The 112,960-nt window shown below is 71.9% G+C and carries 105 protein-coding genes, 1 pseudogene and 1 riboswitch (1 of these 107 cut by a window edge); of the genes and pseudogenes, 52 read left to right on the top strand and 54 right to left on the bottom strand.

What is annotated here, in order from left to right; genetic code table 11:
• Positions 1 to 241 carry the start of a histidine phosphatase family protein gene (locus tag ABEA93_RS22665; protein WP_345677520.1) on the bottom strand. It extends 329 nt beyond the left edge of the window, so 241 of the gene's 570 nt are visible here — the first part of the coding sequence; its start codon is at positions 239 to 241; its stop codon lies beyond the left edge, outside the window.
• Between the two features lie 268 nt (positions 242 to 509).
• On the bottom strand, positions 510 to 983 hold the full coding sequence (locus ABEA93_RS22660; RefSeq protein ID WP_345677519.1) for a hypothetical protein: 474 nt from the start codon (positions 981 to 983) through the stop codon (positions 510 to 512).
• A gap of 164 nt (positions 984 to 1,147) precedes the next feature.
• Between ABEA93_RS22660 and argJ the strand changes: the two genes are divergently transcribed.
• On the top strand, positions 1,148 to 2,368 hold the full coding sequence (argJ, locus tag ABEA93_RS22655) for a bifunctional glutamate N-acetyltransferase/amino-acid acetyltransferase ArgJ (RefSeq protein ID WP_345677518.1): 1,221 nt from the start codon (positions 1,148 to 1,150) through the stop codon (positions 2,366 to 2,368).
• 77 nt (positions 2,369 to 2,445) lie between these two features.
• Here the strand turns inward: argJ and ABEA93_RS22650 are convergent, their stop codons facing one another.
• A complete protein-coding gene (locus ABEA93_RS22650; RefSeq protein ID WP_345677517.1) occupies positions 2,446 to 3,159 on the bottom strand; it encodes a hypothetical protein in 714 nt (237 codons plus the stop codon).
• 506 nt (positions 3,160 to 3,665) lie between these two features.
• Between ABEA93_RS22650 and ABEA93_RS22645 the strand changes: the two genes are divergently transcribed.
• Entirely contained in the window at positions 3,666 to 5,000 is a 1,335-nt protein-coding gene (locus ABEA93_RS22645; protein WP_345677516.1) for a DUF1254 domain-containing protein, read from the top strand.
• A gap of 48 nt (positions 5,001 to 5,048) precedes the next feature.
• Here the strand turns inward: ABEA93_RS22645 and ABEA93_RS22640 are convergent, their stop codons facing one another.
• Complete coding sequence (locus tag ABEA93_RS22640) at positions 5,049 to 6,986, bottom strand: AfsR/SARP family transcriptional regulator (RefSeq protein ID WP_345677515.1); 1,938 nt, start codon at positions 6,984 to 6,986, stop codon at positions 5,049 to 5,051.
• A gap of 114 nt (positions 6,987 to 7,100) precedes the next feature.
• Here ABEA93_RS22640 and ABEA93_RS22635 point away from each other — a divergent pair, with 114 nt between their 5' ends.
• Positions 7,101 to 7,979, top strand: coding sequence for an alpha/beta fold hydrolase (locus ABEA93_RS22635; RefSeq protein WP_345677514.1), 879 nt, complete (start codon positions 7,101 to 7,103; stop codon positions 7,977 to 7,979).
• A gap of 361 nt (positions 7,980 to 8,340) precedes the next feature.
• On the opposite strand, the gene ABEA93_RS22630 is transcribed toward ABEA93_RS22635, so the two are convergent.
• From ABEA93_RS22630 to ABEA93_RS42160, 3 genes are all read right to left on the bottom strand, one after another.
• Positions 8,341 to 8,523: a hypothetical protein gene (locus tag ABEA93_RS22630; protein ID WP_345677513.1), complete on the bottom strand. Its 183-nt coding sequence runs from the start codon at positions 8,521 to 8,523 to the stop codon at positions 8,341 to 8,343.
• An 895-nt stretch (positions 8,524 to 9,418) separates the two neighbouring features.
• Positions 9,419 to 9,559 (bottom strand): hypothetical protein, encoded by a 141-nt coding sequence (locus tag ABEA93_RS22625; RefSeq protein ID WP_345677512.1) that lies wholly within the window; start codon positions 9,557 to 9,559, stop codon positions 9,419 to 9,421.
• A complete protein-coding gene (locus tag ABEA93_RS42160) occupies positions 9,547 to 9,828 on the bottom strand; it encodes a helix-turn-helix domain-containing protein (protein WP_425585046.1) in 282 nt (93 codons plus the stop codon). The genes ABEA93_RS22625 and ABEA93_RS42160 overlap by 13 nt, the downstream gene beginning before the upstream one ends.
• Before the next feature lie 195 nt (positions 9,829 to 10,023).
• Here ABEA93_RS42160 and ABEA93_RS22620 point away from each other — a divergent pair, with 195 nt between their 5' ends.
• The gene (locus tag ABEA93_RS22620) at positions 10,024 to 11,325 is read left to right on the top strand and encodes a hypothetical protein (RefSeq protein ID WP_345677511.1); all 1,302 of its coding nucleotides are present in this window, start codon (positions 10,024 to 10,026) and stop codon (positions 11,323 to 11,325) included.
• 624 nt (positions 11,326 to 11,949) lie between these two features.
• Here ABEA93_RS22620 and ABEA93_RS22615 read toward each other — a convergent pair.
• A complete protein-coding gene (locus tag ABEA93_RS22615) occupies positions 11,950 to 12,441 on the bottom strand; it encodes a hypothetical protein (RefSeq protein WP_345677510.1) in 492 nt (163 codons plus the stop codon).
• A gap of 470 nt (positions 12,442 to 12,911) precedes the next feature.
• Here ABEA93_RS22615 and ABEA93_RS22610 point away from each other — a divergent pair, with 470 nt between their 5' ends.
• Complete coding sequence (locus ABEA93_RS22610; RefSeq protein ID WP_345677508.1) at positions 12,912 to 13,376, top strand: VOC family protein; 465 nt, start codon at positions 12,912 to 12,914, stop codon at positions 13,374 to 13,376.
• A gap of 24 nt (positions 13,377 to 13,400) precedes the next feature.
• On the opposite strand, the gene ABEA93_RS22605 is transcribed toward ABEA93_RS22610, so the two are convergent.
• Positions 13,401 to 13,592, bottom strand: coding sequence for a hypothetical protein (locus ABEA93_RS22605; RefSeq protein ID WP_425585045.1), 192 nt, complete (start codon positions 13,590 to 13,592; stop codon positions 13,401 to 13,403).
• A gap of 171 nt (positions 13,593 to 13,763) precedes the next feature.
• Positions 13,764 to 14,486: a TetR/AcrR family transcriptional regulator gene (locus ABEA93_RS22600; protein WP_345677507.1), complete on the bottom strand. Its 723-nt coding sequence runs from the start codon at positions 14,484 to 14,486 to the stop codon at positions 13,764 to 13,766.
• A gap of 53 nt (positions 14,487 to 14,539) precedes the next feature.
• Between ABEA93_RS22600 and ABEA93_RS22595 the strand changes: the two genes are divergently transcribed.
• Both ABEA93_RS22595 and ABEA93_RS22590 read left to right on the top strand, forming a co-directional pair.
• Complete coding sequence (locus ABEA93_RS22595; RefSeq protein WP_345677506.1) at positions 14,540 to 15,658, top strand: FAD-dependent oxidoreductase; 1,119 nt, start codon at positions 14,540 to 14,542, stop codon at positions 15,656 to 15,658.
• Positions 15,659 to 15,741: 83 nt separating this feature from the next.
• Positions 15,742 to 16,365, top strand: a complete 624-nt coding sequence (locus ABEA93_RS22590) for a hypothetical protein (RefSeq protein ID WP_345677505.1) — start codon at positions 15,742 to 15,744, stop codon at positions 16,363 to 16,365.
• A 347-nt stretch (positions 16,366 to 16,712) separates the two neighbouring features.
• On the opposite strand, the gene ABEA93_RS22585 is transcribed toward ABEA93_RS22590, so the two are convergent.
• The 3 genes from ABEA93_RS22585 to ABEA93_RS22575 all read right to left on the bottom strand — a co-directional run bounded on the left by ABEA93_RS22585 (position 16,713) and on the right by ABEA93_RS22575 (position 18,581).
• Positions 16,713 to 17,054 (bottom strand): ArsR/SmtB family transcription factor, encoded by a 342-nt coding sequence (locus ABEA93_RS22585; protein ID WP_345677504.1) that lies wholly within the window; start codon positions 17,052 to 17,054, stop codon positions 16,713 to 16,715.
• Entirely contained in the window at positions 17,051 to 17,551 is a 501-nt protein-coding gene (locus ABEA93_RS22580; RefSeq protein WP_345677503.1) for an SRPBCC family protein, read from the bottom strand. Before ABEA93_RS22580 ends, ABEA93_RS22585 begins: the two co-directional genes overlap by 4 nt.
• Positions 17,552 to 17,867: 316 nt before the next feature.
• Complete coding sequence (locus tag ABEA93_RS22575; RefSeq protein WP_345677502.1) at positions 17,868 to 18,581, bottom strand: CGNR zinc finger domain-containing protein; 714 nt, start codon at positions 18,579 to 18,581, stop codon at positions 17,868 to 17,870.
• 147 nt (positions 18,582 to 18,728) lie between these two features.
• On the opposite strand from ABEA93_RS22575, the gene ABEA93_RS22570 reads away from it, so the two are divergent.
• From ABEA93_RS22570 to ABEA93_RS22560, 3 genes are all read left to right on the top strand, one after another.
• Positions 18,729 to 19,640, top strand: a complete 912-nt coding sequence (locus tag ABEA93_RS22570) for an arginase family protein (protein WP_345677501.1) — start codon at positions 18,729 to 18,731, stop codon at positions 19,638 to 19,640.
• The gene (locus ABEA93_RS22565) at positions 19,637 to 20,143 is read left to right on the top strand and encodes a hypothetical protein (protein WP_345677500.1); all 507 of its coding nucleotides are present in this window, start codon (positions 19,637 to 19,639) and stop codon (positions 20,141 to 20,143) included. The genes ABEA93_RS22570 and ABEA93_RS22565 overlap by 4 nt, the downstream gene beginning before the upstream one ends.
• Before the next feature lie 146 nt (positions 20,144 to 20,289).
• Positions 20,290 to 20,739 (top strand): nuclear transport factor 2 family protein, encoded by a 450-nt coding sequence (locus ABEA93_RS22560; protein ID WP_345677499.1) that lies wholly within the window; start codon positions 20,290 to 20,292, stop codon positions 20,737 to 20,739.
• A gap of 103 nt (positions 20,740 to 20,842) precedes the next feature.
• On the opposite strand, the gene ABEA93_RS22555 is transcribed toward ABEA93_RS22560, so the two are convergent.
• Positions 20,843 to 21,415, bottom strand: a complete 573-nt coding sequence (locus ABEA93_RS22555) for a TetR/AcrR family transcriptional regulator (protein WP_345677498.1) — start codon at positions 21,413 to 21,415, stop codon at positions 20,843 to 20,845.
• A gap of 105 nt (positions 21,416 to 21,520) precedes the next feature.
• Here ABEA93_RS22555 and ABEA93_RS22550 point away from each other — a divergent pair, with 105 nt between their 5' ends.
• The 4 genes from ABEA93_RS22550 to ABEA93_RS22535 all read left to right on the top strand — a co-directional run bounded on the left by ABEA93_RS22550 (position 21,521) and on the right by ABEA93_RS22535 (position 24,280).
• Positions 21,521 to 22,018 carry an FBP domain-containing protein gene (locus tag ABEA93_RS22550; protein ID WP_345677497.1) on the top strand — a complete coding sequence of 166 codons (498 nt, stop codon included), beginning with the start codon at positions 21,521 to 21,523 and terminating at the stop codon, positions 22,016 to 22,018.
• Between the two features lie 46 nt (positions 22,019 to 22,064).
• On the top strand, positions 22,065 to 23,033 hold the full coding sequence (locus tag ABEA93_RS22545; RefSeq protein WP_345677496.1) for an inositol monophosphatase family protein: 969 nt from the start codon (positions 22,065 to 22,067) through the stop codon (positions 23,031 to 23,033).
• On the top strand, positions 23,030 to 23,842 hold the full coding sequence (locus ABEA93_RS22540; RefSeq protein ID WP_345677495.1) for an SGNH/GDSL hydrolase family protein: 813 nt from the start codon (positions 23,030 to 23,032) through the stop codon (positions 23,840 to 23,842). Before ABEA93_RS22545 ends, ABEA93_RS22540 begins: the two co-directional genes overlap by 4 nt.
• A gap of 72 nt (positions 23,843 to 23,914) precedes the next feature.
• On the top strand, positions 23,915 to 24,280 hold the full coding sequence (locus ABEA93_RS22535) for an eL43 family ribosomal protein (RefSeq protein ID WP_345677494.1): 366 nt from the start codon (positions 23,915 to 23,917) through the stop codon (positions 24,278 to 24,280).
• Positions 24,281 to 24,346: 66 nt separating this feature from the next.
• On the opposite strand, the gene ABEA93_RS22530 is transcribed toward ABEA93_RS22535, so the two are convergent.
• Positions 24,347 to 24,808, bottom strand: coding sequence for a MarR family winged helix-turn-helix transcriptional regulator (locus ABEA93_RS22530; protein ID WP_345677493.1), 462 nt, complete (start codon positions 24,806 to 24,808; stop codon positions 24,347 to 24,349).
• A 452-nt stretch (positions 24,809 to 25,260) separates the two neighbouring features.
• On the opposite strand from ABEA93_RS22530, the gene ABEA93_RS22525 reads away from it, so the two are divergent.
• Positions 25,261 to 25,956, top strand: coding sequence for a recombinase family protein (locus ABEA93_RS22525; RefSeq protein WP_345677492.1), 696 nt, complete (start codon positions 25,261 to 25,263; stop codon positions 25,954 to 25,956).
• Positions 25,957 to 26,183: 227 nt separating this feature from the next.
• On the opposite strand, the gene ABEA93_RS22520 is transcribed toward ABEA93_RS22525, so the two are convergent.
• Positions 26,184 to 27,227, bottom strand: a complete 1,044-nt coding sequence (locus ABEA93_RS22520; protein WP_345677491.1) for a serine/threonine-protein kinase — start codon at positions 27,225 to 27,227, stop codon at positions 26,184 to 26,186.
• 369 nt (positions 27,228 to 27,596) lie between these two features.
• Complete coding sequence (locus ABEA93_RS22515) at positions 27,597 to 30,692, bottom strand: Tn3 family transposase (protein ID WP_345677490.1); 3,096 nt, start codon at positions 30,690 to 30,692, stop codon at positions 27,597 to 27,599.
• A 54-nt stretch (positions 30,693 to 30,746) separates the two neighbouring features.
• Between ABEA93_RS22515 and ABEA93_RS22510 the strand changes: the two genes are divergently transcribed.
• Positions 30,747 to 31,670, top strand: a complete 924-nt coding sequence (locus ABEA93_RS22510) for an LLM class flavin-dependent oxidoreductase (RefSeq protein WP_345677625.1) — start codon at positions 30,747 to 30,749, stop codon at positions 31,668 to 31,670.
• 394 nt (positions 31,671 to 32,064) lie between these two features.
• On the opposite strand, the gene ABEA93_RS22505 is transcribed toward ABEA93_RS22510, so the two are convergent.
• Both ABEA93_RS22505 and ABEA93_RS22500 read right to left on the bottom strand, forming a co-directional pair.
• Positions 32,065 to 32,745, bottom strand: a complete 681-nt coding sequence (locus ABEA93_RS22505) for an NAD-dependent epimerase/dehydratase family protein (protein WP_345677489.1) — start codon at positions 32,743 to 32,745, stop codon at positions 32,065 to 32,067.
• A gap of 141 nt (positions 32,746 to 32,886) precedes the next feature.
• Positions 32,887 to 34,932 (bottom strand): NAD(+) synthase, encoded by a 2,046-nt coding sequence (locus tag ABEA93_RS22500; protein ID WP_345677624.1) that lies wholly within the window; start codon positions 34,930 to 34,932, stop codon positions 32,887 to 32,889.
• Between the two features lie 551 nt (positions 34,933 to 35,483).
• On the opposite strand from ABEA93_RS22500, the gene ABEA93_RS22495 reads away from it, so the two are divergent.
• Both ABEA93_RS22495 and ABEA93_RS22490 read left to right on the top strand, forming a co-directional pair.
• A complete protein-coding gene (locus ABEA93_RS22495; RefSeq protein WP_345677488.1) occupies positions 35,484 to 36,467 on the top strand; it encodes a GlxA family transcriptional regulator in 984 nt (327 codons plus the stop codon).
• A 117-nt stretch (positions 36,468 to 36,584) separates the two neighbouring features.
• Complete coding sequence (locus tag ABEA93_RS22490; protein WP_345677487.1) at positions 36,585 to 37,208, top strand: isochorismatase family protein; 624 nt, start codon at positions 36,585 to 36,587, stop codon at positions 37,206 to 37,208.
• A gap of 37 nt (positions 37,209 to 37,245) precedes the next feature.
• Here the strand turns inward: ABEA93_RS22490 and ABEA93_RS22485 are convergent, their stop codons facing one another.
• The 6 genes from ABEA93_RS22485 to ABEA93_RS22460 all read right to left on the bottom strand — a co-directional run bounded on the left by ABEA93_RS22485 (position 37,246) and on the right by ABEA93_RS22460 (position 43,150).
• Positions 37,246 to 37,899, bottom strand: a complete 654-nt coding sequence (locus tag ABEA93_RS22485) for a hypothetical protein (RefSeq protein WP_345677486.1) — start codon at positions 37,897 to 37,899, stop codon at positions 37,246 to 37,248.
• 150 nt (positions 37,900 to 38,049) lie between these two features.
• Positions 38,050 to 40,440, bottom strand: a complete 2,391-nt coding sequence (locus tag ABEA93_RS22480) for an ATP-binding cassette domain-containing protein (RefSeq protein ID WP_345677485.1) — start codon at positions 40,438 to 40,440, stop codon at positions 38,050 to 38,052.
• A 109-nt stretch (positions 40,441 to 40,549) separates the two neighbouring features.
• Positions 40,550 to 40,960 (bottom strand): VOC family protein, encoded by a 411-nt coding sequence (locus tag ABEA93_RS22475; RefSeq protein ID WP_345677484.1) that lies wholly within the window; start codon positions 40,958 to 40,960, stop codon positions 40,550 to 40,552.
• Between the two features lie 10 nt (positions 40,961 to 40,970).
• Positions 40,971 to 41,438, bottom strand: coding sequence for a helix-turn-helix transcriptional regulator (locus ABEA93_RS22470; protein ID WP_345677483.1), 468 nt, complete (start codon positions 41,436 to 41,438; stop codon positions 40,971 to 40,973).
• 141 nt (positions 41,439 to 41,579) lie between these two features.
• Positions 41,580 to 42,422, bottom strand: a complete 843-nt coding sequence (locus tag ABEA93_RS22465; protein ID WP_345677482.1) for a DUF4097 family beta strand repeat-containing protein — start codon at positions 42,420 to 42,422, stop codon at positions 41,580 to 41,582.
• A 158-nt stretch (positions 42,423 to 42,580) separates the two neighbouring features.
• Positions 42,581 to 43,150, bottom strand: coding sequence for a toxin-antitoxin system HicB family antitoxin (locus tag ABEA93_RS22460; RefSeq protein WP_345677481.1), 570 nt, complete (start codon positions 43,148 to 43,150; stop codon positions 42,581 to 42,583).
• 228 nt (positions 43,151 to 43,378) lie between these two features.
• On the opposite strand from ABEA93_RS22460, the gene ABEA93_RS22455 reads away from it, so the two are divergent.
• Entirely contained in the window at positions 43,379 to 43,939 is a 561-nt protein-coding gene (locus ABEA93_RS22455) for a YceI family protein (protein WP_345677480.1), read from the top strand.
• Positions 43,940 to 44,062: 123 nt separating this feature from the next.
• Here ABEA93_RS22455 and ABEA93_RS22450 read toward each other — a convergent pair whose 3' ends face one another.
• A complete protein-coding gene (locus ABEA93_RS22450) occupies positions 44,063 to 45,406 on the bottom strand; it encodes a DUF1254 domain-containing protein (RefSeq protein ID WP_345677479.1) in 1,344 nt (447 codons plus the stop codon).
• A gap of 192 nt (positions 45,407 to 45,598) precedes the next feature.
• Between ABEA93_RS22450 and ABEA93_RS22445 the strand changes: the two genes are divergently transcribed.
• Positions 45,599 to 46,489, top strand: coding sequence for a YhjD/YihY/BrkB family envelope integrity protein (locus tag ABEA93_RS22445; protein ID WP_345677478.1), 891 nt, complete (start codon positions 45,599 to 45,601; stop codon positions 46,487 to 46,489).
• Positions 46,490 to 46,528: 39 nt separating this feature from the next.
• Here ABEA93_RS22445 and ABEA93_RS22440 read toward each other — a convergent pair whose 3' ends face one another.
• Positions 46,529 to 47,725 (bottom strand): M20 metallopeptidase family protein, encoded by a 1,197-nt coding sequence (locus ABEA93_RS22440; RefSeq protein ID WP_345677477.1) that lies wholly within the window; start codon positions 47,723 to 47,725, stop codon positions 46,529 to 46,531.
• Between the two features lie 89 nt (positions 47,726 to 47,814).
• Between ABEA93_RS22440 and ABEA93_RS22435 the strand changes: the two genes are divergently transcribed.
• Positions 47,815 to 48,903 (top strand): Lrp/AsnC family transcriptional regulator, encoded by a 1,089-nt coding sequence (locus tag ABEA93_RS22435; protein WP_345677476.1) that lies wholly within the window; start codon positions 47,815 to 47,817, stop codon positions 48,901 to 48,903.
• Here the strand turns inward: ABEA93_RS22435 and ABEA93_RS22430 are convergent.
• The 4 genes from ABEA93_RS22430 to gadC form a co-directional block, all read right to left on the bottom strand.
• On the bottom strand, positions 48,892 to 49,992 hold the full coding sequence (locus ABEA93_RS22430) for a hypothetical protein (protein ID WP_345677475.1): 1,101 nt from the start codon (positions 49,990 to 49,992) through the stop codon (positions 48,892 to 48,894). The genes ABEA93_RS22435 and ABEA93_RS22430 overlap by 12 nt on opposite strands.
• A gap of 10 nt (positions 49,993 to 50,002) precedes the next feature.
• Positions 50,003 to 51,385 (bottom strand): dipeptidase, encoded by a 1,383-nt coding sequence (locus tag ABEA93_RS22425; protein ID WP_345677474.1) that lies wholly within the window; start codon positions 51,383 to 51,385, stop codon positions 50,003 to 50,005.
• A gap of 67 nt (positions 51,386 to 51,452) precedes the next feature.
• Positions 51,453 to 51,950 carry a hypothetical protein gene (locus ABEA93_RS22420; RefSeq protein ID WP_345677473.1) on the bottom strand — a complete coding sequence of 166 codons (498 nt, stop codon included), beginning with the start codon at positions 51,948 to 51,950 and terminating at the stop codon, positions 51,453 to 51,455.
• Complete coding sequence (gadC, locus tag ABEA93_RS22415) at positions 51,947 to 53,431, bottom strand: glutamate/gamma-aminobutyrate antiporter GadC (protein WP_425585053.1); 1,485 nt, start codon at positions 53,429 to 53,431, stop codon at positions 51,947 to 51,949. The genes ABEA93_RS22420 and gadC overlap by 4 nt, the downstream gene beginning before the upstream one ends.
• Before the next feature lie 365 nt (positions 53,432 to 53,796).
• Here gadC and ABEA93_RS22410 point away from each other — a divergent pair, with 365 nt between their 5' ends.
• Positions 53,797 to 54,783 carry a beta-keto acid cleavage family enzyme gene (locus ABEA93_RS22410; RefSeq protein WP_345677623.1) on the top strand — a complete coding sequence of 329 codons (987 nt, stop codon included), beginning with the start codon at positions 53,797 to 53,799 and terminating at the stop codon, positions 54,781 to 54,783.
• Positions 54,784 to 54,844: 61 nt separating this feature from the next.
• Here the strand turns inward: ABEA93_RS22410 and ABEA93_RS22405 are convergent, their stop codons facing one another.
• Complete coding sequence (locus tag ABEA93_RS22405; RefSeq protein ID WP_345677471.1) at positions 54,845 to 55,969, bottom strand: HEAT repeat domain-containing protein; 1,125 nt, start codon at positions 55,967 to 55,969, stop codon at positions 54,845 to 54,847.
• 273 nt (positions 55,970 to 56,242) lie between these two features.
• Here ABEA93_RS22405 and ABEA93_RS22400 point away from each other — a divergent pair, with 273 nt between their 5' ends.
• Positions 56,243 to 57,217: a tyrosine-type recombinase/integrase gene (locus ABEA93_RS22400; RefSeq protein ID WP_345677470.1), complete on the top strand. Its 975-nt coding sequence runs from the start codon at positions 56,243 to 56,245 to the stop codon at positions 57,215 to 57,217.
• A gap of 98 nt (positions 57,218 to 57,315) precedes the next feature.
• On the opposite strand, the gene ABEA93_RS22395 is transcribed toward ABEA93_RS22400, so the two are convergent.
• A complete protein-coding gene (locus ABEA93_RS22395; RefSeq protein WP_345677469.1) occupies positions 57,316 to 57,942 on the bottom strand; it encodes a hypothetical protein in 627 nt (208 codons plus the stop codon).
• Positions 57,943 to 58,001: 59 nt separating this feature from the next.
• Positions 58,002 to 61,058 carry a Tn3 family transposase gene (locus ABEA93_RS22390; RefSeq protein ID WP_345677468.1) on the bottom strand — a complete coding sequence of 1,019 codons (3,057 nt, stop codon included), beginning with the start codon at positions 61,056 to 61,058 and terminating at the stop codon, positions 58,002 to 58,004.
• Between the two features lie 259 nt (positions 61,059 to 61,317).
• Here ABEA93_RS22390 and ABEA93_RS22385 point away from each other — a divergent pair, with 259 nt between their 5' ends.
• The 3 genes from ABEA93_RS22385 (at position 61,318) to ABEA93_RS22375 (ending at position 64,302) form a co-directional block, all read left to right on the top strand.
• Entirely contained in the window at positions 61,318 to 62,253 is a 936-nt protein-coding gene (locus ABEA93_RS22385) for an RNA polymerase sigma-70 factor (RefSeq protein WP_345677467.1), read from the top strand.
• Between the two features lie 79 nt (positions 62,254 to 62,332).
• Entirely contained in the window at positions 62,333 to 63,712 is a 1,380-nt protein-coding gene (locus tag ABEA93_RS22380; RefSeq protein WP_345677466.1) for a chloride channel protein, read from the top strand.
• A 140-nt stretch (positions 63,713 to 63,852) separates the two neighbouring features.
• Entirely contained in the window at positions 63,853 to 64,302 is a 450-nt protein-coding gene (locus ABEA93_RS22375; protein ID WP_345677465.1) for a hypothetical protein, read from the top strand.
• Positions 64,303 to 64,384: 82 nt separating this feature from the next.
• Here the strand turns inward: ABEA93_RS22375 and ABEA93_RS22370 are convergent, their stop codons facing one another.
• A complete protein-coding gene (locus ABEA93_RS22370) occupies positions 64,385 to 65,266 on the bottom strand; it encodes a spermidine synthase (protein ID WP_345677464.1) in 882 nt (293 codons plus the stop codon).
• 270 nt (positions 65,267 to 65,536) lie between these two features.
• On the opposite strand from ABEA93_RS22370, the gene ABEA93_RS22365 reads away from it, so the two are divergent.
• Positions 65,537 to 66,850: a L,D-transpeptidase gene (locus ABEA93_RS22365; protein ID WP_345677463.1), complete on the top strand. Its 1,314-nt coding sequence runs from the start codon at positions 65,537 to 65,539 to the stop codon at positions 66,848 to 66,850.
• Between the two features lie 96 nt (positions 66,851 to 66,946).
• On the opposite strand, the gene ABEA93_RS22360 is transcribed toward ABEA93_RS22365, so the two are convergent.
• A complete protein-coding gene (locus ABEA93_RS22360; protein ID WP_345677462.1) occupies positions 66,947 to 67,831 on the bottom strand; it encodes a GNAT family N-acetyltransferase in 885 nt (294 codons plus the stop codon).
• Positions 67,831 to 68,586, bottom strand: a complete 756-nt coding sequence (locus ABEA93_RS22355; RefSeq protein ID WP_345677461.1) for an SDR family oxidoreductase — start codon at positions 68,584 to 68,586, stop codon at positions 67,831 to 67,833. Before ABEA93_RS22355 ends, ABEA93_RS22360 begins: the two co-directional genes overlap by 1 nt.
• A 285-nt stretch (positions 68,587 to 68,871) precedes the next feature.
• Here ABEA93_RS22355 and ABEA93_RS22350 point away from each other — a divergent pair, with 285 nt between their 5' ends.
• From ABEA93_RS22350 to ABEA93_RS22330, 5 genes are all read left to right on the top strand, one after another.
• A complete protein-coding gene (locus ABEA93_RS22350) occupies positions 68,872 to 69,237 on the top strand; it encodes a hypothetical protein (protein WP_345677460.1) in 366 nt (121 codons plus the stop codon).
• Between the two features lie 89 nt (positions 69,238 to 69,326).
• Positions 69,327 to 70,544: a glutathionylspermidine synthase family protein gene (locus tag ABEA93_RS22345; RefSeq protein WP_345677459.1), complete on the top strand. Its 1,218-nt coding sequence runs from the start codon at positions 69,327 to 69,329 to the stop codon at positions 70,542 to 70,544.
• 296 nt (positions 70,545 to 70,840) lie between these two features.
• Positions 70,841 to 71,038, top strand: coding sequence for a hypothetical protein (locus tag ABEA93_RS22340; protein ID WP_345677458.1), 198 nt, complete (start codon positions 70,841 to 70,843; stop codon positions 71,036 to 71,038).
• Between the two features lie 323 nt (positions 71,039 to 71,361).
• On the top strand, positions 71,362 to 72,117 hold the full coding sequence (locus ABEA93_RS22335) for a GOLPH3/VPS74 family protein (RefSeq protein WP_345677457.1): 756 nt from the start codon (positions 71,362 to 71,364) through the stop codon (positions 72,115 to 72,117).
• A 174-nt stretch (positions 72,118 to 72,291) separates the two neighbouring features.
• Positions 72,292 to 72,474 carry a hypothetical protein gene (locus ABEA93_RS22330; protein WP_345677456.1) on the top strand — a complete coding sequence of 61 codons (183 nt, stop codon included), beginning with the start codon at positions 72,292 to 72,294 and terminating at the stop codon, positions 72,472 to 72,474.
• A 136-nt stretch (positions 72,475 to 72,610) separates the two neighbouring features.
• Here ABEA93_RS22330 and ABEA93_RS22325 read toward each other — a convergent pair whose 3' ends face one another.
• Together ABEA93_RS22325 and ABEA93_RS22320 are read right to left on the bottom strand one after the other, a co-directional pair.
• Complete coding sequence (locus tag ABEA93_RS22325) at positions 72,611 to 73,141, bottom strand: hypothetical protein (protein WP_345677455.1); 531 nt, start codon at positions 73,139 to 73,141, stop codon at positions 72,611 to 72,613.
• Positions 73,142 to 73,350: 209 nt separating this feature from the next.
• A complete protein-coding gene (locus ABEA93_RS22320) occupies positions 73,351 to 74,154 on the bottom strand; it encodes an SAM-dependent methyltransferase (protein ID WP_345677454.1) in 804 nt (267 codons plus the stop codon).
• 129 nt (positions 74,155 to 74,283) lie between these two features.
• Here ABEA93_RS22320 and ABEA93_RS22315 point away from each other — a divergent pair, with 129 nt between their 5' ends.
• The 3 genes from ABEA93_RS22315 (at position 74,284) to ABEA93_RS22305 (ending at position 76,639) form a co-directional block, all read left to right on the top strand.
• Positions 74,284 to 74,826, top strand: a complete 543-nt coding sequence (locus ABEA93_RS22315) for a hypothetical protein (protein ID WP_345677453.1) — start codon at positions 74,284 to 74,286, stop codon at positions 74,824 to 74,826.
• Between the two features lie 84 nt (positions 74,827 to 74,910).
• Positions 74,911 to 75,489 (top strand): MOSC domain-containing protein, encoded by a 579-nt coding sequence (locus tag ABEA93_RS22310; protein ID WP_345677452.1) that lies wholly within the window; start codon positions 74,911 to 74,913, stop codon positions 75,487 to 75,489.
• A gap of 241 nt (positions 75,490 to 75,730) precedes the next feature.
• Entirely contained in the window at positions 75,731 to 76,639 is a 909-nt protein-coding gene (locus ABEA93_RS22305) for a DMT family transporter (RefSeq protein WP_345677451.1), read from the top strand.
• 50 nt (positions 76,640 to 76,689) lie between these two features.
• Here ABEA93_RS22305 and ABEA93_RS22300 read toward each other — a convergent pair whose 3' ends face one another.
• From ABEA93_RS22300 to ABEA93_RS22270, 7 genes are all read right to left on the bottom strand, one after another.
• On the bottom strand, positions 76,690 to 77,946 hold the full coding sequence (locus ABEA93_RS22300) for an ATP-grasp domain-containing protein (protein WP_345677450.1): 1,257 nt from the start codon (positions 77,944 to 77,946) through the stop codon (positions 76,690 to 76,692).
• A 118-nt stretch (positions 77,947 to 78,064) separates the two neighbouring features.
• Entirely contained in the window at positions 78,065 to 78,979 is a 915-nt protein-coding gene (locus ABEA93_RS22295; RefSeq protein WP_345677449.1) for an ATP-grasp domain-containing protein, read from the bottom strand.
• A 311-nt stretch (positions 78,980 to 79,290) separates the two neighbouring features.
• On the bottom strand, positions 79,291 to 79,968 hold the full coding sequence (locus ABEA93_RS22290) for an HAD family hydrolase (RefSeq protein WP_345677448.1): 678 nt from the start codon (positions 79,966 to 79,968) through the stop codon (positions 79,291 to 79,293).
• 92 nt (positions 79,969 to 80,060) lie between these two features.
• Complete coding sequence (locus ABEA93_RS22285; RefSeq protein WP_345677447.1) at positions 80,061 to 80,840, bottom strand: VOC family protein; 780 nt, start codon at positions 80,838 to 80,840, stop codon at positions 80,061 to 80,063.
• Positions 80,841 to 80,983: 143 nt separating this feature from the next.
• The gene (locus ABEA93_RS22280) at positions 80,984 to 81,616 is read right to left on the bottom strand and encodes a TetR/AcrR family transcriptional regulator (RefSeq protein WP_345677446.1); all 633 of its coding nucleotides are present in this window, start codon (positions 81,614 to 81,616) and stop codon (positions 80,984 to 80,986) included.
• 87 nt (positions 81,617 to 81,703) lie between these two features.
• On the bottom strand, positions 81,704 to 82,387 hold the full coding sequence (locus ABEA93_RS22275) for a DUF4166 domain-containing protein (protein ID WP_345677622.1): 684 nt from the start codon (positions 82,385 to 82,387) through the stop codon (positions 81,704 to 81,706).
• Positions 82,388 to 82,425: 38 nt separating this feature from the next.
• Positions 82,426 to 83,139, bottom strand: a complete 714-nt coding sequence (locus tag ABEA93_RS22270) for an SRPBCC family protein (protein WP_345677445.1) — start codon at positions 83,137 to 83,139, stop codon at positions 82,426 to 82,428.
• Between the two features lie 277 nt (positions 83,140 to 83,416).
• On the opposite strand from ABEA93_RS22270, the gene ABEA93_RS22265 reads away from it, so the two are divergent.
• Complete coding sequence (locus ABEA93_RS22265) at positions 83,417 to 84,664, top strand: epoxide hydrolase family protein (RefSeq protein ID WP_345677444.1); 1,248 nt, start codon at positions 83,417 to 83,419, stop codon at positions 84,662 to 84,664.
• A 14-nt stretch (positions 84,665 to 84,678) separates the two neighbouring features.
• Here the strand turns inward: ABEA93_RS22265 and ABEA93_RS22260 are convergent, their stop codons facing one another.
• The 3 genes from ABEA93_RS22260 to ABEA93_RS22250 all read right to left on the bottom strand — a co-directional run bounded on the left by ABEA93_RS22260 (position 84,679) and on the right by ABEA93_RS22250 (position 88,716).
• On the bottom strand, positions 84,679 to 85,113 hold the full coding sequence (locus ABEA93_RS22260; protein ID WP_345677443.1) for a PPOX class F420-dependent oxidoreductase: 435 nt from the start codon (positions 85,111 to 85,113) through the stop codon (positions 84,679 to 84,681).
• A 148-nt stretch (positions 85,114 to 85,261) separates the two neighbouring features.
• Entirely contained in the window at positions 85,262 to 86,239 is a 978-nt protein-coding gene (locus ABEA93_RS22255; RefSeq protein ID WP_345677621.1) for a ribonucleotide-diphosphate reductase subunit beta, read from the bottom strand.
• Positions 86,240 to 86,286: 47 nt separating this feature from the next.
• Positions 86,287 to 88,716: a ribonucleoside-diphosphate reductase subunit alpha gene (locus ABEA93_RS22250; protein WP_345677620.1), complete on the bottom strand. Its 2,430-nt coding sequence runs from the start codon at positions 88,714 to 88,716 to the stop codon at positions 86,287 to 86,289.
• Positions 88,717 to 88,786: 70 nt separating this feature from the next.
• A riboswitch (cobalamin riboswitch) is annotated at positions 88,787 to 89,016 on the bottom strand.
• Positions 89,017 to 89,265: 249 nt separating this feature from the next.
• Between ABEA93_RS22250 and ABEA93_RS22245 the strand changes: the two genes are divergently transcribed.
• The 3 genes from ABEA93_RS22245 to ABEA93_RS22235 are packed head-to-tail and all read left to right on the top strand — an operon-like array spanning position 89,266 to position 92,982.
• Entirely contained in the window at positions 89,266 to 90,204 is a 939-nt protein-coding gene (locus tag ABEA93_RS22245; RefSeq protein ID WP_345677442.1) for a M24 family metallopeptidase, read from the top strand.
• A complete protein-coding gene (locus ABEA93_RS22240) occupies positions 90,201 to 92,012 on the top strand; it encodes an SDR family oxidoreductase (protein WP_345677441.1) in 1,812 nt (603 codons plus the stop codon). The genes ABEA93_RS22245 and ABEA93_RS22240 overlap by 4 nt, the downstream gene beginning before the upstream one ends.
• Before the next feature lie 34 nt (positions 92,013 to 92,046).
• Positions 92,047 to 92,982: a metal-dependent hydrolase gene (locus tag ABEA93_RS22235; RefSeq protein WP_345677440.1), complete on the top strand. Its 936-nt coding sequence runs from the start codon at positions 92,047 to 92,049 to the stop codon at positions 92,980 to 92,982.
• Positions 92,983 to 92,989: 7 nt separating this feature from the next.
• Here the strand turns inward: ABEA93_RS22235 and ABEA93_RS22230 are convergent, their stop codons facing one another.
• Positions 92,990 to 93,496, bottom strand: coding sequence for a GNAT family N-acetyltransferase (locus tag ABEA93_RS22230; protein ID WP_345677439.1), 507 nt, complete (start codon positions 93,494 to 93,496; stop codon positions 92,990 to 92,992).
• A 251-nt stretch (positions 93,497 to 93,747) separates the two neighbouring features.
• Between ABEA93_RS22230 and ABEA93_RS22225 the strand changes: the two genes are divergently transcribed.
• The 4 genes from ABEA93_RS22225 to ABEA93_RS22210 all read left to right on the top strand — a co-directional run bounded on the left by ABEA93_RS22225 (position 93,748) and on the right by ABEA93_RS22210 (position 98,471).
• Positions 93,748 to 94,695: an NADP-dependent oxidoreductase gene (locus tag ABEA93_RS22225; protein WP_345677438.1), complete on the top strand. Its 948-nt coding sequence runs from the start codon at positions 93,748 to 93,750 to the stop codon at positions 94,693 to 94,695.
• A gap of 192 nt (positions 94,696 to 94,887) precedes the next feature.
• Positions 94,888 to 96,486, top strand: coding sequence for an acyl-CoA carboxylase subunit beta (locus ABEA93_RS22220; protein WP_345677437.1), 1,599 nt, complete (start codon positions 94,888 to 94,890; stop codon positions 96,484 to 96,486).
• A 140-nt stretch (positions 96,487 to 96,626) separates the two neighbouring features.
• Positions 96,627 to 97,541 carry a glycerophosphodiester phosphodiesterase gene (locus ABEA93_RS22215; RefSeq protein ID WP_345677436.1) on the top strand — a complete coding sequence of 305 codons (915 nt, stop codon included), beginning with the start codon at positions 96,627 to 96,629 and terminating at the stop codon, positions 97,539 to 97,541.
• Between the two features lie 72 nt (positions 97,542 to 97,613).
• Positions 97,614 to 98,471 carry an SMP-30/gluconolactonase/LRE family protein gene (locus tag ABEA93_RS22210; protein WP_345677435.1) on the top strand — a complete coding sequence of 286 codons (858 nt, stop codon included), beginning with the start codon at positions 97,614 to 97,616 and terminating at the stop codon, positions 98,469 to 98,471.
• Positions 98,472 to 98,528: 57 nt separating this feature from the next.
• On the opposite strand, the gene ABEA93_RS22205 is transcribed toward ABEA93_RS22210, so the two are convergent.
• On the bottom strand, positions 98,529 to 99,464 hold the full coding sequence (locus tag ABEA93_RS22205; RefSeq protein ID WP_345677434.1) for an EamA family transporter: 936 nt from the start codon (positions 99,462 to 99,464) through the stop codon (positions 98,529 to 98,531).
• 95 nt (positions 99,465 to 99,559) lie between these two features.
• Between ABEA93_RS22205 and ABEA93_RS22200 the strand changes: the two genes are divergently transcribed.
• From ABEA93_RS22200 to ABEA93_RS22185, 4 genes are all read left to right on the top strand, one after another.
• On the top strand, positions 99,560 to 100,132 hold the full coding sequence (locus ABEA93_RS22200; RefSeq protein ID WP_345677619.1) for a helix-turn-helix domain-containing protein: 573 nt from the start codon (positions 99,560 to 99,562) through the stop codon (positions 100,130 to 100,132).
• Between the two features lie 169 nt (positions 100,133 to 100,301).
• Positions 100,302 to 101,060 carry an SDR family NAD(P)-dependent oxidoreductase gene (locus ABEA93_RS22195; protein ID WP_345677433.1) on the top strand — a complete coding sequence of 253 codons (759 nt, stop codon included), beginning with the start codon at positions 100,302 to 100,304 and terminating at the stop codon, positions 101,058 to 101,060.
• 84 nt (positions 101,061 to 101,144) lie between these two features.
• Positions 101,145 to 104,384, top strand: coding sequence for an AfsR/SARP family transcriptional regulator (locus tag ABEA93_RS22190; protein ID WP_345677432.1), 3,240 nt, complete (start codon positions 101,145 to 101,147; stop codon positions 104,382 to 104,384).
• 66 nt (positions 104,385 to 104,450) lie between these two features.
• Positions 104,451 to 105,359 carry a poly-gamma-glutamate hydrolase family protein gene (locus ABEA93_RS22185; protein ID WP_345677431.1) on the top strand — a complete coding sequence of 303 codons (909 nt, stop codon included), beginning with the start codon at positions 104,451 to 104,453 and terminating at the stop codon, positions 105,357 to 105,359.
• A gap of 14 nt (positions 105,360 to 105,373) precedes the next feature.
• Here ABEA93_RS22185 and mug read toward each other — a convergent pair whose 3' ends face one another.
• The gene (gene mug, locus ABEA93_RS22180; RefSeq protein WP_345677430.1) at positions 105,374 to 105,937 is read right to left on the bottom strand and encodes a G/U mismatch-specific DNA glycosylase; all 564 of its coding nucleotides are present in this window, start codon (positions 105,935 to 105,937) and stop codon (positions 105,374 to 105,376) included.
• 192 nt (positions 105,938 to 106,129) lie between these two features.
• Here mug and ABEA93_RS22175 point away from each other — a divergent pair, with 192 nt between their 5' ends.
• The 3 genes from ABEA93_RS22175 (at position 106,130) to ABEA93_RS22165 (ending at position 109,036) form a co-directional block, all read left to right on the top strand.
• Positions 106,130 to 106,765 (top strand): TetR/AcrR family transcriptional regulator, encoded by a 636-nt coding sequence (locus ABEA93_RS22175; RefSeq protein ID WP_345677429.1) that lies wholly within the window; start codon positions 106,130 to 106,132, stop codon positions 106,763 to 106,765.
• 56 nt (positions 106,766 to 106,821) lie between these two features.
• A complete protein-coding gene (locus ABEA93_RS22170; RefSeq protein WP_345677428.1) occupies positions 106,822 to 108,123 on the top strand; it encodes an amidohydrolase family protein in 1,302 nt (433 codons plus the stop codon).
• A 151-nt stretch (positions 108,124 to 108,274) separates the two neighbouring features.
• Positions 108,275 to 109,036: an SDR family oxidoreductase gene (locus ABEA93_RS22165; RefSeq protein WP_345677427.1), complete on the top strand. Its 762-nt coding sequence runs from the start codon at positions 108,275 to 108,277 to the stop codon at positions 109,034 to 109,036.
• Positions 109,037 to 109,099: 63 nt separating this feature from the next.
• Here ABEA93_RS22165 and ABEA93_RS22160 read toward each other — a convergent pair whose 3' ends face one another.
• Entirely contained in the window at positions 109,100 to 110,488 is a 1,389-nt protein-coding gene (locus ABEA93_RS22160) for an amidohydrolase family protein (protein ID WP_345677426.1), read from the bottom strand.
• Positions 110,489 to 110,508: 20 nt separating this feature from the next.
• The gene (locus ABEA93_RS22155; protein ID WP_345677425.1) at positions 110,509 to 111,354 is read right to left on the bottom strand and encodes a TIGR03619 family F420-dependent LLM class oxidoreductase; all 846 of its coding nucleotides are present in this window, start codon (positions 111,352 to 111,354) and stop codon (positions 110,509 to 110,511) included.
• Between the two features lie 260 nt (positions 111,355 to 111,614).
• On the opposite strand from ABEA93_RS22155, the gene ABEA93_RS22150 reads away from it, so the two are divergent.
• Positions 111,615 to 112,718 carry an ABC transporter substrate-binding protein gene (locus tag ABEA93_RS22150; RefSeq protein WP_345677424.1) on the top strand — a complete coding sequence of 368 codons (1,104 nt, stop codon included), beginning with the start codon at positions 111,615 to 111,617 and terminating at the stop codon, positions 112,716 to 112,718.
• A gap of 58 nt (positions 112,719 to 112,776) precedes the next feature.
• Positions 112,777 to 112,960, top strand: a pseudogene (locus ABEA93_RS22145) (IS982 family transposase); the annotation flags it as partial.

Below are 112,960 nucleotides of genomic sequence, written 5' to 3'. Positions count from 1 at the left end.
CCCACTCGATCAGGTCCGCGTCGGGCTCCGCGCTGCTCAGCCCCGCCAGTTCGGCCGTCCGGACGGCGCGAGTCAGCGGGCTGACATAGATGGCGGCGAACTCCCGTTCGGACAGCCGAGGTGCGAGCGCACGTGCCACGTCCTCCCCCGCCTCGGTCAGCGGCAGATCGGTACGGCCGGCATGCCGACCGGTCCGGCTCCATGCGGTCTCGCCGTGCCTGATCACCACCAGTTCGCCCATGGCTGGGGACCATATCTCGTATCGAACACAGGCAGACGTTGCCTGCGACGGCACTGACTGGGCCTTGGGGACCGGGCCAGACCGCTCGACCATGAGGGCGATGCCGTCCGGCAGCGGCTTGAGGCCGAAGGCGAACAGGGCGTCGAAGTCGAGGTCGTAGCCCGCGTCGAAGCTGCCATCGAGGACCTCGGCGGACAGCCTCCGACGCCTCCGTGGAACGCGTGAAGAACACGATCGCCTTCGACGTGTGACGGGGAGTGGGCGGGGGTCAGGCGGATACCCCGTCGAGGAGCAGCGTTGCGGACGCGCGGTCCAGGTAGGCGCCGGCCCCGTTGGACGACCACTGGGCGGGCGCGGGGACGAGGGAGCGCAACGCGGCCGGCATCTCGAGCAGTTCGGGTGCGCCGTTCGGCTGCCACGGGCCCCAGGCGTCCGCGGTGGCGGGGTCCGCGAGACGGACGACGCCGTAGAACACCCAGTCGTGCGGGCCCGGCACCGACACGCGCGACGTGCCGGGCGTGCCGAGGGCCCGGATGCACCACGTGGCGGACACCGCCGGCCCCATCGGCCGGACCCGCGCGGCCAGGTCCGACGCGTCGGAACTCAGCGGCGCACAGCGGTGTGCCGCCTCCTCGGCCTCGGCATCCGAGGAACTCCCGAAGCTGTCGCAGGCCATGAGCACACCCGCCATCGCGACGAGTACTCCCGCGACCGCTGTCGCCTTGGTCCTCCGCCGGGCCATACGCACGCCTCGATCCCCCGATTCCCCGCTCCCACGTCGACGTCGACGTCCGAGTCTGTCGCCGGAAGTCCGCGCCCGCATCCGGCTTCGGACGTAGTTCCTGCGGTGGTGGCGCAGTAAATAAGGAATGGACGCCCACGCCTGAGAGTGCAAATATATTCCGCATGACGCATGTTCATGCATTTCCTGAAGGGGCCTCCCCGGGCTCCCTTCCCGGCGCCGGCCCGCTGACCTGGCCGACGGGCTTCCGCGCCTACACCGGGCACGGCGGGCTGCGCGCGCACGGCGACGACATCTCGATCGTCGCCTCCGACCGGCCCGCCGTCAGCGCCGCCGTGTTCACCCAAAGCCTCTTCGCCGGACCCGCCGTCGTCCTCAGCCGCACCCACGCCGCCGGACAGCGCCTGCGCGCGGTCACCACACTCGCGCAGAACGCCAACGTCGCCACCGGACGCCAAGGACACGAAAACGCCGCCGAAGTCGTCCGCCGCGTCGCCGCCATCGCCCAGGTCCCCGACGACGAAATCCTCATCGGCTCCACCGGCGTCATCGGACGCCCCCTGCCGATGGACACCATCCGCGCCCACTTCGACACCGCCGCCGAACCCGGCCTCGCCGCCTTCACCGCCGCACCACTCGACGTGGCCCGCGCGATGATGACCACCGACACCCGCCCCAAAACCGCCGAACGCACCGTCGGCCAAGCCCGCATCGTCGGCGTCGCCAAAGGCGTCGGCATGCTCGAGCCGAACATGGCGACCATGCTCGCCTACCTCGTCACCGACGCCGAACTGACGCCCGCCGACCTGGACACGGCGCTGCGCACCGCCGTCGACCGCACGTTCAACTGCCTGAGCGTCGACACCGACACCTCCACATCCGACACGGTGGCGGTGATCGCCAACGGCGCCGCCGGCCCCGTCGACCCGGCCGCCTTCGCCGCCGCGCTCGCCGACCTGTGCCTGGACCTCACCCTCCAACTCGCCCGCGACGGCGAAGGCGCCACCAAGCTCCTGCGCGTCACCGTCACCGGCGGCCGCGACCACGCCCAGGCCAAACGCATCGCCAAGAGCGTGGTGAACTCACCGCTGGTCAAGACCGCCGTGCACGGCGCCGACCCGAACTGGGGCCGCGTGGTCATGGCGATCGGCAAGAACACCGACGACACCGACATCGTGCCGGGCAACGTCACCGTCCGGTTCGGCGACGTCGAGGTATACCCGGAAGAACCGGAGCCCGGCACCCTCGACACACTCGCCGCGATCATGCGCCGACCCCAGGTCGACATCGGCATCACCCTCGGCATCGCAGAGGGGGAAGCGGCCGTGTACGGCTGCGACTTGTCGGCCGGCTACGTCCGCGTCAACGCGGACTACACGAGCTGACCGCAGCCGCCGGTCGTCAGGGCGCCTTCGGGCTTTCCTGTGGATCATCCTGCGGACGGATGATCCACAGGTCCGGCTCAGGCTGCGTCCTTCAGGGCTTCCTGCACCACCGCCGCCGGGCGTGCCCTTCGGTCCGACGTCGTGGGCCGCACCGGTTTTGTCCATGACCTCGGCCAGAGCGGAGCCGGCTCCGCGGCGGGGGACCGCCCGCCGCGGTCAGCCTTGCCCGGTTCGACGCAGCACTTCCGCGAGGCGGCTGAACCCGGGATCGGGGTCCCGCCGTTCTTCTCGAAGAGCAGGGCTTCGGCCAGCCCGAGCCTTTCCCCGCCGGGCAGGGTTCTGCTGCCCGTCCAGACCAGCGCCTGCAGTTGCGGGTTGTCCACGTCGAGGAACCGGGCCATCGGCTCCAGGGCCCGGTCCGTCCGCGCGCACCACCGGGCCACTTCGGTCCAGAAGCCGCCCACGGTGTTCCAGCAGACCGTGGACCGGGGGCCGAGCAGCAACCGGACCTCCTCGGACGAGCGCATCACGGCGAGGTCGTGGGAGGAGAGATTCCGAAGGTCCTCCAGGAAGGAGACGGCGAGTTCATACTCCGACTCGCCTGCCAGTTCCTCTTCGAGGACGGCCAAGACGCCCGCGAGGGCGCCGTTGTCCCTGCGAACCGTCCGAAACGCGACTTCCCGACAGACCTCCCGGTCGCTGGTGTCGGCCAGCGACCTGCGCGGGATGCCCGCAGCCTCCAGAAGCCGTTCCGGCAGCCCGGTCGGCCGCCGACGCCATGGCATCCGCATCAGGTCCCCCTCCAGTCGCGCTCCGCGTCAGCCCGACTGCGGGCGATCAGACTCGCACAGCACCGAAGCGACAGCCCCGGCGGGCTACCGCAGCGAAACCGACAACTCCCCCGAACCCCCGACGCCTTCGAAACTCGGGTTCCGGCTCAGGTTCCGTGGTGCGGCGCGTCCGCTCCGCACACCGCGGCCGACGAAGAGGGAGACACCACGTCAGCGGCTTGCACCGGGTCGGTTCCCGCGGCGCACGGGACCCGCCCCCCCAGAAGTTGAGCCAGAACCCGAGATTCGACGGCACTCCAGAGCTGTGGGGGCCGCCGGCAGTCTCCGAACCTCTCAACGTCGGACTCGGGTACACGGCAGACGAGCTCGGTGGCCGCCGCCCGGGTCCTGGACGTGGGAATGCCGGTCAACAGGACACCGGCGATACCGAAACCTACCGTTATGGGATGACTTCTACGGTTTCGCGATCTGCTGCTGAGCTTGCCCTGCCGGTTGCGGGGGAACGGATGACGGACGACTACTGCCGCACGGTGGGCCGTTTGGCGTACCTGTGGGGGTGGCCGCTGGTCAACATGCACAGCCGGCTCTCGATCATGGAGCAGGTCCCGGAGCCGGGCCTGATCGGCGGCATCATCCCCGCCGGTCCGCCCGGCACGGCCGGGATGCTGCACGACTACATCAGGCCCGAGGAGCGCATCGTGGCCTGCCCGAACCAGGACGTCGTCTACGGATTCGGCATCCTGGACGCCCGCCGCGGGCCGTCGGTCGTCCAGGTCCCCGACTTCGGCGGCCGGTTCTGGGTCTACCAGGTCGTCGACCAGCGCACCGACGCGTTCGCGCAGCTCGGCGCGATGTACGGCACCGAACCCGGCCACTACCTGCTCGCCCCCACGGGCTGGGACGGGCAGGTGCCGGACGGCATCAAGGGCGTGTTCCGGTTCGACACCCGGATCGCGGTGTGCATCCCGCGGGTGTTCATGAACGACACCGACGCCGACCGCGCGGCGATCCAGCACTCGATCAACCAGGTCATGGTCTACCCGCTCGCCGAGTACACCGGCGCCATGCGCACCACCGACTGGTCCCAGGCCCCCTCCTTCCCCGCCGGCGACGCCACCGCGGGCGAGCAGGAGACCCAGTGGGTCGACCCGGACACCTTCTTCGACCTGCTGCCCGCCGTCCTGGACGAAGTGCCCGCCCGTCCCGGCGAGGAAGCCCTCTACGGCATGTTCCGCTCTGTCCTCGACGATGCGAGGAACCACCCGGAGACCGCGGACGTACTGCGTGCCACGGCCAAGGACGCCAACGCCACGCTGATGCACGAGCTGTTCGAGTTCCGCAACATCGGCGTCCCCCTCGACCACCACTGGAGCACCCAGCGCAACGGCGCGGCGTTCGGCGGCGACTATCTGTCGCGCGCGGCGATGGGCAAGTCGAACATCTTCGTCAACACCCCGTCGGAGACCGCGTACTTCTACCAGGACCTCGACGCCGACGGCGAACTCCTCACCGGCGAACACACCTACACCCTCACGTTCGCACCGGGCGCACTGCCGCCGGTCAAAGGCTTCTGGTCCGTGACGCTCTACAACGAGCACCACTTCTTCCACCCCAACGAACTCGACCGCTACTCCCTCGGCACCAAGAACACCAGCCTGCAAACCGGCGACGACGGATCCCTCACCCTGCACGTCGGCAGCCGGCGCCCCGCCGACGACCAGGTCCCCAACTGGCTCCCCGCACCCGGCGGACGCTTCGCGCTCTTCCTGCGCGCCTACTGGCCCGACCCCGCAGCCCTCGACGGCACCTGGAAACCCCCCGCCGTCACCAAACACGCATGACCGACCCGCGCCGTTCCGGAACGGCGGCCACCGTCGACTCCACCCTCGTCAGCCCGACGCGGCGCACTCCTCCGCCTCCGCCAGGTACCGCGCCACCGGGCCCAAGGTGAGCATTCCGCTTCCCGCACCGGCGTGTTCCGCGCGGGCGTCACGCAGGGCGGCCACCGCCCCGGCGGCGATTCCGGGCTCGCCGAGGCGTACCGCTGCGCGGGCGGTCAGACACCACAGGGCGTCCTGCATGTGGTCACGCGGCGGCGCGGGCACCGCGGCCAACGCAGCCCGGGCTTCCTCCCCGCGGTCCTGGGCAAGCAGAAGGAGAGGCGTTGCCCAGGGCCGGTACGGGCCCCAGTCGAGGTACGGATCCGTGGGCGCCGGCCGGTCGTGCAGCAGGCGAAGCCCCAGGAGCGCGAGCGGGAACAGGCCGCGGTGCAGCCCCGGCATCCCGGCTGCCTGAAGTGCCTCCTCGGCGGCGCGGTAGCGCGCTGCCGCGATGGCGGCGGTCGGCCCGCCCGGCTCGGTGCTGCGCGCGGCCGCGGCCCGGGCCCGGAACCACCCGGTCAGGACAGGGACCAACGGCGCCTCCGCGGCGGCGGCGAGCCGGTCGACGGCATCGGCGTGCACAGCCGCGGCGTCGAGGTCGCCCATCGCCGACGCGGACTGCAGCCGGATCAGCCGGCCGAGCACGGCGAAGGTCGGCAGCTCGTGCCGGCCGGCCAGGTCGAGGATCTCCACGCCGGTACGGTCCCGTACCGCGGCGAGACCGGGACGGGTGAAGGACTGGAGGAACACCCCGTTGAGCGCGAACGCCAGCAGCGCGGGATCGGCCACCTCCCGCGCCAGCTCCTCGGCCTGACGCGCCGCCTGCTGCGCCCGCGCGAGCTCGCTCTCCGCGAGGTCGGCGGTACGGCTCTCGACGGCGACCGTCGCCAGCAGGCGGGCGCGCAGGTCCGCGGGGCCGTCCGGGCCGAGCCCGGCAAGCGTGCGCTCGGCGGCCGCGACCACGGCACGGGATTGCTCGGGATCGTCGGCCCGGCTCCACAGCGCGGGCACGTCGTAGGCGCCGATGATCCGCGCGGTCAGAAAGAGGTCTCCCGTGCGCTGCGCCGCCCGGATCGCGGCGAGACGGTCGCGCCGCGAGCGGACCAGCGCGTCGCCGCCCGCCGGCGCGAGGGTGCGGGCCAGATCCACGGTGGTCCGCGGGCCGAGCCGGACACCCGGACCTCCCCACCCGGCCTCCGTCCCTTCGGACGGCACGGACCCGTTGAGGATGTCCGTCTCCAACCGCCGAAGACCCGCGCCGGGATCGAGTCCGAGCTGGTCGACGAGCATCGTGCGGGCGCGGCGCAGCGCGGCCAGCGCGTCGGCCCGGCGGCCCGCCCGGTACAACGCGCGCGCCAGCAGCTCCCAGGCCGGCTCACGCCACGGGTGCTCGGCGACATGGGCACCCAACTCGGCAACCAGGTCGGCCCCTTCGCCCGCGTCGAGGAGGATCCGCGCACGCAGCTCCACCGCCTCCAACCGCAGCTCCTCGAGCCGGGTCCGCTCACGCTGCGCCCACACGGAACCGGTCACGTCCGCGTACGCGGGTCCGCGCCAGGCCGCGAGTGCCGCGGCGAGGCCTGCCACCGCGTCGGGGCTGCGGCGGGCGCGGGCCAGGGCGTCTTCGAACCGGTGGACGTCCACGTCCTCGCGCGGCAGGCGCAGCGCGTACCCGGGGCCGTCGGTGACGATCAGACGCGGCGGGGTTCGGGGCGGCCGGTCGGGTTCGAGGGCGCGGCGCAGCGCGGCGACGAACGTCCGCAGCGCGCCCACGGCGCGGGCGGGCGGGTCGGCCCACAGGTCGTCGACGAGGGTGTCGGTGGTGACCGTGCGTCCGTCGGCGGCGACGAGCCGGGCGAGTACCTCGCGGTGGCGGGGCCCGCCCAGGTCGACGGTGCTGCCGTCGTCGCGCAGGGCCCGCACCACACCGAGGACGTCGATTCGCATGCCCCCATCCTCCGTGCCGGGGCCGGGTCGCGCCGCACGGTACTGATCGGCTGCTGATCGCCGTCGCGGACGCTGGTCCGGTCAGCCACTCCCGACCGACAAGGACGGTCCGACATGACGCTCGCTCTTCCCGGCTTCGACCACGTCCGCGTGCCCGGTGCGGACGGTGTGGAGCTGGCTGCCGCCGTCGGCGGCACCGGCAGCCCGCTCGTTCTCCTGCACGGCTTTCCCCAGACCCACCTGATGTGGCGGCACGTCGCCGAGCGGCTCGCCGGCGAGCACACGGTGATCTGCCCCGACCTGCGCGGCTACGGCGCGAGCGGCAAGCCGGCCGCCACCGGTCCCGAGGTTTATGCGAAGCGGACCATGGCCGCGGATGTCGTGGCGCTGGCGGCGGCGCTCGGGCACGAGCGGTTCGCGCTCGTCGGCCACGACCGCGGTGCCCTGGTCGCGTTCCGGGCCGGGCTGGACCATCCCGAGACCGTCACGCACCTGGGCATCCTCGACGTGGTGCCGACGCTCGACATGTGGAACGTCCTGCACGGCGTCTCGGCGGCGGTCGGCTACCACCTGTTCCTCATGGCGCAGCCGCCCGGCGTGCCCGAGGCGATGATCGCCGCCAGTGCGGAGGTGTTCTTCGGCTCGTTCCTGGACGCCTGGGCCGGCGACCCGGCCGCCCTGCCCGAGGACGTGCGCGCCGAGTACCTGCGCGCGAGCGCCGCGGCCGTCCCGTCGATCGTCGCGGACTACCGGGCCTCGGCCGGCATCGACATCGCGCACGACCAGGCGGACCTGGACGCCGGGTCGCAGCTGGCCATGCCCGTCACGGTCCTCCAGCAGGACTGGGGTGCGCAGCTGGGCTACGACGCCGACGGCGTGTGGAAGGCGTGGGCGCCGGACCTCGACCACCGGCTGACCCGGGCCGGCCACTTCATGGCGGAGGAGGCCCCGGACGAGATCGCGGCGGCGATCCGGGACTTGCTGCGCCGCTGAGGGGGGCGTGCTGCGGGTGGCTGCGGTCGCGCCGTGCGCTTGCGAGGGACGCGTCGAGAGCGTTTCGCGGCCTCCCGCGGCTCGGTGCGTCGCGCGCTGAGCGGTTCCTGGAGAAGCCCCTATTTACGTAACGCAGATCAGCCGCCCGCGAGTGCTGTTACGAAACGCGCAACATAGCGGGAATTATGTTGCACGCCAGTGGAGCGGGGCTGGATGGGTGCTTCGCCCTGATTTGGGGGTTTTCCGGGTCGTTAACGTCTTGCTGTTAACGGTAATTCGATAATTAGGGTGCGTGGAGCCCGGTTGAACGTCGCCGCGATGTCCCGCCTCGCACGCGGTGACGCGACCGGCGTCGCGTCGGCTACTGCGCCACGGTGCTGTGCGGGTGGTCGTGCGACGTGGGGCAGCTGTAGATCTGCATCCCGCAGACACGGCCGAAGTCGACCAGCGTCGGCACGTGCGCGGGGCGGCTGTCCACCTGGCGTTCGTCCGCGTCTTCGAGCGGGCGCCAACTGTCGTTGCCGTCCCATTCGGTGCTGTCCACGTAAGGGCTGCATGACGGCCTCGCACACGCCGCAGATCTCCGGCGAGGGGTCGCGGAAACTCCACGGCCCCCAGCCGCCGAGCTTCCAACCCGTCGCGACGCTCCCCCGAGCACTTCGGCGGCGAGTACTGCCACCGCTGCCGCCCGCGGTGGCAGGCCGCCGACGGCTGCCGGGAGTGCTTCACCTGGGGCACCGAGCGCCGTCAGGGCGAGTGCCGGGTCTGAACTTCGCACATCCGCAGGCACCCGGTGAGCGTCTGCTCGGTGTGTCGGCTGTGCTGTCACCAGGCGCAGGGATGCCCCCGCGCACCTGGCGGCCACCAGATCTTCGGACCGCCGCGGTCACCGGACAGCAACTGTCTTCAGCGACATGGTCCGCCGTGTACGGCTGGCGTCGCGTCCGCGCTCCGCCGGCCATGACCGCACCGGTCCGGATCACAAACCGAGGTTGGACGCAGCCTCGGCTGTTCGACAGTCCACGCGACATAAGGCCGGTCGTCTTCGGTGAAGTCGACCCGAGGGAACCGGAGTTCGCCCGCTACCTGATGTCCCGTGCCGACGATGTCGCCGACGCCCGCGGCTGGAGCGACGGGCTCCGCTCGTGTGTCCGCGACAGCTTGTACCTGCTGGCTTCGGTCCACGACTCCTCGGAGCGCATCAAGGCATCCACCGTGCTCACCTTGCACCGCCTCGGCGTCCGCCGCTCCGTCCACCACACCTTGGAGGTCTTGCTCGACGACGACCGCCCCGACAGCCTCGCCCAGTGGATCAGCCGCAAGCTCGAAGGGCTGGCACACCGGCCCTGCAGATGGTGGTGGCGCTCGCCGGCATCCACGTCCCCCACCCGAGGGACGTCCGCGCCCTGCCTCTCCACACAGTTGACCTGCACAACGACCTACTCGTTTACCAAGGCATCGACCGGCCCCTTGACGACTGCACGCGGTTTGACCAGCACGGCAAACACGGCCGCCTCGCCCGGCTGCAGAACGGCGACAGCCCTCTTGTTGACAAGCCCGGCGTACTTCACGAATGCCACATCCCCACCCCACAGGTCAGCTCCCTACCTGCGCGGAGGAATACGCCCGCCTGCGAACCAGCCTCAGTCAAACCCGCCTCAGCACCACACCCCACCAACCGGTCTCGGCGAGCAGGCCGGGTACGTCGATGGCGGGGGATGGTCCTGGGCGCGATGTCGTACCGCCGGGCGACCGCCTTGACCGCGGTGCCGGCCTCGTACGCGTCGACGACGTCGGCCGCTTGGTCCGGGGCCAGTGCGGCGGGGCGGCCGAGCGTGGGGAGGCGCAAATGCGGTGCGGCACGATTTCAGACCTCCACCACCCCCACGGGCCGTAGGGCAGATTCAAGGGCGTCGGAGCCCGCTTCTTCTCCGTCGGCGGCTACACCGCCGGGTCGGTTGAGCAATGTACGGGGTGCGCCGCCCCTCGGTCGCGTGCATCTGCGCTGCCCTGGGAAGCGGTCGGCTGTATAGGGTGGTCGGTCATGGCTGCGGACGCGGAAACGATCGACCCCCGGGATGCCGAGAGACTGTATCGGCAAGCGTTGGTGAGAACATCTATGGGTTCTCGTAGATCCAAATCCGGCGCAAACAACAGCAATGTTCCCATCAACGGCCTTTGCATCCGCATCGCCAAAAATAACGATTGGGTTCCCATGACCCAGTCACCGTACTCCGAAAGCGTGATCCATCATCTCCTGGAAAACCTCCGAGGTGACGTCCCCAGCCTCTTGTACACAGACCCGCACGGCCGCTTCATGATCCAGAAGTGGGAGCAGGTGCAGCAGCTGTCCCGCTTCGCGACGGACCCCGGAACGAGAAGGCAAAACTACGACAGAATCCCGCGCCGATACTTTGAGCGAGTCGCGCACCTTTGGAGGCGAATACAGGAAATACCCGTCGTCACACCGGCGGACGCACGCCTCCCGTCTGCGCTTGGCACAATGTTGGAGAAGTTCGGCCCACCCGACTCGAACCCTCCTGCCCACATGCCGGCGACGCACGCGGAATACAACGATCTCGTGGCTCGTGACGTCGCCGCTCGATTTCAGATGATCAGAGAGATCAATCCTGAGTGCGTCGACTACATGGCCGGCAGGTTCGGCTACCCCGAACACCCGGAACGGTATGTCGAATCCGCCCTGGAAAACATGGCCGAAACTCCGCTGGCCCTCGCTCACGCGGACTTGCATTCCCAAAATTTAGGTGTCAAGAACGGTCGGGACTGGGAGCCGTTCTTCTTTGATCTCGAATCCGTCGGCCCGATGCCCCCATGCCGCGCGGTGGCGACGGTGATCGTCGGAGGCGACGACCTCAGTGAGTCCAAAACGTCCGAAATCATCGCAGTTCATGAGCAAGCGGCCCCTCGCCACCTGCAAACGAACTTCCGCCGGGATGTTCAGGCATGGGTGCAGGCCAACGCCATTCAGACAGCCATCCAGAGATTCCAAAACACGGTCGAAGCCGTGGAAAGGAATGCGGGACGTTCGTCTCTCGGGCTCGTCGTGGCCAAACAGGCCCCGTGGCTTGCATTCCGGGTGAACTCGGTTTCCGGGTTCTGGGGCGCGCCCCGTGTGGATGAAAAATTCGTCGCAGATACGTTGCGAACCGCGGCGGAGATATGCGGGTCCGGGAAGAAGAGCTCGCTCGCCGTCGCTTACGGATTCGGGCCGGCCTTGGGGACCCGCACCACCCTGGCCGTCACGCCTGATCGCCGCCCCGCACCGCCGCCGGCCCAGCGCTATCAGCGCGCGCCGACCCTCGGGCTCCGCTTGTCCCGCATGTGATGACAAGGTCTCGAATGGCTCTGCCTCGCATTCGGCTCTGCCTCGCAGCTGCCGCAGGCGCCGTGCACATCGTCGGCACGTTCACACCGCCCCGGGAAATCGTCCGACCCGCGCCGGCCGCCACTGGCTCGACCTCCCCTCACCGATACCGGCGCGCCCGCAGAACCGCCCCCGAGCAGCACCGCGGGTTCAACCCCGACCACACCCGCCCCGCGACCTGGCTCGGACCGGCTACCTGAACCGGTCTCGCGTCGGAACCGGGGTCTCGTAGCAGAACGGCGGCGCCTGGGATGGGTGTTCGGGCATTCCTCCGCCGGTGGCGGGGCGACGACGGGCACGCCGGGTACGACGGCGTCCTGATCGGGTTGCCCGGTGCACCGGTCCACTTGGGACGCGGGCGCTTGCAGAGGGGTGCTGACGCCGCGCGGCCACAGCCACGCAGCGAACCGGGGAGTAGCACGCTACGAACCTTGGACACACAGCCCGGCGACGCCGACTCGGCGTAGACACGCGCCCACGAGCGCACCCCACTCCCGACCGCACGCGGTGCGCGGCCACTGTCAGCGTTCAATCCTGGGGATTCTGCGTCGGCCCCCGCACGCTCCGCATGTTTACGCGGCATGTTTACGCGCCGAGGGCGGGACCGTTACGGCGTACGTCCGTCGTCGGCGTCTGACCTGCGGTGATGTGCACGGCAGCGCCAGGCTGTACGAGCCCGCCGTTTTGCGCGCTCCCCGCACCGCCGGACAGCACGGCGGCCTCTTGATGCGGTGTCCCAGCAGCGGCGGTCGGTCGGGGTGCTGCCAGGGGGGTGGGCCGTAGCGCGTCGGGAGTGAGTTGTGATCCGTTGGCGAAGAGCTGTTCGCCGGTGACGATGCCGCTGATCCGGTGCGGTTCGGCGGGGTTCCAGATCGTGTCGGTGACGAGCACTGCTCCCAGCTCCCGCTTTCCGCTCAGCGGATAGCTGCCGTAGTGGTCGGAGATCTCCTGCCGGACATGTTCGTCGGAGGAGTGTCCGGCCCGTGCGCGAATGACGTGTCCGTCAGGTGTGGTGGTGGCGGTCCGGTTCGGATTGTGCGACAGCCGGGGGTGCTCGCTGAAGTCGCATGCGGTCACGGACTGGATGTTGGAGCGCCGAAAGTACTGCGCGACGCGGAGCATGCCCGAGGTCCGCGGGGTCGCTCGCGCGGCGCGGGCCCGGGACGGTGACGGGGTGTGGGAGGTGGAGGCGGCTGGCCATCATGCCAGTCCCTTGCCGTCGAACCCCGGGACATCACCCGACCAGCCCAACGAACCAGCCCCCACCCGGAAACGGCGGACACGGCGGATGCCGGAAACCTACCCACGGGTTACTTTTCCCCTGGTGTCCGAGCTAGGGCTCCGGGGCCGAAGCCTCCACACGCGAGCTGCTGCAAGCAGCCCACCGCCTCGCACGCCTGCGTCATGAGCGATGCGTCGAACCGACCGCATGACGACGGCCGTACGGTCCGCGGAGGAACCGGACGCGGGCTCATCCGGGTCGCGCCGGTCGGTGTCCGCCAGCCTTCGGGGGTGCATGCCAATGATCGACTTGTAGGTTGATCGCCATGACTTCCGCATGGCCTTCGCACCTGCCTGTCGGTGCGGTCCGCTTCGCCCGGCCCACCGCCCGCTACGACGCCGTCGTCGCCTTCTACGAAGACGCGCTCGGCCTCCCGGTGCTGGGCCGGTGGCGGGGCGACGACGGGCACGCCGGATACGACGGCGTCCTGATCGGGCTGCCCGGCGCAGCGGTCCACCTGGAGATCACCCAGCACGGCAACCCGCCGCGCATCCCCGAACCCCACCCCGAGAACCAGCTCGTCCTGTACCTGGCCGGCGCGGAGGCCGTCGCCGACGTCGCCGCGCGCCTGCGGGAGCATGGGCACGAGCCCGTCGAGGCCGCCAACCCGTACTGGCCGGAACGGGGTTGCGTCTGCTTCGCGGACCCCGACGGCTGGGTGGTCGTGCTCGCACCGTGGGTGTTCGGCGTCGACCCGGTCCCGGCCCCCGTCCCGGCCTCCGCGAGCTGAACCGCCGCGCGCCGGGGGCCGGGACTACGAGGCTCGGCTCCCGGCGAAGGCCTGACGCCAGACCGGGCTGGCGAAGTAGTGGTTTGTCGTACGTCTGCGAGCTGTCCTTTGCGAGCTGTCCTTGATGTCCTGGACGGTGGCCTCGCCGCGGTTGACCCGCTCCAGCAGCCGGTAGTAGTCGAACCGGTGCAGGCCCGGGGTGAAGACGACGAGCATGTCGCCGGTCGCATCACCGGGGCTCCTCGTTCGGTGCTGTTCTGTGCGCTGCGTCGTCCACGGCTCCAGGAGCGCTCCGGACCCGGACGAGGGGGTAATCCGACCCCGGTTCGGTGGGTCAAGTGACGCACCTGGTCGATGGCGGACAGGGGTGCCGGAACCGATCGGGCGTCACCGCCGCGGCTCCTCCGTCTCCTTCGTCTCCTTCGCTTCCGGCGCGATTTTGGCGGCTACCGCGTCGAGGACCCAGTCCAGGCCGACCGCGAACGACTCGTCGGCTTCGATGTCCGTGCCGTCGTACACCAACTTCGACAGTGCCGGGAAGCGGCCCGTCTCCAGCATCTTCGCCAGGCGCGGTCCGGACGCGCGCTGCCACTCGTGCGTGGACAGGCCCGTTTCCCGTTCGGCGCGCAGGTTCGCGATCTCGCGCCGGATCGCGCCGGTGAAGTACGCGCTCACCGTCTCCACCGCTCGCATCGCGGTGTCGACGTCGGTGAGTCCGTCGAGCGCGGACAGCGTGGACTCGGCTACGGCAAGTCCGTTGGGGCCCAGTGCCGGACGGCCGCCGAGCAGGTCGGCCAGCCATTCGTGGCGCAGCGCGGCCTGCCGGGTGCGGTGGGCGTGCAGCCGCAGTGCTTCGCGCCAGTCGCCGGGCGGGTCGGCGGGGAGGATCTCGGCGTAGACCTCGTCGAGCATGAGGTCGAACAGTTCTTCCTTGGTGGCGATGTAGCCGTACAGGCGCATCGGGCCGGCGTCGAGCCGGGCGGCGACCTTGCGCAGCGACACTTCGGAGAGGCCGCCTTCGTCGGCGAGCGCGAGGGCGGCGGCGACGATGCGTTCGCGGTCGAGCGGCGCGGGTCGGGTCGGCGGCTCGGGGCGGTCCCAGACAGTCATGGTCTCACCGTACTGTTGCGATACGCCGTCCCGTGAAAATACAGTGTATCGCTATGAGACAGCGCATCGCCGTGGTCGGCGGCGGCCCGGGCGGACTGACCCTCGCCCGCGTCCTCCACCGGCACGGCCACCCCGTCACCGTCCTGGAACGCGACCCCTCCCCCGATGCCCGTCCCCCAGGCGGCACCCTCGACCTCCAGCAAGGCCTCGGCCAACTCGCCCTTGACAAAGCCGGGTTGCTGGCGGACTTCGGAAAGCTGGCGCGGCCCGAGGGGCAGGCCATGCGCATCCTGGACCCGAACGGCACCGTCCTGCGCGACTGGCGGCCCGGTCCCGACGACCACGCCAACCCCGAGATCGACCGCGGACAACTGCGCGACCTGCTGCTCGGGCCATTGGAGGTCCGGTGGGGCCACGGCGTGACGCGGGTGGTGCCCGGGGGCGGGGACGGCGTGGCGGTCCACTTCGCGGACGGGCGGCAGGAGGCGTTCGACCTCGTCGTCGGCGCGGACGGCGCCTGGTCCCGGGTCCGCCCGGCGGTCTCGCCGGCGCAGCCGAGCTACACCGGCGTCACCTACGTCGAGGCCGCCCTCGACGACGTCGACACCCGCCACCCCGACCTCGCCCGGCTGGTCGGCGACGGCTCGGTGGTGGTGTTCGGCGTGAACCAGGCGCTCGTCGGACAGCGCAACAGCGGCGGCCACGTCAAGGTGTACGCCCAGTTCCGCGCACCGGCGGACTGGCATGCGGGACTTGACCTGTCCTCCGCCGAGGGGGTGCGGTCGCGGCTGCTGGCGAGGTACGGCGGCTGGGCGGACCCCGTCCTCGACCTGCTGCGCCGCGGCACCGGTTTCGTCCACCGTGCGCTGTACGTCCTGCCGGTGTCCCACACCTGGACCCACGTCCCCGGCGTGACGCTCCTCGGCGACGCAGCCCACCTGATGCCCCCGCTCGGCGCGGGCGCGAACCTCGCGATGGTCGAGGGCGCCGAACTCGCCGAGGCCATCGTCGCCGGGTCCGGCGACCCGGACACGGTGGTGCGCGCGTTCGAGCAACGGATGTGGGAGCGGGCCGGGCGGTGGGCACGGATGACGACGGCCGGGCTGGAACGCCTGGTGGGCCCGGACCCGGCGCAGGCCGTCGCGGTCTTCGACGACGTGCACGCGTCCTGACTTCGTCGACTGCGTCGACCTCGGCGATCAGCCTTCGGCCGGGCGGCTCTTCCTGTGCCGCCCGGGTCCGGAAGACTGCACGCATGACATCCGCTCCCTTGGAACGAACGGACCACACGGTGGCCTTCGCCGCGGCGTTCCCCCGGTTCCTCGCCGACGACGTGCTCGTGGTCGCGTCGACGATGCCGCCGCACCGGCTCGCGCCTGCGTTCCCCTTTCCGGTCAGGGTCGCCGGGGAGGGCGTGGCGATCCCGGAGCGCGTGTACAACGACGAGCCGGACGCTGCGCTGACCGCGTCGTTCTCGGCGCGGCAGCAGACGGTGTTCCACTGTCTCTACTCGCGGCACCACGACGGGCGGGTGCGCCAGCGGCACGTCGAGCAGATCGTCGCGCTGGCGGAGCCGTGGGTCGTGCCGTTCGTGGTGCGGTTGGTCGGCGAGTACGTGGCGGAGATCCAGCGCGTCATCTGGGACGGGCTGGTCGACATCGACATCCCCGGGACCGCGCAGCACGACGTGTACGGCGCGTTCCTCGCCGCGAACCCGGCGTTCCTGCAGCGGACGCGGCAGCAGGTGGCCAGCTACTGGGACTGCTACTACCGCAACCGGTGGCCGCGGAAGTACTACCCGGGGACCGTCATCGTGGAATCGCTGTGTGATGCCGCGCGGCATTCCGCCGACCGCGGGGGTCCGGCAGCGGTTCGGTGACGCGACGCCGGGGCGGGAGAGGACGGCGCTCCGGCAATGGCGCGCCTGCGCGGTGTGCTGGACCGTGCCGCGTGCGTCGTGATCGCCGAGGGGGTGCCGCACGAGGCCGAGGCCGGCCGTCGGGGCTGCGCGGATCGTGGTCTCCGGTGCCGAAATCGCGGACTCGGCGCGTGTGCCGGCCATCGTGGACGGCGGGACCGGTGACCGCTGCCCGACCGGATGCGGTTCCGGGTGCGCCGCGGCTGCTGCGGCGCCGAGTCGTCTGCCTGACCGCGGCCGGCCGCGGCGGCCGCCGTGCTGTCGTGCTTGGTGGCCGCCGCGGGTGGTCGTCCCGGCACGGACTTGTGTCAGTCGGTGGCGTCCGGGGCGTCCGGTTCGGGGCTCTCCGCCAGCTCCTTGATGCGCAGCAGGCGGGTGTCCCAGGAGCGGCCGATGCGGTCGAGTTCGCGGGCGAGGGCACCGAGGCGGGCGCCGATGGCGAGGTGGACGACTTCGCGGCCGCGGTGTTCGGACTCGATCAGGCCGACGTCGCGCAGCACGTCGAGGTGCTTGCCGATCGCCTGGCGGCTCACCGGCAGGACCTTCGCGAGTGCGGACGCCGACTGGGGGCCTTGGCCGAGACGGGTGAGGATCTCCCAGCGCGTCGGGTCGCCGAGCGCGGCGCATATGACGGGGAGTTCGGCGGTCACGGCTGCGCCGTCGGGGCGGGGGCGGACTTCTCGACGAAGGTCTTGGCGGCGGCCAGTTCGATGAGCCAGCCCTGGTCGTTGCCTTCGCGTTCCTTCAGCCATGCGGCCGGGTCGTCGGCGAGGCCGGAGAACCCGCTCTCCAGGACGCGCAGCGTCACGCCGCCGCCGTCGCGTTCGTCGATCCAGAACTCGACGAGGGTCGAGGGCGCGGGCTCGCCCCGGTACGGGGTGCCGATCCAGCGGAACGCGGCGTAGCGCGGCTTGTCCAGTTCCACCGTCCGGAAGCGGAACTCCCCCAGGGTGGGGTGCCGGACGACGGCGACGTCGCCTTCGTAGCGCAGGTCGGGTTCGGCGTCGACGGCGCCGTCGTTGACGTACCAGCCGGGGCGCGCGATCAGCTCCCAGACGCGCTCGGGCGTGCCGTCGATGTCGATCTGCCGGGCGATCGTGTCCAGCTCGGCGAGTTGCTCGTCGGTGTGGGCGGCGTCGTCGTTCACGGGTTCCTCCTTCACGCGTTCCCCGTATCGATCTGCAATCCCACGATTGCACATCGCGCATCGGACTGCAATCTGCGGGTTGCAGTAGCGTTGCGCGCGTGTGGTTCGGCCGTCGTGGTGGCGCTGCGTCGACGTCTTCGGCGTTCCGGTGCGCCGGTTCCACGTCGCGGGCCCCGCCGGTCCCGAAGCGGAGCGGCTCAGGGCGCAGCGGGATGCGGCGATGGCCGCGATGCCGCCGAAGCGCGTGTTCCGCAGGGACGGCGACCGGTTCGTCGAATCCGGCGGGGTGTGGCGCGAGGCGTTCGCGAGCCGGGGATCACCGCGGCGGCTCGGCCACCGGGCGCTCGCCGGCCTCCGCGTCCGCACCGTCCCGCTTCCGCCGGTAGTGGCTGCGGCCCTTGGCCGCGTTGCCGCAGGTGGCCATGTCGCACCAGCGGCGGCGGCCGGCCCGGGAGGTGTCGACGAAGACCCAGCCGCAGCGCAGTCCGGGGCAGACGCGCGTGCGTTCGCGGGGGAGGGCGCGGAGCAGGTCGAGGGCACGCAGCGCGAGGTCGTGGGTGAGGTAGTCCAGTCCGGACGTCGCCACGTCGAGCCGCAGGTGCGGGGTTCCGCCGTCGAGGGCGAGGCGGGACCGGGCGGCGGCCTGCTTCCAGTGGCTCTCGACGCGGACAACGGACTCGGCGTCGGGCGGAAGTTCCCCGGGAGCCGGGGCGGCGGCCCCCGCTGCGTCTTCGTTGCCGTGGACGACCGCCACCAGCACGTCCCGCACGGCCTCCCGCAGGTCCCGGATCCGCTCCAACGCCCGCGCCGCCGCGCCGGGCTCGGCGTCGGCCCGCGTCCGCAGTCCGGTGAGGACGTCGGGAGCGAACTCCCCGGTCAACGCCGCCCATTCCAGCAGGCGCGGGTAGCCGTCCAGCCAGTCGACCGGCTCCGCGTCGCGGGCGGTGACGGTGTTGAGCAGGTCGACGACGACGTGTCCGCCGACCAGGTCGCGGGGCTGGAAGCTGTGCGCCTGGATGGTGCCTGTCACGTGCGGCCGCCTCTCGTGCACTCGTCCGGCCTCCATGCTCTCGCGCACGCGGGCCTGTCGGCCCTTGCCGCCCTTGCGCCAAGCTTTCCAACCGGTGTACTGATGTTATCCGGTTAGATTACACCCGGCCGTGCCGAAAGGACCCCCATGCCCGTCGACCTCATCACCGCCCCCTGGAACCTCGGCCTACGCCCGCCCCGCCCCGGCCGCCACGAACCCGGAACCTGGCGCGCCCCGCAGACCCTCCGCGCCGCCGGCCTCGACACCCGGCTGCGCCCCGCCCGGGTGGTGGAACTCGACCGGCCGCCCTACGCCTTCGACCCGCAGCCCGCGACCCGGATCCGCAACGGGGTCACCCTCCGCGAGCACACGCTGCGCCTCGCCGACGCGGTCCACGCCACTCTGGCCGAGGCCGGCCGGTTCCCTGTCGTGCTCGGCGGGGACTGCAGCATCCTGCTGGGCTGCCTGCTCGGGGCCCGGCGCGGCGGACGCTGCGGGCTCGTCCACGTCGACGGCCACAGCGACTTCCGGCACCCCGGCAACTACGACGCGGGCGCGGCACTCGGTTCGGCGGCGGGCATGGACCTCGCCTTGGCCACCGGGCGCGGCGAACTGCTCCTGACCCACTGGCCGCAGGTCGGCCGGCCGTTGGTCGCGGACGAGGACGTCGTCCAGGTCGGCGACCGCGAGGACGAAGAGGTCCCGCCCGTCACCCGGTTCACCGCGCAGGAGATCCAGCGGATCGGCATCGCCGAGCTGGGCGAGCGCGTCGCCCGCCGCCTGGCCGAGCGCGGGCTGGAGCGTGTGTGGCTGCACGTGGACCTCGACGTCCTCGACGAACGCGTCCTGCCCGCCGTCGACACCCCGGGCCGCCCGGGCCTGGACTACGGCCGGCTCGCCCGCCTCGTCGAGACGCTCTTGGGGACCGGCCGTGTGATCGGCCTCGACGTGTCCGTCTACGACCCCGAACTCGACCCGGACGGCACCCACGCCGCCCGCATCGCCGACTGCCTGGCCACCGCACTCGCCCCGGTCACCGCCGCGGGGAGCGCCGCATGAAGACCCTGTTCGCCGACGGCCCCGATCCCCGCTACGCCCCCGAGATCGACGAGTTCGGGCGCCTGGCCGGGGCGTGGCGGACCCGGATCACCTGCCATCCCACCGACGGCGCCCCGCCGTATTCCGTCAACGGCGCATCGGAGTTCGGCTATGCCCTCGACGGCCGCGCCGTGATCGACGTGTGGCGCCGGCCCGCCCGCGAAGACGCCCCCGCCGATGGCCGCGCACCCGACCAGGAGTCCGGGCTGTGCGTCCGCATCTGGGACCCGCGGCTGCAGTTGTGGCGGTTCACCTTCCACGGCACCGCCCACGGCGACGCCGTCCACATGTACGCCCACCGCATCGGCGACGAGATCGTGATGGAACGCGCCCACGGCGGCACGCTCGTCCGCTGGATCTTCGCCGATGTCACCGCCGACGCCTTCCACTGGCGCAACGAGCGCTCCACCGACGGGGGACACACCTGGCACCTCGACCAGGAAGTCCACGCCCGCCGCCGGTGACGACGCCGCGCCCGCACCGGCCGGCCGACGGCGCACCCGCCGTTGAAACCCCCGCGCACCCCGGCTACCTTGAGCCCCCGACACCACATGTCGAATATTCGACATGTACGGCAATGCGGTCCGCCCGAGACACCACCGGAGCCCCCATGACCACCCCCACACCCGACCGACTCGCCGACATCGAAGCCCTCAAACAGCTCAAAGCCCGCTACTTCCGGTACATGGACACCAAGGACTGGGCCGCGCTGCGCACCGTCTTCACCGACGACGCCCGCATGGACATCGACGGGTTCGGCAGCGACGGCGGCGACGCGATCATCGCCTTCATGTCCGGCGTCCTCACCCCGCTGCGCACCGTCCACCACGGCCACATGCCGGAGATCACCCTCACCGGCCCCGACACCGCCACCGGCATCTGGGCGATGTTCGACTACGTCCAATTCCCCGCCGACGGCGCACCCCAGGGCTTCCACGGCTACGGCCACTACCACGACGAATACCGCAAGCAGGACGGCACATGGCGCATCGCCTCCACGACCGTCGCCCGCCTGCGCATCGACCCGCTCCCCGGCGGCCTCCCGCAGAACCCGGCCTGAGCACACCCGGCCCCGGCCCCGGGACGCCGCCGGCGGGACCGCACGCCCCGCCGGCGTGCGGCCCGGTGCCGGAAACGGCAGACCCGCACGCGAACCCCGGCCGCTACGCCCCCGCCGGCCACGTCGACAACGCCCGGTGCAGCGCGTCCACCACCTCCGGCCACGACTGCGCCGGACTGCGCGCCGCCAGGAAACCGCCGTGCGACTCCACCAGGACGAACCCGTGGAACGCGCTGCGCAGCAGCCGCGCCGCATCGGTCACGGCCGGCTCGGTCAGCCCGTACCCGCGCAGCAGCGCGTACGTCGCCTCGATCCCGCGCAGGTCGCCGCCCAGCTCCGCCCAGCGCCCCGGCGCCATGGCCAACTGCTGCGCCTGGTAGCGGCCCGGATGCGCGAGCGCGAACGTGCGGTACGCGTCGGCGAACGCCATCAGCGCGTCACGGCCCGAGCAGCCCATCAGCGCGGCGCCCACCCGGTCGGCCAGTTCGCCGGCCGACCGCACCGCGACACGCTCGCGCAGGTCCTGGAGGCTGCGGATGTGCGAGTACAAGCTCGCGTCCTTCACCCCGAACCCACGCGCCACCGCCGACACCGTCACCCGGTCGAAACCCGCCTCGTCCGCCAGGTCCGCGGCCGCCTCGACCACCCGCTCCACCGTCAGCCCCGCACGTGCCAACACCGCCCCCTTCGCCCGCCGAAGCATCCGATCGCCCCGGCCCACACCAACCTAACCACAAAAGCCATTTGCCTAGGACTCCTAGGAAACTCTAACGTCACCCCCATGCAACCCCTCACCGACCGCGACATCCGCGCCAGCTTCGTCAACTGCACCCAAGGCGAAGCCAAACGCCTCCACACCCCCCGCGACCTCCCCCAACTCCCCTGGGACGACCTCGACTTCCTCGGCTGGCGCGACCCCGCAGCCCCCGACCGCGGCTACCTCGTCACCCCCCACCACGACACCACCGTCGGCATCGCACTGCGCGCCACCACCAACACCCGCACCTTCCAACACCGCGGCCTGTGCTCCATCTGCCTCACCACCCACCCCGGCAGCGGCGTCGCCCTCATGACCGCCCGCAAAGCCGGCCGCCCCGGCCGCGAAGGCAACTCCGTCGGCATCTACATGTGCACCGACCTCGCCTGCCCCCTCTACGTCCGCCGCATCAAAACCACCAAAGCCGTCGGCGGCCGCGCCACCGAATCCCTCACCCTCGACGAACAGATCACCCGCACCCGCGACAGACTCACCGCCTTCGTCAACAAAGTCCTCACCTGACACCCAACCCCCCACCGCAACCACACGAGCCTGCCAGACTGAGGCGATGACCCCCACACCCCCGCCCGCCGACCGAGACCTCTTCACCGCCGCACTGCGCCTCGCCCACCACGCCGCCCGCACCGCCGCCACCGCATTCCTCGACGGCGCCTGGACCGGCGGCCGCAAACCGGACGGCACCGAAGTCACCGACACCGACCGCGCCGTCGAAGAACACCTCCGCCGCGAACTCGCCCGCCTCACCCCCGACGACACCATCCACGGCGAAGAAGCCGGCACCACACCCGGCACCAGCGGCCGCCGCTGGACGATCGACCCGATCAACGGCACCGGCTACTTCACCACCCGCACACCCCTGTTCACCACCGACCTCGCCTACCAGGACGACCACGGCCCCGCCCTCGGCATCGTCACAAACCCGCTCGCCCGCCAAACCATCGCCGCCGCCCGCGGCCACGGCTGCTGGATCCTCGAAGGCCCCGAACCCGACCTCACCACCGCACGCCCCGCCCACGTCACCACCCGCACCCACCTCACCGGAGCCCGCACCCAGGCCCACAACATCGCCGGATGGCCCGAACCCCTGCTCACCACCCTCCACCACCGTGTCCACCTCACCCACTCCACCGGCATCACCGCCGCCCTCGTCACCGGCCACACCGACGCGGGCATCATCGCCGGACCACCGATGGGACCAGAGGACCTCGCACCGATGGCAGTGATCGTTCCCGAAGCAGGCGGACGGATCACCGACCTGGACGGCAGACCCGTCCTGGCGGGAGACACCAGCGTGCTCGCGACCAATGGGCCTTTGCACGACGCCTTCCTCACCTTGATCCGAGGACTGCCGCACCGCCGACAGCTACCCGGCGCCACCGCCCCCACCACCACCGACCACCAGCCCGGGCCACACACACCAAGCAGACACAAACACACCTACAAAACGCTCCTCCACAACCCCCACCGGCCCAAGCCCCCACCCCCCACGCCACCCCATACGATCAACCCGCCATGACCAACCACCCAGCCCCCACCCCCCTCGGGCCCATCCGCACCTACCTCGCCATCGGCGACTCCTTCACCGAAGGCATGTCCGACCCCGACCCCCACAACCCCCACGCCTACCGCGGCTGGGACGACCTCCTCGCCACCCGCCTCGCCGCCACCAACCCCGGGCTCCGGTACGCGAACCTCGCCGTCCGCGGCAAACTCATCCGCCAAATCACCACCGACCAAACCCCCCACGCCGCCACCCTCACCCCCGACCTCACCACCCTCGCCGGCGGACTCAACGACGTCCTCCGCCCCCGCTGCGACCTCCCCGCCGTCAAAGCCACCCTCGAACAAGCCGCCGAAACCCTCGCCGCCCACAGCGGCCACCTCGTCCTGTTCCGCAGCACCGACCCCACCCGGCGCCTCAAATCCAGCGCCCGCCTCATGCCCCGCATCGAACAACTCGTCGACTTCGTCGACGAACTCGGCACCCGCCACCACGCCACCGTCGTCGACCTCTTCACCGCACGCGCCTTCGACGACCCCCGCCTCTGGGCCACCGACCGCCTCCACCTCAGCACCGAAGGCCACCGACGCGTCACCGAAGCCGTCAGCCAAGCCCTCGGACTCCCCCACGACCCCGACTGGGCCACCCCCCTCCCACCCGCACCCCCCACCCCCTGGCTCACCCAACGCAAAGCCGACGCCCACTGGGCCCGCACCCACCTCGGCCCCTGGATCGGACGCCGCCTCACCGGCCGCTCCTCCGGCGACAACCGCCCGCCCAAACACCCCCAACCCACCCCCTGGCCCCCCACCCCCGCAAACTGACCCGCAACAACCCGCCTCAACCCGGGTAGACCCCCTAAGAACCACCGTCCGCCACACCCCGGGGGGCCACCCGTGACCGGACACCACAAACTCCACACCACACCCACCGACGACGAAGACGCCATCGACGTCCCCAGCGACCTCATCGACTTCTACTGGCACCACACCGCACCCCGCGAACGCGCCCACGCCGCCGTCCGCGCCGTCGGCGCACTCGACAACACCGCCGGCGAATTCCGCTGCGCCGCCTGCACCTCCACCCGCGTCCACCGCGACGTCATCGGCGACCTCGTCTGCGCCGAATGCCAAGCCCGCTGGCGCCCACCCACCACCGCCGACAGCCCCACCTGCCCCGCCTGCGGCTCCGGCAAAGTCAACAAAACCGGCTACGGCGACTGGGTCTGCCGCGACTGCTCCCGCCAATGGCGCCCCGACTGACCCGACTCCGCGCCGTGGCCCTCGGACAACTCCGTCCGCCAAGGCATGCCAGTTGACGGAGGGCCTTCAGGACCCGTTCGGAGTTCTGATCAACACCTGCAGCGCCTTCACAAAACGCGCCGCATCCTTCTCGCCAAGCGGGGCGAGGAACTCGCGTTCCGCCGCCTCGCGGGCGTCCTCCGCATCGGCCCGCACCTCTGTGCCCAGCTCCGTCAACTCAACGACGTTGCGGCGGCGGTCCTCCCCACTGCGGCGCCGCTCCACCAGCCCCTTGCCCTCCAGCGCATCGACGAGCGCAACCATCGTCGTGCGGTCCACGCCCAGCCGCCGCGCGGCCTCCAGTTGCGACAGCGGGCGGCCGGCCGCCAGCACCGCGAGCACCGCCAACTCCCGGGCGTCCAGCCCGAACGGGGCGAGTACGGGCCCGGCGTGCTTGGCCAGACGAAGCTGCGCGTGCTTGAGCAGGTATCCCAGTCGGGTGCCGAGCAGTTCCTCGGCCGCGGCCCCGTCGTCGTCATTCTCCGCCATCCCAAAATCTTAACCGCCCCTGATAGTCAGCAATACTGACGATCATCTAAGGTGATGGTCGTGATCATTGATGCGCCCCACGGCACGCTCCGCTTCGGCGTCAAGACGACGCCCATGCACCTGGCCTACAAGGGGTAGCACCCGAATACGCCGGAAAGGGGCCGTCATTGCTGACGGTTCATCAGTTGAGTTCCGGACCGCCGCCGTCGCGGTCCGGTTGGTTCGTCGCAGTCGTGCATTGTGCGATGTTCGGGAATCGGTCGATTGTTGAGCACGATCGCCAATAGCCGCCGCACGCACCGAAACGGGCCGTGATCATGCGCGAAAAACGGTGTCAGAAAAGAGTGTTGCTCAACAACGCGCACCAGCCGTTTTCTCTACACTGATCGGCCATGCCCGACACCACGAACGGTCCCGGCGGAGTCTTCTCGCATCCTCATATCGATGAGTCGATGGATGATCCGACCGGAGGCGGTGTCGGTGCGGTGCTCGACTTCGGCGGCGACCCGCTCGCCCCCGAACCGGTCGGCGGCGGCGCGCTGATCGGGTACGCCCGCGTGTCGACGAAGGGCCAGTTGCTGGACCGGCAGATCCTCGCGTTGACCGAGGCCGGATGCCACCGGATCTTCGCGGACAAGAAGTCCGGGAAGAACGTCGAGCGCGAGGAATTGTGGAAGGCGCTGGACTACTGCCGTCCCCGCGACACGCTTGTCGTCCCCTCGCTCGACCGGCTCGGCCGGTCGCTCCAGGACCTGATCTCCATCGTGACCGGGCTGCGCAAGCGCGGGATCGGCTTCACCTCGCTCCACGAGGCCCTCGACACCACCACGCCGGGCGGACGGCTGGTCTTCCACGTGTTCGCCGCGCTGGCGGAGTTCATCCGCGAGCTGATCGTGCAGGGCACCAACGAAGGCCTGGCCGCCGCCCGCGCCCGAGGCGCCCGGCTCGGCCGCCCGCCGGCCATGACCGAGGAGCAAATCCGCCACGCCCGGCTGCTGCTGACCGAGCCGGAGAACACCGTCACCTCGATCGCCAAACTGCTGGGCGTCTCCCGCAACACGGTTTACAAGTACGTGCCCGAGCTGAAGGGCGGCCGCATCGCCCTCACAGACTGCGACGTTGCGCCTGTGATTCCGTCACCGCGGTAGGCGCGCCGGTGTCCGGATTCCGTCCAGATATGCCGCGAGGACTGGGCGGTCGGCGGCGGCCCAGTTTTGGGTAGGCGGATGGCCGGGTGCGTGTCCGTGTTCGGTTCGGCGGTACCGACGTTCCCGACACCGGGGGAACGAATGCCGTTGCTCGCTGTGTATTCATATCCGCCCGATCTTTCCCGAGTACTGCGGGGACCCCTATTCTCCGCGTCTGCGGACGCTTGTCAGACCCGTCCGTCGCCGGGGCCGAAGCGTTGTTCGTTGCCGGATGATCTCTCGGCGGAACGTCCGAGAGCAGAGGGGGGAACTGTTGGCGAGCTCCTGGAGCCGCGTGATCCCGCTCCGGAGAATTCTCCGACTGAGGGAATCCCGGTGGCGGCCAAAGCGAGGAGAGTGCCGTTCGGGGTGGGTGCCGCAGAGGCGGCCCGGCGCGTACCGCGGGCCACGGTCAGGGATGGGGCTTGCGTGGAGGTCGCCGCCGAGTGGGGTGAGAGTTTGGCCAGGCGGTTGTGGGTTTCTGCCGCCGAACGCGGACGGTCGGCGGGATCGGGCATCATCAGTTGTTCGACGAGTGCTCGGAGCTCGCGCGAGGTGTCAGGTCGCAGGCCGCCGAGGTCTTCGAGTTTTTCTCCAGGAATGATCGGAAGGCCGGTCATCATGTGGCGCATGACCGCCCCCAGCGAATACAGATCGCTCTGCGGACCGCCGCGCTGCTCAAGTGTTCCGAACTGGCCGTGGAGGCGTTCGGGGGCCATATAGCCCGGAGTTGCTATCAGTGGGAACGTGTCCCGGAACTGCGGGGGTGCGTACGTTGCCAGCCCGAAGTCCATAAGCTTTGCGGTGCCTTCGCGATCCAGCATCACGTTGGCCGGGCTGACGTCTCGGTGGATGACTTCCGCACTGTGTACCGCGTCGAGCCCTGCCGATATCTGCTTCGCTATCGACACGATTTGCTCAGGGGCCATGGGGCCGAACAGGTTCGTCTTGTGGCTCAAGGTGTGCCCGTCGATGAGCTCCATGGCCAGATACGGTGCTGCTGGATCGATGCTGTAGTCGAGCGTCCTGACCACGTTTTCGTGGGTGATGGCCGAGGTGACCTCGGCCTCGCGGCGGAATTGACTCAGCGTGTCGCTGTCGCGATGCTTGGGGATCTTCACCGCGACCTGAGCGCCCGTCAGATTATCGGCCGCCGCCCACACGGACCCGAACCCGCCCGTACCTATTTGGAACCCGAGTTCGTACCGGTCCGGCAACAGGGGACTGTTCATGGCCCTGCCGATGCCTTTCGATGGTCGCTGGTGCTGTGTCGGGCGCGACCACTCGGCCCCGCCGGGCGAGATCCGTCATGCCGGAAAGGTTGTGTGCACGGTGTCCGCGGACGATTTTCCGTTCGCAGATTACCCAATCGTCAGAGCCCGACTCAGGGCAAGCCAATGAACGCGCGGCTGCCTGGCCCGTAGCGAACGCCGCCGATTTCTGCACCGATCTGGTGCGCGGGGGACCTGCTCGACGACAGCCAGTGCCGGCCGTTTCGGCGATGCGGTGTACGCCCCGGTTCCCCGACCGGCAGGTCCGCCGTACGCTCGGGCCAGTGTGGGATCTGGGACGACACCAAGACCGTGTTCCCCCAGGGCAAGTCAGGCGACGGTGGCGGGGAACAGTACCTCCGGTTGCAGGTCGAGTCTGGTGGCCGGGTTTGCTTCGGGCGGGGCGAGGTCCAGGACCCAGTCGCCGAAGCGGCGGATCGTGCGCGTGATGTAGGGGGTGATGGTCGCGAGGTCGTCGGTGTCGACCGGGTGGCCCTCGGCGGCCAGCGCGTTCGCGGCGTCGGTGATGTCCAGCGCGGTCGAGTAGATCGCCGCGTTGGCGATCAGCTCGTTGAACTTGACCACCCGCTCTTGGTAGTCGGGGTCGTTGTGACCGATGAGCCGGCCGCCGATCATCAACCAGGTGGCGTAGTTGTGGAACGCCTCTGTGCGGTTGGTCACCGCAGTGATGTGCTCGCGAAGCTGCGGTTCCGACAGGTACCGAAGCAGCGTCACCGTCCGCACCACACGCCCGAGTTCCCGCAGCGCCTTGTAGATGCGGTTGCGCTTGGATTGGTTGCCCAGCCGGCGCAGCAGCGTCACCGACGACAACCGGCCCTCCCGGATCGAGATCCCGGTGCGCAGCAGGTCAGGCCAGTGCTTCTCGATCAGCGCCCAGTCGATCGTGTGGTCGCCGAACAGCGAGTCGATGTGCTTGTAGCGGGTCGTCGGGCCAGGACGGTGGAAGGTCAGGTCGTGCCAGTTGCGGATGCGCGGCAGCAGGTCGAACCCCATCACGGCCGCCAGTCCGAAGACCGGCAGCGACTGGCCTTGCGTGTCGGCATGGACGGAATCGGGCCGGATCGCCGAGTCGTTGGACAGCAGCAGGTCCAGCAGGTAGACCGCTTCCCACACCCCGCAGGGGATGAACCGGGAGAACAACGCGACGTAGGTGTCGGAGATCAGCCGGTACGCGATCCCGCCGAACCCGCCGTAGCGGATGTGCGACTCCGCGAGGAGGTTGTCCTCCCAGGTGTCGAGCTGGGAGCCGTCGGCCGCCGCGGTGCGCCCGTTGCCCCACATCGAGGCCACGTCCAGCTTCGCGAACGCGTCGATCACGTCCGCCGACGCCCGGTGGATCTTGTTCGGGTCGGCGTGCTTGTTCCCCGCCGTGGAGATCTCGTGCGCGCTGACCCCGCGCATGTGCCGCGCGACCTCCGTCGGCCCCAGATTCCCGCCGTACGCAAAAGCGGTCACCACATACCGCCCCATCGCATCACGGATCTTCGGATCCGAACCCGACGGCGGCCCGAAATGCCGGGTCCAACCCGTCAGGTACGCGCTGCGCGCCAGGATGTCCAGCAGCGACCGCTCCGGCAGCCGCTCCAGAATCCGAGACTCCAACGCCAACGCGGACGGCCGTCGCTCCGCACCCTTCCGGCGCGCCAGCACCGGCCGACCGCCCTCAAGACGTAGGTCGGTGTTCGCCGGATACCCCGCGTCCACCTCGCGCGCGGTTCGGGTCAGCAGCAAGCGGTAGTGCGCCACCAACGCGGTGGCGTCGGTCGGGATACCGGCCTGGTCGCAGAACTCCGCGACGTACGGCGCGCACTCCTCCCATCCCATCAGTTGGTCGTACAGGTTCGCGTACGAGTCCGACCCGACCACCGCGACGTCCCCGCTGCGCAACTCCGCGGCCAGATGGGAGAACACGCACACCTCCAGATGCCGGCGCGCCAGCACCCCCGGCCGGCGCTTGTCCCGCAGCGTCTTGCGCCACATCTCCGACGCGAACGCGTCCACATCCACCGCGACGACCACCTCCTCGCCGCCGCGCACGTGCACCGTGGACTCCTCGATCCACTCCCCGCGCCGGTCCCGGTTCGCCCGGATGAACGCCACCGCGTCCACCACCGCCCGCTCCGCCGACGTCGCCTGCAACTCCAACGCGTCCACCAGCGTGAACAGCACCGACCGGTGCGACTTGTAGAACTGCTCCACCAGCGGCAGGTAGTTGTTCCCGTGGTGCGCCGCCACCGCCTCGTGCGCGTCCGTCAACGCCTGCACACCGCCGCCGGACTCCAGGGCCTTCCAGACCAGCTCACCGGTCCGCCGGGCGGCCTCCCGCCCGGCAACGTCGACATCGTCGCCGGACGCCGAGTCGCCCCGAGCGTCGAGGCGGGCAACCGGCTCCGCCCCGGCGGTGGCCTCCCGGGCTGCGGCCAGCACCTCGCCGAATACCTCCAACAGGCGCTCGGATTCGGCCCGGTGTGCCTCTCGCAGTTCCTCCAGCCGTTCGCGGCCCTTGCGGTGGATGACCGCGATGCGCTTGCAGAACATGTCGCACACCTCGTCCCGCGCGCTGATCCGCAGCGTGTGGACCATCGCGGCCAGCAGCACCAGCCGCTTGGCCTCGCCCACCTTGCCCATGTCGTTGGCGTCCGTCAGCCTCGCCTCGCCGGCGAAATGCCCGACCTTCCCCATCGGCACCCCGGAAAGCCACACCTCGGTCGGACCGATCCCGTCCAAATCCGCCAGATGCCGTAACCGGGCCTTGAGCTTGCCGATCGTCGCGGCCTTCGCCGGATCCTTCAGCCGGTCGAACCGACTGCGGCGCACCGCCGGATCGACGACCAGCAACCGCAGCAGCCTCGCCCGCGCATCCGCCGGGATCCGCGCCGCGACCGTCGCGAACACGCCCTTGTTGACCTCGGTGCGGATCGCCGCCGCCATGTCGTCCAGCGTCGAGAACCCCGGTAGCTCCCGCCGCTTGCGGATCAGCTGCTCCAGCGCCACGTTGATCAGGTCCGCCGGGTTGTCCTTCGACTGCGCCGTCGTCCGGATCGCTTCCTCGGCGATCCTCCGCGACCCGGCCTGGTCGTAGACCACACCCAGTTTCCTGCGTATGAACTCCCGGTGCCGCTTGGCCGTCCGGTCCGCGTCCACCTCGCACGGCACATTCTCGGGAAGCCCGAGCGCCCCACACAGGCCGGCCAGTGCCGACGCGGGGACCTGGTCCAGCTTCGGGAAGTAGCCCAGGTACTGGTACGACTTCAACCACGCTGCCAACGCCAGCAGATGCGCATCTGTGGTCGTCTTCTCCCGCGCCCACGCGACCTCTTCAGCCGTCGGGGTGAACACCTCGACGACATCCCGCACCGACATCCGCTCGAACCGCGGGTACGCGGTGCGGTCGATCGACGTCACCGACACCCCGAAGCAACACGACACGACAAGACCCGATCAGCCTAATCACCACGCATCCATCACCCGACACCGCCCCCGACCAGCAACTCCGCCGCCTCACGGCCCCTTTCCGGCGTATTCGGGTGCCACCCCTACAACGACATCCTCCGCGTCTGGGAGGAGGCCGACGAACTGCCCGAACTCGACGACGCCTGGCTGTGGGACCACCTGATGCCACTGGCCGGGCCGCCCGATGGCCCCGTCCTGGAGGGCTGGACGCTGCTGGCCGCGCTGGCCGCCCGCACCACGCGGCTCCGCCTCGGCCTGCTCGTCACCAGCAACATGCTGCGCGCCCCCGCCCACCTCGGAAAGATCGCCACCACCGTGGACGTGATCTCCCAAGGGCGCCTGATCATGGGCCTGGGCGTCGGCGGCACCCGACAGCCCGACGGACCCAACCCGGCCGTCGCCGAGCACGCCGCCTACGGCCTCCCGCTCCCACGTCCCGGCGAGGGCCTGGCCCGCCTCACCGAGACGATCACCATCCTGCGCCGCATGTGGACCGAGGAGGTCTTCGACCACGACGGCCTCTTCACCACCCTGCGCGGCACCCGCAACGGCCCCGGCCCGGTCCGGCCCGGCGGCCCGCCACTGCTGCTCGGCGGCTGGGGCGACCGCACCCTGCGCATCATCGCCGAGCACGCCGACATCTGGAACGTCCCCGGCCCGCCCCACAACGGCACCGACTGGATCGCCGAACGCGCCCGCGCCCTGGACGCACACTGCGCGGCAATCGGCCGCGACCCGGCCGAGATCACCCGCTCCGCGCAGATCATCGTCGACTACGCCGACCCCGCCACCACCCGCGCCCACGTCCGCGCACTCGCCGCCGCCGGCATCCGACACGTCGTACTCGCGCTGCCCCGCCCCTATCCGAACAAGGCCGCCCGCTGGCTTGTGGACGAGATTGTCACCCCTGTCCGCGAGAACGGCGCCTGACCGGCCCCACACCGGCAGCCCGCCCTCCGGCAGACCGCCCGCGTCATCACCGCGGCGAACCGTCCGCCGGCACCGCGCATGCACCTCACGCAGCCATGCCCCGTAGTCGAACCGCTCCGCACGACACGGAACATGCCCCCACATATCGGCCAACCGCCGGTAGTCCGCAGGCACCGTCACCCCCCCAGCCACCGCTCGACCGCCGGCCAATCGACAGGCACCGGCACACGGAGCGGAACCGCGTCGTCGCAAACGAGGCGACGGAGATCATCCCCATCCATGGGCGCATCGCGGCAGCCCCTGCCGACAGGACGAACACCCGCACGGGTTAACGGGTTACTGGCGACAACCCCCGGACCAGGCACGGAAACACAAGATCATCCCGAGCCCCCGTTCACCCTGCCCCCGGCGAAACCGCGGCCATGGCGTTGATGTCCGCGCTGCTCAGCGTCCGGTGGGGTGCTCCGGCGCGGAGGGTCTGGATCATCGCTCGCCCGATGTCCGTGCTGCTCGTGATGTGGCGCGGGGCAATACGGCGCAGCACCGGAGCCAGCGGCGTCAGGGCCCGGTAGAGCAGCGTGTACACCTTGGTCTTCGCCGTCGTGCCGGGCAGCGGCGTGATGAGGCCGGGGCGGAACATACGGGCCCGTGGGCTCAGTTCGAGCAGCGCATTCTCGGTCTCGCCCTTCACCCGCGCCCACATCATGCGGCTCTTGCCGGTGGGATCGGTGCCGGTGCCCGACACATAGCAGAACGCGGCATCCGGGCTCGCGGCCAACAGCGCGCGGGCGGCAGCCAAGGGGAAGTCGTAGGAGACCAAACGGTAGTCGGCCTCGCTCATGCCGAGGGCCGAGGTGCCCAGGCAGTAGAAGCAGCCGTCGTATCCGGCGAATTGCTCCCGGACCGCGGTGAAGTCGGCGAAGTCCCCGTGGCGGACCTCGCGGAGCTTGGGATGGCTGCGGCCGGTCGGGGTGCGCCCGACGACCAGGACGCCGGTGACCACGTCGTCGCGCAGACAGGCGTCCAGGACCCCCTGGCCGACCATGCCGGTGGCGCCGAAAACGATGATGCGCACAGTGCTCCGTTCTGTGACGGGGCCGGCCGAGCGTGGGTCGGCAGGCCTGTGAGCGCCGCGGGGTGGCGCCGCGGCGGTCTTGGAAACGGCCCGGGGACAGCAGACGACCGCACCCCCGGGCCCATCACCTCGCCCGGCCAGTTACCCGGCCTCCACCGCCCCGTCGACCCGCGCCAAATCCCGCAGCCACGCCTGCGCCGTGCCGTCCGACGGCGCCCGCCAATCACCCCGCGGCGACAACGAACCACCCGCCGACACCTTCGGACCGTTCGGCATCGCCGACCGCTTGAACTGCGAGAACGCGAAGAACCGGCGGCAGAACACCTCCAGCCAACTCCGGATCTCCGCCAAGTCGTACGCCACCCGCTTCTCCACCGGGAACCCCGGAGGCCACGCCCCCGCCCCCGCGTCATGCCACGCATGCCACGCCAAGAACGCGATCTTCGACGGCCGGAACCCGTGCCGCAGCACATGGAACAACGTGAAATCGTGCAGCGCATACGGGCCGATCTTCGACTCCGTCGACTGCAACTCCTCCCCCGGCACCAGCTCCGGACTGATCTCGGTGTCCAGGATCGCCCCCAGCACCCGCGCCGTCTCCGCGTCGAACTCGCCGTTCCCCATCACCCACCGGATCAGGTGCTGGATCAACGTCTTCGGCACACCCGAATTCACGTTGTAGTGGCTCATCTGGTCACCCACCCCATAGGTGCACCAGCCCAACGCCAACTCCGACAAGTCACCCGTGCCCAACACGATCCCGCCCCGCTGGTTCGCCAACCGGAACAGATAGTCCGTCCGCAAACCCGCCTGCACGTTCTCGAACGTCACGTCGTACACCGGCTCACCCGACGCGAACGGATGCCCCATCTCCTCCAGCATCAGCCGCGCCGTCGGCGTGATGTCCAACTCCGCCGCCGTCACCCCCAACGCCGCCATCAACGCGTGCGCATTGCCCTTCGTGTGCTCACCCGTCGCAAACCCCGGCAACGTCCACCCCAGGATGTCGCTCCGCGGCCGCCCCGCCCGGTCCATCGCCCGCGCCGCCACGATCAGCGCATGCGTCGAATCGAGACCGCCCGACACCCCGATCACGACCTTCGGCCCGCCGATCGACGCCAACCGCTGCTGCAACCCCGCGACCTGGATGTTGTACGCCTCGTAGCAGTCCAACGCGAGCCGCTCCGCATCCGCCGGCACGAACGGAAAACGCTCCACCCGCCGCCGCAGCCCCAGATCCACCGCCGGCGGATCCAACCGGAACTCCACCCGCCGGAAATCCCTCGTCCGCGCCGCATGCGCACGCCGGTTCTCGTCGAACGTGCCCATCCGCTGCCGCTCCTGCCGCAGCAGATCCAGATCCACATCGGCCACCGCATACCGGTCCGCCACCGGGAAACGCTCGGTCTCCGCCAGCAGCGCACCGTTCTCGTAGATCATCGTCTGCCCGTCCCAGGACAGATCCGTCGTCGACTCCCCCAACCCCGCCGCCGCATACACGTACGCCGCCAGACACCGCACCGACGCCGCCCGGCACAGCAACCGCCGGTCCTCCGCCCGCCCCACCGTGATCGGACTCCCGGACAGGTTCGCCAGCACCGTCGCACCCGCCAACGCCGCCTCCGTACTCGGCGGCACCGGCACCCACATGTCCTCGCAAATCTCCGCGTGCACCACCAGGCCGGGAACGTCGACCGCCTCGAACAGCAGATCCACGCCGAACGGCACCGGCTCCCCGAGAACCCGGATCGAACCGCCCCGCTCGTCCTCACCCGACGCGATCTGCCGCCGCTCGTAGAACTCCCGATAGTTCGGCGGATACGACTTCGGCGCCACCCCCAGCACCCGCCCGCGATGCACCGCCACCGCGCAGTTGAACACCCGGTTCCGGTGCCGCAGCGGCGCACCCACGATCAGCACCGGCAGCAGATCCACCGACCCGGCCACCACCGCGGACAGCGCCTCCTCGACATCGTCGAGCAGCGCGTCCTGCAGCAGCAGATCCTCGACCGAGTAGCCGGACAGCCCCAGCTCGGGGAACACCGCGACCGCGACGCCCTCCTCCGCACAGCGCCGCGCCTGGCGCAGCACCGCCTCGGCGTTGGCCCGCGCATCCGCGATCACGGTGTGACCGGTGCACGCCGCGACACGCGCAAAACCCTGCTGATAGATCGACCAGAAGTTCAACGCGACTTCCCCAAGTGGAACGGACACAGTTCGGTCCCTAGCTTGCCCGCCCGCGCCCGGAACGGCGCGACCGGCTCCCGGGTACGGGACGGGTTCCCGCGGCGGGGACGGTTCACCCCGGGTGGCGGGCGGGGGTGCCCCGGCAGGCAGCGCGGACGGATCACCCCCGGGCATGTCGACACCCACGCCCCCGCCCACCTCCGGTACAGGCTCCCGCACACCGCGGCGCACAAGATCCACCATCTGCCCAGCACCCCGGACCGCGGGGCTGTCCGCCCTCGTCCACCTCCTGTCGGCTCCCCACCCCAAGAGCCGCCGCACACAAGCCCGACCACCTCCTCAACACCCCAAGCCCTTCCCCCACCCATGACCGAGCCGCGGCCCCCGCGCCCAGGCGCGGGTCCTCTTTGGTAGTGAGGAAGACAGAGCAGCAAGGGCCCGTTATTGATCGATTGTCTTGCGATTCGATCATTTATTCGATTCAGCTCATGTCTTCATATGACAGAACGCCGTCATTGCTGACAGACCCGCGCAGCAGGAACGATGGGGGCATGTCCACGACCCGCCGTATCGTCATCGCGGTCTTCCCGGACGTCGACCTCCTCGATGTCACCGGCCCCGCGGAGGTCTTCGCGCTGGCCAACCGGGAGACCGGCGGCCGGGCCGGCTACCGCGTCGAACTCGCGGGCCCCGCGTCCGGCGTCGTCACCACGTCGGCCGGGGTCCGCCTCCTCGCCGACACGGCGTTCGCCGACGTCGACGGCGCCGTCGACACCCTGCTGGTGCCCGGCGCGGTCGACGTCCTCCCCGACGGCCCCGTCGCCCGCATCGACGAGGACGTCGTGGCCTGGGTCAAGACCGTCGCGCCGCAGGCCCGCCGGGTGGCGTCGGTGTGCGTGGGCGCGCACCTGCTCGCCGCGGCGGGGTTGCTGGACGGACGGACCGCCACCACCCACTGGTCCACCGCCGCGCAGCTCGCCGCCGACCATCCGGCGGTCGTCGTGGACCCGGATCCGATTTTCGTCCGCTCCGGGAACGTGTGGACGGGCGCGGGCATCAGCGCCTGCATGGACCTCGCCCTCGCCTTGGTCGCCGACGACCTGGGCGAGGACGTCGCGCTCGCGGTGGCCCGCCACCTCGTGATGTACCTCAGGCGGCAAGGCGGGCAAAGCCAGTTCTCCGTCCCGCTGAGCCGCCCAGCCTCGTCGCGCCGCGACATCGACGACCTGCGCATGCACATCGCCGACCATCCCGAAGACGACCTGTCCACACCCGCACTCGCGGCCCGGATGTGCTTGAGCGAACGCCACTTCGCCCGCGTCTTCCGCCAGGAGACCGGCACCACACCGGGCGCGTACGTCGAAGCCGTCCGGGTGGAAGCCGCCCGCCGCCTGCTGGAGAACACCGACCAGCCCCTCGACCACATCGCCGCCGCCTGCGGGCTCGGCTCGGTGGAGACCCTCCACCGGGCGCTGCGCAAGCAGATCGGCACCACGCCGGCGGCCTACCGGCGACGCTTCCGCGTCACCGGCTGACGACCGGCGGACGACCAACCCCTCTACCGCGCGGTCCGACCACGACACCGGCCGGTCAGGCGGTGCCCCCTGCCCGAAAACCGGGCGAAACCAACACAAATGACAAGGAAATCCGCCATGAGCACCCCCGCAGCCACCACCCCCTCCCCCACCCTCCGCACCGTCATCGGCCTCGACAACGCCCTCCCCCGCCTCGCCGACGCCGCCCTTGTGATGATCGATTTCCAGAACACCTACACCACCGGCGTGATGGCCCTCGAGGGCGCCGAAGCGGCGCTCGACGCCGGGGCGCGGCTCCTCGAGGCCGCCCGTGCGGCGGGCATACCGGTCGTCCACGTCGTCAACGACGGTGGCACGGATACCCCGTACGACATCCGTGCCGAGATCGGTGCCATCCACGACCGGGTCGCCCCGGTCGACGGCGAGCCGGTCGTGGTCAAGCAGGTCCCCAACGCCTTCCACGAGACCGACCTGGAGAAGACGCTCCGCGACCTCGGCGCGGGCACCGAACTCGTGCTCGCCGGGTTCATGACCCACATGTGCGTCGCCTTCACCGCGCAGGGCGCGTTCCAGCACGGCTATCGTCCGACGGTCGTCGCGGAAGCGTGCGCCACCCGTCCGCTCACCGCCCCCGACGGTTCCGTCGTGTCGGCCGCGGCCCTGCACGCTGCCGCACTGACGACGATCGGCGACCTGTTCGGCGTGGTGGCCCCGACCACGGAGGCGCTCACCGGGCGCTGACGCCGGGACGCCTCACGCGGGCCAGGAACGCCAGGGATCAGTGCCACCGCACGAAATGCGCGCGGACGGCGTCGAGCAGCAGTTCGACGTCGTCCCGCCGCAGTGCGGGGATGCTCGCGGCAAACGCCGCCGCGAGCCGGTCCGCGCTCGGGAACATCAGCAGGACGCGCTGGAGTTCGCCGCCGAGTTCGGCGAGTTCCTCGCAGTCGGGATGGTTCATCGCGACAAGCTCGTCGCACGCTTCTTCGACCGTGCCACCCATGACGCCGTCGCGCAGCGACGAGGTGTACGACGCGGTCAAGTCGAACCGCAGCAGCGCCTCCCGCTGCGACATCGGCAGCTCGGCGAGCGTCGGCACGTCGTACCTGTGCTCGCGCAGCAGCGCGGCGAGGGCGTGGAGGAAGTCCGCGACCGGCTCGTCACCGGCCGCCCGCGCCAGCTTCGCGCGGTACTCGGCCGGGCGCGTGGCGAACACCGGAGTGGCGGTCTCGTCGGCGAGGAGGTCGAGCAGCGAAGCGGTGGTCATCAGCAGGTTCAACGCCAGGTGCGACCGCGAGCTGTGCATGACGCGCACGAACCGCCGGAGTTCGTCTTCCAGCCGAGGCAGCGTCGGGTTGTGCGCCCACACGGCCGAGTCCAGGAGTCGGGTGACCAGGCTGTAGGCGAACAACTCGTTCGGGTGATCCATCACGGCCGGCACGGTAATCGCCGGTCGCGGCCCGGCGCACCGGGATTACGCGAAGGGGACACGACCGCACCCGCGCGGCGGGGGCGGTTCCGCAGGGTCAACCGGCGGAACCGCCCGCGCCTGCGCGGCCGCGGATTCGGACGAGCAGCAGCGTCACGCCCCCACGTACTCCGCCAAGTGCCGTCCCGTCACCGTCGCCCGGCCGGCGACCAGGTCTTCCGGGGTTCCTTCGAACACCACGCACCCGCCGTCGTGGCCGGCGCCGGGGCCGAGGTCGATGATCCAGTCGGCGTGCGCCATCACCGCTTGGTGGTGTTCGACGACGATCACCGACTTGCCGGAGTCGACGAGGCCGTCGAGCAGGCCGAGGAGTTGTTCGACGTCGGCCAGGTGCAGGCCCGCGGTGGGCTCGTCGAGAACGTACACGCCGCCCTTGTCGGCCATGTGGGTGGCGAGCTTGAGGCGTTGGCGTTCGCCGCCGGACAGGGTGGTGAGCGGCTGGCCGATCGTCAGGTAGCCGAGTCCGACGTCGGCGAGCCGGCCGAGGATGGTGTGTGCGGCGGGGGTGCGTGCGTCACCGGCGCCGAAGAACTCCTCGGCTTCGGTGACCGGCATCGCCAGGACTTCGCTGATGTCGCGCCCGCCGAGCCGGTACTGCAGCACCGACGCCTCGAAGCCCTTCCCTTCGCATTCCTCGCACGGTGTCGCGACGCCGGCCATCATCGCCAGGTCGGTGTAGACGACGCCGAGGCCGTTGCAGTTCGGGCAGGCGCCTTCGGAGTTCGCGCTGAACAATGCGGGCTTGACCCCGTTGGCTTTCGCGAACGCCTTCCGGATCGGTTCCAGCAGGCCGGTGTAGGTCGCCGGGTTACTGCGCCGGGATCCACGGATGCCGCTCTGGTCGATCGACACGACTCCCGCGCCGGCCGGGATCGACCCGTGCACGAGCGAGGACTTGCCCGATCCGGCGACGCCGGTGACCACGACGAGCACGCCGAGGGGGATGTCGACGTCGACGTTCCGCAGGTTGTGGGTGTCGGCGCCGCGGATCTCCAGCGTGCCGGTCGGTGTGCGGACCTTGTCCTTGACCTTGGCGCGGTCGTCGAGGTGGCGGCCGGTGACGGTGTCGGAGCGGCGCAGGTCGGCGACGGTGCCTTCGAAGCACACCGTGCCGCCGCCGGCGCCCGCGCCGGGGCCGAGGTCGACGACGTGGTCGGCGATGGCGATGAGTTCGGGCTTGTGTTCGACGACGAGGACGGTGTTGCCCTTGTCCCGCAGTTGGAGCAGCAGTTCGTTCATGCGCTGGATGTCGTGCGGGTGCAGGCCGATCGTCGGCTCGTCGAAGACGTAGGTGACGTCGGTCAGCGACGAGCCGAGCTGCCGGATCATCTTGACGCGCTGCGACTCGCCGCCGGACAGGGTTCCGGAGGGCCGGTCGAGGGAGAGGTAGCCGAGCCCGATCTCGACGAACGAGTCGAGGTTGTGCCCGAGCGCCGCGAGCAGGGGCGCGACGGACGGGTCGTCGACGCCGCGGACCCAGGCGGCGAGGTCGCTGATCTGCATCGCGCAGGCGTCGGCGATACTGACGCCGTCGATCCGGGACGTGCGGGCGGGCTCGGCGAGCCGGGTGCCGCCGCAGTCGGGGCAGGCGGTGAAGGTGACCGCGCGGTCGACGAACTCGCGGATGTGCGGCTGCATCGCCTCCTTGTCCTTGGCGAGCATCGACTTCTGGATCCGCGGGATCAGGCCTTCGTAGGTCATGTTGATGCCCGCGATCTTCATGCGGGTCGGCTCGTGGTGCAGGAAGTCGTGGAGTTCCCGCTTGGTGAACTTCCCGATCGGCTTGTCCGCCGGGTAGAACCCGGACTCGCTGTAGAGCCGGTAGTTCCAGCCGCCCGCCTTGTAGCCGGGCACCGTCAGGGCGCCTTCGTCGAGGGACTTGGCGGCGTCGTACAGCTGGGTGAGGTCGATGTCCGTCACCGAACCCATGCCTTCACAGCGCGGGCACATGCCGCCGGCCCGCGAGAAGGACTTCTTGACGGCCTTGGACTTCTCGCCGCGTTCGACGGTGATCGCGCCGCTGGCCCGGACCGACGGCACGTTGAAGGAGAACGCGCTGGGCGGCCCGATGTGCGGGTCTCCGAGCCGGCTGAAGAGGATCCGCAGCATCGCGTGCGCGTCGGTCGCGGTGCCGACGGTGGACCGCGGGTCGGCGCCCAGGCGCTGCTGGTCGACGATGATCGCGGTGGTCAGTCCTTCGAGGACGTCGACCTCGGGCCGCGCGAGCGTCGGCATGAAGCCCTGGACGAACGCGCTGTAGGTCTCGTTGATCAGCCGCCGCGACTCCGCCGCGATGGTGTCGAACACCAGCGAACTCTTGCCCGACCCCGACACTCCCGTGAACACGGTCAGCCGCCGCTTCGGCAGCTCGACGCTGACGTCCTTGAGGTTGTTGACCCGCGCGCCGTGCACGCGGATCAGATCGTGCCGGTCGGCGGCCTCCGGCTGGGAAGCGGCCGTCTTCTTCCTGCTCGCGGTGCTCATCGTCTCTCCCCGACCGCGTCTGCGGTCCTCGCGGCTCGGTCCGGCATGGTCCCGGTCCGGCACGGCCCGAGTCCGGCCTTGCGGCCCGGTTCGGCCCTGATGCCGGTTTTCAGCTCTGCTGCTGGATGCGGACCAGGTTGCCCGCGGGGTCGCGCACCGCGCAGTCGCGGACGCCGTACGGCTGGTCGGTCGGTTCCTGGACGATCTCCACGTCGGCGGCCTCCAGCCGGGCGAACGCGCCGTCGACGTCCGCGGTCGCCATGAGGATCATCGCGAAGGTGCCTTTGGCCATCATCTCCGTGACGGTCCGCCGTTCGTCGTCGGTGATTCCCGGGTCGACGGCGGGCGGGGCCAGGACGATGGACATGCCGGGCTGGTCGGCGGGGCCGACCGTGATCCACCGCATCGCGCCCTGGCCGACGTCCTTGCGGACCTCGAACCCGAGGGCGTCCCGGTAGAAGGCCAGCGAGGCCTCGGGGTCGTCGTGCGGCAGGAAACTCGCGTTGATCGTCACGTCCATGCGGACGAGCCTAGGTGCGCTGCGTGCGGTCTGCTTCTCGATTCCTGATGGGTCGTGTGGCGTGTTTGGTGACGCAGTACGGCATCTCCTCGTTGCCGGATTTGTCGGCTTCCCGACGCTGGTAGTTGCTCGGCGGGACACCGACGAGTTCGGTGAACCGGGTGCTGAAGGTGCCCAGCGACGAGAACCCGACCGCGAAGCACACGTCGGTGACGCTCAGGTCGCCGCGGCGCAGCAGTGCCATGGCGCGTTCGATGCGCCGGGTCATCAGGTAGCGGTACGGCGGTTCGCCGTAGGCGCGGCGGAACTGCCGGCTCAGATGCCCGGCCGACATGTGCACGCCGCGGGCGAGCGCTTCGACGTCGAGCGGCCGGGCGAACTCGCGGTCGATCCGGTCGCGCACCCGGCGCAGCCGGGCCAGTTCGCGCAGGTGCTCCCGGTTGTCGGCGCCACCGGGGCTGTCGGGCTTGCTGGTCACGGCCCGATGCTGCCATGCCGCGCCGACGTCCGGCGGCCGCCGCGGGGTGCGGCGCGCCTCGGCGGCGCCGGAGGTCCGTCGGGGTGCCGGCGAGGTCCGACCGGGAGTCGGTCGTGGGCCGGTCCGGGGTCCGCTGCGGGGTCAGGCGCGTCGGATCGTGATGTCCCCCAGCGCGGTCCCGGCGCGGACCTCGACGGTGGCGTCGCCGTTGGCGGCGGGGTCGGAGGCGGACAGCATGTTGTGCACGGTGCCGAAGTGCGAGCCGACGTCGAGCCAGGCGGCGGTGCCCTTGCGGATGCCGATCTCGATGTCGCCGCGTGCGGTCTCGAGGACGGCGCTGCCGTGGCCGACGTCGCCGATCCGCACGTCGCCGTTGGAACTCTTCGCGACGACGCTGCTGTCGGCCCGGTCGACGACGATCTCGCCGTTGGATGCCTTGGCCCGCAGTTCGCCGCGCACATGGCCGAGGCGGGTGGCGCCGTTGGCGTTCTTGACGACCGCGTGGCCGTCGACCGCGGCGAGGTCCACGGTGCCGGTCCCGGTGCTGGCGAACGCCTCGCCGGCGACGTGTTCGGCGCTGATGGCGCCGTACGACGATTCCGCGTGCAGCGCGCCGGTCCGGTCGACGCGGACGTCGCCCATGCTGGTCTTGAACCGCACGTCGCCGAGGGTTCCGTCGGCGATCAGGTCGCCCATGCTGGTGTTCCCGACGACGCGGGACCCGGCGGGCAGGTCGATGGTCACCTCGACGACGCCGCTGCGCCGGAAGGAGCGGCGCTGCTTGGGGCATTTGACGGTGAGGGTGCCGTGCGCGAAGTCGACGGTGGTCTGTTCGGCGGCCTTGACGTCGACCTCGCGGGCCGGGTTGGCGGGTCGGACCTCGACGGTGGTGGTGGCGCGGCCGTCGTGGGCGACGAGGCGGAGGGTGCCGGCGTCGAAGTCGGCGGCGACGGAGATCGGTTCGGGGGTGTCGAAGCTGGCCATGGCGGTGTCGTCCTCAGGGTCGGCGGCAGCGGTGCTGCCGGGTCGGGCAAGGCGTGCGGCGTCGGCCGCGAACGTGCGGGCGGTGGCGCCATGCGTGGCGCCATCTTTGACGCCAATTGGTGTCAGGTGGCGCCAAGTGGCGTGCGGTCGGGGCGGGGTCAGCGGACCCAGCCGGTGAAGTGGTCGGCGCCGTAGCGCCGGGAGCGCTGCGGGGTGGCCTGGCGGGCCGGTTCGGCCGGCGCCAGGGCGGCGTTGGCGGCACGGACGAGCCATGCGTTGACGGACAGGCCTTCCCCGGCGGCGGCTTCGTCGATGCGGCTCTTGAGGGCCGCGGGGACGCGGAAGTTGATGCGGGCGGTGCCGCCGTCGTCGTCCGGCTCTGGCGCGGGCAGCCCGTGGGCCGGTGCCGCGGCCTGGTCGGGGGCCGCGGCGGGACGGCCGGCGGGGCCGGTATGGCCGGTCAGGGGGCCGTCGTATTCCACGGCGACGCCCGGGTTGACGACGAATTCGGGGTTGAGTCCGCGCAGGCGGAGGTCGACGGAGCCGGGGGCGAGTTCGCGGGTGATCTCGTCGGCGGCGTCGGACAAGGCGCTGAGCAGGGTGAGGCGGGCGGCCGCCTCAAGCGGCGAGGTGAGCCGTTCGGCCAGCGCACGGGCTTCGTCGCCGCCGGCGTCGGCGGCCACGACGAGCTCGATGCGGAGGTTCTCGACGTAGGGCGAAAGGTCCATGACGCCATCATGGCGTCATCGATGGCGCCACGCAAGGGATTATGGCGCCATTAATGCAATCGGGTGGCGTCATACCGGCGCCACACTCCCTCGGGTTGCCGGGCCCCGGTTGCGGGCACAGGCTCGTACCGATACGGGCGCGCGCTCCGGCACGCCCGCGCCGTCCCCGAGGCACCGCGGAACCGTCTCGTCCGGCACCCCGCCCCGAACCACCTACGGAGCTTGCACATGACCGACAGCGTGATCCCCCTGTCCGAGCTGACCGGCACGTACACGATCGACCCGACGCACTCGCGGATCGGGTTCTTTGCGCGCCACGCGATGATCACGAAGGTGCGCGGGGCGTTCAACGAGTTCACGGGCACGATCACCCTGGACGGCGACAACCCGGGCAAGTCGTCGGCGCACGTCTCCATCCGGGCGGACAGCATCGACACCCGCAACGACCAGCGCGACGGGCACCTGCGCACGAACGACTTCCTGGACGCGCCGAACTTTCCGACGCTGGAGTTCGTGTCGACCGGCGCCGAGCAGCTGTCCCCGTCGACGTACCGGCTCACCGGCAACCTGACGATCAAGGGCGTTGCGCGTCCGATCAGCCTGGACTTCGAGTACACGGGCGCGGCCCGCGACCCGTACGGCAACCTGCGGGTCGGCTTCGAGGGCACGCAGGTCGTCAGCCGCAAGGACTACGGCATGACGTGGAACGCGACGCTGGAGACCGGCGGCGTCCTGGTCAGCGACAAGGTGACGCTCGAGTTCGAGGTCTCCGCGGTGAAGAACCCGTAGCCCGGGCCCACGACACGGCGAGGCCCCCCGCGGGTGCGGGGGGCCTCGCCGTTTCCGAGACTTCTCCGAAGACCGGTTCCGGGCCCGTCCGACGCTCCGCCCCGCCGCCGGCTACGGCGCCGGCTACGGCGTCGGCACGATGTCGGGCAGCCGGTACTTCCCGTCGAGGAGCGCCGCGCCCGGCTGGTAGAGCCGGATCATCGGACGGAACGCCCCCGAGGGCGTGGGCAGCCAGTTGGCCTCTTCGCCTTCGATCGGCTTGCCGTGCTGGAGGTGGAGGGTGAGCGACCCGTCGTCGCCGTACACCAGGCCTTCGGTGCGGTCGCCGATGGAGTAGCGGTTGATGGCGTTGTCGACCAGGTAGTAGTCGGGGACGTTGTACATCGTCACCGACCAGAACGCTTCGACCGGCGGCGGTTCGCCGAAGGTGAGCGTGTAGGCGCGGCTCCCGTCCAGGGTGTCGCCGTTCGCGTCGACGAACGTCTGGGCGTAGAGCGCCTCGTAGGCGTGGTTGCCCCACAAGCCCATGCGGGCGGCCGAGGCCCGGTCGAGGTAGGAGTCGGTGCGGTCGGCGATCTTCCACTGGGGACTGTCGACGGTGCCGAGGCCGAGGTGGTCGAGGTTGTAGTCGAAGGCGTGCATCGACATGATCCAGCGCGACCCGCTCGGGTCGGACCCGGGATCCTTCCCGTAAGCCTCGACCCGGGCTTTGCCGGCGGCCATGCCCGCGCGCAGGGCGTCGGCGAGCCCGTCGGGGGTGTCGCGGTAGGGCGACTCGCCCGAGTGGAGCAGTCCGAGCGGGGCGAAGCGGCGCTGGTAGGCGCGGTCGGGGTCGGCGGGCGGGAACGCGGCCATGAGGACCCGCAGTTGCTCCCAGAACCGCAGGTCTTCGCGGACTTCGCGGTCGGGCACGGGCAGTCCGGCAAGGGTGCCGGCGGCGCCGAGGGGGCTGAGGGTGAGCTGTTTTTGCAGGCCGGCGACGCGGGCGGCGTCGTCGGGGCCGTCGCAGGCGAACCGGCCGACGATGCCGACCCGGGTGGTGGGCGCGTTGATGACGGGGGTGGCGTCGGGGACGCTGCCGATCCAGTGCGGCGGGGTGATCAGGTAGGTGCTCGCGGCGGTTCCGGTGGCGCGGCGTCCGACGTACGCGAAGTTGTTGGTCCACAGGTCGACGAACTGCAGGACGTAGTAGGCGTCCGCGGTGTCGGGGACGTGGAGGAGCAGCGGGCCGCCGCTGAGGTCGAGCTGGGCGATCGAGTAGAGCGTGTCGTTGTTGATGGACACGAAGTCGTCGCGGGGGGTGGCCGGCTCGGTGGCGTGGCCGAAGGTGTTGGGGGGTGCGGCGGGGATGGAGCCGAAGCCGTCGGTCGTGCAGCGCTCCACCATGGCGGTGTCGAAGACGAGGGGGTAGCCGTAGATGTACGCCTCGGCGGCGAGTCGGGCGAGGTCGTCGGAGGCTGCGGGCATGCCGACCGTCCTTTCGGAAACCGTGCACGGATCTGCACCTGATAAGTCGTATTGCCACTAAATGCACGTTTCGATCGCCCGGCAACCGGGGGAACCACTCACCCATCGCCCGCCGTCCCGCGCGGTGGGCCTCGGCACGGCGCGTTCCGCGGAGGGCATCGCGGCCGCGCCGACACGTGGGGAGGCTGCCCGGTGGCAGACGCGGCAACTGCCGGAGTACGCGCGCGCATCCGCACCTGGCGCAAGGTGTGGCGGACGACGTTCCCGGGACGCTGCGTGGGACGCGCCCTCGACATCCAGATCACCGACCGCATGATGGCCCTCGCCGCCCAGGCGTTCCTGGCGCTCATGCCGCTGGTGATCGTTCTCGCGTCGGCCGCGCCCACCGCGGTCGGCGACGGCATGCTCGACTGGATGCGCTCGCGGCTGGGGCTGCGCGGCGAGACCAGGACCAACGTGCAGGACCTCACGGCGGCGACGTCCGAGGCGGGGCTCACCGTCGTCGGCTGCCTGCTCGTGCTGCTCAGCGCGACGAGCTTCAGCCGCGCGCTGCAGCGCGTGTACGAGCGGGCGTGGGTGCTGACGCCGGGCGGGCTGCGCAGTGCGTGGCGGCCGCTGGCGTGGATCGTGGGGATCGTCGTCTACTTCGTCGTCATCGGGCTCACCGTGAAGGTGACGCACGGCGGTGCGGCGCTGGGCGTGCTGCGGACGCTGCTGGTGGTGGCCGGGTCGGTGGCGCTGTGGTGGTGGACCCCGTTCGTGCTGCTGTCCGGCCGTGTGCGGTGGCGGGCGCTGGTGCCGACGGCGGTGTTCACGATGGCCGGGACGGTCGTGTTCGGGCAGCTGTCCGCGCGGTACGTGCCGCATCTGCTGGCCACGAACGAGCGCCGCTACGGCACGATCGGCGTCGCCTTCTCGATCGAGTCGTGGCTGGTCGCGCTGTTCGCGGTGGTGATTGCGGCGACGGTGCTGGGCGCGGTGGTGGCGCAGTCCGCCGGCCGGGTCGGTACGTGGGTGCGCGGGGTGCCGGACGCCGACGGGTGGCACCGGACTCCGCGCCGCGGGGTGGGCGAGGCGGCGTAGGCCGCCTCACCCGGCCGGGAGGGGGGCGGCCCGGAGCCGTCAGCCTGCGGCGAGGCGGCGCAGCGCGAGTTCCGCGTAGACGGCGGCGCCGTCGGCGAGGACGGCGTCGTCGAAGGCGGCTTCGGGGGCGTGGTTCGCGGGCGCCTTGGCGAGGTCGCGTTCGGGCGGGCAGGCGCCGAGCATGACCATGGCGCCGGGGACGCCTTCGAGGACGAGGGAGAAGTCCTCGGCGCCGGCGCCGGGGCGCGGCTGGGGGAAGAAGCGTTCCTCGCCGAGGACCTCGCGGATGGTGGCGGCGACGTGGTCGACGGCGCCGGTGTCGTTGACGGTGACCGGGTAGGCGGTGCCGTCGAATTCGACGTCGACGGCGAGGCCGTGGGCGGCCGCTATACCGCGCAGGGTCTGGGCGACCTCGTCCTTGATGCGGGCGTGCGATTCGCGGGTGAAGGAGCGCAGGGTGGCGGCGAAGACGGCTTCGGCGGGGATGACGTTCTCGGCGGTTCCGGCGTGGAAGCTGCCGACGGTCACCACGACCGGGTCGTGGATGTCGAAGCGCCGGGTGACCATCGTCTGCAGGGCGAGGACCATTTCGCAGGCCGCGGGGACGGGGTCTTTCGCGCGGTGCGGCATCGAGCCGTGGCCGCCCGCGCCGCGGACGGTGACCGTGACGCTGTCGGCGGCGGCCATGGCGGTGCCGGCGCGGGCGGTGAACAGGCCGGCGGGGATCATCGCCGAGGTCACGTGCAGGGCGTAGGCGGCGACGGCGCGTTCGCCGCTCGCGTCCAGGACGCCTTCCTCGATCATCAGGCCGGCGCCGCCGGGGCCTTCCTCGCCGGGCTGGAACATGAAGACGACGTTCCCGGCGAGGCTGTCGCGGCGGGCGGCGAGGAGCTGGGCGGCGCCGGTGAGCATGGTGGTGTGCAGGTCGTGGCCGCAGGCGTGCATGCGTCCGGGTTCGGTGCTCGCGTAGGAGACGCCGGAGCGTTCGGTGACCGGGAGGGCGTCCATGTCGCCGCGGAGCAGCACCGTCGGGCCGGGGAGGGCGCCGCGCAGGACGGCGGTGACCGAGCTGAGGGCGCGGCCGGTGGCGATGTCGAGGGGAAGGCCGTCGAGCCCGGCGAGGACGCGCTCTTGCGTGTACGGCAGGTCCAGGCCGATCTCCGGTCGGGCGTGCAGGTCGCGGCGCATGCGGACGAGGTCGCCGTGCAGGGCGCGGGCGTCGTCGAGGACGGTCATCGTGGGATTCCTCTCGTGGGCTTCCGCCAGGGTGGCGCCAGGGTGTGGGATGGCGCTCCGGATGCCGGATGTCCGCAAGGGAGGGGTGCGTGGCGCAGGATTCCGTCGATTCGTCCGTCGGAACGGGACGGGCCGCCGCGGCTGCGGAGCCGTTGGACGAGCTGGACTTGGCGCTCGTGCACGCGTTGCAGGTCGCGCCGCGCGCGCCGTGGTCGGGGCTGGCGCCGGTCCTCGGCGTGGACGCGGTCACGTTGGCGCGGCGTTGGCGCCGGTTGTCCGCGTCGGGGCGCGCGTGGGTGACGTGCTACGCGGGCCCGGGACGCGGTGCCGGAGGCCCGGGCTGCCTGGCCCTGGTCGAACTGGCGGTCGAACGCGGCGCCTTGGCCGCGGTACGCGACACCCTCACGCGAGACGCGCAGGCCGTCAGCGTCGAACACGTGTCGGACGGCCGGGACCTGCTCCTCACCGTCGGCGCCCCTGACGCGGCAGCGCTGTCGGCCTACATGCAGCAGCGCCTGTCGCACGTCCCCGGCGTCGTCTCGGTCCGCCCCCACCTGGTCACCCGGCTCTACCAGGAAGGCGCGGCGTGGCGCCTGCGTGCGCTGGACGCCGGACAGCAACGCACCCTGGGCACCGCCTCCGACGAGACCCCGCGCGACCGCCGCGTCACCGCCGTGGACCGCGCCCTCGTTCTCGCTCTGGGCCGCGACGCCCGCGCCCCGGTCAACGCCCTGGCCCGCAACGTCGGTGTCAGCCCCGCCACCGCCGCGCGCCGCGTCGCCTGGCTGATCGGCTCCGGCCACGCCCGGTTGCGCTGCGAGGTGGCGCACACGCTGTCCGGCTGGCCGGTCACCGCCCTGTGGTGGCTGCGCGTCCCGCCACCCGACCTCGACGAGGTGGGCCGCCGGCTGGCCGCCCACGCCGACGTCCGCATGTCCGCCGCCGTCACCGGCCCGGCCAACCTCTACGCCGCCATGTGGCTGCGCTCCCTCGGCGACCTCCCCGCGTTCGAAGCCGACTTGATCCGCCGCTATCCCCGCGTGGAAGTGCTCGACCGCACGGTCGTCCTGGACTCCGCCAAGCGCATCGGCCGGATCCTGGCGGCGGACGGCCGGTGCGTGGGGTATGTGCCGATGAAGCTGTGGGAAGGGGAAGACGGGCCTCCGTCAGCGCCCTGATGTGCGGTGGCGCTTGCGGAGGCGGTAGACGACCCATGCGGCGGCCGCGACTTGCGTGGCCACGACGATGGCGACGCCGGCGGCGGCAAGGTTGCTGTCGCCGATGCGGATGTCGGCCAGGACGACGAAGCCGACCGCGGCGAGCGGGACGGCGGCGGCGGCGAGGGTGCGGATGAAGGTGACGACGCCGATGGGGTCGAAGCCGCGGCCGACGACGAGGGGAGCGCTGTCGCCGGCGTCGGGGGCCGCGCCGGTGTAGTAGGCGACGGCACGGCGGCCGAGGGCGGGCGTGGCGCGTTCGTAGCCGTAGCCCATGGCGGGGATCCACACGAGCGGGACGGCGAAGCCGACGACGATCAGCACGGCCACGTAGACCCAGCTGAGGATGCGGCGCAGACGGCCGCGGGGGCCCGGTTCGGGGGTGATCAGGCCGAGGACGGCGGCCATCCGCATGAGGGCGCCGAAGCGCTCGGTGAGGCGGGGTTTGGCGGGCTTGGCGGCCTCTCCGGGTTCGGCGGCGTCTCCCGCCTCTCCGCTTTCCCCGGCGTCCTCGGGTTCCCCCGGCGGTTGGTCCGTCGGTCGTGCGGCCTGCGCGGCCGGTTCCTCCCCGGGCTCCTCCCCCGCCACCGCGTCGGGCGTGGCCGTGGCCTGGGCGCGGACCGCGGCCAGGGCGGCGCCGGCTCGCAGGGTGTCGGGGTAGGCGCCTTGCAGGACCAGGAGGTCGGCGGCGCGGGCGTCGCTGCGGGTGTCGCGGCCGTGGAGGGCGGCGATTTCGAGGACCATGCGGGCCTGGCCGAGCAGCGCGGCGCAGAACGCGACCGGGATGAAGGCCAGGAACGGGCCGCCGACGAAGGCGCCTTCGGTGACGGTGACCAGGGTGCCGTGGCGGACGGCGTCGTCGTCGAGTTCGGCGTCGGTGCGGCCGTCGCGGCTTTCGAGGCGGGCGTGGGCGGACGCGGCGGCGCCCGCGCCGAGGTGGCGTACCGCGAACAGCGCCATCACTTCGGCCAGCCGTCCCGGCTGTGCCCACACCGCCCGCAGGAGGGCCGGCGGGAGCCAGCCCTCCTGCGAGGTCGGGGTATCGGTCATACGGGCCCGGTCAGCCGGCTGCCGCCGCCGGGTACTTCAGCAGGAACAGCGCTTCGGCGAGCGCCATGTGCTCGATCTCGCTCGGGTCCACGCTCTCGTTGGGGGCGTGGATGAGGCACTTGGGTTCTTCCACCCCCATGAGGGCGATCTCCGCCTCGGGGAAGACGCGGTGCAGGATCGTGCACAGCGGGATCGAGCCGCCCTGGCCGACGGTCGTCATGGGTTTACCGTACGCCTCCTCGAGCGCCTCCTGGAGGGCGTGGTAGGCGGGCCCGCTCATGACGGCCTTGAACGGCTGCCCCGATTCCTCGGGTTCGAAGGCGAGGCGGACGCCCCACGGCGCGTGGGCCTTGAGGTGGTCGGTGAGCTTGCCGAGCGCCTCGTCGGCGTCGACGCCGGGCGGGACGCGCAGGCTGATCCGGGCGCTGGCCTTGGGCGGCACGGACGCCGAGGAGCCGACGACCGGCGGGCAGTCGATGCCGAGGACGGTGACCGCGGGGCGCGCCCACACCAGGTCGGCCACGGTGCCGCCGGGGACGAGGCCAACCCCGTCGAGGACGCCCGCGTCCGCCCGGAACTGGGCTTCTTCGTACGGTTCGCCGTCCCACACCTGGTCGTTGGCCAGCCCGTCGATCGCGGTCATGCCGTCGGCGTTGCGCAGCGAGGCGAGCATCGCGATCAGCGCACCCAGGGCGTCGGGTGCGGGTCCGCCGAACATGCCGGAGTGCACGGCGCTCTGCAGCGTCTCGACGTGGACGACGACGTTCGCGATGCCGCGCAGCGTGGTGGTGAGGGTGGGGGTGCCGACGGCGGCGTTGCCGGTGTCGCAGACCAGGATGGCGTCGGCGCGCAGGACGTCGGGGTGCTGCGGGACGTAGTTGTCCAGGCCCGCGGTGCCTTGTTCCTCGGAGCCTTCCGCGACCAGGCGCAGCGTGACGGGGATGTTGTCGCCGAGCGCGCGGAGCGCGGTCAGGTGCATGGCGATGTTGCCCTTGCAGTCTGCGGCGCCGCGCCCGTACCAGCGGCCGTCCTTCTCGGTGAGTTCGAACGGCGGGGTGTGCCAGGCGGCGTCGTCGAGCGGCGGCTGGACGTCGTAGTGGCAGTAGAGCAGGACGGTGGGGGCGCCGGGCGGGCCGGGGCGTTCGCCGACGACGGCTTTGCTGCCGTCGGGGGTGGGGTCGAGGCGGACGTCGGCGAAGCCGACCTCGCGGAACGCGTCGGCGACGAACTGCGCGGTCTTCTCGCACTCTTCCGGCGGGAACTGGCGCGGGTCGGCGACGGATTTGAAGCCGACGAGCGTGGCGAGGTCCTGCTTGGTGCGGGCCATCTGCTCGTGGATGCGGCGGGCCAGGTCCTGGGTGGTGGGGGCCTGCCTGCCGGGCGCGGTGGTCATGCGGGGGGTGGTCCTTCCGGTGCGGGCGGTCGGTGCGGCGGGGGTGCGGGGGCCGACGCAGGCCGCGTCAGGAGTTGGCGACGTCGTCGAACTTGAGGTGGCGGACCTGGTCCTCGAAGTCGTCGACCTTGGAGGGGCAGTAGGTCTGCAGGACGATGCGTTCGGCGTTGACGACGCCCGGGGCGCCGATGGTGGGGCGCTGCCCCGGGCCGGCGGCCCCGTTGGTGAGGCCGACCCGGTCGATCCCGTTGCGCAGTGCGGTGGCGGGGTCCGCGCAGACGGCGCCGCCGTCGGTGCCGAGGACGCGGACGATCTGGTCCGTGGTCGGGACCGGGAGGCCGGCGGCGGCCAGCGAGTTCTTGAGCTGGTTCGCCTTGTTCGTGGCCTCGTTGGTGGCCTTGATGTTGCTCCACGACACGAGTCCGGCGACGAGGATGCCGACCAGGATGACGACCGCGCCGATGTAGATCCAGCGGCGGCTCATGACGCCGGTGTCGACGTGGCCCGCGTGGTCGACGTCTTCGCCGAGGTGGTGGTGGGTCTTCTCGGGGCTTCCGGTGTTCATGCCTGCGCCTCGCCTTCGGTGACGGTGCCGACGCCGGCCTTCCATTCGGTGTCCGGGCGTTTCCAGCTGGGCTTGCGGAACCTGAGGAACAGGTACGGGATGAGCAGGCCCACGATGACCAGGCCGCCGCCGACGATGAAGAGGTAGGAGATGAGGCTGCCGGAGCCGTACTGGGACGGCGGCACGAACCCGATGATCATGGCGGCGGCCGACGCGACGAAGCCGACGACGCACAGCACCGGCAGCCACGGGGCGCGGAAGCCGCGCGGGTGGTCGGGCTTGTTGCGGCGCAGCCGGAGCGCGGCGACGAACATCAGCAGGTAGACGATGAGGTAGACCTGCGTGGTGATGACGGACAGGATCCAGTAGGCGCTGGACACGTCCGGGATGAACGCGTACAGCAGCGCGATGCCGGTGGTGACGAAGCCCTGGGTGACCAGGATGTTCTGCTGCACGCCGTGCTTGTTGAGCTGCTGGAAGAACGGCGGCAGGTAGCCCTCTTCGCGGCTGATCGCCAGCAGGCCCTTGGACGGGCCGGCCAGCCAGGTCAGCATGCCGCCGAGGGCCGCGGCGATGAGCATCAGGCCGAGGATCGGGGTCAGCCAGGTGACGTTGAAGTAGGCGAAGAACGCGTCGAACGCCTGCATCACGCCCGCGGTCAGCGACAGGCTCGACGACGGCACGACCCAGCTGATCGCGAGCGCGGGGAGGATGAAGATGAGCAGCACCAGGCCGGTGGCCAGGAACATCGCCTTCGGGAACTCCTTGGCGGGCTTGCGCAGCGAGGAGACGTGGACGGCGTTCATCTCCATGCCCGAGTAGCTCAGGAAGTTGTTGACGATGAGCACCAGGCTGGCGAGGCCGGTCCACGGCGGCAGGATGTGGTCCGAATTCATCGGCGCGGCCGACGGGTTGCCCTGGCCGAGGAACACGGCGCCGAGGACGATCAGGATCAGGCCGGGGATCAACGTGCCGATGATCAGGCCCATGCTGGACAGGCCCGCGACGGTCTTTGTGCCGCGCGAGGACACGAATACGCCGAGCCAGTACGTGACGACGATGACGATCGCCGTATAGAGGCCGCTGCTGGCCAGGTCGGGGTTGACGACGTACGCGAATGTGCTGGCCACGTAGGCGAGCAGGCTCGGGTAGTAGAAGATCGTCATCGCGAACTGGCACCACACGGCGAGGAACCCGAGCGGCTTCGACAGCCCTTCGGCGACCCACCGGTACACGCCCCCGGACCAGCCGGACGCGAGTTCCGCGGAGACCAGCGAGGTCGGCAGCAGGAACACGATCGCGGGGACCAGGTAGAGGAAGACGCAGGCGAGGCCGTAGACGGCCATCGTCGGCGCGGCACGCAGGGAGGCCACCGAGCTGGTGGTCATCAGCGCGAGGGCGAGCCACGAAATGGCGTTGAGCTTCGGACCGGCGTGGGCGGCGGTCTTGCGGCCCGCTGTTCGGCCTGCGGGCGCGTCCATTGATGCCACGAGGGCTCCTTCCGCCTTCACGACTGGGGCAGAGTCCGGATCCGGGCCGGGCGGCCGCGAAACAAGTAGGCGGATATTGCCCTATTTGGCCCGGTTTGTATCCACGGTTGCATCATTGGGGAGGGTGGGGAAGGACGCAAGTGGAGGGGGTGGAGGGATGAGTGTCATAGGTGGGGTTGGTGTTACTCCTGGGGCTCTGGGGGCGATGAGGGGGCGTTGAGGACGCGGCGGAAATTCCGGAGACAGGGGGTGGGGGGTCTGGGAGGTTCGGGGACGGGGGGCGGGTCGGCTCAGGCCATGGGACGGGGGGCCGGGCTCTGGCATCCGCACGCGCCGTACCGTACGGTCCCGGCGTGATGCAGGGCCGCGCCGTCGCGGTCGGCAGCGCGTCCTTCGCACCAGCAGGAGGCTTCGTGTCCGTCCCGTCCGAGCAGTCCCACGCGGTGATCATCGAGGCCGCGCTCAACGGCATCAACCCGCGTGCGCCACGCGACCCGGACGGCATCGCCCGGGACGCGCTCGCCTGCCTGGAGGCGGGCGCCGCGATCCTGCACAACCACATCGACACGCCCGGCCGCAGCACCGGCGCACCGCCGCCCACCCGCGAAGAAGTCGCCGAGCGCTACCTGCTCGCCTGGCGGCAGGTGTTCGCCGAACGCCCGGACACGCTGATCTATCCGACCGTCGGCTACGCGGCGGACGTGGCCGGCTCGTTCGCGCACGTCGAACTCCTCGCCAAGGGCGGCTGGCTGCAGATCGGCATCGTCGACCCCGGTTCGGTCAACCTCGGCGGCTGCGACGCGGACGGCATCCCCACCGGGGGCATCGTCTACAGCAACAGCTACGACGACATCCGCCACCAGATGAACCTGTGCACGCAACTGCGCCTCGGACCCAGCCTCGCCATCTACGAGCCCGGCTTCCTGCGCGCCGTGCTGGCGTGGCACCGCGCCGGGCGCCTCCCGGCCGGCGCCATGGTCAAGCTGTACTTCGGCGGCGAGTACGGCTACCTCGGAAAGACCACCGCGGGCCCGTCGTTCGGCCTCCCGCCCACCGAGCCCGCCCTGCGCGCCTACCTCGACATGCTGGACGGCACCGGCCTGCCCTGGTCGACGGCGGTCATGGGCGGCGACATCTTCGCGACCCCCGTCGCCCGGCTGACCCTCGAACTCGGCGGACACCTGCACGTCGGTTTGGAAGACCACGCCGGCCCCGGACTGCGCGAGGCCACGAACGCGGAACTCGTCCGCGAGGCGGCGGATCTGGCCCGGGCGGTGGGACGGCCGGTCGCCACGACGGCGGACACGCGGGCTTTGCTGGGACTGCCGTCGGCGACGGGCTGAGGCCGGGGCGGGCTGAGGCGGGGGCGGGCGCCGAGGCGGGAACGGCGTCGAAGGCGTCCGCTCAGGAATCGGGCCGGCCGAGTACGGCCGCGGCCAGTGCGGACCAGTCGCCGTCCAAGTAAGGCAGGCGGGGGACTTCATCGCGGGGGCCCGGCGCATCCTCGGCGCCGGGCAGGGTGAGCAGGTCGGTGAGGATTGCGGCTGCGCGCTGGGTGGTCTCATCCGGACGCGGTGGCGCGGAGAGGGTGAGGGCGAGGGCTGCGGCTCGGGTTGCCGTGGGTCGAGTGGCCGGGTCTTCGCGATCGGCCGCGGCCGTGTCGGCGAGGGTGCGGACGGCCCACGGCGCCACGGCTGTTCCGCCGCCCAGGAGGCTCGCGGCGAGGGCCGCGGTCGCGGCGGCCGTACCGTCCGGGTCGGCGGCGGCCCGGGCGGCGAGGAGCGGGATCGTGGCGGCCGCGTCCTCGGGGAACCAGCCGAGGAGGTAGGCGGCCGCGGTGCGCACGGACGGGTCGGGGTCGCGGAGCAGCCGCCGGTAGGCGGGCGCACCGGCGAGGGCCTCGTCGTAGCAGCGGAGCGCCCAGGCCGCTTGGTCGCGTTCTGCGGCGAAGTCGCGGACGTCGAGCAGATAGGCACGGTTGGCGCGGATGTCGTCGTTGGGTGCGTCGGCGACCCATGCGGCCATCGCCAGGCGGGCTTCGCCGACGTCGCGAGCGGCGATGCGTGCGGCTTCCGCGCGCAGGCCGACGGCGTCGAAGCCGCCGGGTATGTGCGCGTCGTCGTACCCGACGGCGAGGAGCGCGACGAGGCGCAGGATCCGCTCCCGGTCGGGCGTCCCGGGGTCGTCGGCTGCGGCGATCAGGTGCGGGATGGTCGGCGCGGTCGCGGAGTAGCGGTCGCCTTGGTGGAACACGCTTCCGGCCAGGCGACGGCGTGCGCGGCGGCGCGCGGCGGCGTCGGGCACGCGGAGCGCGGCCAGGAGACCGGGCATGTCGTCGGCGGGGCCGTAGGCATGGGCGAGGGACGGCCAGTCGACGTCCGCGGTGCGGGGCCGGTGGTGGATGTCCCGCTGGGGCGGGGCGGTGGGGTTGCCGGTGCCGCGGTTCGCGGACGCGGGGACGGGCGTCGTGGGCGCGAGATCGCGGATGTCCGTTGCGGTGGTACTACTGCCGTCCCGGAAGGTCGCCATGACGTCAAAGCTAGTCCCTGTTCGGACAAGTGTTCGAGTGTGACACGCCGGGGGCTTCGGGGCTGAGGAACATCGATGTCGGATCGTGCGCTAAGCCCGCATCGGTCCTGGTGGCGGGGCGACGCGCCTTGCGCGGTGGGCAAGTTCGTAAAGTGATCCGCAGATAATCCCCTATTATCTGCGGCAACTTCCGGCACGAGCTGGGCAGACCGTTCCCGGGGCCGACGCGAAGCGACCCCGTTATCTGTGGCAAGCCGCGGGAGGGGGTCCGGGGTGGCGGAGCTCGTGGCGCTGCCGGTCGCGTCCGGGCCGACGGTGCGGGCGGCTGCGGACGCGTTCCTCGACGCGCAGCCGAACCCGAACACCGCCCGCGCGTACGCCACCGCCGTCGGCAAGGTCGCTGAAAACCTCGGCGAGGCGCGGCCGCTCGCGTCGGTCGCCGACGACGAGGTCGGCCAGGCCCTCGAACTCCGTTGGGGCGGTGCCGCGGTCAACACGTGGAACGCGCGCCGCGCGGCGGTGCTGTCCTGGCTGGGATGGTGCCGGGAGCACGGGCACACCGCGCCGGCGGTGCCCGCGTGGGCCAAGCGGCTGCCGCCGCCGGACTCGGCCACCCCGGTGCGCTCGAAGACCGCGATCGACCGGTTGATCGCCCGGCGCGAGGTTGGGCTGCGGGAGAAGACGCTCTACCGGATGCTCTACGAGACCGCCGCCCGCGCTGAGGAAGTCCTTGCGTTGAACGTCGAGGACCTGGACCTCGCGCAGCGGCGCGCGCCGGTCAAGGCCAAGGGGGCCGCTACGCGCCGCCGCGGCTCGGCCGCGCGTGAGGACGCGGTACGGGAGTGGGTGTACTGGGACGCCGGTACCGCGCGGCTGCTGCCTCGCCTGCTGAAGGGCCGTGCGCGCGGGCCTGTGTTCACCACCCATCGCCGACCCGCGCCGGGCAAGGTGCTCGGTCCGCGGGACGTGTGCCCGGACACCGGCACGGCGCGGCTGTCCTATGGCCAGGCCCGCGCATTGCTGGATCGGCACTCTGCGCTCGCCGGGCCGGGGACCGGGTGGGATCTGCACGAGTTCCGGCACAGTGCGCTCACCCAGTTGGGCAGCACGCCGGGCGTGAACCTGTTGCTGCTGATGGCCAAGTCGAGGCATCGCAAGGCCGACAGCCTGCGCATCTACTTCCACCCCACCGGCGACGACGTCGCAGCCCTGACTACGTTGCTGGCTCCGGGCGACGCCCGCCGCTGATGCGCGTCGGCGATCCATCGTCGCCCCGGCATCCGCCCACGCCGGATGCCGGGGCGGTTCGCCGTTGCAAATCCCGGTGGGACCTCAGCCCGGGCCCACTATGTGACGTGGACCTGGATTTCGACGCGGTGACGGATGTACGAGTCCGGGTGTGTGCGTGCGATCGCCACCGCGTCGTCGACGAGCACATGAAACTCAGGCAGGTAGGCCGTTCGAGCCAGCGGCAGTCCCGGGATGATGCAGTGCCGCACCCTCGGGTCCTCGTTGTCCACGAACTCCTGCAACGCGGCCGTGCGCCATGCCTCGACGATGTCGGCGGACTCGTCCGCGGTTGCCCGTGCATCCGCGGGGACGCCGGACATCAGGTGCGGGTACCGGATGGGAAGCGCTGACCAGTACCAAGCGAGCGCCGCACCGCCGCGCTCCACATTCGTGCCGTTGCGGAGGCGGTCGAGGAGGGCCTGCCGGACCCGGCGCCGTCCGAAGGCGTTGAGGGCCGCTTCCACGGGCCAGCGGTTGGCGCTCGGGTTAGGCTCATACACCGCCGTGTGTAGTAGCGCGGCGAACGCCCCATCCGGCATGGCGTCCGGCTGCCGGCTGCGGGCCCGCAGCGCCGAGTACACCGCCTGGCCGAACGGCCGCGCCTCGGGCACCGGGCCGACACCGAGACTGAGCACGTCGACGAGTTCGGTCAGGTATTCGTGCAGCGCCCGCTCGTTGGCCACTCCTGCCCATCCTCTCCGCCGATGGCGTACATGCCGCCGAACCGCTATCCACACCGTAGTCACTCGTCACCGTTGGCCCGAGGGTCCCGCAAGGGCCGCATTCCCCCAAGCAGGTCGGGAAGCCGGAAGGAGTACCGGCCGAGCATGTTGACGTGGTGCCGGACGAACGGGGAGAGGCGGGCGACGTCCTCGTCGCGGACGTCGAACCCGTCTGCGCGCAGCTTCGTGACGGCGGCGTCCATATAGCGGGTGTTGAACAAGACCAGGGCGTTCAGTACCAGGCCGAGGGCGCCGATCTGGTCCTCCATGCCGTCCTGGTAGCGCTGGTAGAGCTGCCCGTTCTTCCCGTGGAAGATCTTGCGGGCGAGCGCGTGCCGGCCCTCCTGCAGGTTGGCCTGGACCTTGATCTGGCGGCGGTAGCCGGGCTCGTCGGCCAGCCGCAGGATGTGCAGGGTCTTCGCGATCCGCCCGTAGTGCGCGATCGCGTCGCCCAACAGGGTCGGGCGGCCGTCGCGCGACAGCATCCGGATCACGTCGTAGGCGCGCACGGCGCCGGTGTGGATCGAGCCGATAATCCGCAGGATGTCGTCCCAGTGGCGCTCGATCCGGTCCAGGTCGATCCGGCCGCGGGCCGCGCCGTCGAAGGCTCCGTAGTCGGCGGCGCGGTCGATGCGCCACATCTTCTGGTCCGGCAGGTCCGCCAGTTGCGGCGCGTATGCGAACCCTGCCAAGGTCAGCAGGCCAAAGACAATGTCGCTGTACGACGCGGTATCGGTGACGATCATCTCCGGGCGCTTCCCGCCGTCGCGGTCGTAGAGCACATCGAGTACGTACAGCGAGTCGCGCGGGGTGCCGGCCACCACCTTGCCGCCCAGCCCGGCGGCCTGGTCGTTGAGCAGGTTCAACCAGGTCGCGCCGCCGCGGCGCCCGAAGTAGCGCGGGTTCGGGCGCGCGTACACGCTCGGCACCGGCACCACGAATCGCATGCCGTCGACGGACGCGACCAGCCCGCCGCCCCACGCCTGCGCGAGAGGGATGGCCGTCTGGTGCTCGATGAGCGTGGCGTTCGCCGCCCGGTAGGTCGCCAGCCGCAGATAGGTCTGGTCGACGTGGGACAGTCGGCCGTACTTCAGCGCGTCGGCGCCGCCGGTCACCGGGGTGTAGCCGACGTTGCAGCCGTGTGCGACCAGCAGCGCGGCGATCGTGATGTGCAGGTCCTTCAGCCTCGCCTCGCCGCCGGTCACCGAGGTGAACGCGGCGTCCGCGCCGGTCCAGGAGAACACCTCCAGCAGGACCTCGGGCAGGTCGACGCGCGGCAGCATCGCGTTCACCGCCGCCCGCAGGTCCAGCAGCGACGCGGGTTCGGGCTCGGGCTCCAGCGCGGCGAAGTGCAGGCGGCCCGCGTCGTCGAACGTGATCTGTGCGCCCTTCGGCACCCGGGCCGCGACCTCGCGGTAGGTGCCGTCCAGCAGCGCGGCGCGCGCTTCCAGGTGCGCGCCGGGGCTGGCGGGCAGGTTCAGCGACGCCAGCACGGTGGGCTTGGTGAGCGCCCATGCGTCGCCGGCGAGCAGCTTGGCCCGCGGGTCGCTCCACTTGGAGGAGTTCTTCGCGAACACCTCACGCCGGCGCAGCATCCGGTGGAACTGCTCTAGGACGCAGAACACGTACGCCTTCCAGTCCACCGTGCCTGGCTCCAGCCCCGGCGCTGCCAGCACCAGGCGCCGCCATGAGCCGGTGAGCAGGTCGGTGTCGATCTCCGCAGGCGCGACCTTCTTGCGGTTGGCCAGCTCCGGCAGCGTCTTCAGCGCGGCCAGGACCGGCGCGCCTTCCGGGGTGGCTCCGAAGTCCACGACTTGGACGAGCAGTTTCAGGAACGGCCGCACGGTGCCGAACCGGGACACCAGCAGCGCCCGCCACGCCGCATCGGCGTCCGAGTCCAGCGGCGGCGTCAGCTCGAACAGCGCGGCGATCGCCGCGGCCAGCTCGTCGCGCGGGACCACCGCCTCGATCCGCTCCCACATCCCCACAAGCGAATCGACCTCAGGCGGGGTGACCTCCCCGGTCTCGGTGTCGACCTGCTCGGCGGTGGTGTCGAAGACGACCTGGAACGCGGTCGCCAGCTTCGCCGACGCCCGCTCAACGCGCGGCAGCGTCTTCAGCTTCGCCTTCGCGCTCTCCCGCTCGACCCGTGCCAGGAGCTTCGTGGCGACCAGCACGTCCAACAGGTCGAGCGCGTCGTCCACCGCTCGCTCCGCCAGATGCACCGCAGTCGCCAGCAGCGTCGCAAGCCGCCGTTCGTCGGTGTGCCGCTTGAGCAGCGACGCCTTGCCGTCCACCCCGTACCGGGACAGCTCCGCCAGCCGGCGCGGCGGTATCGCCGACACGTCCAGCTCGCCCATGCCCAACGCGGCGATCTCCGCGACGCGTTCCAGTGCCTTCTTCATCTGCGGGCCGGAGAACCGCACCGGGCCGCGTCGCAGCCGGTCCAGCTCGGAGACCCGCGCGCCCGGCGGCACCGTCAACAGCGCGTCCAGCACCCCGCGCTGCCCCGTCGTCAGCATCCCGCACAGTGTGTCCCACAGTCGCTGGTTCGCCGCCTCCCGCACCGTCCCCACCAGCCGGGCAAGACGGCTCGCTCCGGGCAGCAGGACCCGCCGTTCGCGCAGCCACCCGGCCGCCGCGTCGAACAACGCCTTCGGCCCGTCCCCGGTCGTCCACGCCCGCGCGTCCAACCACACGACCAACTCCTCGCGGACCTCGGCGAAGTCCCTCCAGCCGCCCGCGTCCTGGATCTCCCCGGCATGCGTCCGCGCCGTCCCGTCGCGCTCCCCGTACTCCTTCAGGCACGACGGATCCGCGATCCCGAGCTGATCCGCCAGGTACTCGGCGACCTCCGCCGGCACCCGCCGCGGGTCCGGCATGAACCGGCCCAGGAACCGCACACTCGTCAACTGCACCGCGAACCCGAGCCGGTTGTGCGCCCGCCGCTTGCCCTCGATCAACTCCCGGTCCGCGTCGTCCAGGAAGAAGTGCCGCTCCAACTCCGCCCGCGACGGCGCCCCGTGAAACGCCCCGTACCTGGCCGCCTGCTCATCCGACAGGAACTCGACCGCCACCACAGCCCTCCGAAGGTCGACAGCAACGACCCGCGAAGGCTCCGCCCCGCAATCATCCCAGGTCAACGCGCCAATCAGCCCGGAGAAGGCTTAGCGCACGATCTGACATAGATGTTCCTCAAGCCCCGGCTTCGCCGCGCCCGTCGCGCCGATGTCACAGTCCGGCGGGCTGTCTCGTCTCGGGGAGCGCTGATGCAGTCGTGCGTCAGGTGACCGTGATCGTCGGCCGGGCCGACACCGAGCGTGCGGAGGATTCAGCGTGACGCGTACCGAGGAGTTCGAAGAGCTGCGGCCGCTGCTGTTCTCGATCGCGTACCGGATCCTCGGACGGGTGACCGAGGCGGAGGATGCGGTCCAGGACACGTGGTTGCGGTGGGAGATGTCACCGACCGAACCGGCCTCGCCGCGGGCGTTCTTGTCGGCGGTGGTCACCCGGATCTCGATCGACGTGCTCGGTTCGGCGCGCATCCAGCGGGAGCGGTACGTGGGGCCGTGGCTGCCCGAGCCGCTGCTGGACGACCCGTACGAGAACCCGGAGCGTTCGGCCGAGCTGGCCGACTCGCTGTCGATGGCCGCTCTGCTGCTCCTGGAACGGCTGAGCCCGCTCGAACGCGCGGTGTTCGTCCTGCGCGAGGTCTTCGCTTTCGGTTTCCCGGACATCGCGGCGGCCGTCGGGCGGTCGGAGGCGGCGTGCCGCCAGCTCGCGGTACGGGCCCGGCGTCACATGGACGAAGGACGCCCGCGCTTCGAAGCCGACCGCCGGGAACGCGAGGAACTGGCCGCACGGTTCTTCGACGCGTTCCGCGCCGGCGACGTCGACGGACTGCGCGAACTCCTCGCCGCCGACGTCCGGATGGCCGGCGACAGCGGCGGGAAGGCGCCGCTGCTGGCCAGCCAAGCCGCCGGCTCCGACAACGTGGCGCAGCTGCTGGCGGCGCTGCTGCCGCGCTTCCGCAGCATCGGCGTCGTCCTGGAACCGCACGAGATCAACGGACAGCCGGGGGCTGTCCTGCGCGATCGGGACAACAAGGTGTTGAGCACGTTGACGCTCGATATTTTCGGCGGGCGGATCCAGACGATCCGCGGCGTCCTCAACCCGGACAAGCTCCAGCACGTGGGGCCTGTGGCGGACGCGTGGGCGGTACACCGCAAGGCGTTCGGGAGCGAGGGCGGGGCGGTTGATTCGTCCGGGTGAGGTGCGGCCCGGTCCGGGCCGGAGGTTCGGTCCGGGCGAGGGGCCGCCCCGTCTCGGCGGTGTCGTGGAAAAGGAACGCGTGAAGGGTCGTTGGCTGCCGACCGAGGACAACTCCCTCGCCCGTTGGCTCCCGTTGTGCGTGGTCGTCGGATCGGTCGCCGGGCTGGGGGCGGCCGGGTTGCACGGGTTACTGGACGTCTGTACCCGGTATCTGCTCACCGGGGCCTCGGGCTTCCGCCCCGTGGCGGGCGCGGCGGCCGGCAGCGTGATGCCGTCGGCGTCCCGGCCTTGGGCGGTGCCGCTGGTGGCCGCAGCCGGGGCGGCGTGCGCGGCGGGTTTGGCGAAGTGGCTGGCCCCGGAGGCCGGCGGGCACGGAACCGACGCGGCCATCCACGCCGCCCACCACGATCCGCTGGGGATGCGGGCGCGGGTCCCGGTGGTCAAGGCGGTCGCCTCGGCGCTCACCATCGGGACGGGCGGGTCGGCGGGGACCGAGGGGCCCGCGGCGCAGATGTCCGCCGCCGTCGGCTCCGTCGTCGCGCGCCGGGCCGGGCTTTCGCCGGAACAGGCGCGTACGGCGGTCGTCGTGGGGCTGGGGTCCGGGGTCGGGGCGATCTTCCGGGCGCCGTTGGGCGGTGCGCTGCTGGCGGCGGAGATGCTGTACCGGCGGGGCGCAGATCTCCGCGTGCTGCCTCAGGCGCTGGTGTCCGCGGTGTTCGCGCAACTGGTCTTCGGCGTGTGTGTCGGGTCGGGGACGCTCGTGGGGGTCGATCCGCTGCTGGGTGTCCACAGCGTCCGGCCCGGCTCGGTTTCCGGAGGCATCGGCGGGGTCGGTGCGGTGGTGGCGTTGGCCGTCGTGGGTGTGGCGGCGGGCGCGGCCGGACGGCTCTACGCGGCGTGTTTCTGCGGTGTCCACGACCGTGTCGCGGCGTGGGCCCGGTCCGCCCCGCGGCTGATGCTGACCGCGGCGACGGGAGGCCTGCTCGCCGGGGCCCTGGGTCTGCTGATACCCGGGGTACTCGGCACCGGGTACGGCCTGCTGCCGGCACTGATGGACCACGACGTGCTGGCCGGCGTGCCGTGGTGGGTGGTGCTGGCGATCCCCGCCGCCAAACTGTGCGCCACCTCGGTCTCCGTCGGATTCGGCGGCTCGGGCGGCGTGTTCGGACCGGGGCTGGTCATCGGCGGCGGCGTCGGAGCGCTGGCCTGGCGCGTCGCCGAGCCGCTCGGCATGGCACCGCACGATCCGACGGTGTTCGTGGTGGTCGGCATGGCCGCGTGCCTGGGACCGATCGTGCGGGCACCGATTGCGGTCCTGGTGATGGCGGCGGAGACGATCGGCGACGCGGGCATTCTCGGCCCGGGCATCGTCGGCGTACTCGCCGCAGGCGCGGTCGTCCGCGACGCGACGCTGTACCGGAGCCAGCCGGCGGGGCCGCCGACGGCCGGAGCGGGCTGAGCCCGGCCGTGCGCCGCGGTCGGAGACACGGACCCACGGCGGGCGTCGGCGGCACGACGGCGCGCGGGTTCGGGAGGATCCAGGTGACGGCCGGTGAATTCGGTTGCCGTGGGCTCCGGGGATGCGGTGGTATCCGTGGCATGAGCAGAGACGCTGAGGTCATCGTGCTGGCACGCGGCGCGGAGGAGGTCATGGAACCGCTGACGCGCGAGGGTGGCGAGCACTCGTGGCGCGGCCACTTCGTGCCGATTGAAGGCCAGTGGGGCTTCGACTTCGGCTGGGCCTTGGAATTCGAGAAGATGCGCGCCCGCAAGGGGCTGCTCAAGCACCTCGAGTCGCTGCCGTGGCCGCGCCCGGAAACGGTGCAGGTGCTGCTCCGCGACCAGGACGACGACGTGTTCGGTCTGTGGATGTTCCAGGATGGCAAGCTCGTGGAGATCGCCCTCCCCCGCACCGAGCGTTTCCACCAGCCGGCGCCGTCCACCGACGAGTTCGAACCCGACCCGGGGTTCCTGATGCGCACCGACACCGGCCGAAGCCTGCCCGAGCAGACTCCGATGGAACTGCGTGATCCACGGCCGGCTTGGTAGGCGGACGAAGCCGAACGACACGCTGACTCGGCCGAGCCGCCTTCGGATCGTCAGCCCGTCAGGTCGTGGATCCGTCGGTTCGTCAGCCGATGCCGAATACACCGCGGGGTGGTGCGGGTGAGCCGATTGCGGTGGTGTCGGTGACGATGGGGTGGCCCGCGGCGAAGGCGGTCAGGTCGCGGCCGGTGAGGACCACGGCGGGGTAGGGGTCGGCGGCGGCACGGGCGGCGAGAGCGTCCGACGGGAGGGGCGCGTCGGAGGCGACGAGGACGGCGTTGGCGAAGCGGGTGCCGTCGAGGTGCTCGGGCTCGGCGATGAGCGCCACATGGGCGAACGCCGCGCGTGCGGTCGCGGTCTGGCCGCGGAGGAACACGAGCGCGCCGCCGTCGGCGAGGTTGGCCGCGTACACGCCGCCCGGGCGCAGCACCCGGGCCGCGTCGGCGAGGAAGTCGATGCTGGTCAGGTGCCGCGGGATGAGCGCTCCGCCGAACACGTCGGCCATGATCGCGTCGGCGGAGGCCGCGGGCCGCGCGGCCAGAACCGCGCGCGCGTCCCCGACCTCGACGTCGATCGGCGCGCCGGGCGGCAGTGGCAGGTGTTCGGTCACCAGGGTGACGAGGGCGGCGTCCAGTTCGGCGACGTGCTGGCGGGAACCGGGGCGGGTGGCTTCGACGTAGCGCGGGAGGGTGAGGGCGCCGCCGCCGAGGTGCAGCACGTCCAGGGGCCGGCCGGGCGCGGCGGCGAGGTCGAGGACGTGGGCGAGGCGGCGGGCGTATTCGAACTCGACGTACTCGGGCTCGTCGAGGTCCACGTACGACTGCGGCGACCCGTCCAAGGTCAGCAGCCAGGCGCGCGGGCGGTCGACGTCGGGGAGCAGGGCCGCCCGGCCAAGGTCGACGGGCCGGGAGACCGGGATGGGGTCCGCCGGGGAGTCGGGCTCGTCCGGGTGGTTGTGGTCGCTCATCCGACGATTGTCCCGGCCCGGCGAGTGCCCGGGCCGCGCCGCCCCCGCATCGCGGGAGCGCGCGCCCCGTAGACGCCTGATCCCACCGCTCCCCCACCTCACACCCGAACACCGAAACGCCCCCGTACCCCCCGCCACCCCCACCCCCCACACCTCCCCAAACCCCCCCATGTGACCATTCCCACGCAACCATCTCGGATGATTTGGACGTTGTTCAGCGATAAAGGGAGAATCACCCGGTTCCCTGACGATGACCGATGAGGTTTCTCTGTGAGTCGCGCCGCGATACCCGGGCCCCGCAAGGGCGTCCGTACCGCCGTTGCCCTGCCTGCCGTCGCCGCCGCGTCCGTGCTGCTGCTCGCGGCATGTGGCGGGGGCGGATCGTCCGGCAACTCCGCGCAAGGCACGAGCACCCCGCAGGGCACGAGCAGCCCGCAAGGAACGGCCTCCGCAGGCACACCAGACCCGCAGGACAAGAACACCGGGCAGGAGAAGAACCAGGCCCCCGTCCCCGACCCCGACGGCGCCCGCGTCACCGTCGACCCGGCGAACAAGGCGACCGGCATCGAGCCCGGCAAAGCGATCACGGTGACCGCCGCCGACGGCGTCCTGACCCGAGTACGCATATCCGGCACCGACGGCGGGACGGTGCGCGGCTCGCTGTCGGCGGACGGCCTGACCTGGACGTCCAGCGGCAAGACCGTGCCCGGCTCCGTCTACACCGTGTCGGTCGACTCACGGTCGGCGACGGGCAAGGACGGGTCGTCGACCAGCACGTTCACCACCGCGAAGGCCGACCGGATCAACAAGCTGGCGATGAAGCCGGCGGACGGCGGCACGTTCGGCGTCGCACAGCCGGTGTCGATCACGTTCGACTATCCGGTCGTCGACAAGGCCGAGGTCGAGCGGCACCTGAACGTGACGGCGTCGGTGCCGACCGAGGGCTCGTGGGGCTGGATCAAGGACATCACCGGCAAGGACCGGGTGGACTGGCGGCCCAAGGAGTACTGGAAGCCCGGCACGAAAGTGACGCTCAACGCCGACCTCACCGGCGTCAAGAGCGGCAAGGGCACCTACTTCGCCCGCGACTACGCCTCGACGTTCACCGTCGGAACCGGGCGGGTCGTCGAGGTCGACGTCCCGAACCACAAGGTGAAGGTCATCGAGAACGGCGAGACCGTCAAGACGCTGGCCATGTCCGCCGGCTCCGACGAGTTCCCGACGCGCGGCGGCACGCACGTCATCCTCGGCAAGAACGCCACGGAGACCCTCGACTCGCAGACCGTCGGCCTCGGCGACAGCTACAAGCTGCCCGACGTGCCGTGGGTGGTCCACTTCACCTCGTCGGGCACGTTCTTCCACTCGGCCGCGTGGAACACCGCGAACATCGGCGTCGACAACACCAGCCACGGCTGCGTCGGCATGACCGTCGAGGACGCCAAGTGGTTCTACGAGCGCGTCCAGGTCGGCGACCCCGTCGTCGTCAAGGGCTCGAACAGCACCGCCACCACCGACCCCGGCAACGGCTTCGGCGCCTGGCAGCTGAGCTACGCCCAGTGGCAGGCGAAGAGCGCGCTCAAGTAGCCGAGTCGGCGACAGCCCGGCAGCCGACAAGGCCCGGCAACCGGCAGGCGTCCGGCCGTCGGCACGAGTCCGTCGGCCGGCGGGCGCCCTGCGGCCTCACGGCATGACTTCGTCGCGCCCCTCCGCGATCATCGCCGTCCCCACCCGCCGGAACCCGAGTCGCCCGTACACCCGCGCCACGTCCTCGTCGCCCGCGCTGAGGAACACGAGCGCGGCACCGCCCGCGAGCGCGTCGGCGGCCAGGTGCCAGGTGATCGCGGCGGCCAAGCCGCGGCGGCGGGCGCTGGGGAGGGTGCCGATGGCGACCAGTTCGGTGGCCCGTGCCCCGGCGGGGCCGGGCGTGGTGCGCGGAAGGTGGCTGCCGGTCGCGAGGGGGCCTTTGGTGCCGTACGCCGCGTACGTGACCGTCTCGCCGGTGCGCATGCGGGCCCCCAGGTAACGCAGCAGCTCGACCGGTTGGCCGGGCGCGGCGGCGTCGCGCAGTTCCGGGCCGCCGAGGCCGATGCGGGTGCCGGGTTCGGCGAAGGCGACGGCCGGGACGCTGTGCACGATCGCGAGGTCGAGGGCGTCGTGGGCGATGCGCCGTACGTCGACGTCCGGCGGGGCGGGCACGGGCGCAGCGGCGAAGGCGTCGGGGTCCAGGGCCATGAGCGGGTGGCTGTGGACGTGCATGCCCGCGTGTGCGGCGGCCGCGGCCAGTCCGGGGCTGGTCTCGTGGATCCATTCGAGGGCTTCGGGGACGCCGAGTTCGCGTTGTCTGCGGCGGACGGCGGCGACATCGGCCGCGGTCGGCGGTGCCGGGTGGCCGGGGGTGGGCCGGGCGTAGTAGGGCCAGCTGCCGTCGTGTGGGAGGAACAGGGTGAGCGGGCCGTGGTCCTCGGGCGGGACGCTGCCGCGGGGTGCGGTGTCGCAGTAGGCGTCGATGCGGGCCAGGAGCGAGCCCGCCTCCGGATCCGCGGCGGGTTGGGGGACGGTGGCCATCAGCGTCCGCCTCCCACCGGGACGACCGCGCCGATCACGAAGGCGGCTCGGTCGGAGAGCAGCCACAGCACGGCGTCGGCGCAGTCCTGCGGGGTTCCGGCGCGGCCGAGGGGGACTTCGTGGGCTTTGGCGGCAAGCCGGTCGGGTTGTCCGGCGGCGGCGTGCAGGCCGGTGTCGATGAGGCCGGGGGCCACGGCGTTGACGCGGATGCCTTCGCCGGCGACTTCTTTGGCGAGGCCGAGGGTGAGGCTGTCGACGGCGCCTTTGGTGGCGGCGTAGTGGACCCATTCGCCGGGGCTGCCGACCTGGGCGGCGCGGGAGGAGATGTTGACGATGTGGCCGCCGGTTCCGCCGGCGCGGGTGGACATGCGGCGGACCGCTTCGCGGGCGCACAGCATCAGGCCGGTGACGTTGATGTCGACGGTGCGCTGGAGGGCTTCGGTGTCGAGGTCGGCGAAGCGGCCGTGCCTGCCGACGATGCCGGCGTTGTTGACGAGTGCGGTGACGGGGGCGCCGAGTTTGGCTTCGGCGTCGTCGAACAGGCGCACGACGTCGGGTTCGCGGGAGACGTCGCCGGCGAGGGCGACGGCGCGGCCGCCGTCGGCTTCGACGGCGGCGACGACGCGGGCGGCGCCGGCTTCGTCGGCGGCGTAGTTGACGGCGACGGCCCAGCCGGCCGCGGCGGCGCTACGGGCGACGGCGGCCCCGATGCCTTTGCTCGCTCCGGTGACGAGCAGAACGCCGGGCTGGGTCATGGCGGTTCCTCCCTGGGCGGGGCCGGTGCCGGGGTACGGCTCCGGGTGCGGGGCGGGGTGGTGTCCCCCGGATGCGGGTTCGGCGGTTCGAAGCGTTGCAGCTTCAAGGCTTTCGCGGTTTGGCGGTTCGGCGGGGCGTTGCGCGGTGGCGCGGGGCCGGGCCGGTCCGCGTCCGATCCAATCACGGGCGGCTGCGTCCAGGTCGAGGGACACCCGTCTGGTGGGGCGGCGGCGGGGCCCGGTAGCGTCCCGGGTCCGGATGGGACCGATGACGGGGAGGGCGGGGTGGCGAAACCTCCGCATGCGGGGCGCCGGCTGCGGTCGGCGACGGTGGCCGCGACGTTGACGCTGACGTTGGCGAGTGCGTTGACGGCGTGCAGTTCGAAGGGTTCGAAGAAGTCCGACTACGCGGAGATCTGCGTCCATCGCGCGACGATGATGCGGGTCGCCGATTCGCTGTGTCTGACGGACGTGACCGGCGTGTACGGCTGGTACTACCTGCCGCGGAAGTCCGGGAAGAGCGAGAACGCACTTCCGGACAGCGGAAGTTCGGTGAATTCGGGGGGCGGCGGCACGTTCGTGCGGCCCGGTTCGGGCAGCATCAGCCGCGGCGGGTTCGGCGGCGGAGGCGGAACCGGCGGAGGCGGCTGACATGCAGGATCGTTTCGTTGGACAGGGCGCGGCCGATCGTTTCGTCGGCTCGGCCGCGGGCTGCGCCGCGGCCGCCGGAAGGGTGTGACGTGGAGCGGATAGGGATCGACCCGAGGCCGGACTTCCGGCACCTGGTCGAGGCTCAGGGCATGCTGTATTCGGCGACGAAGCTGGACGACGGCAGCGAGGTGCCGTACTGGTACGAGAACGCGTACTACCGCTTCACCCTCGCCGAGATCGACCGCCTCGAGGAGGTCACGCGCGAACTGCACGAGATGTGCGTGGCCGCGGCCCGGCACGTCCTCGACCGCGGGGACCTGCGCGCGTTCTCGCTGCCGGAGGAGGCACGCGGCTACCTGCGCGCCACGCTCGACCAGCCGAGCCTGTACGGCCGCTTCGACTTCGCGTGGGGCGGCGAGAACGGCGACATCGCCGACGTGAAGATGCTCGAGTACAACGCGGACACGCCGACGACGTTGATCGAGGCGTCGATGATCCAGTGGTACTGGCTGCGCGACCGGTTCCCGCACCGCGACCAGTGGAACAGCCTGCACGAGCGCCTGGTCCGCGCCTGGCAGCGCATGCGACCGCAACTGCGTTCCGACATCGTCCACTTCGCCCATGTCGGCGGCACCGACTTCGACGAGGAATGGCTCACCTCGTCGTACCTGCGCGACACCGCGGCGGAGGCGGGCCTGACGACGATCGGCCTGGAGGTCGCCGACATCGGCTGGCACGACGGCGCACTGCGGTTCGTGGACCTCGACGAGCGGGTGGTCGACACGATGTTCGTGCTGTACCCGTGGGAGGACATGCTCTCCGAGCCGTTCGGCGCCCACGTCGTCGAACACCCGGATGCGTGCACGTTCCTGGAGCCGGCGTGGAAGGTGGTGCTGTCGAACAAGGCCATCCTCGCCACCCTGTGGGAGCTGTACCCGGGCCACCCCAACCTCCTCCCGGCCTACCTCGACTCCCCGCGCGACCTGACCTCCTACGTCGCCAAGCCGCTTCACGGCCGCGAGGGCGACTCGGTCCGCATCGTCACACCCGAGGCGGAGTACGTGCACCCGACGGTCGACTACGACGGCTCCGAAGGCTGGTGCTTCCAGCAGTACGTGCCCCTGCCCGACCTCGACGGCAACCAGGTCGTCCTGGGCTCCTGGATCGTCGACGGCAAGCCCGCCGGCCTGGGCATCCGCGAATCCGACGGCCCGGTCACCGACTTCTACGCCCGCTTCGTCCCCCACATCGTCGACACCCCGGCCCCGTCGGACGAAGAGAAGGCGCGGTGGCTGGAGGAGGACTGATCGTTCCGGCGCGGGCGCGGCGGGCGGGTCCCCGGCAGGGGCGAGATCGAGGTCGCGGCGGTAGGCCGGCCCGGTCGAGCAGGTTCCGCGGCTGCGGCAGGAGCCGGACGGGTCCGGCCTGGGCGTTCGTGCCGTAGCGGGTGGCCGGGCCTCGCGATGCTTCGAGCTTGTCGATGCGGCGTTCGAGGGGGTTGCGCTGCCTGCATGCCTCGGCGATGCGCACGGGAATCGGGGCGGCCTGGCAGAATTCGGGCATACGGAGCGGTTGGTGCGATCGACGGATTCGGGGGCAGAGCATGATCCCTGTGGTGCTGGTGATCGTCCTGGCAGCCGTCGTGTTCGGCTGCGTGTGCGTGGTGTGGGCATCGCGCGGCGGGCCGCCGCGGGTGCGGGCGGTGGCGCGGGCGACGACGGCGGCGAGCGGGCTGAGCCGGGATGCGGCGCGGCGTCGGCGGCGCGGGAACCGGCGGAACGGCACGAGCGGGAGCGACTGAGCCCCATGCCCTCCCGCACCGATCCGAGGGATATCCCTCGGTAAAAAGTGATATCACTTTGCTAACTTCGGAATCGTCAGGTCGAGCGTCGCGAGGCTCCCGCCTCCCGGCTCGGCCGGGTCGTCGCGGCGGCGGGTACGGGTTCGGTGTTGGGGGTGGGCACGTGGTGGCAACGGCGGTGCAGACGGCGGCCGTGTGGGCCACCACGGCCGCCGCGGTGGCAACACTGCTGCTCTCGTCGGGACCGCCCGGACGCCGACGCATCGCGCGGCGCTGGGCGGCGCTGCGCGGCCGGGGGAAAACGCGGGCGGAAGGAATGCCTCATGCGAAGCACACGCCGGAACAATGCCGGGACGACCTCCCGGCCCGAACCCCAGGACCACGCCGACAGCCCGCGGACACCGCGCCGCCCCGCGACACGGACGCCGGAACACCCGCGGCCCGCTAGCGAACTCACCCTGTCCCAGCGCTTGTTCCTGATCGCCTGCCGCCTCGACGGCGGCGTTGCCGGCGGCGCCCACTTCGGCCTCGCCCTCAACGCCGCGGCATTGCAGTCCCTGCTCGACCAAGGCCTCGTCGCCGACGACAACGGCAAGGTACGGGTGACCGCCCGACACGCCGCCCCGCCCGCGGGCCGGCTCGAGGCCGACCTGCTCGCACGCATCGCCGACACCGAACGGGCCCGCACGTGGCGCCGCTGGGTCGGCAGCCGCGACCGGACGGCCCCGGGCATCGTGCGTGCCGAACTGGCGGCGCAACGCGTCGTGAAGGTCGACGAGGGCCGCCGACTGGGGCTCTTCCCGTACCACCACGTCACATTGCGCCGCGCCGACGCCCGGCGTTCCGCGCTGGCCGCCCGCGACGGCGCCCTCACCGGACCGCTGTCGGACGTGTCGCGCGACGGCGCGACGCTGGCGGTACTCGCCCACCACGGCCGCCTGCCGCGCCTCGCCACCTGGGGCGAACGCCGGGCCGCCAAGAGCCGCATCGGCGAACTCTCCCCCGGCCTCGGCCCGGTACCGGAGGCCCTGCGCAAGCAAGTCCGCGACCGCCGCTCGTCGGACGGGTCGGGCGGATGAACCGGACAGCCGAAGTAGCCGGGTAGTCGAATAGCCGGGTAGTCGAATAGCCGGACAGTCGAATACCCGTGGCAGCCGCCGTAGGGCATGGCCCGGGCCCGTGAAAATCGAGTGTCCGATGCGCCTGCCCGACTGGCAGGATTCTCTACCGACCACGGGTTGAAGGAGTTGCGCATGGAAACGCGGACGACAGCCGAGCGTCTGCTGCTTGCGACGCGGATCGGCTGGTTCCGGCTGAACCAGCCCGTGTTCATCGATCGCGGGCAGGCGTACTGGATCGACCACAACGCCGATGAACTGTGCGTGGACCGCGGCAGCGGCCGAGTGTCGCGGCATGCCGGGTGGACGTGCCGCTGACCGGCACGACTCGACGCGCAAAAGCGGAATAGCGGAACAGGGGAACACCAGCACAACGGGAAACCGGGACGAGCAACGGCCAAGCCGGGACGGACTGCCCTCCGCAGGACAGCCCGTCCCGGCAACCGGCTGCCGCCTACGCCGGGGGGTCCTCCAGGCCGTCGATGCGCGAGCCGTCGAGCGGCACGCTGTACCAGACGTCGTTCGAGCTGCCGTCGCTCCACTGCTGGGTGACGATCACGGTCGCGTGGCCGGCGCCGCTGTCCTCGTAGCTGATCGCGCGGCCGATCGGGACGTTCTGCGCGCGGAAGATCGGGTCGGCGCCGTTCTGTTCGGCCCAGGCGTCGAGTTGAGCGTTGAGGTCGGCGGTGAGGAACTCGTTGCGGACCTCGGTCGGGTTCATGTCCGGGTTGGTGCCCAGGACCGCGGACTTGTACTGGTCCCAGAACGCGGCGACGCGTGCCACGACGTCGACGCGGCGCGTTTCCGCCGCGCCGGGCGGCGCATCCGCGCGGTGCGGTACGGCAGCGGTCGCGGGCGTCGTGCACAGCAGCCCGGCGGCCACGGCCGTCGCGGCGGCCGCACCCAACGACGTGCGCAGCGGCGTGCGGAACGGCGCACCGAACGGTGAGCGGCGGGATCGGTTCGACGGGATGGGCTTACGCACGAAGGCCTCCTGCAGACAAGCGGTCCGGAATGGATCCGCACGTCCATCACATGCCGATTCGGTGCGCTCCCGCCGCAGAACACCCGCTTTTTGCCCGATTGATACACCAATTGGCTTAGCGTCCGCGGCCGATCGGCACCGTGGCGGCGCCGATCGGCCGTTGCCGGCCCGGTGTTCCTCCGTCGGACGACGGGCCCGTCGCGCGGTGGTCAGGGCTTGCGGCCGCTTCCCGCCGCGATCATCTCGCCGGAGGTGTCGAGCGGGACCGCGACCGGTCCGTCCGGCTTCCACAGCGGCATGGCGACGACGCCGGGCTCGTCGAGGACCAGGCCGTCGAAGTACGCCTCGATCTCGGTCTGCGTGCGGAACCGGCCGCTGCCGAGCATGGTCAGGAACACCTTCTCGAGGTCGTCGCTGACCGGCGGGTTCGCCCGGAAGTGGGTGAGGAACAGACGGCTGCCGGACGGGACGGCGTCCAGGTAGCGCTTGACGACGCCGCCCGGGTCGTCGGCGTCCGCGAAGTGGTGCAGGACACCGACCATCAAGAGCCCGACCGGCCGGTCGAAGTCGACGAGTGCGCACACCTCGGGATGGTCCAGGACCACGTCGACGTCGCGCAGGTCGGCGGTGACGACCGCGCTGCGCGGGTCGTCCGCGAGCAGCACGCGGCCGCGCGCGAACACCGCCGGATCGTTGTCGACGTACACGACGCGCGCGTCGGGGTTGAGGGCCTGGACGATCTGGTGGGTGTTCTGCACGGTCGGCAGGCCCGACCCCAGGTCGAGGAACTGGTCGATACCCTCGTTCGCCAGGTGGCGGACGCCGCGCGCCAGGAGTTCGCGCTGCCGCCAGGCGTTCTCCTTGCTGATCGGGAGGACGCTCTGGATCTTCGCGGCGACCGCGCGGTCCGCGGGGAAGTTGTCGGTGCCGCCGAGCATCGCGTCGTAGACGCGGGCGATGCTGGGCTGCTCCGGATCCCCGGCGCCGTGCCCGGTCGGGTGTTCCTCGGCCATCGGTGTCCCCCTGAACTCGTGGCGTACGGCGCCGACTTGGCGCCGGTGCGCGGCCCGGCCGCGACTCCGGTGATGCTAGGCCGTCTCCGGCGATCTTGACAGTCGGGATCCCGCCGTAGGCTCGGCGGCATGGTGTGCACGGAATGCGGCGGCGCAATCGACGCCGCCAACTCGGGGCTGGACTCCCCCGCACGGCTGTGGCGCGGCAGGCCCCGCCAGTACTGCTCCGACGCGTGCCGGGTACGCGCCTACCGCAAACGCCGCGCGACGGACCCCGACGCGGCTCCCCCGCCGCCGGACCCGGACCGGGAAACCGCCCGCGCGGCCCGCACCGCCGCCGCCGACCTCGCCGCCGCCGTCGCCGCGATCCGCGCCGCGCTGCCGCCCGAACGCGCGTCCCGCACCCGGCGCGGCGAGGGGCTGCGCGAGGCCGCGGTCGAGGCGCAGCGGGCGGCGGTGCTCGCCATGGCGCTCGCCGCGTCGTTGACGGAGGCGTCATCGGCGTCGGCGTCGGACTCGGGGACGGTGTCGGCATCGGGGACGGTGTCGGCATCGGCGGACAGCCCGGAAGGGGATGCCTCGGACGACGAGACGACGCCCCACCCCGCGCCCGGCGCGGCGGCCTCTCCCACGGGATATTGGCGCGAGGAGCCGGACCGCCATCCGGCATGATGGCCGTGGGCGGGCAGGACGACCACCACCTCGGCAAGCGCGCGGACGCCCGTCCGGCCCGCGTACCCGTCGTGAAGGGGACCGATGACCACGCCGAACGCCGCCGACGCCGTACCGACACCGGTCGGCACGGTGAAGGCCGTGAGCAGCAACCCGGAGTACTCGTTCTCCAAGCCGAACCGCGGCCGGATCCGGCTCCTCGCCGGGCTCGGCGTCGAAGGCGACGTGCACGCGGGTGTCACGGTCAAGCACCGTTCGCGGGTGGCCCGCGACCCGAGTCAGCCGAATCTGCGGCAGGTCCACCTCATGCACGACGAACTGCACGAGGAACTCCGCACCGAAGGCCACCCGGTCGAGGCCGGGCAACTCGGCGAGAACATCACGACCCGCGGCGTCGACCTGCTCGGCCTGCCCACCGGCACGCTGCTGCGGATCGGGCCGGACGCGGTGGTCGAGGTGACCGGCCTGCGCAACCCTTGCGGGCAGATCAACGGCTTCTCGGACGGCCTGATGAAGCGGCTGACCCCGCGCGACGCGGACGGGAACGTGGTGCGCCTCGGCGGCATCATGGGCATCGTCCTGACCGGAGGCGACATCGCACCTGGCGACCCGATCGCCGTCGAGCTACCCGCGCGGCCGCACACCCCGCTCACGCCGGTGTGACCGGCCCGGTCCCCGTCGGCCGGCGGCGTCCGGGAAATCCACGGCTGCGCCGCCACCCCCCGCGCTACGCTGACCCCATGCCCGACCCGCGCGTGTCCCGCACCAGCACCCCGCCGCCGGTCGCCTTCTAGGGCGCCGCGGCTTCGCCTCGCAGGTACCCCGCCGAGTGCGGGGTTCGCTTTGCCGTGCGCCCGTTTCGATGCCGGTTTTTCTCCTCGCTTCGGAATCGGAAGGTCACGGCGTGTCGACACGCGTATCTCCCTCGCTCTCTTCTTCTCTCGAACGTCCCGGCGCCTGGACGGTGTTCGCCCGCGGACCGCTGCCGATCCTGGTGGCGTGCCTGCTGTGGGGCAGCACCGGCACGGTGTCGTCCTTCGCGCCGGACGGCGCGCACCCGGCTGCGGTGGGCTGTGCCGGGCTGGTGTTCGGCGGTCTCCTGCTGGTGCTGACGACGCGCGGCACACTCGCCGTGGTCCGCGGGTCCTCGCGGCGGGCGCGGACGGCGCTCGCGGCGGGTGCGGTCGCGGTGGCCGGATACCCGCTGACGTTCTATCCGGCGGTGGCGCGCACGGGCGTCGCGGTCGCCACCGTGGTCGCGCTGGGTTCGGCGCCGGTGTTCGCGGGGCTGCTGGAACGTACCGCGGCGGGTTGGCGCCGGTGGGCGGCGACCGCGGCCGCGGCCGGCGGCTGCACGCTGCTGGTGCTCGGCCGTCCGGGCGGCGGCGCGGGGGTGGACGCGCTCGGGGTTGGGCTCGCTTTGGCGGCGGGGCTGTCGTACGCGGTGTACGCCACCGTCGGCGCGCGCCTCATCGCCCGCGGCCACCCGGCGCGCCCGGGGCTGGCCGTCATGTTCGGCGGCGCGGCGCTGCTGGTCCTGCCACTGGTCGTTGCCGACGGCGGCTGGCTCACCACCGGGCGCGGAGTGGCGGTGGCCCTGCATTTGTCGGTACTGACGACGTGCATCGCCTACACCTTGTTCGGCCTCGGCCTGCGCCACACCACGGCGTCGGTCGCCACGGCTCTGACCCTCGCCGAGCCGGCCGCGGCCGCGGTGCTGGGGGTCGTGGTGCTCGGAGAGCAGCTGTCGGTGCTGTCGTGGAGCGGGATGGCAGTGGTCGGGGCGGCGTTGGCGGTCCTGACCCGGGAGTAGGGGCGCCCTCGTTTGCCGACGCCGTTTTACCGGACGGGTGAGGGCGCCGGTCAGGGGAGCGGGGCAGCCGTCGGCTGCCCCGCTCCCCCGCGCGACTCGGCGGCCGCGACGATCTCGGCCGCCAGCTCGGCCAAGGCTTCCGGGGCTCCGGTCACGCCTTGGAAGCCGGGGAAGGCGTTGACGTCGACGATGACCGGCCCGACCGGGGCGGCCAGCAGGTCGACGCCGTAGACGGACAACCCGAAAGCGTCACCGACGCGGCGGACGAGGGCGGACCAGTCCGGGGGCACCGCGTCCGGGGGGAGTTCGACGGTGCGCTTGGCGGCGGGTGGGTGGTCGACGCGGTGACCGGAGTCGACGGCGTCGGCAGGCTCCGCAGGCTCGGCCGTCGACGCAAGTCCCGACGCCCCGCGGGCGGTCGGCGAAGCCGGGCGCTCCGAGGCCCCCGCCACGCCCACCGGCGGCAACCGCAGCCCCGCAAACACGCGGTCGCCGATCACCCAGAACTTGTGGTCCCACCCGTCCCCGTCCGCGAAGTCCTGGACGACCAGCGGCTCGTCGGCCCACGCCGCAGCAGCAGCGGCAAGCTCGCGGGGCTTGCCGACGACCGGTACGGGGTTGCTCCGACCACTGTGCCGGCTCTTGAGCACGAACCGCCGCGACTCCCCCGCCCGCTCTTCGGCCCACTCGACCACACCCTGCCGCCCCGCAAACGCCACCGTCACCGGGAACGGCAGCCCCGCACCCTGCGCGACCCGCGCCATGGCCACCCGATCAAGACAGGCCTCGGTAGCCGCCGCCGAGTTGACCACGCGGACACCCTGGGCTTCGGCCCTCCGCGCGAGCCGCAACGCGTCGCCCTCACGGGACTTGAGGAGATAGAGGACGGCCGCATCGTGCCCCGTGAACGGTTCCCGCGGGTGGACGAACTCGACCGCGCAGCGCGCCCGTTGACCCACGCGCGGATCACGGGCGCGGGGAACGGCGGCGGGGAGTCGCGGCAACGCATCACCCAGGGGCGCTGCTTGCGGCACACCAGGATGCAGGCCGTCAGGGTCGCCAGGCGCCCCGATCACCCCGCCGGCTCGGGCGATTCCGCGCAGTCCTGGTCCCTGCAGCGACCACGCGGCGGGCGAGTCGACGAGCATGCCGGTCCCGGAGGCATCGGCCGCTCGATCGCGATCACCGCCGACGCCGACGCGCCCGCTGCCCGAGACTGCCTCCCCCGCCACCAGCCGCGCGAACGCCGCCAGGGTGGGGTGGTTCGGCCGGTCACTGATGACGCGGACGACGGGGAGGGCGGTCACGCGCACGCCTTGCGGTCGACGGCAACCACGGCGTGCGCCGGGGCCGAGCGGGCACCGGCAGGGTGGCGACCGTCGCCGAGCCGACGGATGGCCACCACGCCACCCGCCACTCTCCCGCTCACGCCCGCACCTTGCGCCCCGCCGCCACGGCCGCCCGGACCGTCGTCCCTCCGCCGACCGTGCCCGTTGCCACGCCACCGCCACCGGGCGGCAGTTCCGTGCCCCGCGCCGCATCGGCCAGGCGCAGCACGGTGGATGCCACGCGCGCGACCGCGTCCGGGACGGCGCGGAAGCTGGGGAAGTCGTTGACGTCGACGATGGTCCAGCCGTCGGGGCCTTCGACCGCGTCGACGCCGAAGAGGTCGAGGCCGTAGACCTCGCCGATGCGGGTGACGGCTTGGGCGAGGTCGTCGGGGAGGGGCACTTCGCGGGCGGTGATGCGGCGGTCGGGGTGCAACGGGGAGGTGCGGACGGTGGCGTGGAGGTCGCCGCCGAGGCTGTACACCTTGTAGTCGACGCCGGGGTTGGGGACGTACGGCTGGACGAGGAGGAAGCCTTCGTCGCGGAGTTCGCGGCGGACGGTGTCGAGGTCGCGGGGGTTGCGGACGAGGTGGACGGCGCGGCCGCTGTTGCCCGCGACGGGTTTGACGACGAGCGGGCCGCCGGCCGTGTCGAGTTCGCCGAGGAGGGCGGCGGAGGCGGCGAACCGGGTTTCCGGGAACGGGAGTCCGTGGCGGCGGGCGAGGGCCGCGCCGACGGCTTTGTCGCGGACGGTATGGACGGCGCGGGCGTCGTTGATGGTGGTGATGCCGACGGCCGCGGCGGCGTCGAAGAGGCTGAGGCCGGGGCCGCCGGAGACGGTTTTGAGGACCCAGGCGTCGTGGCCGCGGGCCAGGAGGGCGTCGAGGTCGACGATGCCGCGGCCGGGTTCGACGACGTCGATTCGGTGGCCCCAGGTCCGGAGTCTGCGTACGACCGCCAGCGGCATTCCGTCGTGCCGGTACTGGTCCTCGACGAGAAAACAAAGCCTCAACGCGCCCGCCCCTTGTTCACGTTCCGAGCCCCACCCCTGGGTGCTGTCGGAGTCACGTTTTCATGCCTAGGCGGGCTCGCGCACACGCACCCGGCATTTGCTCCGGACGGTGCGCGGACGGGACAGCACCACACGATGCCGACCATGGGCACGATGTCCGTGCACTCCGTCCGCACGGCGCCGACGGTCACCCCCGCCGTGCCGGCATCCCCCCTTCCGGACCCGGCAGCCACCCGCAGCCCACCAACGAAGTCGACGGCCGGCGCGCCCACTTCGGGCGGATACGCGCACCACTGCCCGCCGACGGACGCTCAGGCGGCGAACCCCAGCAGCTTCGGCAGCTCCCGCATGTCGTGGAACACCGTCGTGTCCGGCCCCACCAACCGCTCCCCCGGCGTCAGGCCGCCCGCGAAACCGAACGCCCGCATCCCCGCCGCGCGAGCCGCCTCCACCCCGAACCGACTGTCCTCGATCACCACACACGCCGCCGGATCGACACCCATCCGCTCCGCCGCGTACAAGAACACATCCGGCGCCGGCTTGCCGCGCGCCACCTCCGTCGAGCTGAAGATCCGGCCCTCGAACCGCGGCCACAGCCCGGTCACACCCAACGTGTGCCGCATCTTCACGTGATCCCCGCCCGACGCGATACACGTCGCCACATGCGGCAGGATCCCGTCGAGTGCGTCGGCGATCCCGTCCACCAGCGGCAGACCCGCGTCGACCTCCTCGCGGTGCCGCCGATGGAACCACTCGTCCCACCGCGCACCCGCGCCGTCCCCCAACTGCTCCTCGACGATCGCACCGATCGACTGCGCCGAGCGCCCGATGAAACGCCGGACGATCTCCCCGTCGTCCAACGGCCACCCCATGCCCGCCAGCACCTCGCGCTGCACCCGCACCGCGATCCGCTCCGAATCGACGAGCACCCCGTCGCAATCGAAGATCACCAGGCGCACCGGGCCGGACGAGGTCATCGCGTCGATCATGGCCCCAGCCTACGAGACCCCCGCACGGGCCCGGACACGGCCAAGCCCCGGCCGCCCGTGACGGGCGGCCGGGGCCGGGTACAGCCGCAGACTCACATCGACGACTTCAGCAGCGCGAACACCGCGCCCTGCGGGTCCATCACCACCGACATCCGCCCCGCAGGCATGTCGAACGCCGGCTGCAGCAGCGTGCTGCCCGCATGCACCGCCGCCGCCGTCGTGCTGTCCGCATCGTCCACCGCGAAATACGTCAGCCAATGCGACGGCATCTCGGCCGGCATGTCCGGGCCGATCTGCTGCGCACCCGCGCACACCCGGCCGCCCGCGAGCATGCCCTGGTAGCTCGGCATCTCCGGCATCGACTCGAACTTCACGCCGAACACCGCCTCGTAGAACGGCACGGCCTTCGCCAAGTCCCGCGTGTTCAGTTCGTTCCACACCAGCGTGCCCGGCTCGTTCACCCGCGTCGCACCGAAGAACGTCAGCGGCTCCCACGCACCCACGACCGCACCCGACGGGTCCGCACAGACCAGCATCTTGCCCTTGTCGCCGACCTGCATCGGCGGCATGAACAGCGTGCCGCCGTTCTGCTCCACCTTCGCGGCCGTCCGCTCGATGTCGTCGACCGCCAGATACGTCGTCCACACGGTCGGCGGCGGCGGAGCACCGTCCATCGACATCGCCGGGCCGATACCCGCGACCGCACGGTCGCGCAGCTCGCAGATCGCATACCCGCCGAACTCCGGCGGACCGACCTCGCCGTGCCAGCCGAGGAGGTCCTCGTAGAAATCGATCGCCGCCTGCTGGTCCGACGCCATCAGGTCGACCCAACACGGGGTGCCCTGCGTGTACCGCTCGTTGATCTCGGCCATGCCGCTCCGCCTCCGGGGATGAGGAGTCCGCCGCGCTGGAAATGCTGACAGACCCACCCAATGTGCCCCGCAGGGTGCGGCCACGCCACTGGACACGCCCGCGCGGGGGACACCGGAACGAGGCACCCGCACCCGGACACGGCTCAGGCCCGCGCCTCCCCGCGCGGACGCCGCAACTGATGCCGCACCGCACGCTGCGTCAACGGCCCCATCTTCTCCAGCAGCCCGAACAACGCCCCCAGTTGGTCGAGTGCGTCGAATGCCCGACCGGTGCCCTCCGCGTCCACCCCCGCATACAACTCCAGGCCGATGAACGCCGCCGCCACCGCACGCGCCAGCCCGGGCACGTCCAGGCTCCCCGCCAGCGGCGTCGACCCCAGCACCCGCGTGAGCACGTCCTCGATCTCCGCCGCCCACAACCCCAGCCCCGCCGCCGTCGCCCGCGCCAGCGCCGGCTCGGTCTGCGCCCCCGCCAACATGTGCCCCAGCACGACGAGGTCCCCGTGCTGCTCGTGCCGGATCGTCCGGCTCAACGCCAGCAAGTCCGCCATCGTCGCCACCCCGGCGAACCGGTCGCGGTAATGCGCGACGTGCTGCTCGGTCCCATACGTGCAGGCCGCCGCGAGCAGCTCGTCGAGCGTGCCGAAGTGGTAGAAGATCAGCGCCTGGTTGACGCCCGCGGTCGCCGCGATGCTGCGGGCCGAAGTACCGGACAGGCCATGGGCGCGGAGCGTGTCCAAGGTGCCTTGCAGCAGTTTGGCCCGGGTGGTGCTCATCGTGGTGACCGGTCTCCGTCCGGGGTCGCGCGATCGTGGGGTCCCAGCAAGCGCCCGCCGCCGACCCGGCCGGACCCGGCCTCGCGGTCAGCTGCGGATTTCCTCGCGCCGGGGCTTCACGTTAGCGGGCACCGGCATGTGCCCGAGGTCCAGGTACGACGCCGCGAACGTGCCCTCGTAGCCGAACAGCGGGCCCAGCAGCGGATTGGTGACCCGCACCTTGATCCGGAACCGGCCCGTGGCGTCGTCGAACGACTCCCGCACCAATGCCTGCCCGACCAACGGACGGGGCAGGCGTATGCCCAGCAGCCCCTCGTACAGGCGGTACGCACCGGAACGGATCTCCAGGCCGCCGGTCGGCGTCGCGGAGAAATGCAGGTCGACGGCCAAGTGCTGGTGCGTGCCCAGGTAGTCGACGACACCGCCGCGTTCCTCGCTGTAGACCATCGTCGCGTCGAAGCGGCGCGTACGGCGCGGCAGGCCGAACGTCCGGACGAACGACACCGACTCGCGGCCGAACCCGTCCACATACGGATAGTTCTCGATCCGGAACGGCACATCCGTCCCGGCCTCGGCCAGCAGGATGTTCCGCCGGTCACCCACCGCCAGGAACGGTGCCAGCAGCAGCCGGGTCCGGGGCGTGCCCTGCCAGATCCGGCGCATCGTCCCGGTGCCGACGCACGCCTCTCCCGCGTCCAGGCCGACACCGAATCGGCGCCGCAGCTCCGGATGCAGCCGCCCGAAGTCCCGCCCGAGCGCACGGGCGAACATCGACACGGCCGCCGGACGACGGACGGGAACCAGGGTGCTCACGGGGCCTCCAAACGGGCCAGAGCCGCGGGCGGGGTCGCCGCACGGCGGTCGGGCGGGGTACGCCGGCACCGGCGCGCCGCCGGAGTACCGGGCAACGGCGGCACCAGCAGCGCCGTCCCCGCGGCAAGGCCGGTTATCGCCGCGGAGCCGGTCAGCCACGCCATCGCCGCAACACCGGAGACGCGCGCCGCGGCTTCGGCGGCGGCACGGCCGAACAGCCGTTCCGGCGACGCCCCCGTCTCCAGCCAGAGCCGCAGCCGGTCGAACGACCACGCGGTGGCCCAGCCCATGAGCGGGCGGACCAGGCGGTCGAGCGCACGGCCGCCGAAGCCGGGCGCGTAGTCGTAGCCGGTGAGGAAGCGGACGCCGTCGGCGGTGGGGATGTACCGCCAGTAGCCCCGGCCTTCGCGGATCGGCGAGAACCGGTGCGCGGACGCGAAGCGCAGCGACGACGCCCCTGTGCCGTCCGGCCGGCGGTGCTCCCCCGTCGTGGTGCCGCGGCCGTCGATCGTCATGCCGGGGCACACCCGGGTGGCGTACCGGAAGGACTGGTGGCGGCAGCGCCCGGGCCCGCGTTCGGGGCCCAGTTCGGAGATGGCGGTGAACCGGAGGTCCCAGCGCCGGTGCACGCCGGGTTCACGGGTGTGGTCCCACACGGCGTCGGGCGTCGCCCGGATGAAGGTCTCGATGTAGAGCGGCGGTGCGGGCATGGCGGTGTGTTCTCCCCGGGAGACGCGGGTTTTGAGCGTTCGCTCAAACACCACGGTAGAGGCTTTTGAGCAGACGCTCAAGTCCAGGACACCGGAGGTCGCCGCGAGGGGTTTCGGGGTGGGAACTTTGATACAAGCAAGGGCTTGTTACCTGTGATTGTCATACCGGGTAGGCGCACGCAAATACTTCACGCATTTATATAAACACGTGTTACAGTCGCGCTCGTGGCGCCGCCGACCGCGGCCCCCCTCCGACCGCGTTCCCCCTGGAGCCCCCGTGCCCGGACGTGTCCCCCCGACCGCGCCCCTCCCCCTCACCCCGACGCCGATCCACGTCCCCGACGCGGTCCTGGCCGACCTGCGCGCCCGCCTCGACCTCACCCGCTGGCCGGAGGACACCGGCAATGCCGACCGGTACTACGGAGTCGACCGGCCCACCCTGCAAGGACTCGTCGACTACTGGCGCGACACGTACGACTGGCGTGCCGCCGAAGCCGCGATCAACCGCTTCGCGCATTACCGCGTCGACATCGGCGGAGTACCAGTGCACTTCATGCACAAGCCCGGCGTCGGCCCGGATCCGGTGCCGCTGATCCTGTCGCACGGCTGGCCGTGGACGTTCTGGCACTGGGCGAAGGTCGTGGACGCGCTCGCGGACCCGGCCGCGCACGGCGGCGACCCGGCCGACGCCTTCGACGTCGTCGTGCCGTCACTGCCGGGCTTCGGCTTCTCCGCACCGCTGCCGGTGCACCCGGACATGAACTTCTGGAAGATCGCCGAGGTGTGGCACACCCTCATGACGGACGTGCTCGGCCACGCGAAGTACGCCGCGGGCGGCTGCGACGTCGGCGCCCTGGTCACCGGCCAGCTCGGCCACAAATACGCGGACGCGCTCTACGGCATCCACATCGGCTCCGGGCAGCGGCTCGACTTCTTCAACGGCGACCGCGGCTGGGACCTGTCCGGCGGACGGCCGATCCCCGAGGGCCTGCCCGACGCAATCCACCGCCAAGTCGTCGCCACCGAGAAGCGGTTCGCCGTGCACTTGGCCGCGCACACCCTGGCGCCGAGCACACTCGCGTACGGGCTCGCCGACTCCCCCGCGGGCATGCTCGCCTGGCTGCTCGACCGGTGGACGAACTGGAGCGACTGCCGCGGCGACATCGAAAACGTCTTCACGAAAGACGAGTTGCTGACGCACGCCACCATCTACTGGGCGACCGGGACCATCGGCAGTTCGATACGCACGTACGCGAACAACAACCGGTACCCGTGGACACCGTCGCACGACCGGCAGCCGGCCGTCGAAGCGCCGACCGGCCTGACGTTCGTCGCGTACGAGAACCCGCCGGGCGTCACCACCGGCGGGCGGGTCGACAGCTGGCTCGCCACCGACCGCGCGGCCTGGTACCGGCACACCAATCTCACCGCGCACGACCGCGGCGGCCACTTCATCCCGTGGGAGGTCCCCGACCTGTGGGTCGACGACCTGCGCCGCACCTTCCGGCCGCTCCGGCCGTCGTGAGCGGGCGGCGCCGGTCAGCTGCCGGACATGCCGTACACGCGGTCGATCGGCAGACGGATCACCAGGCGCCGTTCGTCGACCATCGCCCGCCGGAACTCGTCCCAGTCGGGATGCTCGCCGCGCACCGCGCGGTACAGGCCGACGAGTTCCTCGACGGTCGGGTCGCCGGCGTCGGCGGCGACCGGGGTGAGGTCGGCGGTGCCTTCGGCGACCGCGTAGGCCCACATGTCGTTCGTGGTCACGTGGAAGCTCGCACGCGGGTCGCGGCGGAGGTTGCGGGTCTTGGCGCGGTCGTCGGTCACCGAGATACGGAGCACGCCGAGGTCCGCGTTGGTGGCGTACTCGTAGGCCACGTTGGAGAGTTGGGGGCGTCCGTCGCGCTTGAGCGTGACCAGGACACCGCGCTTGTGCCGGCGGAAAAGGTCGAGAAGTGCGGAGTCGTCTGCCATGCGGCAATAGTGCCACCGCGCGGGGGCACGGCGAGGGCTCCGCGCCGGGCGCGGCGGGTGAACCGCCGCGGCCCGGCCCGGAGCCCCGCCGTGCTGGCCTGCCGTGCCTGTCGTGTCCGCAGTGTCTGCCGTGTCCGCGGTGCCGGGTCTAGAAGTCCTCGTCGAACGCCACGGTCCCGGTGACCGCGACCTGGTACGCCGAGACGCGCCGTTCGAAGAAGTTCGACAGCTCCTGCACATCTTGGAGTTCCATGAACGCGAACGGGTTCGCCGAGCCGTAGACCGGCGGCATGCCGAGCTGGGCGAGGCGCCGGTCGGCGACGTGCTCCAGGTAGGTGCGCATGTCGGCGACCGTCATGCCGGCCACTCCCCCGCCGAGCAGGTCTTCCGCGAACGCGGTCTCCGCGTCGACGGCTTCGGCGAGCATCCGGCGGACGTCGGCGGCGAGGTCCTCGTCGAACAGGCCGGGTTCTTCGGCGCGGACCGTTTCCACGACCTGGAAGGCGAAGTCCATGTGCGCGGACTCGTCGCGGAAGACCCAGTTGGTGCCGGAGGCGAGCCCGTTGAGGAGGCCGCGGGAGCGCAGGAAGTAGACGTACGCGAAGGCGCCGTAGAAGAAGAGGCCTTCGATGCACGCGGCGAAGCAGATGAGGTTGAGCAGGAACTGCCGGCGCTCGTCGCGGGTGGTGAGCTGTTCGAGGCCCATCGCGGAGTCGATCCAGCGGAAGCAGAACTCCGCCTTCCGGCGGATCGACGGGATGTGCTCGACGGCGGCGAACGCCTTCGCGCGCTCGTCCTGATCGGGCAGGTAGGTGTCCAGAAGGGTCAGGTAGAACTGGACGTGGACGGCTTCCTCGAACAGCTGCCGCGACAGGTACAGGCGCGCCTCGGGCGCGTTGATGTGCCGGTAAAGGTTGAGCACGAGGTTGTTGGCGACGATCGTGTCGCCGGTGGCGAAGAACGCGACCAGCCGCTGCACGAGGTGGCGTTCGGCGGGGCCGAGCCGGTCGAGGTCGGGCAGGTCGGAGTGCAGGTCGACTTCTTCGACGGTCCACGTGTTGCGGATCGCGGCCCGGTACTTCTCGTAGAAGTCGGGGTAGCGCATCGGCCGCAGGGTGAGGTTCATCCCCGGGTCGAGGAGCTTGGGGGCCGCCGTAACGGATGCGGTCGGGGTCACTGGCAGGCCTCGCAGGCTTCGGGGTTCTCCAGGGAGCAGGCGATGACGGATTCGTCGGCGAGCGGCAGGGCGGCCGGGGCCGCGGCCGAGGCGCCGCCGGAGCCGCCGGCGGCCGGCACGGTCGCCTGCTGGATCCGCGTCGCGGGACGGGACCGCAGGTAGTAGGTGGTCTTGAGCCCGGTCGACCACGCGTACCGGTACATCGACGACAGCTTGCCGATGGTCGGGTCGGCCATGAACAGGTTGAGCGACTGGGACTGGTCGATGTAGGGCGAGCGGGCCGCGGCCAGGTCGATGAGCGCGCGCTGCGGAAGTTCCCACGCGGTGCGGTAGAGCGCGCGGATGTCGTCCGGCAGTTCGGTGATGTCCTGGACGGAGCCTTCGGCGCGCTTGATGCGGTCGCGGATCTCGGCGGTCCACAGGCCGCGGGCCTTGAGTTCGCGGACCAGGTACGTGTTGATCTGGAGGAACTCGCCGGACAGGGTCTCGCGCTTGAACAGGTTGGACACCTGCGGCTCGATGCACTCGTACGCGCCCGCGATCGACGCGATCGTGGCGGTCGGGGCGACGGCGACGAGCAGCGAGTTGCGCAGGCCGTGCGCGGCGACGCGGGTGCGCAGCGCGGTCCAGCGGGCGGTCTGCGCCGGGGTGGCGCCGTCCCACAGGTCGGGCTGCAGGCGGCCGCGGGCGGCGTGCGTCTCGGCGAACGCCGGGTGGGGGCCTGCCGCGGCGGCGAGGTCGCAGGAGGTTTCCAGCGCGGTCAGGTAGATCTCTTCGGCGATGCGCGTGGAGATTTCCCGGGCTTCGGCGGAGTCGAAGGGCAGGCCGAGGCGGAAGAAGACGTCCTGGAGGCCCATGACGCCGAGGCCGACGGGGCGCCAGCGCGGGTTGGACGCGGCGGCCTGCCCGGTCGGGTAGTAGTTGATGTCGATGACGCGGTCGAGGAAGGTGACCGCGGTGCGGACGGTGGCGCGGAGCTTGTCCCAGTCCAGGCCGCCGTCGGCGACGTGCGCGCCGAGCTGGACGGAGCCGAGGTTGCAGACGGCGGTTTCGCCGTCGCTGGTCACCTCGAGGATCTCCGTGCAGAGATTCGACAGGTGGACGACGTTGCCGGGTTCGGCGGCCTGGTTGCAGGTGCGGTTGGCGGCGTCCTTGAAGGTCATCCAGCCGTTGCCGGTCTGCGCGAGGGTGCGCATCATGCGGGCGTACAGCTCGCGGGCCGGGAGTTGGCGGACGTAGCGGCCGTCGCGTTCGGCCTGTTCGTAGACGGCGTCGAAGGCCGGGCCCCACAGGTCGGGGAGTTCGGGCAGCTCGTTCGGGTCGAAGAGCGACCAGACGCCGTCTTCCTCGACGCGGCGCATGAACAGGTCGGGGATCCAGTTGGCCAGGTTGAGGTTGTGGGTGCGGCGGGCTTCCTCGCCGGTGTTGTCGCGGAGTTCGAGGAACTCCAGGACGTCGGGGTGCCACGGTTCGAGGTAGACGCAGGCGGCGCCCTTGCGGCGGCCGCCCTGGTTGACCGCCTGGACGGACGCGTCGAGGGTGTTGAGCCACGGGACGATGCCGTTGGAGTGGCCGTTGGTGCCGCGGATGAGCGCGCCGCGGGAGCGGACGCGGGTCCAGGCGACGCCGATGCCGCCGGCGAACTTCGACAGGCGGGCGATGCGGCCGTACATGTCGTAGATGGATTCGAGGTTGTCCTGCGGTGAGTCGAGCAGGTAGCAGGACGACATCTGGGTGTGGCGGGTGCCGGAGTTGAACAGCGTCGGCGAGCTGGGCAGGTAGGCCAGCGACGACATGAGGCGGTAGAAGGCGATCGCTTCCTCGGCGGTGCGCGAGAGGCCGCAGGCGACGCGCAGGAGGAAGTGCTGCGGGGTCTCCACGACGGTGCGGTGCACAGGGTGGCGCAGCAGGTAGCGGTCGTAGACGGTGCGCAGGCCGAAGTACTCGAAGCGGCGGTCGGCGCCCTCGGCGTTGGCGGTGTCGACGGCGGCGTCGAGGGCGGCGGCGTTCGCGGCGACGAAGTCGGCGGTGGTGTCGCCGATGAGGCCTTCGCGGTGGCCGAGGGCGATGCCGTCACTGAAGGCGGTGATGCCGTGCGCGGCGGTTTCGGCCGCGATGGTGCGGGCCAGGAGGCGCGCGGCGAGACGCGAGTACTCGGGTTCCTCGGCGATGAGTTCGGCGGCGGTGCGGACCGCGAGGGCGTCGAGGTCGGCGGCGGTGCCGCCCGCGTGGAGGCCGGCGAGGGCGCGGTCGGCGACCCGGGCGGGGTCGGTGTCGGACAGGTCGGCCGCGAGGGCGCGGACGGCGGCGTGCAGCGCGTCGGCCTTGGGCCCGGCGTCGGGTGCGGTGCCGGTCTGCGGACCGGGGTTGTGCGGCGTGCCGGTTTCGGCCGGGCGAGTCTGGGCGCGCGGAATCGCGCTGTCCATGACGGTCACGGGGCTCTCTCCTCGCGAGCTTGAACGTGCGGTGACCACCGTGCGCGCTCGCGGACAGTGCGGCGCGTACGGGCGGCTGGCAGGTCTTCGGACTTGCGGGCATGCCGGACTGCGGCACACGGAGGTGTGCCGGGGTACGGAGGTCCTAGTGGCCGTCGCTTCCCCCGGGCGCGGGCCCGGAGTGCTTGGTGACGGCGGTCGTTCCCGCTCACCGCTGCGGGGGCAGTCCCGGTTTCGCACCGGGTTCCCTCTTCCCAAGGCGCAAATGCCACCTGACGGGGCATCAGTTCCTTTTCGCCGCCCGCTCCGACTGCTTGGAGCGGGCGAACCAGCTGCGAGCAGGAGCATATATGTAGTGGGTGAGGCCGCGTGCGACCCCTAGTGGTTGTGTCCGGCGTGTCGCGAAGGTCGGCCTCTCGGGAAGGGTCTTCCGCCCGGGACTACTCCCGGGTATGTTACCCGGGGTAACACCCGATGCTCCTCCCTTTCTGCGCCTCACTTTCGTCCCCCACAGCCCGACCCCCGGGAAGGCGGTCCCGCATGGCGACCCCGCTCACGGATGCACCGGCCGGCACGACCGGCGCCGGCATCGACGGCTACCGCGCCGTCCAGCGCCTCGCGTACGACTGCGCCGAAGCGGTCGCGGCCGAACTGCGCCCGGGCACCACCGAGCGCGAGGCCGCGGCGATGATGCGGCGGTGGCTCACCGACCGCGGCGTCCGCGACTGGCTGCACCTGCCGTTCGCCTGGTTCGGCGACCGCACCGCGTTCACCGGCTTCAAGGTGCCGCTGCAGTTCTTCCCCACGAACCTGCGGCTCACCGAAGGCATGCCGTTCATCCTCGACGCCGCACCCGTCCACAACGGCTACACCGCCGACATCGGGTACGCCAGCTCCCTCGGCCCCAACCCGGTCGTCGACCGGCTCCTCGACGACCTGGCCACCCACCGCGCCTTCATCGTCGAGGCCGTCCGCGCCGGCCGCACCCTACGCCAGATCTACCTCGACGTCGACGCCCTGATGGCCCGCCAGGGCTACGAGAACCGGCACCGCGCCTACCCGTTCGGCGTCATCGCGCACCGCGTCGGCAAGGTCGCCGACGCCCGGCTGCGCCCGCACGCCTTCGGCTTCGGGCAGAACGCCCTGCGCGGCCTGCTCAAGGACGGCATCCGCGGCCACCGCGAGGGCTGGTCGCCGCTGTGGAACCCGCGCAAAAGCTCCGGCCACCCGGCCACACCCGGCCTCTGGGCGGTCGAACCACACCTCGGATTCCGCGGCGTCGGCGCCAAGTTCGAGGAACTGCTGGTGGTGACCGAGGACGGCGACGCGTACTGGCTCGACGACGACCTCCCGCACGTGCACCGTTGGGCCGACCGCGGCCTGTACGGGGCCGAACTCACCGGCACCGGGGCCGGATTCCCGGCTCCCGCCGGCACCGCCGCCGACCTGTCCGCCGTCACCGAGGAGGCCGCCGCGTGAGCGCGCTGCACGACCTGCCCGGCGCCCGCCGCTTCGACGTCGAAACGCCCGACGGGGTCCGCCTGGCCGCCGTGGAAGCCGGCCGCGCCGACGGCCCCACCGTCGTCCTGGTGCACGGCTACCCGGACACCAAGGAGATCTGGGGCGACGTCGCCGCCCGCCTCGCCGACCGGTTCCGCATCGTCGCGTACGACGTGCGCGGCGCGGGCGGATCCAGCCGTCCCGACGCCACCTCCGCCTACGTCCTCCAGCGGCTTGCCGACGACTTCGAAGACGTCCTGGACGCGGTCGCCCCCGAAGGCACCGTCCACCTCGTCGGACACGACTGGGGCTCCGTGCAGGCCTGGGAGTTCGTGACCACGCCGCGCATCGCCGGACGCATCGCGTCGTTCACCACGATCTCCGGGCCGAGCCTCGACCACCTGGCCCTGGTCACCCGCGAGGGCCTGGCCAAGCCGACACCGAAGCGGCTGTCGCGCAACCTCGAGCAGATGTTCCGCTCCTGGTACGTGTACGCCCTGCACGTCCCCGTCGCCCCCGAACTCGCCTGGCGCGGCATCCTCGGCAAGCACTGGCCCGCGATGATGCGCCGCAACGAGAAGACCCTCGGCGCACCCGAACCGTCGCTGCCCGAGGACGCCGCATTCGGCGCCAAGCTGTACCGCGCGAACGTGCGCCACCGCATGGCCGCCCCGCGCCGCGACGCCACGACGGACATTCCGGTGCAGCTCGTGGTGCCGGACCGCGACAAGTTCCTCGCCAAGCGCCTCTACGACGAACTCGACCGCTTCGCCCCCAACCTGACGCGCCGCCAAGTCTCCGGCGGGCACTGGGTCCCGCGCACCCGCCCCGACCTGCTCGCCCGGTGGATCGCCGAGTTCGTCGACCGCGTCGACGGCGACCCGGCCGGCCGCGGCGCGGCGCCGCTGCCCGCGACGGTCGCGGTCGCCAAGGGCCGCCGGGCACGCCGCGCCGCCGCGTACCGCAGCCGGTTCGCCGGCCAGCTCGCCGTCGTGACGGGCGCGGGCAGCGGCATCGGCCGGGCGACCGCGCTGTCGCTGGCCGAAGCCGGCGCGCGGCTGGTGCTGGTGGACCGCGACGCGGCCACCGCCGGACGCACCGCCGACCTGTGCGAGGTGCTCGGCGCGGCCGGGGCGCACCCGGAGGCGGTCGACGTGTCCGACGCCGACGCGATGGCGCAGTTGGCGGAGAAGGTGCGGGCCGTGCACGGGGTTCCGGACCTGGTGGTGAACAACGCCGGTATCGGCATAGCGGGGTCGTTCCTGGACACCACACCCGAGGAATGGAAGCGCACGCTCGACGTGAACTTGTGGGGCGTGATCCACGGGTGCCGGCTGTTCGGCGCGATGATGGCTGAGCGCGGGCAGGGCGGGCACATCGTGAACACCGCGTCCGCGGCGGCCTTCCAGCCGTCGAAGTCGCTTCCGGCGTACTCGACGTCGAAGGCCGCGGTGCTGATGCTGAGCGAGTGCCTGCGCGCCGAGTTCGCGGCCTACGGCATCGGCGTGACGGCGGTCTGCCCGGGGTTCGTGGCGACCGGGATCACCGGGGCGACCCGGTTCGCGGGGACGAGCGCGGAGCAGGAGCGCTCGCTGCGGGAGAAGACCACCAAGGCGTACCAGCGGCGCGGCTACCCGCCGGAGAAGGTCGCCGACGCGATCCTGCGCGCGGTCGCGGAGAACACCGCGGTGCAGCCGGTGACGCCGGAAGCGCATGCGGCGCGCGCCGCGTCCCGGTTCACGCCGCGCGTGCTGCGCGCACTGGCGCGGGTGGACTTGCCGAAGTGACGTGCCGCCGATCGGGCATGTGGAGGTTTGCGTAATGAGCACATCGCTGGGCTTGCCGGCATCCGGATCCGCGTCCGTGTCCGATACGCCGATCCGGCCGCGCCGGGTGGCCTTCGACTGGGCGGACACGCCCGTCCACTGGATCCCTGGGGACGCGCCGACGACGCACCTGATCAACGTCCTGCATCTGCTGCTGCCCGCCGGGGAGAAGTGGTTCGTGCAGGTCTACAAGGAAGCCCTGCCGTTCATCACGGACGAGAAACTGCGCGAGGACGTGCGCGGGTTCATGGGGCAGGAGTCGGTGCACTCGTACTCGCATGCGGCGGTGCTGGACCACTTGCGGGCGCAGGGCATCGAGACGCGCGGGTACACGCGGCGGCTGGAGTGGTTCTTCTTCGACTTCCTGGGCGACAAGCCGTACATGCCGATGCCGAAGCACGAGTGGCTGCGGGTGCGGCTGTCGATCATCGCCGCGATCGAGCACTTCACCGCCCTGCTCGGCAAGTGGGTGCTGGAGGCCGAGGCCTTGGACGCCGTCGGCGCGGATCCGATGATGCTCGACCTGCTGCGCTGGCACGGTGCGGAGGAGGTCGAGCACCGCTCGGTGGCGTTCGACCTGTACCAGCACCTCGGCGGGCCGATGCGGTACGCGCGGCGGGTGGAGGCCATGGCGTTCACGGCACCGATCCTGCTGGGGCTGTGGCAGATCGGCGCGAGCTATCTGATGCGCAACGACCCGACGATCCCGGACACCCGCTACCGGCTGCGGGACATGGCGCGGGCGTCGGCGGAGGGCGTGGCGCCGAGCTACTGGATGCTGGTGAAGGCCATTCCGCGGTATCTCGTGCCGTCGTACCACCCGGAAGGCGAGGCGTCGACGCAGGCGGCGATCGACTACCTGGCGACCTCGCCCGCCGCGCTGGAGGCGGAACGGCGCGCGGCGGAGCGCCGGGGGCGGTTGAGCGCTTAGCGCACGGTCAGTCGGCGGGCCCCGGTGCGCGGTCGGTCCAGGGCTTGCGGAGCGGGTAGCGGGCCATGCCGACCGATGCGGGGGCGGTTTCGGTGAACCCGTACTTCTCGTACAGGTACTTCGCGTCGCCGTCGGCGATCAGCGAGACGTAAGCCGCGTCGGGGGCGCGGCGGTCGATTTCCTCGCTGAGTGCTTCCATGATGCGTTTGCCCAAGCCGAGGCCCTGGTGTCGGGGCAGCACGCAGATGTCGGTGACCACGAAGAAGCAGCCGTCGTCGCCGACCAGGCGCCCCATGCCGACGGGTTCGCCGCGGTGGTACAGCACGACGCCGTACAGCGTGTTCGGCAGTCCGCGCTCGGCGGCCTCGCGGGACATGCCGCCGAGACCGCAGGCCGGGCGCAGCGCGAGGTACGTGTCGACGGAGGGGGTTTCGGAGCGGAGGTCGAAGGCATCGGCCGGGTCTTCCGCCGGCGTCTCGCCGCGGGCTTCGGCGGGGAGGGGCGCGTCGGTCATTCGGCCGAGTGTAGAGCGGCGCGCCGACATGCCCCCGGGGCGGATCCGCGGGTGACTGTGGTCACTCCTCCGGCGTGTTCGCGTTGCCGATCGGGCGCGGCACGGTGACCATGAGCCAGAGACAGCCGACCATTCGGGGCATCCCCGCCAATCGGCGCAAAGCCGCTGCCGGCCGCGGACGCGTTCCGGCGGACGGCCGGGCATCCGGACGGATGCCCGGCCGGGGCATTCGATCGGGCCAGGAGGACAGTGTGCGCGCGGTAGCCGTCGCAAAGCCTGCGGGCGAACCGGAACTCATGCGGTTGCCGGCGCCGGAGCCCGGTCCCGGCGAGGTGCTGGTGAAGGTGGTCGCGGCGGGGCTCAACCCGCTCGACTGGAAGCTCGCGGACGCGGCCGGGCGCGGCCAGGCCGAGGCGGTGTACCCGCTGATCTACGGCGTGGACTTCGCGGGCAAGGTGGCGGCGCTGGGACCGGGCGTGACGCGGTTCGCGGAAGGCGACGCGGTCTTCGGGCAGCCGAAGCAGGGTGCGGTCGGCGCGTACGGCACGTATGCCGAGTACGTGATCGCGGCCGAGGACGGCGTGATCGCGCACGCCCCCGCCGCGCTGCCCCTGCCGCTGGCCGCGGCGCTGCCGACCGCGGGTCAGACGGCGATGTCGCTGCTGGACGCGGGCGGGGTGGGCCCCGGGCAGACGCTGCTGCTGGTCGGCGCGGCGGGCGGCGTCGGCTCGTTCGTCACCCAGTTGGCGGCGGCGCGGGACGTCCGGGTCGTCGCGGTGACGCGCGGCGTCGGCGAAACCGAGATGGGCGCCCTCGGCGCGGCCGAGACCCTGGACGCGCAGGAGGGCCCGCCGACCGAGCAACTCCGCGAGGCGTTCCCGGACGGCGTCGAAGCCCTGGTCGACCTGGCGTCGGGCGCGGAGCAGTTCGCCGAGTACGCGATGCTCGTCGCGGACGGCGGCGTGGCGATCAGCACGGTGCACAGCGCCGACCCGCAGTCCCTGGCCGCCCGGAGCGTGGAAGGCGTGAACTTCGTCGTCGCCCCGGACGCGGACCTGCTGGCCAGGTTGGCCGCGGAGGTGGACGCGGGCCGGGCGACGGTGCGCCTGGACGCGCAGGTCCCGCTGGCGGACGCCCCGGACGCGGTGGCGCGGAACCGGGCGGGCCGGGCTCGGGGGAAGACGGTCATTCTGGTCTGACGCGGTGGGATGGCGCCCGGCTCGCGGGCGCCGTCCGGCCGAGCTCTCCCCGCTCCCTGCTGAAGTCTCCCCCCGCATTTGATATGACTCAGTCAAGGACTTTGGCGGCGTGTCGTCGGGATGGCGAGCGGCGGGGCGGTGGGGCGGCGCCGGGTCGTGTTCGTCGTCCGTCCGTCGTCTTGCGGGGTGCTCATGTCCGAGGTGTCGTCGTCTGCGCAGTCTCCGGGTCCGGCGCCCGGCCCGTCCGCGGCCTCCGGCCCGGCACCCGCCTCGGGCAACCGCGCCGACTGGCAGCCGCTGCTCGACGACCTCACGCGCCGCCGTTCCGCCTCGCGTGCCATGGGCGGCCCGGCCAAGGTCGCCCGCTACTCCGCCGCCGGGCGGCTGCATGCCCGGGCGCGGGTCGACGCGCTCCTCGACCCCGGGTCGTTCACCGAGCTGGGCACGCTGGCCGGCGGCGCCGACGCCCCGTCCGACGCGTTCGTGGCCGGGTCGGGGCGGATCGACGGGCGGCCGGTCTTCGTCGGCGCGGAGGACTTCACCGTGCAGGGCGGGTCGATCGGGCCCGCGGCCGCCGCGAAACGGGCGCGGCTGGCGCGGCTCGCGGGACAGGAACGCGCGCCGCTGGTGATGCTCCTCGAAGGCGCCGGGCACCGGGCGACGAACGCGCTGCAAGGCCACACCGCGTCCCCCAACGACCTCCAGGCGCTCACCGAGCTCGCCGGTGTCGTCCCGACCGTCGCGGTGGTGACCGGCCCCTCGGCCGGCCACGGCGCGCTCACCGCGCCGCTGTCCGACTTCGTGGTCATGGTCGAAGGCGCCGGTGCGCTGTTCACCGCCGGTCCCCCGCTGGTCGCCGCGGCGATCGGCGAGCGGGTCGACAAGCTCACCCTCGGCGGCACCGACGTGCACTGCGTGGCCAGCGGTGTCGCGCACAACGCCGCCGCCGACGACCGGGCCGCGCTGCGGCTGGTGCGGCGCTACCTGTCGTACTTGCCGTCGAACGCGTGGCAGCACCCGCCGTTCGCGGGTGCCGGGCAAGGCAATGCCGACACCGGGCCGCGCAGCACCGACGCGGTCCTGGACCTGATCCCGCCGGACGCGCGGCGCCCCTACGACATGCACGCCGTGCTCGACACCGTGTTCGATGCGCGTTCGGTGCTGGAAATCCAGCCCGCGTACGGGGCTTCGGTGCTGACCGCGTTCGCCCGCCTGGGCGGCCACGCGGTCGCGGTCGTCGCCAACCAGCCCGCGGTGCGGGCCGGGACGATCGACGCGGACGCGGCGAGCAAGGCCGCGCGGTTCGTCGAAGTCTGCGGCGCGTTCCACCTTCCGGTGGTGTTCCTCGCCGACAACCCGGGCGTGCTCGCCGGGACGGTGTCCGAGCGCGCCGGGATTCTGCGCGCGTCGGCACGGCTGTTCGCGGCCCAGCACCGGCTGCGGGTACCGAAGTTGCACGTGACGCTGCGCAAGGCGTTCGGGTTCGGTAGTTCGGTGATGGCGATGAACCCGTTCGACGCGCAGACGATTTCGTATGCGCTTCCGGGCGTGACCCTCGGCGGGATTCCGGCCGCAGCGGGCGCCGCGACGGCGAAGCAGGACGCCGAGACGCGGGACCGGCTGGTGGCGAACGAGTCGTCGGGTCCGTGGCGTTCGGCGAATTCGCTGTCGTACGACGACGTGATCGACCCGCGCGAACTGCGCAACGCGCTGCTCGCCGGCCTCGACCGCGCCGCCGCCCGCACCGCCGAACCGCCGACCCCTGTCACTCGTGTGGGTTACCTCCCCTGACCGGTGCCGACCTGCGCGGTTGGTTGCCGCGACGCCGACGCCTCGTCGGTATCGGCGTCGCGGCCGGGGTGTCCACCCGTAGGCGGGACGGCTCCCGCGGACTTCGGTGGGAACCTCCGCGGGCCCGGTAGCCTGCCGCCGTGAAGGCACGTCGGGTGGGGATTGTGGTTGCGGCAAGCGTGTTGGCGGCGTCGGGAGGGGTGGCCTACTGGCAGCCGGATTCCGGCCATCCGCCGGAAGCCGCGTCGGAGCGTTCGGTAGCGCCCACACTGACGGCGAAGGCCGTGCCGGTCCGCCCCGCGGGCGCGCCCTGCACGCTCCCCGCGGGCGCCGCGCACCGCGGCGCGAGTTCGGAGGAACCCGAGAACACCATGGCCGCGTTCACGCGCGCGGTCGCCGAGGGTGCCCCGGCGATCGAACTCGACGTCCAGTGGACACGTGACGGCATCCCCGTGATCATGCACGACGACACCGTCGACCGGACCACGCGCGGGCAGGGCGCCGTCGCCTCGATGACGGCGGCGGAGGTCGCCGAACTGGACGCCGGACGAGGTCAGCACGTGCCGACGTTGGAAAGCGTGCTGGCGATGGCCGCCAAGACGAAGACGCTGGTGCTGGTCGAACTGAAGACGGTGCCGACGCCGGCGCAAGTACCGAAGCTGCTGGACGTGTTGCGGCGCTCGGGCGCTCCGGTGATCGTGCACTCGTTCCTGCGCAAGGCGTTGCAGACGCTGCACGCGGCGGACGCGTCCGTGCAGGCCGGCCTGACCACCGCGGACGACGTGACGCCCGCGGACGCCGCCGGGTTCGGCCGCTTCCTCAACATCCGCGCCGACCGGATCACGCCGGACAAGGTCCGGGCGTGGCAGGCGGCCGGCATGAAGGTGTACGCGTGGACCGTCGACGACCGCGACCGTTGGGCATCGCTCGCCGCGGCCGGCGTCGACGGGATCGTGACGAACAAGGTGGGGCCGTACGTGGAGTGGCGGCGGGGCCAGTGCGCCGGTGAGAAGGCGGGGGCTGCGCCGGCGGGGGCGAGCGCTACGCCGCGTTGACGGGGGCCGATGCGCGGCCGAGCACCCCGGTGCGCCTTCTCATCTGACGGACCATCGGGTACGCAAGTGCGCATGCGGAAGACGATCGTGGACGGGCTGTGCTTCGGCGAGGGCCCGCGCTGGCATGACGGCAGGCTGTGGTTCTCCGACTTGCTCGGCCACCAAGTGTGGTCGTCCGACGAGACGGGCTCCGATGCGGCGCCGGTTGCCGAGTACCCGGACGACCAGGTCTCCGGGCTGGGCTTCCTCCCCGACGGCGACGTCCTGGCCGTCGCGATGGCCGAGCGGCGGGTGCTGCGTCTGCACGACGGGGCGTGGTCGACGCACGCGGAACTCGACGGGCTGGGCCGCCACCACGTCAACGACATGGTCGTGCGCGCGGACGGCTTCGCGTACGTCGGGCAGATGGGCTACGACTTCCACAGCCACGGCTCCCGCCCCGAGCCGATGCCGCTGATCGGCGTGGCCCCGGACGGCACGGCCCGCGCGGTCGCCGACGACCTGCACTGCGCGAACGGGATGGCGTTGTCGCCCGACGGCTCGCTGCTGATCGTCGCGGAGAGCGCGGCTCGGCGGCTGACCGCGTTCGACGTCGCGCCCGACGGCTCGCTGTCCGGCCGCCGCGTCTACGCGCCGCTCGGCGACGGCGACCATCCCGACGGGATCTGCCTCGACGCGGAAGGCGCGGTCTGGGTCGCATGCCCCGTCGCACGCCGCTTCGTCCGGGTCCGCGAAGGCGGCGGCGTCGCCGAGGCCGTCGAACTCGACGGCGAGCGCCGCGCGATCGCCTGCGTGCTGGGCGGCGCCGACCGCCGCACGCTGTTCCTGGTCACCGCCGCCACGCTCGGCGACGCGGCCAAGTCCCGCGAACTCCGCGCGGGCCGAGTCGAAGCGGTGCGGGTGGACGTGGCCGGGGCGGGGAGGCCGTAGGAGCCGGGCGGCGGTGCGGAGCGCCGGGCCGGCGGTACGTCCCCGCCGGTCGGTGCCTCACCCCGCCGCCAGCAGCACCGTTCCCGCCAGCGCCAGCCCCGCGCCCACCGCCTGCGCGCGCAGGAGCCGTTCCTTGAGGATTCCGCGCGCGGCGAGCGCCGTGACGACCGGGTAGAGCGAGGCCAGCACCGCGGCCACCGTGACCGGCCCGGTCCGGGTGGACAACGCGTAGGTCCCGTTCGCGGCGGTGTCGACCAGGCCGACGACGGCGACGGCGGGGAGGGCGGACCACGCGAGGCCGCGCCGGGAGGAGCCTTCCCGGTCGGAGAAGTCCCCGGGTATCGCGGTCGCGTCCGGCACAGTCCCGGTCGCCAGGGGTGCCGCCGTCCGCCGGCGCCCCCGCCTCTCCCCCGCCACCAACACCACTCCCCCGACCGCCACGTTCACCGTGCGCTGCACCAGCAACGCCAGGAACAGCCCCGGGATCGTCACCGACGCCTCCGCGATCAGGGCGAACACCGTGCCGAAGCCGAGCGCCGCGCCCAGCGTCAGCAGAATCGTGGTCCGCTGCACCGGCGCTCCGCCGGTACGGGGGCCGCCCGCCAGGGCAATGCCCACGATGGCGACGGCGATTCCGGCGTACTGCAGGGCTCCGGGGCGTTCGCCGTTGACCGCGAATCCGATGCCGACGGGGATCGCGACGCCGGCGGTCGCCAGCGGCGAGACCACGCCCATCGGCCCGCGGGCGAGCGCCGAGTAGAAGCACAACAGCGCGAGCGGGCCGACGCAGCCGGCCGCGAAGGCGTACCAAAGCCGGTGTCCGGCTTCGGTGTACGCGCCGGTCGCCGCCACGACGACGGCGAGGACGAGGGCCGCGGCTCCTTGCGAGCAGACGACGACGCGGGCGGCGGGCACGCGTCGGGACAGCAGGCCCGCGCCGAAGTCGGCGAGTCCCCACAGTCCGCTGGTGAGCAGCGCGAGCGCGATCGTCATTGGTCCAGCCCTCGGTCCAGTACGGTGAACTGATCGGTGCACTGGACAGTAGTGCACTCCAGTGGACCATGTCAGCCACAATATTGGACGGTGCCGTGCCCGACCTGGAGCTGGTCACGCAGTCGATCGCGCGCAACACGAAGCGGCTGCGCCAAGCGCGCGACTTCAGCCTCGACATGCTGGCGGCGCGAGCGGGCGTGAGCCGCGGCATGCTCATCCAGATCGAGCAGGCCCGCACGAACCCGAGCATCGGGACGCTGGTGCGCGTCGCCGACGCGCTCGGCGTCAGCATCGCGCAGCTGCTGGACTACTCGGACACGCCCGCGGTGCGGATCACGCCCGCGGAGGAGTCCGTCGCACTGTGGTCGACGGAGGCGGGCAGCGAAGGCCGGCTGCTGGGCGGCACCGAGGCGCCCGGTCCGCTGGAGTTGTGGAGCTGGCTGCTGATGCCCGGCGAGGGCCACGACTCGGAGCCGCATCCGCCGGGCACCGCGGAGCTGGTGCGGGTCGACGAGGGCGAGCTGACGCTGCTGCTGGACGGCCGCGCCTACACCGTCCCGACCGGCGCCACCGCGCACTTCGAGTCGCACGTCGCGCACGGCTACCACAACGGCGGCGGCACGCCGGTGCGGATCACCCTGGTGGTGTCGGTGCCGCCCCCGCAGTAGCCGCTCCCGGGCGCCGAGCGCCGCCTCCCCCGGCCGCGCAAATTTCCGCGCCTCGACGCGTGCATTTATGGCACTGCGTGCCATAGCGTGGTCCCGGCCGACCCCGGCGGCCGCAACGGCCGTCTCCGGTTCTGCCGGTACGTCACCGCGTCGTCAAGGAGCAGCGATCATGAGTGTTTCCCCCGCGTCCGGCCGCACCGTTCTGGTCACCGGCGGCGGCTCCGGCATCGGCCGGGCGATGGCCGCCGCGTTCGCGGCCCAGGGCGACCGCGTGGTCGTGGCCGACCTGTCCGCCGAGACGGCCGGCAAGACGGTCGCCGAGATCGAGGCGGCGGGCGGCACCGCCACGGCCGTGCAGGTCGACGTCGCGGACGAGGCGTCGGTCGCGGCGATGGTCGAGACGGCCGTGAGCACGTACGGCGGTCTGAACGTGCTGTGCAACAACGCCGGCGTCCTCGACTCGATGGGCCTGTTGGAGGACATCTCGCTCGCCGAGTGGCAGCGCACCCTCGGGGTGAACCTGACCGGCGTGTTCCTGGTCGCGCGCGCCGCGCTGCCGCACCTGCTGGCGAGCAAGGGCAGCATCATCAACACCGCGTCGGAGGCGGGCATACGCGGCGGTTGCGGCGGGCCGTCGTACACCGCGTCGAAGCACGGCGTGGTTGGTCTGACCCGGAGCATCGCGTACATGTACCGGGAGCAGGGTCTGCGCTGCAACGCGATCTGCCCGGGCGGGGTCAACACGAACATCGTGCAGGGGGCGATGAGCGAGGACGGCTTCGGCCGCCTGTCGGGCGTGCTCATGAACGCGGGTGCGATGGCCGAGCCGGAGCAGATGGCCTCGGTCGCGGTGTTCCTGGCGTCGGACGCCGCTTCGTACGTGAACGGCGCGATCATGCCGGTCGACGGCGGCTGGTTCGCGGGCTGATCCGCGGCGGGCACGTGCGCGGGCGGTCGGCCCGCCCGCGCACGTGGCGTGCCGCGGCGTCTCCCGGTACGGAAGAATCACCGCATGTTGTTCGGCATTCTCGGCTCGGTCGAGGCACATCACGAGGACGGCACCGCGGTCGCGGTCGGGGGTCCGCGGGTCCGTTCGCTGCTGGCGCTGCTGCTGCTCGACGCGGGGCGGATCGTGCCGACCGAAACGCTGGTCGACGCGCTGTACGGCGAGGAGCCGCCCGCGGGTGCGGCCAACGCGCTGCAGTCGCAGGTGTCCCGGCTGCGCCGCGGGCTGCGCGACGAGGCGGGCACCGACAAGCTCGTCGAGTTCCACGCCGCCGGATACCGGCTGTCGGTGACGCCCGACCAGGTCGACGCGCACCGGTTCACCCGGCTCGCGCGCGACGGGCGGCAGGCGTTGGCGTCCGGACGGCATGCGGAGGCCTCGGAGCTGCTGGGCAGTGCGCTGGCGCTGTGGCGCGGGCCCGCGTTCGCCGACATCCTGCACGCGCCGTTCGCGCCCGCGCGGTCCGCGGCGTGGGAAGAACACCGCCTGGACGCGCTCGCCGACCGCATCGAAGCCGACCTGGCCCTCGGCCGCCACCAGGACGTGCTGGGCGAACTGCGGCAGCTCGTCGCCGCACACCCGCTGCGCGAACGACTCGTCGGGCAGCTCATGCGGGCGCTGTACGGGGCGGGCCGCCAGGCCGACGCGCTCGCCGTCTACGAGGACACCCGGCGGTTGCTCGCCGACGAACTCGGCACCGACCCGTCCGCGGATCTCGCCGCCCTCCACCTCGACATCCTCCGCGCGGCACCGTCGCTGACCACGGCCTCCCCGGCACCGGCACCCGGCCCGTCCGCCGCGCCGGAGCCGGCGGCCCCGACCGCACCCGAAGGCCCCGAACGGCGCGGCCTGCCCGCCGCGCTGACGAGCTTCGTCGGCCGCGACGCCGAACTGGCGCGCATCGCCGAGCTGTCCGGCCGGGCCCGGCTGATCACCCTCACCGGGCCGGGCGGCACCGGCAAGACCCGGCTGTCCGTGGAAGCCGGGCGGCGCGCCGAAGGCGACGTGTGCTTCGTCGACTTGGCGCCGGTGCGGCGCGAGGACGAGCTGGCGCAGACCGTGCTGTCCGCGCTCGGGCTGCGCGGCGGCAGCCTGATGCCCGCGGGTCCCGGGCAGTTCGACGACGACACCGAGCGGCTGATCACCGGCCTCGCGACGCGCGAGCTGCTGCTGATCCTGGACAACTGCGAGCAGGTCGTCGCCGACGTGGCGCGGTTGACGCACCGCCTGCTGGCGGCGTGCCCGGGCGTGCGGGTGCTGGCGACGAGCCGCGAGGCGCTGGGGATCACCGGCGAGTCGCTGTGCCCGGTGCCGCGCCTGGCGCTGCCCGCGCCGGACGCCTCGCCCGACGAGGCCCTCGCGTCGCCGGCGGTGCGGCTGTTCGCCGACCGGGCCGCCGCGGTGCGCCCCGACTTCGTGCTCGACGCCGGCACGGTGCCGATCGTGCAGGCGGTGTGCGACGCGCTCGACGGACTGCCGCTCGCGATCGAACTGGCCGCCGCCCGGCTGCGTGCGCTGCCGTTGGCGCAGGTCGCGGCGCGGCTGGACGACCGGTTCCGGCTGCTGTCGCGCGGCGACCGGGCCGCGGCGCCGCGGCACCAGACGCTGCGTGCGGTGGTCGAGTGGAGCTGGGAACTCCTCGACGAGGCCGAGCAGACCCTGGCACGGCGGCTGACCGTGTTCCCGGGCGGGGCGACGATCGAGGCGGCCGCGCGGGTGTGCGGGGTCGACGAGGACGAGGTCGTCGACCTGCTGGCGGACCTCGCGGACAAGTCGCTGATAGAGCCGTCCGGGCCGGACGACGCGGGACCGTACCGGTACCGCATGTTCGAGACGATCCGGCTGTACGGCGCGGAACGGCTCGACGAGGCCGGGGAACGCGCCGCGCTGGAGAAAGCGCACGCGGCCTACTTCCTGGAGTTCGCCGACCACGCCGAGCCGTATCTGCGGACCCGCGAGCAACTGGAGTGGCTCGCCCGCCTGCGGGCCGATCACGCGAACCTGCGCGCCGCGGTGCGGTGGGCCGTCGACGCCGACCCGGTGGCCGCGCTGCGGCTCGGCGCGGCGCTGGCCTGGTACTGGTGGCTGCGCGGCGTGCGCTACGAAGCGGCCGTGCCGAACCTCGAACTCATCGGGAAGATCGGGCCGGTGCCGCCGGACGGCATGACCGAGGAATACCTGATGTGCCTCATGACCGCGATACCCGCGGTCGACCCGGCGACCGGCGCCCACGCCGATCTGCTCGGGCGGGCACTGCCGCTGATGAACACGCTGCCGCACAAGCCGCGTCGCCCGCAGATGTGGGTCATGGTCGGGATGGCGGTCGGCCCGGACGCGGGCCGCCAGGACCCGGCGTGGGCCTTGATGGGCGAGGACCCGTGGTCGCGGGCGATCCTGCACATCGGACAGGGCTTCATGGCCCTGTACGGCGGTGAACTTCCGGCGGCTCGCGCGGAGTTCGAGGAGTCGCTGGCCCGGTTCCGGAAGATCGGCGACCAGTGGGGCATCGCGAACTCGATCGACCAGCTCGCGGTCCTGGAGGACTGGTCGGGCGACCTGACGGGCGCGCTGGCGCTGACCGACGAGGCGCTGGACATGATGGGCCGCCTCGGGATCACCGAGGACATCGACGACCTGCTGGTGCGGCGCGGCGACATGCGGCTGCGGGCCGGTGATCCGGAGGGAGCGCGCGCGGACTACGAGCGCGCCATGCGGTCGGCGCAGCGGACCGGCCGCCCGATGACCGCGGCCGGGGCGCGGTGCGGGCTGGGGGTTCTGGCTCGGCTCGCCGGCGATCCGGGCGAGGCGCGGCGGCTGCAGGAGCAGGCGTTGGCGGAGTGTCCGTCGAGCACGTTCGGCAGTGAGGAATCGGTCGCGGGCATCCTCACGGAACTGGCCTGGACGGCGTTGGAGCTGGACGAGGACACCCGGACGGCGCGCGGCCTGGCCTGGGCGACGGTGGAGATGACGTACGCGCGCAGCAATTTCATGTCCGCGGCGTGCGGCATCGAGGCGCTGGCGGGCTCGGCCGCGCGCGACGGCGACGCGGCGGGGGCGGCGGCGCTGCTCGGGCTGGGCGCGGCGGTGCGCGGCGCGGCGATCCCGGGACAGCCGGACGTCGCGCGCGTGACGGCGGCGGCGCGGACGGCCTTGGGGGCGGCCGAGTTCGAGACGGCGTACACGGCGGGCGCGGCGGTGCCGCGCACCGACGTGGTGGAGTTCGTGGCGCGGTTCGGCGCCGGTTAGCGGGTGCCGCGCGAAGGTGCGGTCGGTGCCCGATCGTGGGCGCCCGGGGCGGAGAGGCACGACGCCATGACAGGCGAGCAAGACGGGAACGGCAGCCGACGGCTCACGCGCCGAAACGCGCTGGTCCTGGGCGCAGTCGGCGTGACCGGCGCGGCGACCGGCACCGCGGCATTGCCGACGGGTGCGGCCCAGGGTGCCGACACCACCCCGCGCGACGACGACGGTGGGTCGGGCGGCGACATGTATCCCACGAATACCGCTTTGTACGCCGATCCCGCGCTGCGCGAGGGACGCGACTGGGCACGCCGCTACCGCAAGCACGCGGCCTTCGACGACGCGCAGGGCAACAGCCCGGCGTTCGGGGGCACGGCCGTCCTGGCTCCGCACGGCGGCGGTATCGAACGCGGCACGTCCGAACTGTGCCTGGCCGTCGCCGGCTACCGGCCCGCGGACCTGACACCGTCCGGGGGACCGACGTACGACTACTGGATGTTCGAGGGGCTGCTGACCAACCGCAACGCCCGCCTGCACGTGACGTCCACGCATTGCGACGACCCGGTGGCGCTGGCCCTGGCCGGCGGCAGCGGGACGGCCCTGTCGTTGCACGGCTGCACGGCCAGGCAGGCGGGCGCCACGGGCGACGGCCAAGCCGTCGTGGTCGGCGGCCTCGACGCCGAGTTCCGGCGCGTGACCCGGACGGCCCTCCAAGCGGCGGGCTTCCGGGTCGTCGACGGCGCCGACGTCCCGTCCCTCGCCGGCCGGGCTGCCGACAACCTCGTCAACCGCACGCTGTCCGGCGGCGGCGTCCAGCTCGAACTGACCGCCGGACTCCGGGACGCGATGTTCGCCGCGGGCAAGAACACCGTCGCCGCGCGCGCCTCGAACACGACCGGGACCTTCGACGCGTTCGTCCGCGCAATCCGCAGGGCAATCGCCACCCGCGACCAGGACGCGAACGTGCCCGCCCGCGTCTGAGAACGCGGCGCGACTCAGCCCGCGCTCTCCTCCTCCACGACCGCATCGCGCAGCTTGGCGAACTCCGCCGCCAACGTGTCCACGGTGAAGTGCGCGTTCAACCCGCTCGGGTTCGGCAGCACCCACACGCCGGTCTCGCCCAGCTTGTCCGGCTGGCGACCGAGCACGGCCTTCGGCTTCCCGAACGCCGTCCGGTACGCGCCGATGCCGACCACCGCAAGCCAGGCCGGGCGCACCTCGGCCACCTTGGCCCGCAGCACCTTCCCGCCGTCCCGGTATTCGTCCGCGCTCAGCTCCGCGGCTCCGGCGGTGGCCCGGGCCACGACGTTGGTGATCCCGTAGCCGAGCGCCACGAGTTCCTGCTGCTCGTCGGGGCGAAACAGCCGCGGAGTGAACCCGGCCCGATGCAGCGCGGGCCAGAACCGGTTGCCCGGCCGCGCGAAGTGATGCCCGGTCACCGCGGACATCAGCCCGGGGTTGATCCCGCAGAACAGCACCCGCAGGTCGGGTCCGATGACATCGGGGATGGTCCGCCCGACGGCGGCGGCGAGTTCGTCACGGGTATGGCGCTGAGTCACACGCCCAGTCTCCCCGACCGGACGCCGGCCCACGACGGGGGCTCCCCTGCCGAAAACGCCACCGCCGTCGCGGGCGGCCCGGTCGGGGAATGCCGAACCTCGGCGAGCCAAGCGCCGCGCCCCACCGCATCCCACCGCGTCCCGAAATTATGATGGTTGACTCTCAATTGATAGTCGACCATCATTTCCTGTGTGCTCCCCCTCCCCTCCCTCCCCGAAGTCCTCGATCCCGCCGCTCCCTTGGGCCTGCGGGATCGCAAGAAGCTCCAGGTGCGCGCGGCGATCGTCGATGCCGCGCTGACGCTCTTCGCCGAGGACGGGTACGACGCGACGACCGTCCCGGACATCGCCGCGCGGGCCGGGGTGTCGTCCGCGACCGTGGCGCGGTACTTCCCGGCGAAGGAAGGGCTGCTGTTTCCCGAGCAGGACGTCCGGATCCCGGCACTGCGCGCCGCCATCGCGGCGCGGCCCGCCGGGGAGGCACCGCTGAAGGCGATCGCGGCCGCGCTGGCGGCGCAGGCGCCGTTGGATGCGGAGACGCGCCGTCGGCTGGCCCTCGCGCGCAGCGCGCTCGCCGGGTCCGCGGTGCTCCGCGGCCGGGCCGCCGGGCTGCTCGGCCGGTGGCGGGACGGCATCGCCGGCGCGATCGCCGAGCACGCCCGGATGCCGGACGACGATGCCCGCGTACTCGCCACCGCCGTCGTCGCCGTGCTCGACGACGTCGCCGAGCGGTGGGCGGCCGACGGCGCCCGCGGCGACCTGCCCGCGATGGTCCGCCGCGCCCTCGACACCCTCGCCGGGGACCGGCCCGCACCCGGATCCGCGTAACCGGCACCACGCACACCGAGCAAGGCCCAGCACCCCCCGCTGCTAAGGAGATCCGTATGACCACCGGCCCGGCCACCGCAGCGCCCGGCACGACGGCAGCACCCGGCACGCCCGTCGGTGCCCCCGTCCCCATCGTCTCCGCCGACTGCCACATCGGTCCCCGGCTCGTCGAAGACCTCCGCCCCTACTGCCCCGCCGGTCTCCTCGACGCATTCGACGCCTATGTGGCCGACCCGAACCGGTCGCGCGGGCGCTATCTCGAACGCAGCGAGGAGATCGACCCGGCCGGTCCATGGCGCAACCGGCTCACCGACGGGCACCACGATCCGGCCGCCCGCCGCCGGGATCTCGACGGCGAAGGCGTCGCCGCCGAAGTGATCTTCCACGGCAGCCAGAACGACCAGCCGGTGCCGTTCCAGACGTCGATGCTGGGCGCCAACGACAATCCCGAACTGGCCGCGGAAGGCATCCGGATCTACAACCGGTGGCTGGCCGACGTGTGCCGCGATGCCCCGCACCGGCACGTCGGGCTCGCGCACCTGCCGATGTGGGACATCGACGCCGCGACCGCCGAGCTGCGCCGGGCCCGCGAGGACGGCCTCGGCGGGGTCAACTTCCCGGCTCCGCGGCCGTGGCTGCGGCATTACAACGACCGGTCGTGGGAGCCGTTCTGGGCGGCCGCCGCCGAGTTGCGGATGCCGTTGACGACGCATTCGGGGGCGGGCGATCCGACGCTGTTCGCCGGTCCCGAGCTGGGTGCCCTGCAGCAGATCGAGTCCGGGGGCTGGTACAGCCGCCGCGCGCTGCACCACCTCGTCTTCTCCGGGGTGTTCGAGCGGCACCCGGACCTGGCGCTGGTGCTGACCGAGCAGCCGGGCGAGTGGTGGCCGTACACCGCCACCGAACTCGACACCGTGCACATGTCCGCCACCCGCGGCAACCGCGCCCTGGCCGCGCAGGTGCCGGAGCTGCCGAGCCACTACATGCGGCGCAACGTGTACATCGGCGCGAGTTTCCTCTCCCGTTCCGAGGCGGTGGGCGCGGTGCGCGACGGGTACGCCGACCGGGTGATGTGGGGGTCGGACTACCCGCACATGGAGGGCACGTACCAGTACGGCGAACCGGTCGCGCACGGCAAGCTCTCGATCCGCAACACGTTCGCCGGGCTCGACGAGGCCGCGGTCCGCGCCATGCTCGGCGGCACCGCGGCCGCCGTCTACGGCCTCGACACCGGGCAACTCGCCAAGACGGCGCACGAGATCGGCGCGCCCACGTTCGAGGAGATCAGCGAGCCCCTGGACCGGGTCCCGGCGGGCGCCAGCCCGTTCGCCTTCCGCACGGTCGGCCCTTGGGCGTAAGCCGGGCAGCGGGCGCCGCGGCCGCGAAGCGCCGCGCCCGCGGAATGGCGTGGACTCCCCCGCCCTGGACGATCTAGCGTCGGGAGATCATCCCCGGCGTCGCCCGGCGACGCCGGACCACGGCACCGGACCACCAGGACTCGGGGAGCACATGACCACGGCACACCACGACGACGCGTCCGCCGACTCCGCCCGCGCGGGGACGGCCCCGGTCACCTTCGTCACCGGCGGGTCGAGCGGCATCGGCGCGGAGACCGTGCGTCGGCTGCTCGCCGCCGGGCACCGGGTCGCGGCGACCGGGCGCAGCGCGGAGAAGCTGGCCGCATTGGCCGACGAGGCCCGCGAGTTGGGTGCGCCCGACGCGCTGCTGACGTTCGCGGGGGACGCGGGCGACTGGGGCGAGGTGTCGGCGGCGGTCGAGGAGACCGTGCGGGTGTTCGGACGGCTCGACTACGCGATCGCGAACGCGGGCTACGCGACCGGCGGCGACGTCGAGACGGGTGACCCGGAGGAGTGGCGGGACATGGTCCTGACCAACGTGCTGGGCCCGGCGCTGCTGGTGCGCGCGGCGCTCCCGGCGCTCAAGGAGTCGCAGGGCCGGATCGTGCTGGTCGGCAGCGTCGCCGGGTTCAAGAACACGCCGGGGAACCTCTATTCGATGACGAAGTTCGCGGTGACCGGTCTTGCCGAGAACGTGCGGATGCTGGTGACCGGGTACGGCATCGGCACGACGCTGATCGCGCCCGGCCGGGTGCTCACCCCGTTCTGGGACGAGCGCCCGGGCGGCGCGGCGGCGGCAGGTCCGATGATCGGCGCCGACCGGCTCGTGGACGCGATCGTGTGGGCGATCGGCCAGCCCGCGGGCGTGGACGTGAACACCCTGGTCGTCCGGCCGATCGGCCAACCGAACTGACCGCGGGCCAATGGACCAACAGAGCAACGGACCACCGAACCACCGGACCGCCGGAGCGACGAACTAACCGTCGGCCAGCAACCCGGCCGCATACTCCGCCACCGGTGTCCCCACGAAGAACTCCGGGTTCATGCGCCCGTGCAGTCGGATCGGGTCGTCGCAGGTGAAGGCCCGGAAGCGGTCCGCGGTCAGGTGTCCGCGTTCGACGAGTTCGTAGGCCTCGTGGACGACGTGGCGCATGTCGGTAACGTCCCAGTGGCCGATGTCCGAGCCGAGGACGGGTTTGAGGGTGACGCCGAGGGGGTTGTCGTAGGCCCAGGCGACGAGCGGGTCGTCGGCTTCGCAGCCGAAGTAGAAGCCGTCGAAGAGCCGGGCGATGTCGGCGGCTTCCCGGATTCCGGAGTCGCGGAAGTCGTCCAGTTCGGGCGGCGGGTTGTCGGCCTGGCCGCGCAGCGCCGCGGCGAGGCCGGGTTCGGCGAGGGACGGGCCGCCGTGCCGGGCGAACAGGTCGGCCCACAGGTCGGGGTCGATACGGGCCGGGTCGAGCCCGGCGATGTTCGGGCCGCCGCGTTTGTCGAAGTGTCCGGCGAGGTCGGCGGCGAGTTGGACGCCCCAGGTGGCGCCGCCTTCCAGGAAGGCGAAGTTCAGGCGCGGGAAGCGGTGCGCGACGCCGCCGAACACCAGGGCTTTGGCGAAGGCTTCCCCGCCGGCGGCGAAGGTGCCGATGTGGTTGTAGGCGTAGCGGGTCGAGGAGCCGCGCAGGCCGATGCCCATGGTGGGGGCGTGGACGGCGACGGCGACGCCGAGGTCGGTGCAGCGCTGCCAGACGGGGTCGTAGTCGTGAAGGCTGTCGAGCGCGAGCACGTCGTACCAGGGCTGCGGTTCCGTGCGGGCGACGACGTTGTTGAGGAGTACGGCCTTGAAGCCCAGCGTCCCGACGGCGTGGTCGAGTTCGGCGAGCGCTTCGTCGGGCGTGTGGGTGGGGATGACGGCGGCCGCGGTCATCCGGTCGCCGAGGCCCGCGGTGAGGTCGGCGAGGTACGTGTTGATCCCGCGGCACGCTCCGGTGCGGATGCCCGCGTCGGGATGCCCGGCGGCGACCAGGCCGACGCTCGGGTAGAGCACGGTGAAGTCGAGCCCGATGGCGTCCATGCGGTCGTACAGCAGTCCGGGCAGGAACGCGGTGGCGCGGTCGAGGGTGTCGCCGGGCAGCGACCACCACGGCGCGATCCACGCCCCGAGACGGCGTTGGTCGCCGGTCAGGGCGGTGAGCCGGTCGGTGCCGCTGCGGGAGGCGTAGGTGGCGGACGAGCCGAGGAAGTGGTCGGCGGCGTGGTCGCCGGCGACTTTGCGGATGACGTCGGTGAGGACGGGCAGCGCTTCGACGATGTGGCCGTCGGCGTCGACGACCGGGTGTGCGAGGCGGGGTGCGGCGGGCTCGGCGGTGGGCACGGTTCCTCCCGGGGCGTCGGTCACAGGTGGGTCGCGGCGAACGCTTCGAGTGCGGCGATCTTGGCGTCGACCGATGCGGTGGTGGGGTCGCCGACCAGCCAGGGCATGGCGGCGGTGGCGGTGACGCCGAGCTCGGCGAGGCGTGTGTAGGTGGCGGGTTCCGGCATCGCGTTGGCGATGGCGAAGACCTCGAAGTCGGGGCGGCTGTCGCCGGCCGCCTTGCGGAGGTCGGCGAGGCGGGCCACGCGTTCTTCGATCTCGTCGAAGCCGTAGTTCATGCCGAGCCAGCCGTCGTGCCGGGCCGCGCGCTCGAGGGCTTTGTCGCTCTTCCCGGCGATCAGCACGGGCAGCGGCGCCGCGGGCGCGGGGAACATGCCGGCGGGGCCGAAGTCGTGGAAGCGTCCGTGGTGTTCGGCGCGGCCGTCGGCCCAGAAGTCGGTGGCGACGGCGAGGATCTCGTCGGTGCGGGCGCCACGGGTGCGGAAATCCGCGCCCACGGTGGCGAATTCCTCGGCGAGCCAGCCGACGGCGGCGCCGAGCGCGACCCGGCCGCCGGACAGCACGGAGAGCGTGCCGAACTGCTTGGCGACGGTGAACGGGTCGCGGAGCGGCAGGACGTAGGCGTAGGTCATGAAGCGCAGCCGGGTGGTGACCGCGGCCAGTGACGCGATGACGGCGACCGCGTCGGGGAACTCCGTCTCGTGGGTGAACGGGTTCTCCCCCGACGGGTGGACGGACCCGAACGCTTCCGGAATCGCGAGGTGGTCGGCGACCAGGACCCCTTCGTAGCCGAGCCGTTCGGCGGCGCGGGCGAGGGGCGGGTACTGCTCGGTGGGCAGGCAGATGAGGGGGACCCAGAACTTCACGCGGCGGACCTCCGGGACACGAGCGCGGACGCACCGCGGATCGGGCAGCCCGATCATGCGTACCGAAGAACGCACCAAGGAGCAATGGCCGTGGGATCCGTGCGGATGCTTGACAGCCCGCAAAACGACATCGCTAGGATTACAGCTCGCTCGCTAGCATTTCGACATTTCGGGAGAGCGAATATGCGCTCACCGAGACGGCCCCAGAGCATTCCGACAGTCACCGGCAAGACAGACGAACCCGGCAAGGGGGCGTATCCGTGACATCGATCGAGGACCGCTGGCTGCGGCTGGCACCTGTGCGGATCGGTTGGCTCGGCATGGAATGGCAGCGGTTCGAACGCGAGATCACCATGGCGTTCGACGAAGCCGTCGAACGCGGCGTGCTGGACCGCCGGTACGAGTTCCTGTTCGAAGACGACGCCGGCCTGCCGCAGGGCACCGCGAAAGGCGGGGTCGACGCGTTCCGCAGGCTCGTCGACGCGGGCTGCCTCGCGGTCGCCGGCGCGAACTACACCGACTCGGCGATGGCGCTCGCCGAGCACGCCAACGCGCTGCACGTCCCGCTGATCAGCATGGCGGGGACGGACGCGTTCCACGGCGAATACTGCTTCCGGATGGGCAACGGCGACGTCGGCGGCGACCCGGCGCTGATGGTCAACTGGCTGAAACGCCAGGGCCACCGGCGGGTCGCGGTGCTCGCGCCGTGGTCGCCGATCGGCGAGGAGTACTTCCGCTTCTTCCGCCAGGAATGCCGCCGCCTCGGCGTCTCCGTGGCCGCCGTGGAAACCGTCGACTCGGGCACCACCGCGGACGCCCTCGCCGACAAACTCGCCGTGCTGCGCGCCGCCGACGCCGACGCGCTGGCCTGGCTCGGCTACGGCGGCCTCGTCGTCTCCGGCGCCGTCCGCGCCGCGCTGGAGAAGCTCGCGTGGGATCCGCCGCGCATCATGACGACCGCGTTCATGCAGTACATCTGGGGCTTCGAGCAGTTGGAAGGCTGGGTGGGCATCGATCAGTGGTGCCCGGAGAACCCGCGCATGCACCGCTTCCACGAACGCTTCGTGGCCCGCTACGGTGAGGACCCGTGGATGTGGCCGAACGCCATCCCCGGCCTCGCCTACGACATGGCCGCCGCCGTCGCCGAAGCCCTGCACCGGGCGACCGTCCTGACCGGGCCGGGCGTCAAGGAAGGCCTGGAGCGCATCCGGTTCATGCCCGCGGTCACCGGCGGGCCGAACACGCACATCGCGGGCGGACCGTACGACCACCAGCTGTTCAAGGGCGACTGGCTGCACTACGGGCGGGTCCGCAACGGAGCACTGGAGTTCGCCGGCCTGTTCGCCCCGACCGACGACTACTAGATGAATGAGTCCAAGGGTTTGCCTGCGGACATGGAGCGAGGGCGCCCAAAGTCGTGTTGTGACGCAAGACATGGACACCCTCGCGACTGCACTCTATGCCCGGATCGACGACACACTGAAGGCTTCGCCGGAACTGGCGCCGCCGCGCCCGAGAGTCGGGATCGCACCCACGCTCAGTGACGCCGAACTCCTCACACTGGCGGTCATGTCGGCGCTGCTCGGCTACACGTCCGAGCGGCGCT

The organism is Yinghuangia aomiensis (assembly GCF_039542225.1).
GTDB lineage: Bacteria > Actinomycetota > Actinomycetes > Streptomycetales > Streptomycetaceae > Yinghuangia > Yinghuangia aomiensis.
This window is presented reverse-complemented; position numbering and strand designations above follow the sequence as displayed.

Coding starts and splice junctions, on each gene's coding strand:
- ABEA93_RS22165 (WP_345677427.1), top strand. CDS start 108,275: ATGACCACGGCACACCACGACGACGCGTCCGCCGACTCCGCCCGCGCG.
- ABEA93_RS22280 (WP_345677446.1), bottom strand. CDS start 81,616: ATGAGCACCACCCGGGCCAAACTGCTGCAAGGCACCTTGGACACGCTC.
- ABEA93_RS22640 (WP_345677515.1), bottom strand. CDS start 6,986: ATGCGAATCGACGTCCTCGGTGTGGTGCGGGCCCTGCGCGACGACGGC.
- ABEA93_RS22375 (WP_345677465.1), top strand. CDS start 63,853: ATGAGCAGAGACGCTGAGGTCATCGTGCTGGCACGCGGCGCGGAGGAG.
- ABEA93_RS22370 (WP_345677464.1), bottom strand. CDS start 65,266: ATGAGCGACCACAACCACCCGGACGAGCCCGACTCCCCGGCGGACCCC.
- ABEA93_RS22320 (WP_345677454.1), bottom strand. CDS start 74,154: ATGGCCGAGGAACACCCGACCGGGCACGGCGCCGGGGATCCGGAGCAG.
- ABEA93_RS22560 (WP_345677499.1), top strand. CDS start 20,290: ATGACCACCCCCACACCCGACCGACTCGCCGACATCGAAGCCCTCAAA.
- ABEA93_RS22475 (WP_345677484.1), bottom strand. CDS start 40,960: ATGGACGTGACGATCAACGCGAGTTTCCTGCCGCACGACGACCCCGAG.
- ABEA93_RS22550 (WP_345677497.1), top strand. CDS start 21,521: ATGCAACCCCTCACCGACCGCGACATCCGCGCCAGCTTCGTCAACTGC.
- ABEA93_RS22595 (WP_345677506.1), top strand. CDS start 14,540: ATGAGACAGCGCATCGCCGTGGTCGGCGGCGGCCCGGGCGGACTGACC.
- ABEA93_RS22340 (WP_345677458.1), top strand. CDS start 70,841: ATGATCCCTGTGGTGCTGGTGATCGTCCTGGCAGCCGTCGTGTTCGGC.
- ABEA93_RS22410 (WP_345677623.1), top strand. CDS start 53,797: ATGCAGGGCCGCGCCGTCGCGGTCGGCAGCGCGTCCTTCGCACCAGCA.
- ABEA93_RS22440 (WP_345677477.1), bottom strand. CDS start 47,725: ATGACCGTCCTCGACGACGCCCGCGCCCTGCACGGCGACCTCGTCCGC.
- ABEA93_RS22255 (WP_345677621.1), bottom strand. CDS start 86,239: ATGAACCTCACCCTGCGGCCGATGCGCTACCCCGACTTCTACGAGAAG.
- gadC (WP_425585053.1), bottom strand. CDS start 53,431: ATGGACGCGCCCGCAGGCCGAACAGCGGGCCGCAAGACCGCCGCCCAC.
- ABEA93_RS22545 (WP_345677496.1), top strand. CDS start 22,065: ATGACCCCCACACCCCCGCCCGCCGACCGAGACCTCTTCACCGCCGCA.
- ABEA93_RS22605 (WP_425585045.1), bottom strand. CDS start 13,592: ATGCTCGTCGTCTTCACCCCGGGCCTGCACCGGTTCGACTACTACCGG.
- argJ (WP_345677518.1), top strand. CDS start 1,148: ATGACGCATGTTCATGCATTTCCTGAAGGGGCCTCCCCGGGCTCCCTT.
- ABEA93_RS22210 (WP_345677435.1), top strand. CDS start 97,614: ATGCGGAAGACGATCGTGGACGGGCTGTGCTTCGGCGAGGGCCCGCGC.
- ABEA93_RS22480 (WP_345677485.1), bottom strand. CDS start 40,440: ATGAGCACCGCGAGCAGGAAGAAGACGGCCGCTTCCCAGCCGGAGGCC.
- ABEA93_RS22270 (WP_345677445.1), bottom strand. CDS start 83,139: ATGCCCGCACCGCCGCTCTACATCGAGACCTTCATCCGGGCGACGCCC.
- ABEA93_RS22205 (WP_345677434.1), bottom strand. CDS start 99,464: ATGACGATCGCGCTCGCGCTGCTCACCAGCGGACTGTGGGGACTCGCC.
- ABEA93_RS22455 (WP_345677480.1), top strand. CDS start 43,379: ATGACCGACAGCGTGATCCCCCTGTCCGAGCTGACCGGCACGTACACG.
- ABEA93_RS22355 (WP_345677461.1), bottom strand. CDS start 68,586: ATGACCCAGCCCGGCGTTCTGCTCGTCACCGGAGCGAGCAAAGGCATC.
- ABEA93_RS22645 (WP_345677516.1), top strand. CDS start 3,666: ATGACGGACGACTACTGCCGCACGGTGGGCCGTTTGGCGTACCTGTGG.
- ABEA93_RS22230 (WP_345677439.1), bottom strand. CDS start 93,496: ATGACCGACGCGCCCCTCCCCGCCGAAGCCCGCGGCGAGACGCCGGCG.
- ABEA93_RS22610 (WP_345677508.1), top strand. CDS start 12,912: ATGACTTCCGCATGGCCTTCGCACCTGCCTGTCGGTGCGGTCCGCTTC.
- ABEA93_RS22425 (WP_345677474.1), bottom strand. CDS start 51,385: ATGACCACCGCGCCCGGCAGGCAGGCCCCCACCACCCAGGACCTGGCC.
- ABEA93_RS22660 (WP_345677519.1), bottom strand. CDS start 983: ATGGCCCGGCGGAGGACCAAGGCGACAGCGGTCGCGGGAGTACTCGTC.
- ABEA93_RS22360 (WP_345677462.1), bottom strand. CDS start 67,831: ATGGCCACCGTCCCCCAACCCGCCGCGGATCCGGAGGCGGGCTCGCTC.
- ABEA93_RS22315 (WP_345677453.1), top strand. CDS start 74,284: ATGGTGTGCACGGAATGCGGCGGCGCAATCGACGCCGCCAACTCGGGG.
- ABEA93_RS22235 (WP_345677440.1), top strand. CDS start 92,047: ATGAGCACATCGCTGGGCTTGCCGGCATCCGGATCCGCGTCCGTGTCC.
- ABEA93_RS22650 (WP_345677517.1), bottom strand. CDS start 3,159: ATGCGGATGCCATGGCGTCGGCGGCCGACCGGGCTGCCGGAACGGCTT.
- ABEA93_RS22495 (WP_345677488.1), top strand. CDS start 35,484: ATGTCCACGACCCGCCGTATCGTCATCGCGGTCTTCCCGGACGTCGAC.
- ABEA93_RS22275 (WP_345677622.1), bottom strand. CDS start 82,387: ATGTTCGCCCGTGCGCTCGGGCGGGACTTCGGGCGGCTGCATCCGGAG.
- ABEA93_RS22530 (WP_345677493.1), bottom strand. CDS start 24,808: ATGGCGGAGAATGACGACGACGGGGCCGCGGCCGAGGAACTGCTCGGC.
- ABEA93_RS22565 (WP_345677500.1), top strand. CDS start 19,637: ATGAAGACCCTGTTCGCCGACGGCCCCGATCCCCGCTACGCCCCCGAG.
- ABEA93_RS22620 (WP_345677511.1), top strand. CDS start 10,024: ATGGCTGCGGACGCGGAAACGATCGACCCCCGGGATGCCGAGAGACTG.
- ABEA93_RS22570 (WP_345677501.1), top strand. CDS start 18,729: ATGCCCGTCGACCTCATCACCGCCCCCTGGAACCTCGGCCTACGCCCG.
- ABEA93_RS22220 (WP_345677437.1), top strand. CDS start 94,888: ATGTCCGAGGTGTCGTCGTCTGCGCAGTCTCCGGGTCCGGCGCCCGGC.
- ABEA93_RS22170 (WP_345677428.1), top strand. CDS start 106,822: ATGACCACCGGCCCGGCCACCGCAGCGCCCGGCACGACGGCAGCACCC.
- ABEA93_RS22250 (WP_345677620.1), bottom strand. CDS start 88,716: ATGGACAGCGCGATTCCGCGCGCCCAGACTCGCCCGGCCGAAACCGGC.
- ABEA93_RS22260 (WP_345677443.1), bottom strand. CDS start 85,113: ATGGCAGACGACTCCGCACTTCTCGACCTTTTCCGCCGGCACAAGCGC.
- ABEA93_RS22450 (WP_345677479.1), bottom strand. CDS start 45,406: ATGCCCGCAGCCTCCGACGACCTCGCCCGACTCGCCGCCGAGGCGTAC.
- ABEA93_RS22490 (WP_345677487.1), top strand. CDS start 36,585: ATGAGCACCCCCGCAGCCACCACCCCCTCCCCCACCCTCCGCACCGTC.
- ABEA93_RS22285 (WP_345677447.1), bottom strand. CDS start 80,840: ATGGCCGAGATCAACGAGCGGTACACGCAGGGCACCCCGTGTTGGGTC.
- ABEA93_RS22525 (WP_345677492.1), top strand. CDS start 25,261: ATGGATGATCCGACCGGAGGCGGTGTCGGTGCGGTGCTCGACTTCGGC.
- ABEA93_RS22330 (WP_345677456.1), top strand. CDS start 72,292: ATGGAAACGCGGACGACAGCCGAGCGTCTGCTGCTTGCGACGCGGATC.
- ABEA93_RS22190 (WP_345677432.1), top strand. CDS start 101,145: ATGTTGTTCGGCATTCTCGGCTCGGTCGAGGCACATCACGAGGACGGC.
- ABEA93_RS22590 (WP_345677505.1), top strand. CDS start 15,742: ATGACATCCGCTCCCTTGGAACGAACGGACCACACGGTGGCCTTCGCC.
- ABEA93_RS22405 (WP_345677471.1), bottom strand. CDS start 55,969: ATGGCGACCTTCCGGGACGGCAGTAGTACCACCGCAACGGACATCCGC.
- ABEA93_RS22430 (WP_345677475.1), bottom strand. CDS start 49,992: ATGACCGATACCCCGACCTCGCAGGAGGGCTGGCTCCCGCCGGCCCTC.
- ABEA93_RS22460 (WP_345677481.1), bottom strand. CDS start 43,150: ATGGACCTTTCGCCCTACGTCGAGAACCTCCGCATCGAGCTCGTCGTG.
- ABEA93_RS22420 (WP_345677473.1), bottom strand. CDS start 51,950: ATGAACACCGGAAGCCCCGAGAAGACCCACCACCACCTCGGCGAAGAC.
- ABEA93_RS22540 (WP_345677495.1), top strand. CDS start 23,030: ATGACCAACCACCCAGCCCCCACCCCCCTCGGGCCCATCCGCACCTAC.
- ABEA93_RS22185 (WP_345677431.1), top strand. CDS start 104,451: ATGACAGGCGAGCAAGACGGGAACGGCAGCCGACGGCTCACGCGCCGA.
- ABEA93_RS22600 (WP_345677507.1), bottom strand. CDS start 14,486: ATGACTGTCTGGGACCGCCCCGAGCCGCCGACCCGACCCGCGCCGCTC.
- ABEA93_RS22290 (WP_345677448.1), bottom strand. CDS start 79,968: ATGATCGACGCGATGACCTCGTCCGGCCCGGTGCGCCTGGTGATCTTC.
- ABEA93_RS22635 (WP_345677514.1), top strand. CDS start 7,101: ATGACGCTCGCTCTTCCCGGCTTCGACCACGTCCGCGTGCCCGGTGCG.
- ABEA93_RS22465 (WP_345677482.1), bottom strand. CDS start 42,422: ATGGCCAGCTTCGACACCCCCGAACCGATCTCCGTCGCCGCCGACTTC.
- ABEA93_RS22310 (WP_345677452.1), top strand. CDS start 74,911: ATGACCACGCCGAACGCCGCCGACGCCGTACCGACACCGGTCGGCACG.
- ABEA93_RS22245 (WP_345677442.1), top strand. CDS start 89,266: ATGGCGACCCCGCTCACGGATGCACCGGCCGGCACGACCGGCGCCGGC.
- ABEA93_RS22520 (WP_345677491.1), bottom strand. CDS start 27,227: ATGAACAGTCCCCTGTTGCCGGACCGGTACGAACTCGGGTTCCAAATA.
- ABEA93_RS22335 (WP_345677457.1), top strand. CDS start 71,362: ATGCGAAGCACACGCCGGAACAATGCCGGGACGACCTCCCGGCCCGAA.
- ABEA93_RS22195 (WP_345677433.1), top strand. CDS start 100,302: ATGAGTGTTTCCCCCGCGTCCGGCCGCACCGTTCTGGTCACCGGCGGC.